This is a genomic window from Gemmatimonadota bacterium, assembly GCA_039715185.1.
Classification (GTDB): domain Bacteria; phylum Gemmatimonadota; class Gemmatimonadetes; order Longimicrobiales; family RSA9; genus DATHRK01.
Map to the genome: position 1 here is coordinate 1 of JBDLIA010000002.1, position 98,628 is coordinate 98,628.

General features: G+C 70.4%; 82 protein-coding genes. 46 read left to right on the forward strand and 36 right to left on the reverse strand.

What is annotated here, in order from left to right; genetic code table 11:
• Positions 1-116: 116 nt before the first annotated feature.
• Positions 117-1,901 (forward strand): hypothetical protein, encoded by a 1,785-nt coding sequence (locus tag ABFS34_00535; protein ID MEN8373913.1) that lies wholly within the window; start codon positions 117-119, stop codon positions 1,899-1,901.
• Positions 1,902-2,030: 129 nt separating this feature from the next.
• Positions 2,031-2,504: a GreA/GreB family elongation factor gene (locus ABFS34_00540; protein ID MEN8373914.1), complete on the forward strand. Its 474-nt coding sequence runs from the start codon at positions 2,031-2,033 to the stop codon at positions 2,502-2,504.
• Positions 2,505-2,682: 178 nt separating this feature from the next.
• Here the strand turns inward: ABFS34_00540 and ruvA are convergent, their stop codons facing one another.
• Genes ruvA through ABFS34_00555 form a run of 3 tightly spaced genes read right to left on the reverse strand, consistent with a single transcriptional unit; the run spans position 2,683 to position 4,495 of the window.
• On the reverse strand, positions 2,683-3,276 hold the full coding sequence (gene ruvA, locus ABFS34_00545; protein ID MEN8373915.1) for a Holliday junction branch migration protein RuvA: 594 nt from the start codon (positions 3,274-3,276) through the stop codon (positions 2,683-2,685).
• Positions 3,273-3,746, reverse strand: a complete 474-nt coding sequence (gene ruvC, locus ABFS34_00550) for a crossover junction endodeoxyribonuclease RuvC (GenBank protein ID MEN8373916.1) — start codon at positions 3,744-3,746, stop codon at positions 3,273-3,275. The genes ruvA and ruvC overlap by 4 nt, the downstream gene beginning before the upstream one ends.
• A gap of 2 nt (positions 3,747-3,748) precedes the next feature.
• Positions 3,749-4,495, reverse strand: a complete 747-nt coding sequence (locus ABFS34_00555) for a YebC/PmpR family DNA-binding transcriptional regulator (protein ID MEN8373917.1) — start codon at positions 4,493-4,495, stop codon at positions 3,749-3,751.
• A 260-nt stretch (positions 4,496-4,755) separates the two neighbouring features.
• On the opposite strand from ABFS34_00555, the gene ABFS34_00560 reads away from it, so the two are divergent.
• Positions 4,756-4,992 (forward strand): hypothetical protein, encoded by a 237-nt coding sequence (locus tag ABFS34_00560; GenBank protein MEN8373918.1) that lies wholly within the window; start codon positions 4,756-4,758, stop codon positions 4,990-4,992.
• Between the two features lie 106 nt (positions 4,993-5,098).
• Here the strand turns inward: ABFS34_00560 and ABFS34_00565 are convergent, their stop codons facing one another.
• The gene (locus ABFS34_00565) at positions 5,099-5,518 is read right to left on the reverse strand and encodes a hypothetical protein (protein ID MEN8373919.1); all 420 of its coding nucleotides are present in this window, start codon (positions 5,516-5,518) and stop codon (positions 5,099-5,101) included.
• Between the two features lie 222 nt (positions 5,519-5,740).
• Here ABFS34_00565 and ABFS34_00570 point away from each other — a divergent pair, with 222 nt between their 5' ends.
• Both ABFS34_00570 and ABFS34_00575 read left to right on the forward strand, forming a co-directional pair.
• Positions 5,741-7,657, forward strand: coding sequence for a hypothetical protein (locus ABFS34_00570; protein ID MEN8373920.1), 1,917 nt, complete (start codon positions 5,741-5,743; stop codon positions 7,655-7,657).
• Positions 7,658-7,675: 18 nt separating this feature from the next.
• Positions 7,676-8,101: a DUF3465 domain-containing protein gene (locus ABFS34_00575; protein MEN8373921.1), complete on the forward strand. Its 426-nt coding sequence runs from the start codon at positions 7,676-7,678 to the stop codon at positions 8,099-8,101.
• A 22-nt stretch (positions 8,102-8,123) separates the two neighbouring features.
• Here the strand turns inward: ABFS34_00575 and ABFS34_00580 are convergent, their stop codons facing one another.
• Positions 8,124-9,848 carry a hypothetical protein gene (locus tag ABFS34_00580; GenBank protein ID MEN8373922.1) on the reverse strand — a complete coding sequence of 575 codons (1,725 nt, stop codon included), beginning with the start codon at positions 9,846-9,848 and terminating at the stop codon, positions 8,124-8,126.
• A gap of 224 nt (positions 9,849-10,072) precedes the next feature.
• Between ABFS34_00580 and ABFS34_00585 the strand changes: the two genes are divergently transcribed.
• Entirely contained in the window at positions 10,073-13,222 is a 3,150-nt protein-coding gene (locus tag ABFS34_00585; protein MEN8373923.1) for a peptidase S9, read from the forward strand.
• 61 nt (positions 13,223-13,283) lie between these two features.
• On the opposite strand, the gene ABFS34_00590 is transcribed toward ABFS34_00585, so the two are convergent.
• Complete coding sequence (locus ABFS34_00590; GenBank protein ID MEN8373924.1) at positions 13,284-14,648, reverse strand: NAD-dependent succinate-semialdehyde dehydrogenase; 1,365 nt, start codon at positions 14,646-14,648, stop codon at positions 13,284-13,286.
• Between the two features lie 152 nt (positions 14,649-14,800).
• Here ABFS34_00590 and ABFS34_00595 point away from each other — a divergent pair, with 152 nt between their 5' ends.
• From ABFS34_00595 to ABFS34_00605, 3 genes are all read left to right on the forward strand, one after another.
• Positions 14,801-15,646 carry a hypothetical protein gene (locus tag ABFS34_00595; protein ID MEN8373925.1) on the forward strand — a complete coding sequence of 282 codons (846 nt, stop codon included), beginning with the start codon at positions 14,801-14,803 and terminating at the stop codon, positions 15,644-15,646.
• Positions 15,573-16,934 (forward strand): hypothetical protein, encoded by a 1,362-nt coding sequence (locus ABFS34_00600; protein MEN8373926.1) that lies wholly within the window; start codon positions 15,573-15,575, stop codon positions 16,932-16,934. The genes ABFS34_00595 and ABFS34_00600 overlap by 74 nt, the downstream gene beginning before the upstream one ends.
• Before the next feature lie 90 nt (positions 16,935-17,024).
• Positions 17,025-17,771 (forward strand): hypothetical protein, encoded by a 747-nt coding sequence (locus ABFS34_00605; GenBank protein MEN8373927.1) that lies wholly within the window; start codon positions 17,025-17,027, stop codon positions 17,769-17,771.
• A gap of 160 nt (positions 17,772-17,931) precedes the next feature.
• On the opposite strand, the gene ABFS34_00610 is transcribed toward ABFS34_00605, so the two are convergent.
• The 3 genes from ABFS34_00610 to ABFS34_00620 all read right to left on the reverse strand — a co-directional run bounded on the left by ABFS34_00610 (position 17,932) and on the right by ABFS34_00620 (position 20,502).
• A complete protein-coding gene (locus ABFS34_00610) occupies positions 17,932-18,543 on the reverse strand; it encodes a carbonic anhydrase (GenBank protein MEN8373928.1) in 612 nt (203 codons plus the stop codon).
• A gap of 6 nt (positions 18,544-18,549) precedes the next feature.
• Entirely contained in the window at positions 18,550-19,509 is a 960-nt protein-coding gene (locus tag ABFS34_00615) for a hypothetical protein (protein MEN8373929.1), read from the reverse strand.
• Between the two features lie 141 nt (positions 19,510-19,650).
• Positions 19,651-20,502 carry an SDR family NAD(P)-dependent oxidoreductase gene (locus ABFS34_00620; GenBank protein ID MEN8373930.1) on the reverse strand — a complete coding sequence of 284 codons (852 nt, stop codon included), beginning with the start codon at positions 20,500-20,502 and terminating at the stop codon, positions 19,651-19,653.
• A 186-nt stretch (positions 20,503-20,688) separates the two neighbouring features.
• On the opposite strand from ABFS34_00620, the gene ABFS34_00625 reads away from it, so the two are divergent.
• Positions 20,689-24,231, forward strand: coding sequence for an error-prone DNA polymerase (locus ABFS34_00625; protein ID MEN8373931.1), 3,543 nt, complete (start codon positions 20,689-20,691; stop codon positions 24,229-24,231).
• A gap of 23 nt (positions 24,232-24,254) precedes the next feature.
• Here the strand turns inward: ABFS34_00625 and ABFS34_00630 are convergent, their stop codons facing one another.
• Entirely contained in the window at positions 24,255-25,046 is a 792-nt protein-coding gene (locus ABFS34_00630; protein MEN8373932.1) for a hypothetical protein, read from the reverse strand.
• 233 nt (positions 25,047-25,279) lie between these two features.
• A complete protein-coding gene (locus ABFS34_00635; protein MEN8373933.1) occupies positions 25,280-26,194 on the reverse strand; it encodes a hypothetical protein in 915 nt (304 codons plus the stop codon).
• Positions 26,195-26,677: 483 nt separating this feature from the next.
• On the opposite strand from ABFS34_00635, the gene ABFS34_00640 reads away from it, so the two are divergent.
• From ABFS34_00640 to ABFS34_00655, 4 genes are read left to right on the forward strand one after another with little or no spacing between them, the layout of a single operon-like run.
• Positions 26,678-27,145 carry a cytochrome c gene (locus ABFS34_00640; GenBank protein MEN8373934.1) on the forward strand — a complete coding sequence of 156 codons (468 nt, stop codon included), beginning with the start codon at positions 26,678-26,680 and terminating at the stop codon, positions 27,143-27,145.
• Positions 27,142-29,529 carry a choice-of-anchor B family protein gene (locus ABFS34_00645; protein MEN8373935.1) on the forward strand — a complete coding sequence of 796 codons (2,388 nt, stop codon included), beginning with the start codon at positions 27,142-27,144 and terminating at the stop codon, positions 29,527-29,529. Before ABFS34_00640 ends, ABFS34_00645 begins: the two co-directional genes overlap by 4 nt.
• A 59-nt stretch (positions 29,530-29,588) precedes the next feature.
• Complete coding sequence (locus tag ABFS34_00650) at positions 29,589-30,194, forward strand: VOC family protein (protein MEN8373936.1); 606 nt, start codon at positions 29,589-29,591, stop codon at positions 30,192-30,194.
• Positions 30,195-30,201: 7 nt separating this feature from the next.
• A complete protein-coding gene (locus ABFS34_00655) occupies positions 30,202-31,776 on the forward strand; it encodes a glycerol-3-phosphate dehydrogenase/oxidase (GenBank protein ID MEN8373937.1) in 1,575 nt (524 codons plus the stop codon).
• Here the strand turns inward: ABFS34_00655 and ABFS34_00660 are convergent.
• From ABFS34_00660 to ABFS34_00675, 4 genes are all read right to left on the reverse strand, one after another.
• On the reverse strand, positions 31,755-32,372 hold the full coding sequence (locus ABFS34_00660) for a hypothetical protein (protein MEN8373938.1): 618 nt from the start codon (positions 32,370-32,372) through the stop codon (positions 31,755-31,757). The two genes, ABFS34_00655 and ABFS34_00660, sit on opposite strands and share 22 nt — an antisense overlap.
• Entirely contained in the window at positions 32,369-32,851 is a 483-nt protein-coding gene (locus tag ABFS34_00665) for a MerR family transcriptional regulator (GenBank protein MEN8373939.1), read from the reverse strand. Before ABFS34_00665 ends, ABFS34_00660 begins: the two co-directional genes overlap by 4 nt.
• A gap of 263 nt (positions 32,852-33,114) precedes the next feature.
• Complete coding sequence (locus ABFS34_00670; protein ID MEN8373940.1) at positions 33,115-34,533, reverse strand: TIGR00366 family protein; 1,419 nt, start codon at positions 34,531-34,533, stop codon at positions 33,115-33,117.
• Entirely contained in the window at positions 34,530-35,396 is an 867-nt protein-coding gene (locus tag ABFS34_00675; GenBank protein ID MEN8373941.1) for a dienelactone hydrolase family protein, read from the reverse strand. Before ABFS34_00675 ends, ABFS34_00670 begins: the two co-directional genes overlap by 4 nt.
• A gap of 531 nt (positions 35,397-35,927) precedes the next feature.
• Between ABFS34_00675 and ABFS34_00680 the strand changes: the two genes are divergently transcribed.
• A complete protein-coding gene (locus ABFS34_00680; protein MEN8373942.1) occupies positions 35,928-36,560 on the forward strand; it encodes a DNA-3-methyladenine glycosylase I in 633 nt (210 codons plus the stop codon).
• A gap of 34 nt (positions 36,561-36,594) precedes the next feature.
• Here ABFS34_00680 and ABFS34_00685 read toward each other — a convergent pair whose 3' ends face one another.
• The 3 genes from ABFS34_00685 to fusA are packed head-to-tail and all read right to left on the reverse strand — an operon-like array spanning position 36,595 to position 40,833.
• Complete coding sequence (locus tag ABFS34_00685) at positions 36,595-38,076, reverse strand: hypothetical protein (protein MEN8373943.1); 1,482 nt, start codon at positions 38,074-38,076, stop codon at positions 36,595-36,597.
• A complete protein-coding gene (locus ABFS34_00690) occupies positions 38,073-38,717 on the reverse strand; it encodes a CatA-like O-acetyltransferase (GenBank protein MEN8373944.1) in 645 nt (214 codons plus the stop codon). Before ABFS34_00690 ends, ABFS34_00685 begins: the two co-directional genes overlap by 4 nt.
• Positions 38,718-38,724: 7 nt before the next feature.
• Positions 38,725-40,833: an elongation factor G gene (gene fusA, locus ABFS34_00695; protein ID MEN8373945.1), complete on the reverse strand. Its 2,109-nt coding sequence runs from the start codon at positions 40,831-40,833 to the stop codon at positions 38,725-38,727.
• Between the two features lie 253 nt (positions 40,834-41,086).
• Here fusA and ABFS34_00700 point away from each other — a divergent pair, with 253 nt between their 5' ends.
• Both ABFS34_00700 and ABFS34_00705 read left to right on the forward strand, forming a co-directional pair.
• The gene (locus ABFS34_00700; GenBank protein ID MEN8373946.1) at positions 41,087-41,557 is read left to right on the forward strand and encodes a nuclear transport factor 2 family protein; all 471 of its coding nucleotides are present in this window, start codon (positions 41,087-41,089) and stop codon (positions 41,555-41,557) included.
• Positions 41,558-41,653: 96 nt separating this feature from the next.
• The gene (locus ABFS34_00705) at positions 41,654-41,845 is read left to right on the forward strand and encodes a hypothetical protein (protein ID MEN8373947.1); all 192 of its coding nucleotides are present in this window, start codon (positions 41,654-41,656) and stop codon (positions 41,843-41,845) included.
• Positions 41,846-41,863: 18 nt separating this feature from the next.
• Here ABFS34_00705 and ABFS34_00710 read toward each other — a convergent pair whose 3' ends face one another.
• The 6 genes from ABFS34_00710 to mutS form a co-directional block, all read right to left on the reverse strand.
• A complete protein-coding gene (locus tag ABFS34_00710; protein ID MEN8373948.1) occupies positions 41,864-42,121 on the reverse strand; it encodes a hypothetical protein in 258 nt (85 codons plus the stop codon).
• A 52-nt stretch (positions 42,122-42,173) separates the two neighbouring features.
• Positions 42,174-43,004: a rhomboid family intramembrane serine protease gene (locus tag ABFS34_00715; GenBank protein ID MEN8373949.1), complete on the reverse strand. Its 831-nt coding sequence runs from the start codon at positions 43,002-43,004 to the stop codon at positions 42,174-42,176.
• Positions 43,005-43,047: 43 nt separating this feature from the next.
• Positions 43,048-44,055 (reverse strand): D-alanine--D-alanine ligase, encoded by a 1,008-nt coding sequence (locus ABFS34_00720; GenBank protein ID MEN8373950.1) that lies wholly within the window; start codon positions 44,053-44,055, stop codon positions 43,048-43,050.
• Between the two features lie 8 nt (positions 44,056-44,063).
• Positions 44,064-45,503: a pyridoxal-phosphate dependent enzyme gene (locus tag ABFS34_00725; protein ID MEN8373951.1), complete on the reverse strand. Its 1,440-nt coding sequence runs from the start codon at positions 45,501-45,503 to the stop codon at positions 44,064-44,066.
• Positions 45,500-45,871 (reverse strand): energy transducer TonB, encoded by a 372-nt coding sequence (locus tag ABFS34_00730; protein MEN8373952.1) that lies wholly within the window; start codon positions 45,869-45,871, stop codon positions 45,500-45,502. The genes ABFS34_00725 and ABFS34_00730 overlap by 4 nt, the downstream gene beginning before the upstream one ends.
• A 180-nt stretch (positions 45,872-46,051) precedes the next feature.
• Positions 46,052-48,724 carry a DNA mismatch repair protein MutS gene (mutS, locus tag ABFS34_00735; protein MEN8373953.1) on the reverse strand — a complete coding sequence of 891 codons (2,673 nt, stop codon included), beginning with the start codon at positions 48,722-48,724 and terminating at the stop codon, positions 46,052-46,054.
• 210 nt (positions 48,725-48,934) lie between these two features.
• Here mutS and ABFS34_00740 point away from each other — a divergent pair, with 210 nt between their 5' ends.
• Complete coding sequence (locus ABFS34_00740; GenBank protein MEN8373954.1) at positions 48,935-49,543, forward strand: hypothetical protein; 609 nt, start codon at positions 48,935-48,937, stop codon at positions 49,541-49,543.
• Between the two features lie 24 nt (positions 49,544-49,567).
• Here ABFS34_00740 and ABFS34_00745 read toward each other — a convergent pair whose 3' ends face one another.
• Together ABFS34_00745 and ABFS34_00750 are read right to left on the reverse strand one after the other, a co-directional pair.
• Entirely contained in the window at positions 49,568-50,317 is a 750-nt protein-coding gene (locus ABFS34_00745; protein ID MEN8373955.1) for an MBL fold metallo-hydrolase, read from the reverse strand.
• Between the two features lie 37 nt (positions 50,318-50,354).
• Complete coding sequence (locus tag ABFS34_00750) at positions 50,355-50,912, reverse strand: DinB family protein (GenBank protein MEN8373956.1); 558 nt, start codon at positions 50,910-50,912, stop codon at positions 50,355-50,357.
• A 212-nt stretch (positions 50,913-51,124) separates the two neighbouring features.
• Here ABFS34_00750 and ABFS34_00755 point away from each other — a divergent pair, with 212 nt between their 5' ends.
• Together ABFS34_00755 and ABFS34_00760 are read left to right on the forward strand one after the other, a co-directional pair.
• The gene (locus ABFS34_00755) at positions 51,125-52,135 is read left to right on the forward strand and encodes a calcium/sodium antiporter (protein MEN8373957.1); all 1,011 of its coding nucleotides are present in this window, start codon (positions 51,125-51,127) and stop codon (positions 52,133-52,135) included.
• Between the two features lie 13 nt (positions 52,136-52,148).
• A complete protein-coding gene (locus tag ABFS34_00760) occupies positions 52,149-54,917 on the forward strand; it encodes a 2-oxoglutarate dehydrogenase E1 component (protein MEN8373958.1) in 2,769 nt (922 codons plus the stop codon).
• Between the two features lie 6 nt (positions 54,918-54,923).
• Here the strand turns inward: ABFS34_00760 and ABFS34_00765 are convergent, their stop codons facing one another.
• Together ABFS34_00765 and ABFS34_00770 are read right to left on the reverse strand one after the other, a co-directional pair.
• Positions 54,924-55,637 (reverse strand): response regulator transcription factor, encoded by a 714-nt coding sequence (locus ABFS34_00765; protein MEN8373959.1) that lies wholly within the window; start codon positions 55,635-55,637, stop codon positions 54,924-54,926.
• Positions 55,634-57,352, reverse strand: a complete 1,719-nt coding sequence (locus tag ABFS34_00770; GenBank protein MEN8373960.1) for a HAMP domain-containing sensor histidine kinase — start codon at positions 57,350-57,352, stop codon at positions 55,634-55,636. The genes ABFS34_00765 and ABFS34_00770 overlap by 4 nt, the downstream gene beginning before the upstream one ends.
• Before the next feature lie 356 nt (positions 57,353-57,708).
• On the opposite strand from ABFS34_00770, the gene ABFS34_00775 reads away from it, so the two are divergent.
• From ABFS34_00775 to ABFS34_00860, 18 genes are all read left to right on the forward strand, one after another.
• Positions 57,709-59,307, forward strand: coding sequence for a metallophosphoesterase (locus ABFS34_00775; GenBank protein MEN8373961.1), 1,599 nt, complete (start codon positions 57,709-57,711; stop codon positions 59,305-59,307).
• Positions 59,307-61,094 (forward strand): GMC oxidoreductase, encoded by a 1,788-nt coding sequence (locus tag ABFS34_00780; GenBank protein ID MEN8373962.1) that lies wholly within the window; start codon positions 59,307-59,309, stop codon positions 61,092-61,094. The genes ABFS34_00775 and ABFS34_00780 overlap by 1 nt, the downstream gene beginning before the upstream one ends.
• 103 nt (positions 61,095-61,197) lie before the next feature.
• The gene (locus ABFS34_00785; protein MEN8373963.1) at positions 61,198-61,818 is read left to right on the forward strand and encodes a DinB family protein; all 621 of its coding nucleotides are present in this window, start codon (positions 61,198-61,200) and stop codon (positions 61,816-61,818) included.
• A 5-nt stretch (positions 61,819-61,823) separates the two neighbouring features.
• Positions 61,824-62,810, forward strand: coding sequence for a class D beta-lactamase (blaOXA, locus tag ABFS34_00790; GenBank protein ID MEN8373964.1), 987 nt, complete (start codon positions 61,824-61,826; stop codon positions 62,808-62,810).
• Complete coding sequence (locus tag ABFS34_00795; GenBank protein ID MEN8373965.1) at positions 62,807-63,793, forward strand: FAD-dependent oxidoreductase; 987 nt, start codon at positions 62,807-62,809, stop codon at positions 63,791-63,793. The genes blaOXA and ABFS34_00795 overlap by 4 nt, the downstream gene beginning before the upstream one ends.
• A 150-nt stretch (positions 63,794-63,943) precedes the next feature.
• Positions 63,944-64,279 carry a helix-hairpin-helix domain-containing protein gene (locus ABFS34_00800; GenBank protein MEN8373966.1) on the forward strand — a complete coding sequence of 112 codons (336 nt, stop codon included), beginning with the start codon at positions 63,944-63,946 and terminating at the stop codon, positions 64,277-64,279.
• Positions 64,280-64,354: 75 nt separating this feature from the next.
• Positions 64,355-64,690: a bacillithiol system redox-active protein YtxJ gene (gene ytxJ, locus ABFS34_00805; protein MEN8373967.1), complete on the forward strand. Its 336-nt coding sequence runs from the start codon at positions 64,355-64,357 to the stop codon at positions 64,688-64,690.
• Positions 64,691-64,971: 281 nt separating this feature from the next.
• Complete coding sequence (locus tag ABFS34_00810) at positions 64,972-66,492, forward strand: glycoside hydrolase family 3 N-terminal domain-containing protein (GenBank protein MEN8373968.1); 1,521 nt, start codon at positions 64,972-64,974, stop codon at positions 66,490-66,492.
• Positions 66,493-66,507: 15 nt separating this feature from the next.
• Positions 66,508-68,310, forward strand: a complete 1,803-nt coding sequence (locus ABFS34_00815) for a sodium:solute symporter family protein (GenBank protein ID MEN8373969.1) — start codon at positions 66,508-66,510, stop codon at positions 68,308-68,310.
• A complete protein-coding gene (locus ABFS34_00820) occupies positions 68,307-70,295 on the forward strand; it encodes an N-acetylmuramoyl-L-alanine amidase (GenBank protein ID MEN8373970.1) in 1,989 nt (662 codons plus the stop codon). Before ABFS34_00815 ends, ABFS34_00820 begins: the two co-directional genes overlap by 4 nt.
• A 305-nt stretch (positions 70,296-70,600) precedes the next feature.
• Complete coding sequence (locus ABFS34_00825) at positions 70,601-74,362, forward strand: ribonucleotide reductase N-terminal alpha domain-containing protein (protein MEN8373971.1); 3,762 nt, start codon at positions 70,601-70,603, stop codon at positions 74,360-74,362.
• Between the two features lie 632 nt (positions 74,363-74,994).
• On the forward strand, positions 74,995-75,306 hold the full coding sequence (locus tag ABFS34_00830) for a hypothetical protein (GenBank protein ID MEN8373972.1): 312 nt from the start codon (positions 74,995-74,997) through the stop codon (positions 75,304-75,306).
• Positions 75,307-75,375: 69 nt separating this feature from the next.
• Complete coding sequence (locus ABFS34_00835; protein MEN8373973.1) at positions 75,376-76,764, forward strand: DUF1800 domain-containing protein; 1,389 nt, start codon at positions 75,376-75,378, stop codon at positions 76,762-76,764.
• Between the two features lie 12 nt (positions 76,765-76,776).
• Positions 76,777-77,946, forward strand: a complete 1,170-nt coding sequence (locus ABFS34_00840; GenBank protein MEN8373974.1) for a DUF1501 domain-containing protein — start codon at positions 76,777-76,779, stop codon at positions 77,944-77,946.
• A 230-nt stretch (positions 77,947-78,176) separates the two neighbouring features.
• Positions 78,177-79,691 carry an MATE family efflux transporter gene (locus ABFS34_00845; protein ID MEN8373975.1) on the forward strand — a complete coding sequence of 505 codons (1,515 nt, stop codon included), beginning with the start codon at positions 78,177-78,179 and terminating at the stop codon, positions 79,689-79,691.
• On the forward strand, positions 79,688-80,431 hold the full coding sequence (locus tag ABFS34_00850; GenBank protein MEN8373976.1) for an NAD(P)H-hydrate epimerase: 744 nt from the start codon (positions 79,688-79,690) through the stop codon (positions 80,429-80,431). Before ABFS34_00845 ends, ABFS34_00850 begins: the two co-directional genes overlap by 4 nt.
• Positions 80,432-80,551: 120 nt before the next feature.
• The gene (locus ABFS34_00855) at positions 80,552-80,965 is read left to right on the forward strand and encodes a DUF4440 domain-containing protein (protein MEN8373977.1); all 414 of its coding nucleotides are present in this window, start codon (positions 80,552-80,554) and stop codon (positions 80,963-80,965) included.
• Positions 80,962-81,810: an RNA polymerase sigma factor gene (locus tag ABFS34_00860; protein MEN8373978.1), complete on the forward strand. Its 849-nt coding sequence runs from the start codon at positions 80,962-80,964 to the stop codon at positions 81,808-81,810. The genes ABFS34_00855 and ABFS34_00860 overlap by 4 nt, the downstream gene beginning before the upstream one ends.
• Here ABFS34_00860 and ABFS34_00865 read toward each other — a convergent pair.
• Genes ABFS34_00865 through ABFS34_00890 form a run of 6 tightly spaced genes read right to left on the reverse strand, consistent with a single transcriptional unit; the run spans position 81,794 to position 88,857 of the window.
• The gene (locus ABFS34_00865) at positions 81,794-82,831 is read right to left on the reverse strand and encodes an LLM class flavin-dependent oxidoreductase (GenBank protein MEN8373979.1); all 1,038 of its coding nucleotides are present in this window, start codon (positions 82,829-82,831) and stop codon (positions 81,794-81,796) included. The two genes, ABFS34_00860 and ABFS34_00865, sit on opposite strands and share 17 nt — an antisense overlap.
• Before the next feature lie 48 nt (positions 82,832-82,879).
• Positions 82,880-83,833 (reverse strand): hypothetical protein, encoded by a 954-nt coding sequence (locus ABFS34_00870; GenBank protein MEN8373980.1) that lies wholly within the window; start codon positions 83,831-83,833, stop codon positions 82,880-82,882.
• Positions 83,803-84,672 carry a prolyl oligopeptidase family serine peptidase gene (locus ABFS34_00875; protein ID MEN8373981.1) on the reverse strand — a complete coding sequence of 290 codons (870 nt, stop codon included), beginning with the start codon at positions 84,670-84,672 and terminating at the stop codon, positions 83,803-83,805. The genes ABFS34_00870 and ABFS34_00875 overlap by 31 nt, the downstream gene beginning before the upstream one ends.
• Positions 84,673-84,676: 4 nt before the next feature.
• Complete coding sequence (locus ABFS34_00880; GenBank protein MEN8373982.1) at positions 84,677-87,334, reverse strand: TonB-dependent receptor; 2,658 nt, start codon at positions 87,332-87,334, stop codon at positions 84,677-84,679.
• Positions 87,324-88,304 carry a FecR domain-containing protein gene (locus ABFS34_00885; GenBank protein ID MEN8373983.1) on the reverse strand — a complete coding sequence of 327 codons (981 nt, stop codon included), beginning with the start codon at positions 88,302-88,304 and terminating at the stop codon, positions 87,324-87,326. The genes ABFS34_00880 and ABFS34_00885 overlap by 11 nt, the downstream gene beginning before the upstream one ends.
• On the reverse strand, positions 88,294-88,857 hold the full coding sequence (locus ABFS34_00890) for a sigma-70 family RNA polymerase sigma factor (protein ID MEN8373984.1): 564 nt from the start codon (positions 88,855-88,857) through the stop codon (positions 88,294-88,296). Before ABFS34_00890 ends, ABFS34_00885 begins: the two co-directional genes overlap by 11 nt.
• A gap of 153 nt (positions 88,858-89,010) precedes the next feature.
• On the opposite strand from ABFS34_00890, the gene ABFS34_00895 reads away from it, so the two are divergent.
• A complete protein-coding gene (locus ABFS34_00895; protein MEN8373985.1) occupies positions 89,011-89,724 on the forward strand; it encodes a dienelactone hydrolase family protein in 714 nt (237 codons plus the stop codon).
• Between the two features lie 15 nt (positions 89,725-89,739).
• Here the strand turns inward: ABFS34_00895 and ABFS34_00900 are convergent, their stop codons facing one another.
• Positions 89,740-90,306: an outer membrane beta-barrel protein gene (locus ABFS34_00900; protein MEN8373986.1), complete on the reverse strand. Its 567-nt coding sequence runs from the start codon at positions 90,304-90,306 to the stop codon at positions 89,740-89,742.
• A 212-nt stretch (positions 90,307-90,518) separates the two neighbouring features.
• On the opposite strand from ABFS34_00900, the gene ABFS34_00905 reads away from it, so the two are divergent.
• The 4 genes from ABFS34_00905 to ABFS34_00920 are packed head-to-tail and all read left to right on the forward strand — an operon-like array spanning position 90,519 to position 93,621.
• A complete protein-coding gene (locus ABFS34_00905) occupies positions 90,519-92,438 on the forward strand; it encodes a S9 family peptidase (protein MEN8373987.1) in 1,920 nt (639 codons plus the stop codon).
• Between the two features lie 17 nt (positions 92,439-92,455).
• Entirely contained in the window at positions 92,456-92,935 is a 480-nt protein-coding gene (locus tag ABFS34_00910) for an N-acetyltransferase family protein (protein MEN8373988.1), read from the forward strand.
• Positions 92,932-93,399, forward strand: coding sequence for an organomercurial lyase (gene merB / locus ABFS34_00915; GenBank protein ID MEN8373989.1), 468 nt, complete (start codon positions 92,932-92,934; stop codon positions 93,397-93,399). Before ABFS34_00910 ends, merB begins: the two co-directional genes overlap by 4 nt.
• Positions 93,400-93,432: 33 nt before the next feature.
• Positions 93,433-93,621, forward strand: a complete 189-nt coding sequence (locus tag ABFS34_00920) for a hypothetical protein (protein MEN8373990.1) — start codon at positions 93,433-93,435, stop codon at positions 93,619-93,621.
• Positions 93,622-93,635: 14 nt separating this feature from the next.
• Here the strand turns inward: ABFS34_00920 and ABFS34_00925 are convergent, their stop codons facing one another.
• Positions 93,636-94,073 carry a hypothetical protein gene (locus tag ABFS34_00925; GenBank protein MEN8373991.1) on the reverse strand — a complete coding sequence of 146 codons (438 nt, stop codon included), beginning with the start codon at positions 94,071-94,073 and terminating at the stop codon, positions 93,636-93,638.
• Between the two features lie 104 nt (positions 94,074-94,177).
• Between ABFS34_00925 and ABFS34_00930 the strand changes: the two genes are divergently transcribed.
• The 3 genes from ABFS34_00930 (at position 94,178) to ABFS34_00940 (ending at position 98,474) form a co-directional block, all read left to right on the forward strand.
• On the forward strand, positions 94,178-94,654 hold the full coding sequence (locus ABFS34_00930) for a hypothetical protein (GenBank protein ID MEN8373992.1): 477 nt from the start codon (positions 94,178-94,180) through the stop codon (positions 94,652-94,654).
• A gap of 65 nt (positions 94,655-94,719) precedes the next feature.
• The gene (locus tag ABFS34_00935) at positions 94,720-97,500 is read left to right on the forward strand and encodes a S8 family serine peptidase (GenBank protein MEN8373993.1); all 2,781 of its coding nucleotides are present in this window, start codon (positions 94,720-94,722) and stop codon (positions 97,498-97,500) included.
• Positions 97,497-98,474: a hypothetical protein gene (locus tag ABFS34_00940; protein MEN8373994.1), complete on the forward strand. Its 978-nt coding sequence runs from the start codon at positions 97,497-97,499 to the stop codon at positions 98,472-98,474. Before ABFS34_00935 ends, ABFS34_00940 begins: the two co-directional genes overlap by 4 nt.
• The last annotated feature ends 154 nt before the right edge of the window (positions 98,475-98,628 follow it).

Consider the following 98,628-nt stretch of genomic DNA (forward strand, 5'->3'; position numbering starts at 1 on the left):
CAGCTCGAGCTGGAGCGCATCGACGCCGAGGGCAGGGCAGCCGCGCACTTCGCGGACGCGATCGCGCACGCCCAGCAGCGCATCATCGTGCTGGAGCGCCAGGGAGGCTGACGTCCATGCGCACCCCCTTCGGTCGAACCGGGTCCCCCCGCGAGGCCGGCCGCCCGCCGCGGCGGGCGGGGGCGCGCCCGGCTGGCGCGCGGCGCGCGGCGCTGCTCGGCATCGTCGTGGTGCTCAGCGCCGGCTGCGGCGGATTCTGGAACCCCGGCGACATCGGGCCGGACGGGCGCTCGCGCGCCGACGTGCGACTGCGTCGCCTGCTCGACGCGGGACACGCCGACTCGGCGCTCGCGTGGCTGCGCGAGGAGCCGTCCAGGCTGCCCGGTGACGACGTCCTCGATCACCTGTATTTCGGCGTAGTCGCGCAGCAGGCCGGCTTGTACGGCGAGAGCAGCCTGTGGCTGCGGGCGGCGTACGAGCTGTCCGAGGATCGCTACACCAAGAGCGTCCTCCGCTCCGCCCTCACGCTCGTGACCAACGACCGCGTCATGCCCTACGACCCGGGCGAGACCGAGCGGCTGCTGATCCACTACTACAACGCCAAGAACCACCTGGCGCTCGGCGATCCCGACGGCGCCGCGGTGGAGGCGCGGCGGCTCAGCCTGATGCTCGATCGCTACGACGACGCGTCGGCGCCGACTCCTCGCAGGGCGGCGTTCCGCGCGTTCGCGTCCTCGGTCTTCGCGGCGACCGGGGAGATCAACGACGCGGACGTGGCCGCTCGCAAGGCCAGCGCGCAGGGCGTCGCGTGGGTCGAGCCGAGCGGCGCGTCGCAGGTCGGCCTGCAGGAGCCTTCGATAACGCTGGCAGTCCCCCTGGAGTCGATCGTCTCTGGCGCCGTGGACCTCGATGAGCTCCTGGGCCTCTCCGGCTCAGGCGAGCTCGTCGTCGTCGTCGAGCGAGGGCGCGTGGCCCAGCTCTACGAAGAGACCGGCTTCCTCACGCTGGACGATCACGAGCACGACCACCTGAGCGGCGGTCGCCACCGGCGCACGTACGCTTCCATGGAGCTCGCGCGCCGGATGGCACCCGACGCCACCGGCGACAGGGAGTTCCTGTCCGCGCTCGAGGAGGCGAAGGTCGAGGCCGAGCGGGAGAAAGAGCAGGAAGAGCGCCGGCGCCAGCGCGAAGAAGAGGAGGAAGAGCGTCGGCGCCAGCAGGAGGCGGCGCAGTCCGCCGAGAAAGACTCGGGCGAGGAGTCCGGGCGCCCGGCCCCGGCCGAGGAGACGCCCACGCCTCGCAGGCCGACGCTCGAGCGCACGGGCGACGACCTCAGGCCTGGTTCCGCGCCGGCGCCCGAGGAAGGCGCGGAAGCGGCGACCGGAGACGACGACGACGGGGACCACTACGACCGCAATCCCTACATCATGCGCGTGGCCTGGGCCGCGTACCGTACCGCGCGCCGCCCGCCGTCCGCGGGGCCCGCGACGCTGCTGGTGGACGAGGAGCCCGCCGCCGCCGCGCGGCTGCCCGTCGGCCTCAGCGACGGCGTCATAGCCGACCGCGTCGAGGCGCAGGGGTGGGCGATCGCGCGCGCGGTGGCGCGCGCCGGCGCCAAGCTCGCCATCACGCGGGCGATCGAGTCGGAAGCCGCCGAGAAGGACGAAACGCTGGGGCGCATCCTCGGCGCCGTCGCGAACGCGGGCGCCGTCCTCTCCGAGCGCGCCGACACCAGGTCTTGGGCTCTCGTCCCCGACCGGCTGGAGATCCTTCGCGTCCGCCTCCCGGCCGGCGAGCACCGGGTCACCGTCCGCCTCTCCGATGCCGAGGCGGTCGAGCTGGGCACCGTGGTGGTCCCGGCGGGCCGGACTATCCTCGAGTTCGTCCGCGCCGAGAACTGACGACCCTGGAACTTCGAGGGGTTTTTGCTAGCTTTGTAGCGTGCCCCCGGCCTCGGGCCGGGGGTTTTTTGTCCCCGCCGACGCGCTGGCGAACCTCGCATGTGGGGCTAAGAACCACGAGACGGACGCATGCTCGACGAAATTCGCGACAAGATCGAAGGCGAAATCGCCAAGCTCACCACGGAACTCACCAGGGAGCTTCCGGAGATCATCCGCCGCGCCGTGGAGCTGGGTGACCTGCGGGAGAACGCGGACTACAAGTCCGCCCTGGAGCGCCAGCAGTTCGTGCAGGCCCGCATCGGACACCTGTCGGCGCGGATGCACGAGTTGTCGCGCATCGACGTGGCTGCGGTCCCCTCCGACCGGGTCGGCTTCGGCTCGCGGCTCAAGGTGGAGGACCTGGAGTTCGGCGACGTCGACGAATACCTGATAACCGCGGGCGACTTCATCGACCTGGAGGCGGGGCACATCTCCATGGCGTCGCCCCTGGGTCGGGCGTTCCTCGGGTGCTCGGCGGGCGATGAGGTGGCGGCGGAGCTACCGGTCGGGATTCGGCGGTACCGGATCCTGGAGTTGGTGACCCTGCACCAGATAGTCGACTAGTGTACCGTTGCACACTAGTGTACCGTTGCAGAAGTCCCGTAGGCATTCGGCGCGCGCTGCAGCCCGCGGATGCGGCGTTGGAACTCCTTGCCGTAGCGACGGCTACGGCGCGTCGTTCCGCCTTGCCCCGCGGGCGCATCACGCGCCTCGGTGCACACGGGACTTCCGCGCCGGCACACTAGCCCCCGCTTCCCACCTGCGTGAGCGCCGCCTTGATGAGCTCGGCGCCCTCGAGCTCCGGCTTCTCGTCCAACGCCTTCCGCACCGCCCCGCCCGCGTCCACCGCGGCGTAGCCCAGGGCCACGAGCGCGCCGACGGCTTGCTCGGAGTTCTTCACCGAGGCGGGTGAGGCGGCCACGACCGCGAGGTCCTCGACCTTGTCCGCGAGCTCCAGCACGATCCGCTGGGCGGTCTTCTTACCGATCCCCTGGATCCGACGCAGGACGTCGACCTCGCGTCCGGCGATGGCCGCCGCGAGTCGGTCCGGGGACAGCGACGACATCGCCGTGAGCGCCAGCTTGGGGCCCACGCCGGTCACGCCGATGAGCCTGTTGAACACCTTCCGACCGGTCTCATCGGTGAACCCGACCAGCGTCAGGGAATCCTCGCGGACCACCTGGCAGGTGCGCAGCTCCACCTCGGCGCCCGTGGGCGGAAGCCGCTCGAACACCGTGAGCGGTATGTGGATCTCGTAGACCACGCCGGACGCGGTCAGGATCTCGGCCCGATCCAGCTCGCGGGTCAGGAGGATACCCCGGATGCGGCTGATCACGCTGTCACCAGCGCGTAGCAGTGGGCGAGCGCCACCGCCACGCCGTCCGCGGCGTCCGCCGGGCTCGGCGCCGAGCGCAAACGCAGCAGGCGCTGCACCATGAACTGGACCTGCTCCTTGGTCGCCCGTCCGGTGCCCACGATCGCGTTCTTCACTTCCGCGGGAGAGTACTCGTGAACGGCCAGGTCCCGGCGCGCCGCGGCCAGCAGCAGCACGCCGCGCGCCTGACCGAGGGTAATCGTCGTGCGCACGTTGCGGGCGTAGAAAACGCCCTCCACGGCGAACGCGTCCGGCGCGTGCCGCTCGATGATGCCGTCGATTCCCTCGAAGATATCGCGCAAGCGCTGGGGCAGCGGCAAGCGTCGATCGGTCCTGATGACTCCGCACTCCACCAGCGACACGGCGCCGCCACTCTCACGGGTGACGACACCGTAACCGGTAACCGCGGTTCCTGGGTCGACCCCGAGCACCCTCAAGACGCGGCCGCCGCGGTGGCTTCGTCAACGTCCGCGTTGGAGTGGACCCGCTGGACGTCGTCGAGGTCCTCGAGCGCGTCCACGAGCCGCAGCAGGCGCTCGGCCTCCGCCCCGGAAACCGCCACGGTGGCCTTCGCCACCATCGTCGGCTCCGGCGTCTCGCACTCCAGGCCCTGAGCCGCGAGCGACTCGCTCACGGCGTGGAGGTCCGCGAACTCGGTGGTGACCACGAGCACGTCCCCGGCGGCTTCGACGTCTTCGGCGCCGGCCTCCAGGGCGGCCAGCATCACCAGGTCTTCGTCGTGGCGCGTCGCGTCGATGAGGATCTGCCCCTTGCGGTCGAACTGCCAGGCGACCGAACCGGCCTGACCCAGGTTGCCTCCGTGCTTTTCGAGCGCGTGGCGAACCCCTGCGACGGTGCGGTTGGTGTTGTCCGTCAGCGTCTCGATGTAGAGAGCCACGCCGCCCGGACCGTACCCCTCGTAGACGATCTCCTGGTACTCGACGCCCTCCAGGTCGCCCGAGCCCCGGGCGATCGCCCGGTCGATGTTTTCGTTCGGCATGTTCGCGGCCTTGGCGGTGTCGACCGCCAGCCGCAAGCGCGGATTCGCGTCCGGATCGGGGCCGCCCGCCCGCGCCGCCACCGTGAGCTCACGGATCAGCTTCGTGAACATCTTGCCGCGCTTGGCGTCGTTTGCGGCCTTCTTGCGCTTGATCTGGGCCCACTTGCTGTGGCCGGCCACGGCCACCTCCTGCGTCGGCTCTGGGGGGTCGAAAACGCCCCGGAACGGCGATTTCGGCGCCGAAAACATAATCCTGGGCCGAGGGTCGATCAACGCGCGGGATTCGCGCCCCGGTGTGGGCGAACCGGGAGGGAACGCACGCGTTCGGGGGGGTAGCATCATCGGTCCGTCGGTCCGTCTTGGGATTGCTCGGATTACGTACATGAGATCAACGGCCGCGGGCCCGAACCCGGACCCGAGTCGGCCGATTGGAGGATATCGTGAGCATCGCCAAGGAGTGCGGCCGCTGCGACGGCTGCGGACACGTGGTCGCCAGCGCGCGCTTCGACATGTCGTGGTCGCGCTGGACCGGAGTCGCCAACGGGTCCGGCTCGGGCCCGGCGACGAGGATGTTTCGGCCGCGCATTTGCCCCACGTGTGAGGGCACGGGGCTGACCCCTCAGCCCATGGCGCCGGTGCGGAAGCCCTCCTACGAGCAGGTCGCGGACCTCTGGTAGCAGGCCCCGCGTGGATAACGCGCCCGTGATGCGCAAAGGGCGGGGTGGATCGACCACCCCGCCCTTTTTCCATCCCGCCCCCGAGAGAGGGGGCGAAAAGCCGCAGCTACGTGGACAACTGCATGCAGCCCACGATGTCGCCCAGGTTGGTGGACGACTCGTGGATGTTCACGTAATACGAGCCCGCCGGATCCAGCCCGATGCGCAGCCGCGCGGTCGCGTCACCGTTGCCCGTAGCACCGACGCGGATGGGCGGGTAGTCGGTAACCTGCCCGACCGGAGCGCCGCCGCTGCCGCAGGTGCCCTCGTGGACGTGCCACGGCCGGACCGCGCCGTTCGCGTCGCCCGCGAGCGCAACAGAGATAACCGTCTCCTTGATGCCGGCGTTGACGTTCGCCGCCGCCCGCATGTCGTCGTGCTCCTCGGCCTCGATCATGCCGGCCCAACTGTCCACCGGGCGCGCCTCGCCCGTCGAAGCACAGCCGACCAACAGCAGGGCGCAGAGTCCAGACGCCACCTTCTTCATCGTTCCTCCTCCGTACGGTGTCTCCACCTACTCCGAAAATCGACCGGTCGATACAAGCCACCTACTCGCTCTGCAGGTTGCGCGCCACCGCGACGGGCGCCGCCCGTCCAGCACCCGGCTTGACCCGCTTCCGAGGCCACCGTCAGGTTGGAGGCCGCCCGGAATCGAGCCGCATTGTCAAGGGTTTAACGGTCTGATCGTTCGCTCGCAAGGAGTCTCCCCATGATGGTCATCGCCCCGCTCGCCGCCGCCCTCGCGATCCAAGCCGCGGCGGCACCCGCGCCGGCGCGCATAGAGATAGACCCGGCGCCCACGGAGATCGAAGTGGGGGAGGCGATCGAGTTGCGGGTCGCCGCGTTCGCGGAGGACGGCACGCCGCTCTCAGCTCCCGAGGTTCGCTGGCTCGCGGTGACCCCCGAGTACGTGTCGCTTTCGCCGGCCGGGACGCTGACGGGGATCCGCCCCGGCCCCGGCCGAATCGCGGTGGTCGTCAACGGGGCGACGCACTTTCACGAGGTCCGCGTGCCGGATCTCCCCGTCACCTTGATACGCGCTGCGCCCGCCGGGGCGGTCCGCGTGGGCATCTCGACGCCGCTGCGGGTGACGCCTCTGAACGCGCTCGGCGAACCCGTGCCCGGGGCCCGGCTTTCCTACGAGTCGCTGGATGAGGAGATCGCGCGGGTCGATGCCTTCGGCGCGGTCACCGGAGTTCGAGTTGGGGACGCCCGCATCGGTGTCAGCGCCGGCGCCGCGCGCACCGAGCTGAGCGTGAGGGTGGAAGAGAACCCGGCCACTGCCTACGACCTCACGCCGTCTTCGGCGTCCGTGCGCACGGGGGACGTGGTCCGCCTGCGCGCCGTGGGACTGGGCGCCGACGGCGCTCGCTCCGTGGAGGGCTTCCACCCGTCCTGGTCGGTGTCGGGGGCCGGAGCCGAAGTCGAGGTCGAGGGAGAGGAGGGCGTGTTCGTCGCGGAGGATCCCGGGACCTACCGGGTGGGCGCTCTCTTGGGCCCCTACGTCTTCGCAGAGGCGGTCATCGAGGTCGCGCCGCGCGAACACTCCGCGCGCGTGGAAGTCGTCGGGCACGGGCCCAGCGTCGACCACCACTCCGGCGATGTCTGGGTGTTCGAGGGCGCGGACGGCCGCGATTACGCCTACATCGGCACCTTCCTGCACGACTGGATGAAGGTCTGGGACGTGACCGATGCGACCAACCCGGTCCTGGTCGACTCCATGCAGCTGGACGCCAGGCGGATCAACGACGTGAAGATCCACCCGAACAACCGCATCGGCATCCTGACCCGCGAAGGCGCCGCCAGCAGGCGCAACGGCATAGTGCTCCTCGACCTCTCGGAGCCGGCGCACCCCAGCGTCATCTCCGAATACACGGAGACCGTGTCCGGGGGCGTCCACAACGTCTGGATCCGGGGCGAGGAGAACCTGATCTACGCGTGCCACAACGGCACCGGCGATCTGCACATCATCGACATCTCGGATCCGGCGGCGCCACGAGAAGTGGGCCGCTGGGGGCTGGACAAGCCGTTCAAGACGCTGCACGACGTGATCGTGCAGGACGGCTACGCCTACCTCAGCTACTGGGACGATGGCGCCGTGGTTCTGGACGTGGGCGCGGGCACGCACGGCGGCACGCCCACCGCGCCGACGTTCGTCAGCAGCTACAGCTATCCGCAGGGCAACACCCACGTGGCGTGGCGCCACGGCCGCTACCTGTACGTGGGGGACGAGCTGTTCCCGGACGGGTGGGATCCCCAGAAGCCGATCGAAGCGCGCGGCTACATCCACGTCCTCGACATGAGCGACATCGACTCGCCCCGTGAGGTGGCCCGCTACGAGGTGCCCGAAGCCGGCGCGCACAACGTCTGGGTGGAGGAAGACAGGCTCTACGTCGGTTACTACCAGGCGGGGCTACGGGTCGTGGACGTTAGCGGAGAGCTGCGGGGCGACCTGTACCGGCAGGGCCGCGAGATCGGCTACGTGATCCCGCTCGACGATCGGACCACCGTGCCCAACTGGCCCATGACGTGGGGCGCCCAGGTCTTCAAGGGCAACGTCTTCACCGCCGACCTGAACTCGGGGCTGTGGGTGGCCAAAGTGGTTGACGAGCGGCCGGTTTCGTAGGCCGACAGGAACGGAATCGTGAAGCCTCGCACCGCGCGCGGCCTGGCACTGGTCCTGGCCGCGCTTGCGCTGTGGCTCGTCGCCGACCGGCGCGAGGACACCGGCGCGCCGCCGCCGCAGGTCATCGAGGCGCTCTTCGAACGAGGGGCGTCCGGGGTCTTCGTGGAGGCCTTGGGTGTCGTGGACCGGCTGCTCCCCGATGACAACTCGGGCTCGCGCCATCAGCGCTTCGTGGTGCGCCTCGCGTCCGGGCACACGGTCCTGATCAGCCACAACATCGACCTGGCTCCACGCGTCGAGAACCTGGCCGCGGGAGACTCCGTCAGCTTCCTGGGCGAGTACGAGTGGAACGAGCGCGGCGGCGTCATCCACTGGACGCATCACGACCCGGACGGCCGACGCGCCGGCGGCTGGGTGCGCGCGCACGGCCGCGAGTACCGGTAGTCCTTCCCACCCGGCCGAAGGCCTATCGCCCCAGTCCCCAGCCGGCCATGCGGTCCAGCACGACGTACTCGGGCCGTATGTCGACCGGCACCCCCGCCAGACGCGGCAGAAAGTCCCGCATTGCCTCCGGAGCCGCGCCGTAGTCGGCACGGAGCGCCGCCGCCGCCGCCAGGTCCCCTTCCGCCTGGATGCGCAGGATCTCGGCGGCGAGCGCGCGGTTAGCCTCCACGTATGCGGGAAGGTCGAGCGCGAACGCCCCCACCTCCTCGTCGAACAGGATCGCCCCGCGCTCCCACGCCCACGCGAACTGGATTGCCGCCGCCTGTCCGTGCGCCTCCTCCACGCCGAAGCGCACCGACCGGAACAGGTCGGCCAGGTGCGCCCGGTAGGCCCCACGCACGAACGCCGCCTGGTAGAGCCCCTCCTCGGCCAACACGCCCAGGGAGTGCAGCCCCACCGCGTCCGCCTTCGCCTCTTCGAGCGCGGAGTGGTGTTCGCGGAGCGCCTGGTGGACCGGCACTCCCGAGCCGCCGGCCACCACCCCGGGACCCAATCCGTGGGCCAGCTCGTGCAGCAGAACGGCGGTAAACCACGGGTCGAATTCGATGGCGGACGCCATCACGGGGCCCAGCACCAGCTCCGCGATGGGGGTGAGTATCAGCTCGAACTTGGCTCGCGACACGTTGCGCAGCATGACCTTCTTCGAGCCCTTCTCGCTACGAACCCGCTCGTCGTTGGGAAGGTTGAAGGCGATCGTCTGCACGCCCGCCCGCGCATCACCACCCGCGTAGATCAGATCGACCACGCGGATGGGACTCTCGAAACTCCGGTCCAGGTCCTTGTACCGGTCGGCCACCGGCAGCCGCCCCTCCAGGAAGCGCATGCGTCCCTTGAGGCCGTCGAGCTCCGCGGACGCGGCCGAGTCGGCGAGCGCGATGAAGCTCTCGAACGCGGCCTTGGCGCCCCGGAGGCCGTCCTCGTAGACCTCGTACGGACCGATGGTCGGCTCGATCCTCGTGCCGCCTATGTCCATCCACGCGACGTCGCTGGCGTAGTAGTCGTCGGACCGGAACGCGGCCGCGCGCAGCTCCAGATACGCGGCCAGGCTGGCGTCTTCGGCCGCCTCCGCGGCCTCCAGCAGCAGCGCCGCCGCGCGCTCGAGCTCGGCGCGGTACTCCACCGAATAGGGGATGGATATGAGCGTCCCGTGCTCGCGGCGCAGCACGCTGAAGTAGCCCGTGAAGGCCTCCCGGTCCTCGGGGTGCTGGGCCAGCCACTCGTCCAGTTCGCCGCTCGACAGGTCGGCGGGGTAGAAGCCCGCGCCGGCCGGCCTGGCGCCCACATCGAGGAACGGCTGGTTGCCATCGAGGCGGTCCCAGGGGCCCGCCATGATGTCGAGGTACGCGACCGCGTCCTCCGCCCAGGGCTCGGTGGAAAGCGCCAGCCCCTGGTGGAGCTCGGCGTTCCGTTCGGACACCTGGCGCAGGAAGATCTCGTGCATGGCGTCCGAGGCCCTGATCAGCCGCTCGAGCACGACCTTCTCCCACGGCGCCAGCCGGTCCGTGTCCGCGTCGATGTCGGCGGGGGCGAAGCGCTCGACGCGCTCGGCGAGGGCCTGCGCGGATACGCCGGGGGCCAGGCGCGGACGGCGTGGAGCGTCCTCATCGGCGCAGCCGGCGGCCAGGAAGAGCGCCGCGACGATCGCCGGCGCGACCCGATCGGTGGCCGGGCGGGTGTTCCTTTTCATACCTGTCTTTGCATCCCCTTCCGGCGCGTTACTCATGAAACCCTGCCCGCGTTCGCGGGTGTGCTAACATTGGACCTCACGCGCGCGTCGGGAAGTAGTAGGGAGCCCGCCCGCCGTCCCCGTGAATGCCTCCGCGCCGGAGCAGGGTGGAACAACGCAGGCCCCGGCGTCGTTGAAGGAAGTGGAGGGGGCTGGGGTCATCCTCGAATTAGGAGAGTATTTCGATGCCTCATGCTCGGCATCATGTCGCGCGACGCGCGTCCTTGCTGGTCCTTGCCGCGCTCACCGTCGCGCCCGCGGCGCTGGCGGCCCAGTACTTCGGCCGCAACAAGGTCCAATACGACGACTTCGACTTCCAGGTGATCAGAGCCGATCACTGGGATATCCACTATTACCCGGAAGAAGAAGAAGCCGTCCGCGACGCTTCGAGGATGGCCGAGCGCTGGTACGATCGCATCTCGGGTCTGCTGGATCACGACTTCCGCGTCAAGAAGCCGGTCATCCTGTACGCCAACCACCCCGACTTTCAGCAGACGAATACGACGAGCGGGTTCATCGGCGAGGGCACCGGCGGCTTCACTGAAGGCCTGAAGGATCGGCTCGTTATGCCGCTGACGGGCATATACGGCAGCAGCGACCACGTGCTGGGGCACGAGATCGTGCACGTCTTCCAGTACGACATGGCGGGCGCGGGCGTGGGCGGGCCGGGGCTGACGTCGTTGCTGCGCCTGCCCCTGTGGGTGGTCGAGGGGATGGCCGAGTACCTGTCGGTCGGGCGCTACGATCCGCACACGGCCATGTGGCTGCGCGACGCGCTGCTGCGCAACGACCTGCCGGACCTGGGCCGGCTCACCACGGATCCCAACTTCTTCCCGTACCGCTTCGGGCAGGCGTTCTGGGCCTGGGTGGGCGGCACCTACGGCGACGAGGCGGTGGGCCGCATCTACAGGGCATCCCTCAGAGAGGGTCCCGGCGCGGCCTTCCAGAAGGTGCTCGGGCTGGACGCCGGCACGCTTTCGGACATGTGGATCACGTCCATCCGCCGCGACTACCTGCCGGAGATCTCCGGCCGGGAGCTGCCCCGCGAGGTGGGGCGCCGCGTGCTCGCCGCCGACCTCGACGCGGGCGAGATGAACGTCGGCCCGGTGCTCAGCCCCGACGGCAGCCGCGTGGCTTTCCTGTCCGAGATCGACCTCTTCAGCATCAGCATCTTCGTGGCCGACGCCGAGACCGGCCGGGTCATCAAGCGCATCGCCAGCTCGGACACCGACCAGCACATCGACGCCCTGAGCTTCCTGGAGTCCACGGGCACGTGGTCGCCCGACGGCTCGCAGTTCGCGTTCGTGGTGATCGCCGATGGCGACCATCAACTGGCCGTGGCGGACGTCGAGCGCGGCAGCTTCGAGCGCCGCATCACGGTGCCCGGCGTGACCGCCATGCGCGACCCGGCGTGGTCGCCGGACGGCCGCCACATCGCGGTGACCGGCGTCGAGGGCGGTATCAGCGACCTGTACGTGATCGACGTGGAGACGGGCGAGGCGCGCCAGATCACCGACGACCGCTTCGCCGACATCCACGCCGCCTGGTCGCCGGACGGGCGCACCATCGCGTTCGTGAGCGACCGCGGCCCGCAGACCGACTTCCAGCGGCTCGCCTACGGCAACATGCGGCTCGCGTTCGCCGACGTGGAGAGCGGCGACGTGACGATGCTCGAGCTGTTCGAGCAGGCCAAGCACATCAACCCGCAGTACTCGCCGGACGGCTCCGAGCTGTACTTCATCTCGGACCGGGGCGGCTTCAGCGACATATACCGGTACGAGTTCGGCACGCAGAAGGTCTTCCAGGTCACGCGCATCGCCACCGGCGTCAGCGGCATCACCGCGCTCGCGCCTGCGTTGACTGTGGCGCCCCGCAACGGCCGGGTCATGTTCTCGGTCTTCGAGGATGGCGGCTACCAGGTGAACGCGCTGGAGGGCGACGCCACGCGGGGGGTGGAGGTGGACCCGGCCGCGCCCGCGCCCACCCGCGCGGGGCTGCTGCCGCCCATGGACGCCGAAGGCAGCGGCGTCATCGACCTCTACCTGAACGATCCGGAGTTCGGCCTGCCCGAGACGCCCGATGACTTCCCGCTCGACCAGTACAACTCCGGACTGGCCCTGGACTACGTGGGCAGCTCCGGCGTCGGCGTGGGCGTGGACCGCTTCGGCACCGGGCTGGCGGGCGCCGCGGCGGGCTTCTTCAGCGACCTGCTGGGCAACCACCAGATGGCGGTCGCCATCCAGGCGAACGGCGGCGTGAAGGACGTCGGCGGCCAGGCTCAGTACCTGAACCGCTCCAACCGCTGGGTCTGGGGCGGCGGGTTGTCCCACATCCCGTTCCTGACTTCCTTCGGCACGACGTTCGTCCAGGGCGTCGACGGGAACAACGACGGCGTGCCCGACCTGAATGGGAGTACGTTCTCGCAGCTCCTGCTGCGGGTGTTCTCGGACCAGGTGTCGCTGGTCACGCAGTATCCCTTCTCGGTCACCAACCGGTTGGAGTTCGGCGTAGGCTACTCGCGGCTAGCGTACGACTTCGAGGTGCGAGAAATAGGCGCCGCGGGGAGCACGATCATCTTCGACCGTACCCGGTCCGTCGAGCCCGAGGAGATCGGGCTGGAGAGCTTCCCGACCGCCCTGAACACGGTGGAGGCGTCCGCCGCGTACGTGGGCGACTACTCGTTCTTCGGGTTCACCTCGCCCATCCGCGGCGGGCGGTATCGCATAGAGGCCGGCGCGACCACGGGCGACGTGTCGTTCGCGACCGGGCTGATCGACTACCGGCGCTACTTCTTCGACAACCCCGTCACCTTCGCCGTGCGAGGCCTGACCTTCGGACGCTACGGAGGCGACGCCAACAGCAGCCAGCTCCAGTCGCTCAACGTGGGCACGGAGACGCTCGTGCGAGGGTACGCGGTCGAGAGCTTCGACCCGGATCTGGAGTGCACGGATACCGCGGTGTCGTTCTGTGAGGAGTTCGACGCGCTTCACGGCAGCAAGATCGTGGTGGGGAACGTAGAGGCGCGGCTCGCTTTGTTCGGCGTGGAGCAACTCGGCCTCATCGCCGCCTCGTTCCTGCCCACGGAATTGTTCCTGTTCGCCGACGGCGGGTACGCGTGGACCGGTGACCTGTCTCCGGACGTCGACGATCCGCTCAACGACAATCCGTTCTTCCGCAACCTGGTCGACGTCGACCGGGAGCCGGTCTTCAGCATCGGCGCGGGCACCCGCGTGAACCTGTTCGGCTTCTTCATCGGCGAGGTCTACTACGCGCTGCCGTTCCAGCGCCCCGAGAAGGGCGGCCACTTCGGCTTCGTGCTGTCGCCGGGCTGGTAGGCGACGCACCCGGGCCCGCGAGCGCGAAGGCGCATCCCTGCGGGGGTGCGCCTTCGTCGCGTCAGGGCTCCACGATCGTCTTCACGTTGACGAATTCGCGGACGCCGAAGGACCCGAGCTCGCGTCCGTAGCCCGAGCGCTTCACGCCCCCGAACGGTAGCCGCGGGTCCGACGCGGTCATGCCGTTCAGAAACACCGCCCCCGCTTCGATCTCCTCCGCGAAGAAGGCCTGCTCGGCCGGGTCCGTGGTCCAGGCCGCGGCGCCCAGGCCGAAGCTCGTGGCGTTCGCCAGCGCGACCGCCTCCTCGGCGTCTTCCACCACGAAGAGCGACGCCACCGGCCCGAACAGCTCCTCCGAGTACGCCGGCGCGTCTTCGGGCACGTCGGCCAGGACGGTGGGCGGATAGAACCAGCCCCGACCCTCCAGGCGGTGCCCGCCGGCGAGGAGCCGGGCCCCGGCGTCGATGGTCTCGCGCACCTGCTGATCCAGCTCCTGCAGGATCGAGGCGGTGGCGAGCGGGCCGATGTCGGTCGCTTCGTCCATGGGGTCCCCCACCGTCAGCGCCTCCATCCCCGCGACGAACCGGTCGCGGAAGCGATCGGCGACGTCGCGCTGGACGATGAACCGCTTGGCCGCGATGCAGGACTGCCCGTTGTTGATCGTGCGCGCCCTGATCGCGGTGGTCACGGCTGAGTCCAGGTCCGCGCTCGCCATGACGATGAAGGGGTCGCTGCCCCCCAGCTCCAGGACCGTCTTCTTGAGGGCCCGTCCCGCGCGGCCCGCCACCGCGCTCCCCGCCCGCTCGCTACCGGTGAGGGTGGCGGCGCGCACGCGGGGGTCGTCCAGCACGCCGCCGACCCTATCGACCTCGATGAGCAGCGTCTGGAATGCCCCTTCCGGAAAGCCCGCCCGGCGAAAGATCTCCTCGATGGCCAGCGCGCAGCCGGGCACGTTGGCGGCGTGCTTGAGGAGCGCGACGTTGCCCGCCATGAGCGTGGGAGCGGCGCAGCGAATGACCTGCCAAAAGGGGAAGTTCCAGGGCATGATGGCCAGGACGGGGCCCAGCGGCCGGTAGCGAATCAGGCTGCGCTTGCGCCCCGTGTCGACGGCCTCGTCGGCCAGGAAGCCCGCGGCGTGTTCGGCATAGTAGCGGCATACCCAGGCGCACTTCTCCGCCTCTGCCTCCGCCGCCAGGATGGGCTTGCCCATCTCGCGCGTCATCAGCTCCGCCCAGGAACGCTTCTCCGCGTCCAGCAGCTCGGCCGCGCGCAGCAAGCGCTCGGCGCGCCCGGCGATGGAGGTGCGGCGCCACGACGAGTAGGCGTCCCAGGAGGCGGCGAGGCGTCGCTCCAGCTCTTCGTCGTCGTGCGACGCGAAGGTGGCGAAGGTCTCTTCGGTCGCGGGGTTCGTGGACTGGAATGACATGATCACCAGGCTCCATCGCACGGTCCGTTCGGACGCAACGTAAGGCGTCGAGCCGGGTCGCGCGCCCGGGTCGCGACCGCTCGAAGCGGGGGCCTCTATGCCGTCGTCGCGCTCTCCTTGTTTTCGGGTTTTGTTCGGGTTATTCTCCGTCCATGTCCGCCGCGACCGCCCTGGAACTCCGTCGCCTGCTGGAGCAGCGTTTCCCCGACGCCCTTCCGGTTACATACGGCACCACCGAAACGGTGCCGACAGGTATCGCCCACCTGGACGCCATCCTTCCCTCCGGCGGCCTCCCACGAGGTCGCCTTACGCGCTGGCAAGCAGGCGGCGGAGCCACGGCGTTGTTGCGGGGGGCGTGCGCGCACACGTCCGCCCACGGCGAACGCACGGCCTGGGTGGATGGAGCGGGCGTGATCGCGGGCGCGTCCTGGCCCGCCGGCCCGGTGCTGCTTCGCCCGACGGGCGAGCGCGAGGCCCTGGAGTGCGCGGAGGTGCTGCTCCGCTCCACCGGTTTTTCGCTGGTGGTCCTGGCCGGCACCAGAACTGACTCCATGGCGCACTGGCGGCTCGCCCGCGCGGCCCGCGAAGGCGGCGGCGCGCTGGTCGTGATGGAGGGTGGTTGGTGGCTGACGGGATCCTCCCGCACCCGCACCCGCTCCGGTGCCGACACGTTTTCCGCCGCCGACTCCCGCGTTACGGAATGGCGGGTACGCGCGCGCAAGCCGCGTAACGGCGCGCGCGTCCTCACCCCTCCCTCCGGCGGCTCCGCCGCGCTCCAGGTCGAGACGCGCATAGATCCGGACGCTTACCGGTGGCGCGCGGGACCCTCCGGCCCGGCCCTGGCCGAATCCGTCCGAGTGCGCGCTCGCGTTCGAGCATCCGGGCTCGAGCGAACAGCCAGCTTCCAGCTACCCATCGACGTACATGAACATCGCCTGTCTCTGGACGCCGGACTGGCGGACCGACGAGGAACCCCCCGCCCCCGCCGTCCCTCCTGACGTCGTTCGGGCGCTGCTCGAGATCGTCCCCCGAGTGGCCCTGGACGCCCGCGGGCCGATCTGGGCGGACGTGCGTGGGCTGCCGACCCGCCAGACGGCACGGCGTCTGAAGGATGCGGCCGGCGCGTCCACCCGGGACGGCTCGACGACCTCGGGCGACGCGGCGACCGCTCCCTGCGTAGGCGTTGCAGACGTCCCGGCTGCCGCCGAGGTGGCCGCGCGCTGGAAACCGCGGGACGGAATCGCGGTCGTGCCCGCCGGCGCCGACCGGGCGTTTCTGGCGGGAGCGCCCATCGCGCTGCTGGAGCCACCTCCTTCCCTGCTCTCGCTGCTGGAGGGCACGGGCCTGCTGACCTGCGGCTCGCTCGCGGCGCTTTCTCGTGAATCGGTGGAGGTGCGACTGGGCACGGAGGGAGGGCGCCTGTGGCGGCTGTCCCGCGCGGATGACCCGCGCCGGCTCTTCGACCGGATCGCCCCGCTGCGCCCGCACGCCTCGATCGACTTCGTCGAGTACGTAATCACCGACCCCGCGCGCCTGGTGTTCGCCGCCAACGCTCTGATCACGCCCATCTGCCAGGAGCTGGCCGAGCGCGGCGAGCACGCGCGCAGCATGACGCTCACGCTGCCGCTGGCCAACGGCCGCGCCTGGTCGCGCGCGCTTCGGCCCGGCCGCCCCACCGCCAGCCGCGACATCTGGCTGCGCCTGGTGCGCTCTCGGCTGGAGCGATTGTCCGTCCCGGATGCGGTCATAGGCGTCGCCGTGGAGGTGGGCTCCACCGAGCCCGCGGGCGTGCGCCAGGGCGACCTGTTCGACCGCGGATTCGGCAGCGCGGGCGCGGTAGAGGCGGCGCTGTCCCGGCTCGTCGGCGAGCTGGGTGAAGTGGTCGTCGCGCCCGACAACGACGCGCACCCGCTGGCCGAACGCCGCACGAGCTGGCGCGTGCGCGACCCCATCGAGATCGCCGACAACCGGGATCGTTCGGAGCCCGGAGCGCCCGACCGTGCCGTGCCGGGGGCGTCCGCCGATGCGCCGCTCACCCTCCAGCTTCTGCCCGATCCCCGGCCGGTGCGCGTGGAGTTGGAGGCCGGCCGGCCGAGCCGCTACCACGACCGATCCGGCTGGCGGGCGCTCCGGGTGGTCGCGGGCCCGGACCGCATCTCCGGAGGTTGGTGGGAAGAGGCCTACGCCCGGGAGTACTACCGTTGCGTCGACGAGGACGGCGTTCTGGTCTGGATCTACCGCGACGCCGGCCGCGACCTGTGGCTGCTGCAGGGCTGGTGGGACTGAAGCGGGACCGGCCGAGCGCGGAACGCATCGTGCGGACCGACGCCGTATTCTCCGTTCGTCGAGTTCGAAGACTCTCATCAGGAGCGAACCATGACGCGCACCACGCGCCTGCTCGTTGCGTGCCTCACGCTGCCCATCGCCATTCCGCTGGCCGCCTCGGCCCAGGAGAGCGGGGTCCGCGTTTCGGAGCGGCTCCGCCACAAGAACCGGCTGGCCGCGGTGGAGCTCCCGGCAGGCGTCGTCGCAGCCGAGTTCACCGTCACGCCGAGTCCGGCCCGGGCCTTCCGCCCGGAGGGGAGGCCCCTGCGGGCGCGCGTCCGGCTCGCCGAGACGGTACCGACGCCGGTGCCGCCCAGCCCGCTGCCCGAGCCCACCCTGGACCTGCTCGGCGAGGCGCTCGGCGGCGGCGGCTTCGGAGGCGCCGGATCGCGCGACTTTCAGAATCCGGGGCCGCCGGTCCTCGATCACATCGAGCTCAGCGCGCGCACTCCCTGGATCAACGAGAAGGGCAACGTCGAGTTCTTCCTCCCCTATGACGTGGACCCGGACGTGCCGTCGGTGAACTTCAACAAGAATTTCCCCGGCCTGTTCTACGTGAATCTCAAGCTGGAAGAGGGCAAATCGTACCTCGTCGACGTCGCGGTGAGCAGCTGGGGAGCCGGCGCCTACAAGGTGGAGGTGAACGGTTCCGAGCAGGAGTTCGCCGACCCGCAGGGCAACCTGGAGCACCTGCTCATCGCGCTGCAGGCGACCGAGAGCGGCTGGGTCGAGATCGACATCATCCGCGAGGGCACGGGCTACTACCTGTATTCGGTGACGGCGGACCGGGTGAACTAGTGTACCGTAACGGAAGTTGGGTGTGCACCGAAGCGAGCGAAGCGCCCGCGACGCAAGGCGCCGTGACGAAGCGTAGCCGTAGCTACGGTGAGAAGCGGCAACGATGCGCTCGCGGGATGCAGCGCGCGCTGAATGCCATCGACACTTCTGTTACGGTGCACTAACCGAAGAAGTCCACGAGGCCCGTTTCCAGGGAGTATTCGGCCCCCACGACCGCCAGGCCGTCCTCGGCGATCAGTCGCGCGAGGGTATCGGACCCGCGCATGAGGTGTTCGGCCGAGGCCCGTATGTGCGCGCGCCCGGCTGCGTCGAGCAGCGCCCGCCGATCGTCTCTCAGGTCGCTCAGCATGAGCGGCTCCACGGAAGGTCGGATCCGGTCGACGATGGAACGCAGGTTGGGAGAGCGGGCTTCTCCCGGCCGTTCGAGCGACTCCAGCGTGGCGGCGACCGCGCCGCAGTCGGAGTGTCCCAGCACCACGACCAGGCGCGTGCCGAACGCCTCGACCGCGAACTCGACGCTGCCGACGAGCGCCGGCGTGGCGACGTTGCCGGCGACGCGAATCACGAACAGGTCGCCCAGGCCCTGGCCGAGCACGATCTCCGGCGGCACGCGCGAGTCCGAGCACCCGAGCACGATCGCGAAGGGCTTCTGTCCGTCCACGAGCTCGGCCCGGCGGGCCTCCGCTGCCGGCGCCGCTCCGCTCCAGTCGCCGGCGGCGAAGCGGCGGTTGCCTTCGCGCAGGCGCTCCAGCGCCTCGGCGGAGCCCGTCAAATCGTCCTACTCGCCCGCCGTCGTCACCGCGGCCTGCTCGGGCACCGCCTCCGGCGGGCTCGCCTCGCGCAGAACGAAGTCCTCGAGCGACACCGTGTAGTCACCCGTTTCCGGCACGTACCGCAGGCACGAGGAGGTCGGGTAGTAGCCGGCCACCGCCACCGCCGGCGGGGAGTCGATGGGGAAGCACTCGGACGGCTGCGCCACCAGGAATGCGAGCGAGACCATCTCCTCGTAGAACGTCACCCGCCCGTCGTAGCTGCCGTAAATCCACGCTCGGGTGAAGGGCTCGCCGCTGAACTCCGGGCCGCTCACGTCGACCAGGTGATTGCCCATCGCCGGCGCGACCGCATCCACATTCACGTACTTGGGATCCATGTAGTTCGCCGGCAACGGCTTGCGGCCCGTCTCGAACTGGTCGCAGTTGACGAACTCCGGCCCGCACGGCCCCGGCTCGATCCCCATGATCGACTCGACCGGCTCGATGTAGAAGTGGACGTCGAAGTGCGGCGAGTCGTACACCCCGGGCGGGATGTGGCCGAGCGGGTTCCAGTTCAGCAGCGCCCATTTGAACGGCATGTCCGCGCGTGCCGCGGCGGCGCTGGGAAGCGGGATCACCCAGTCGTGGGTCGGGATGCACTCGTCGGGCTGCGCGACCTCACCGTCTTCGTCCCGATCCCAGCAGTAGCGTAGGTTGGAAGGTTCGCGCGGCAACTCATCGAAGAAGTTCTCCGAAAGCGCGATCCCGATAGCGCTCGGCGCCCCGTCGGCGTCGAACTCGGCGTAGGGAGTGGCGGTGGCTGCTCCCACCTGTGCGGCTTCTCCCAGCTCGGGGCCCTGGTCCGCCGGGGGAGGCGCCGCCTCACAGCCCGCGATCGTCAGGACCGCCAGGCCCAGGAGGCCGGCGACTCGGCTGGTGTGGGTCCGCGTGGGGCTGCGGAAAAGTTGAAAAACGAAGCGCGTCATCAAGACCTCCGAGTGGCGCGCGGGAGGCCTGACCGGCAGGGCCCGCGCTGAATCGAACGAACGTCCGAGCGGCGGACCGCGCACATGATCCCCGCCGCCGAGAGCTGTTCCCGAGTGCGAATTGGGATAGGCAAGCAGGGTCTAGTCGGCAAGTCCGACCCACCCGGCGCTCCGTTCCCACAGCTCGGCCTGCAGCCTTTCGTGGTGTCCAGGCAGGCTCGGCTCGGCGCGCTCCATGACGTCGAAGTACTGTCCTGTCACGGACCCGAGGGCGGGTTCCGCGACGAGCCGCTCGACCGCCGCGCCGCCCACGTCGGGCGACTCCATGAAGACCTTGAACAGGCGCGCGATGAACCACAGCGGGCGCCGGTTGCGGTCCCAGATGCGGGTGGCCAGCACGCCCGGGTGCAGCGCGTTGACGGTGACGCCGTGGTCGGCCCAGCGGCGCGCGGCCTCCCGCGCGAAGAGCACGTTGGCGAGCTTCGAGTTGGCGTAGGCCCGCCAGCCGTCGTAGCCGGCCGGGTCGGCGACGCGGTCCAGCCGGAGGTCCGCGCGGCGGTGGGCGTTGGAGGCGACGACGACGATCCTCGCCTCCCGATCCGCCGCCGCCGCGCGCAGCGTGTCCAGCAGCAGGTGCGCGAGGAGGAAGTGCGCGAGATGGTTCACGGCGAAGGTGCGCTCGTAGCCCTCGGCGGTGGTCTCGCGGGGCGCACGCGCCAGGCCGGCGTTGAGCACGAGCGCGTCCAGCGCCGGGGCCCGCTCGCGTACCGCCTCCGCCAGGTCGCGGACGGCGGCGAGCGAGGACAGGTCGGTGGAAATGAGCTCGGCGGCGCCGCCGGCGGCGGCGATGTCGGTCAGCAGGGCCTCTCCGCGCTTCTCGTCCCGCCCGTGCAGCAGCACGCGCGCGCCCCGCGCGGCGAGCCGTCTGGCGGCGGACGCGCCCACCCCGGCGGTCGAGCCCGTGATGAAGACGGTGCGGTCGTGCAGATCCATGGCGCGCGATCGGTGTCCAGGAAACGAAAGCGGAAGGATTGCCCCCCGGGGGCGTGCGCGCCAGCGGAGGTGGCGATCCTATTTCGGGTTGTCTTCGGGTAGGCGTGGTGTCATCATGCGGGAAGAGAAGGGCGCAGGAGCCGGATCGGCTCTCTTTTTTTCCGGTTTATTTTCGGGTTTTATTCGGTGTCGATTCCGTACGTCGAGCTACGAAACCACAGCGCTTTTTCCTTCGGTGACGGGGCCGTCACGCCGGAAGCGCTCGCCGCGCGCGCGGCGGCGCTGGGCTACGACACCGTGGGCCTCACGGATTCGGCGGACCTGGGCGGCGCGATCCGCTTCGGCCTCGAGTGCGCGCGCCAGGGCATCCGCGCGGTGGTGGGGGCGGAGCTCAAGGTCGACGGGCACCCGGCGGCGTTTCTGGCGCGCGACCTGGAAGGCTGGCGCAACCTGGCCGCGCTGGTCACACGGGCGCGCATCGGCCACTGGGACTGGTGGCGCAAGGACGGCGAGGACGCGGACGCCGAACAGCACGCCGGCCCACACGCTCCCGGCCGGGCCTGGGCGCACGCGCGCTCGGACCGGCGCCGGCCCGGCGAGGTCGGCGCTCCCCCCAAGCAGGCGCTCGTGCGCCGCGGATACGCCGGCGTGAGCTGGGACGACGTGGCCGAACGCTCCGCCGGGCTCGTTGCGCTCACCGGTCCACCCAGCGGCGAGATCGGCTACCTGCTGCACCGCGGCCGCCCGCACGAGGCCGGCCGTACGCTGGCGCGCTGGCGCGAGGCGTTCGGCCAACGACTGGCCGTGGAGGTCCAGCGCCACAACGTCTCGGGAGGCGAGGCCGCGCTCGCCGGCGCGCTCAAGGCGCTCGCCGAAGAGCAGCGAGTGCCGTGGGTGGTGACCAACGACGCGCGCTACCTGGACGGATCGAGCCGCCTCGTCCACGACCTGCTCACGGCGCTGCGCTCCGACGTGTGCGTGGACACCGCCGCGAGCTGGGGCCTGCTGCACCCCAACGGCGAGTGGCGCCTCAAGTCGCCCCAGGAGATGGCGTCGCTGTGGCGCGGCCACGAACGCGGCCTGGAGGAGAGCGCGCGCATCGCCGGCGAGTGCGCCTTCTCGCTGCGCTGGCTGGCCCCTCCCCTGCCCCACTTTCCGTGCCCGGACGGCAAGGACGACGACGCCTACCTGCGCGAGCTCACGTACGCCGGCGCGCGCACGCGCTGGGGTGACCTGGACGAGCGCCAGTGCGGCCAGCTCGACCACGAGCTGGGGGTCATCGCGCGACTGGGCTTCGCGGGCTTCTTCCTGGTCATGTGGGACGCCGTACGCTTCGCGCGCGCCCGCGGCATCCTGTGCCAGGGACGCGGCAGCGCGGCCAACTCCGCGGTCGCCTACTGCCTCGGCATCACGGCCGTTGATCCCGTGCGCCACGGCCTGCTGTTCGAGCGCTTCCTCTCCGAGGCCCGCACCGACGGCCTGACCGAAGCCCCCGACATCGACGTCGACTTCGAGATGGAGCGGCGCGAGGAGGTGCTGGACTACATGTACCGCACCTGGGGCCGCCGGCGCGCGGCGATCACCTGCACCACCCTCACCTACCGCGCGCCGAGCGCGCTGCAGGACGTCATGCGCGGGCTCGGCTACCCCGCCGAGCAGACCTTCAACCTGTCCAAGCGGCTGCACCGCCACGACCCCGACGAGGGCGCCGACTACCTGGCCGCGGAGCTGGCCTCCAAGCACGGCCTGGATCTGTCCGGCAGCCGTGGCCGCGCGCTGCTCGCGGCCATGCGCGCCATGCAGGACCTGCCCCGCATGCGCGGCACGCACCCCGGCGGCTTCGTGCTCTCCTCTATCCCGCTGGGCGAAACCATGCCCATCGAGGGCACCGCCATGGGCCGCACCATCATCCAGTACGACAAGGACGACCTGGACGCCGCGGGCGTGCCCAAGTTCGACTTCCTGGGCCTCGGCGGGCTGTCGGTCATCCACCGCGCGTTCGACGCGATCGAGGCGCGCACGGGCAAGCGGCACGAGCTGTACGAGCTCCCCACCGACGATCCGCGCACCTACGAGCTCATCGCCCGCGGCGACACGCTGGGCACGTTCCAGATCGAGAGCCGCGCCCAGATCGCCTCGATCCTGCAGACTCAGCCGGGTCGCCTGTACGACATCGTCGTGCAGGTAGCGCTGATCCGTCCCGGACCGATCCAGGCGCGCTTCGTCCACCCCTACACCGCGCGCCGACGCGGCGAGGAGGAGGTCACCTACCGCCACCCGGACCTGGAGCCGATCCTGCGCCGCACCTACGGCATCCCGATCTTCCAGGAGCAGGCCATGGCGCTGTCCATGGCGTTGGGCGGCTTCAGCGCGGCGGAGGCGGACGAGCTGCGCCGCGCGATGGGGCACCAGAAGAAGCTGCCCAAGCTGACCGCCGCGCTGGAGAAGCTGAAGGCGCGCATCGCCGCGCGCGGGGTCGACCCCGGCGTGGCCGGCGAGATCGTCGACGACCTCTACTCGTTCGCCAACTACGGCTTCCCCGAGTCGCACGCCTGGAGCTTCGGCCTGATCGCCTACGCGACCGCCTGGCTCAAGGCCAATTACCCGACCGAGTTCCTGCTCGGCCTGCTCAACTCCTGGCCGATGGGCTTCTACCCGCCGGCCACGCTCGTCCACGACGCGCGCCGCCACGGCGCCATCGTGTTGCCGCCGTGCATGAAGCGCGGCGACTGGGAGTGCACCACCGAGCCCATCGCGCTCGACCACCCCGCCGCGCTGGCCACGCGCACCGAACAGGAGGCCTACCGCGAGGGCCTCGCGCGCGAGGCCGATCTGCTGGTGGACCTGGACGCGCGCGGATCCGGACGTCGCGCGGGCAGTCGCGCGGCGTCGCTGGCCGCCAAGCATGCCGCCATCGGCGCCACGCGCGTCTCGGAGCGCCTGGCGCCGGGCTACGTCGGCTTCGACCCGGAGCCGGAGGAAGGAGACGGCCCTCCGCTCGCCTTGCGCGTGGGCTGGCGCTACATCCGCGGCCTGGGGGAACGAGCCCGCGACGCGCTGCGCGCGGCCACCGAGGAGGGCCCGTTCGCGTCCACCGAGGACGCCGTGCGCCGCGCCCGGCTGACCCGCCACGACGGGCTGCACATCGCGCGTTCCGGTGCCTTCGAGGCCTTTCACCCCGGCCGCCGCAGGGCCGCCTGGCAGGCGCTCCGCAGCGCCGGGGACACGCTCCCCCTCGCGCCCGCGCGCCGGGAGCTCCCGAAGGGTCTCGCCACCGGCATCGACGGGCCACTGCCCTTCGATCCGGCGGAGCTGGAAGGCGATGAGCTCGTGCTGCTGGATTACCTGGCCACGGGCATCTGCACGCACGGTCATCCCATGCACGCGGTGCGCGACCGGCTCGACGCCGCGGGCGTGATGGACAGCCGCGCGCTACGCGAGTTGCGCGGGGGAGAGTGGGTCACGGTGGCCGGGCTCGTGGTGATCCGGCAGCGCCCGGCCACCGCCAAGGGGACCGTCTTTCTGCTCATGGAAGACGAGGCCGGCTTCATCAACGTGATCGTGAGCAAGCCGCTCGTGGAACGCTACCGCGAGATCGTCTCGCACGCCCCCTTCGTGATCGCCGAGGGGCGCTTCGAGCGCCAGGAACGCGTCATCAACGTGGTCGGCAAGCGCTTCCGCACGCTGGATGCGAACGCCGTCTCGTTCCGCTCGCGGGACTTCCGGTAGCGGGGGCCAACTCGGCGCGGTCTTCAGCCCGACGTCACTCCATATCTTTTTTTCATAACCTCGAAGAGGGAGCACTCCGGGAAGGTGGCGTCCTTGTCGAACTCTTCGTCCAGACGCAGCATCTCGTTCCAGAGGTGGACCGAGTAGCTTCCGTCGAAGAAATCCAGCCTGTCACAGTAGGTCTCGTCGAACAGTGAGCGCCAGGAATAGTAGGGCACCGGATAAAACCATGACGCCGGCTTTGCCAGCCCATCCAGACCGTACAGTTTGAGCACGTTGGTCAGTCCGAACGGGCCGGTCTCGCCCCACCTCAAGTCGTTTATGCGGTTGCCCTTGAAGTACTTGCGGATGAACTTGCGCCCCTTGATCTTTGGGGCGTCCCAGGGCTGCCATTTGTTGGGTTTGAGTGCCAAAGAGGCCACATGGGCCAGGGCCTCGCTATCGCTCGGCAGCTTCAGTACCGCAGTATTGCACTCTTGCCCCTGCCACCCGAAGAGGTACTCGTCCTCGAAGTCAAAAGGCTTGAGGCATACCGTGTCGGTATCCACCCAGATGCCTTCCTCTTTCCGCAAGAGCTCATAGCGAAAGTGGTTTGCAAAACCCGCGTAAGATGGTCGCCCCTTGTAGGTGAAAATCTTGGATTCGTGGATGATGTCGTTGGCGTCCTTTATGACAACGCGCCGAGGTACGCCCTCGACCTCTCCATAGGTGTAGAGGTGGACGGGGTGGCCGTTGGCTACGAAGGAGGTGAGCGACAGGCGTTCCACGGTCGACAGCCGATCGCCTACCCAAAGGGCAAGGATTGTTTGAAGCATGGTTCCCCGCGACTCAAACAGGGGCACGGGACTTGATATGACGGCTCCCGGCTGCAACACCCTGAAGGACGACAACAACGACGGCTTTGCTGACGGCGTCCTGCAGGAAACCCACGACGACGGGTCTTGGAGCTACTGGTTCTTCCAGCGCAGGTCAATGGCCACGTCTCATGTATCGGCTGCAGCCGCAATGCTCACGACGAGAGCTACGGACGCGGCTTTCTCCAGGTCCACTATCGCCTTGTGAGGACCACGCGCGCGTCCGCGGGCCTGGCGGAGCGTCCCTCATCGAAAGGCTCCGCGAACGACGCCTCCAGCACCAGGTGCGTGCCGTTAAGCGCGAGCGTGCCATCGGGCGCCTCGGCGATCGAGTAGTAGGTGCGCGGAATCACCACCCCGTCCACCGTCTGGCGCACGTCCACTATGCGCGCGATGCGCATGCCGGCGACGTTGCCGGGGAACGGCGTGGGCGGAATTCCGCCGGGGAGCGGGGGATAGAACGCGTCGTGCACGAACCCCTCCAGCAGGTGCGTGTCGGGATCGATGAAGAGCTGGAAGTGCACCGCCCCGTCGCCCACCGACAGGGTCATCGACACGACGGGAAGCTCGCGCTCCTGGCCCGGAAGGGTGCCCGTGCCGCCGTCCTCCAGGCGCGCGCCATCTAGCTGGGTCAGGAACGGCATCTGGACGATCGAGCTGTGCATGTACAGCAGGTTGAGAGGCGGATCGCGGAACATCGGCTCGATCACGTACTCGCGCGCCCACACCGAGGCGCCGTCGAAGCCCACCGAGGGCTGCTCGATCTCCTCGAACGGCATCTCCACGAATCCCCGGCTGGTACGCGGGTCCAGGGTCACGTCGTAGCGGCGCCAGTTGTGGAAGTAGCGGCGCTCTCCCTGCACCGGCAGCTCCAGCAGGTTCATGATCAGCTCGAAGCGCGCCGAGGGCGCCTCCGTCCAGCGCTCGTAGCCGTGGGCCTCGAGCATGGCCTCCACGACCTCGCGGGTCGCGTCACCGTCGTAGGTCGGGCCAGCCGCGGTGGGTGTCGCCCCGCCGGCTCCCGGCAACGCCAGCGCCGAGGCGACGGCGGTGAGGAGGGCGATCAGCGTGGCGGCCGGCGGAGGCGCGTGCCTGGGTACGTATGTCATGTGTCGTCGAATCCGTTCTGAGTCGCCTGCGCGCGCGCTTCCCACCGTGCCCGCGTTCGGCAGAGAGACCGCCGTCGACGGCCCGAGGTTCGACGGCGTGGGACGGGATACCACCTGCCGGGACGAACGGCCGCGCGCCGGGATGAATCGGCTGCTGGTTGGCACCGAATCGCGTTGCGTCGACCCCCGACGCTCGCCCCGGGCGCCCCCCGGGCAACCAAATGCCGCCTTCGCGCAGCAGAGAAACCGAACCACGTGGATCCTGGAGCCCGACGCGAAGGTACGTCAGTGCACGGAGGTCTCTTCCGACCAGGGACAGTCCTGGTCCCGCAGCTTCGAGGCCCTCTACGAAGGGAGATGGCGGGCGGCCGGGGCGCTATCGTTTCCCGCGCGGGCGCCGGTAGGAGGGAGGCCGCGTGCTTGCGCGGGAGCCCCGGTGGGCTGACCGTTTCGGGCCTCATTCACGCGAAGAACCGGAGACCAATGATCGATCCTCGCAGCGGCGTGCGCTCGAAAGCAGCCGCGTTCTTGACGTCCGTAGTCGCGTTGCTCACGCTCGCTCCCGCTCTCGCCGCCCAGGCGGACGCCCCTCCATTCACCGCGGAGCAGGCCGAGGCGGGCTCGGAGGCATATCGGTCCGAGTGCGCCATGTGCCACGGCCTGGCGCTGGAGGGCACGGTAGCGCCGCCGCTCGTCGGAAACGTTTTCCGGACCAACTGGTACGCGGGCGACCGGACGCTGGGCGACCTCTTCGACCACATCGCCAACAGCATGCCGCTCGCCGCGCCCGGCTCGCTGACCGATGGCCAGTACGCGGCCATCACGGCGTTCCTGCTCGAGCGCAACGGCCACCCCGCCGGAGACGAGCCGCTGGTGGCCGACCTCGAGGCGCTGGACGGGTACACGCTTGCTCCGCCTGAGGACGCGGAGGAGAAGGAGGAAGGACGATGAGGGGGCTCTCGACGCGCACCACGCTCGGTGGGATGCTGGCGCTGGCCCTGTCGGCGGGCGGGGCCGCGCACGCGTCCGGCCAGGACAGAGTGGGCTCGGGGGTCGCCGTCGTCGGTGAGGACGTGGTGGTGCTCAAGCCCGTGCCCACGCGCGGCGCACCGCACCTCATGGTGTTCCGCCACGACGGCGGCGAGTGGGCGCTGGCGCTGCGCCTCGAGCCCGCCGGCGGCGGCATGACCGGCGAGGGGTTGGGCGCCTCCATGGCGACCTCGGGGTCCTCCGTCATCGCCGCCGCCGCCGATCCCGACGGCCACTGGGCGTTCCACGACTGGCGGCGCGGGCCGAACGGCACCTGGAGCGACGCCGCCCGCGTGGTGCTCGATCCGAGCGTCGTCGTACCGGACGCGAGCGCCCCGCTGGAGGTGGGCCGGGTCTTCCAGATCCTGCAACCGCCGCAGCGGACCGTGGCCGCGGGATTCGGGCTCGCCGCCGCGGTGCGCCAAGACGCCCAGCCCGTGACCGTGCGCGTGTACTCCCTCAGCGGCGCGAACGCGGGCGACTGGGAGCCCGCGGGAGAGGTGCCGCTCGGCACCGTCACGCCGGTGCCCGTGGTGCCGGCGCTCGGCCCCGACATGCTCCTGGTCGGCGTGCCGACGGCAGGCGCGGGCATGGTGCGCGTGTTCCGGCGGGCGGACGGGGGCGAATGGACGGAGGGCGCGACCCTGGCCCCCGCCGACCTGGACGACGCGGCGCGGTTCGGAGCCGCCATCGCGGTCACCGAGGGGCGCCTGTTCGTAGGCGCCCCCGGACTCGACGGCGGACGCGTGTTCGTCTTCGCCCAGACCGCGGAGGCGTTCGAGGAGACGACGCGCCTGTCCGCGCCCGCCGACAGGGGGCCGGACAGCTTCGGCGCGGCGCTGGCGGCGTCCGAAGGCGAGCTCCTGGTGGGCGACCCCGGCGCCGAGGAGGGACGCGGCCAGGTGATCCGCTTCGCGCTGGACGACGACATCTGGCGGCCGGCGGAGGCGATACCCACGCCGACCGTCACCGAGGGCGACGTCTTCGGGTCCGCGGTTGCGCTTGGGGATGCGCCCGGCGGACTCATCGGCGTCGCCGGCGCGCCCGGCGTATGGGCCAACCTGGGAGCAGCCTTCGCCCTGACCGCGTCCGGGACGACCGAGCTGGAGCACGGGCTCATGCTGAGCGCCGTCGTGCCCGGGGCTGAGGTCCGCTGCGAGGAGGGCGTCGCCGCCGGTTTTTCCTGCGAGGAGGTTGACCTGCAGGCGTACCTGACCCTGGACGCGCTGGGCGGCGGACCGGGCGAGCGGGTCAGCGACCTGTGGGGCTGGACGGACCCCGAAACGGGTCGCGAGTACGCCCTGATCGGGCGCACCGGAGGAGTCGTCATCCTGGACGTCACCGAGCCGGCCGCGCCCGTCAGCCTCGGCATCATCGAGGCCAACGCCAGCGGCGCCCGCGACGTGAAGGTGTACGCCGACCACATGTTCTTCACCGGGGACGGCGCCGGCGACCACGGGCTGTTCGTGTTCGACCTGGCGCGCCTGCGTGAGTTGAGCGGACCGGCGGGGGCGCTCGAGCCGGACGCGGTCTACGAGGGGTTCGCGAGCGCCCACAACCTGATCGTGGACACCGAGAGTGGCTTCGCGTTCGCGGTGGGCGCGAGCGCCGGCGGCGAGACCTGCGGCGGCGGGCTGCACATGGTCGACATCAGGCAGCCCAAGAGCCCCGTTTTCGCCGGCTGTTATACCGACACGAATGGGCTGATCTGGCAAGGCAGGACGCACGACGGCCAGTGCGTCGTGTACCGCGGGCCGGACGAAGAGCACCAGGGCAAGCAGCTCTGTTTCGCGTCCAACGAGACCGCGCTGCGCATCGTCGACGTGACCGACAAGAGCAACCCCGTGCCCATCTCGGCCGCGGACTATCCCTCCCGTGCCTACATCCATCAGGGCTGGCTCACCGACGACCAGCGTTATTTTTACATGGACGACGAGATCGACGAGCTCACGGGCAAAACGGACCGGACCAAGACCACGATCTGGGACGTGAGCGATCTGGACGATCCGGTGATGGCGGGGGTGTATCTGGGGCCCGACAACGCGACCGACCACAACCTGTACATCAAGGGCGACCGGATGTACCAGGCCAACTATCAGGCGGGGCTTCGGGTCATCGACATCAGCGACCCGCTCAACCCGGTCGAGGTAGGTCATTTCGACACGACCCCGTACGAGGGCGAGGGATCGGGCTTCTCGGGCGCGTGGACGGCGTTCCCGTTCTTCGACAGCGGCACCGTGGTCGTAACGAGCATGAACGAGGGAGTGTTCATTCTGCGGCCCAGACGCGCGGTGCTGATCCCGTGACGGCCGCAGGGTCGGGCGGCCGTTCCGAGCGGACGCGCCCCCCGCCCCGGGTGGACCACGTGATCTACGGCGCGCCGGACCTGGAAGCCGCGGTATCGGCGCTGGAGGTCCGCACGGGCGTGCGCGCCGCGCTCGGTGGGCGCCACAGCGCCTACGGCACGCACAACGCGTTGCTCGCGCTCGGGCCGCGCGTGTACCTGGAGATCCTGGCGCCCGACCCCCGCCGCGATGCGGGCGTCGAGCCCACCCTGTTCGGCCTCGACCTACTCGCTGAACCCCGCATGGTCGCGTGGGCCGCGAGCTGTTCCGACCTGGGCGAACGGGTCGCGAGCGCCGCGGACGCGGGCCTGCACCTCGGAGAAGTGCAGTCGGGGGCACGGGAGACGTCGGACGGAGGCGTCCTGCGCTGGCGCATCTCGGACCCGTACGTGCGACACTGCGACGGCGTCGTGCCGTTCCTCATCGACTGGGGAGAGACGCCACACCCGGCGGCCTCGGCGCCGGGTGGCCTGCGCCTGCTCGGCCTGCGCGCCACGCACCCGAACGCGGCCGGAGCCCAGGCGGCCCTGGACGCGCTGGGCGTGGACCTGGATGTCTCGCGCGGGGACGCGGCGGCGCTGAGCGCCATCATCGAGGGTCCCGTGGGCAAGCTGGAACTGGCGTGAGAGTCGCTTGAAGCGCGCCGACATGCTGGACCGCCTCGTCGGCCGGGCGGAGCCGTGGGACCTGTTGGTCGTCGGCGGCGGCGCCACGGGCGTCGGCGTCGCGGTCGACGCTGCGTCGCGGGGCTACGACGTGGCGCTGGTGGAGCAGTCCGACTTCGGTAAGGGCACATCGAGCCGCAGCACCAAGCTCATCCACGGCGGCGTCCGCTACCTGCAGCAGGGCAACGTGCCGCTGGTCATGGAGGCCCTCAAGGAACGCGGGATCCTGCGTCGCAACGCCCCGCACCTCGTATCCGATCTACCGTTCGTCGTGCCCAACTACCTGTGGTGGGAAGCGCCGTTCTACGGTATCGGCATGAAGGTCTACGACGCGCTGGCGGGTCGCTACGGGTTCGGCTCGTCGGCCAACCTGTCGCGCGAGGAAACCATCGCGCGCATCCCCACCATCGAGACCGAGGGACTGCGCGGCGGCGTCATCTACCACGACGGGCAGTTCGACGACGCTCGCCTGCTGATCAACCTGGCCCGCACGGCGGCCGAGCAGGGGGCCGTGCTCCTCAACTACGCCCGCGTCGTTGCGCTGACCCGCGAAGCGGGCCTGTTCCTGGACGGCGCGCTCGTGCGGGACGAGGAGGCCGGCGAGGAGATCCAGGTGCGGGCCCGCCTGGTGATCAACGCCACTGGGGCGTTCACCGACGAAGTGCGCCGCATGGATGACGCGAAGGCCGAGCCCATGGTCCGCCCCAGCCAGGGCGTCCACGTGGTGCTCCCGCGCGAATTCCTGCCGGGTGAGGCGGCCATCATGGTGCCCCACACGGACGATGGACGGGTCCTGTTCGCCATCCCGTGGCACGGGCGCGTGCTGGTAGGCACCACGGACACGCCGCTCGATGAGGTCTCGCTGGAGCCGCGACCGCTGGCGGAAGAGGTGGACTTCATTCTGGAGCACGCGGTTCGCTACCTGACCCGCGATCCGCGTCGAGAGGACGTGCTGTCGGTGTTCGCCGGCATCCGGCCGCTCGTCGCGGCGCAGGACGCGCCCGAGGGGGACACCGCGAAGATCTCGCGCGAGCACCAGATCCACGTTTCGGCTTCGGGGCTCATGACGGTCGCGGGTGGCAAGTGGACGACCTACCGGAAGATGGCGGAGGACGCGGTCGATCACGCGGCCGTGATCGCGGAGTTGGAGCCGCGCGAGTGCGTCACCAGGACGCTCAACATTCACGGCCACCACGCCAACGCGGAACGGTTCGGGCCGCTCGCCCTCTACGGCGCAGACGCACCCGCGCTGCAGGAGCTTCTGGACGAACGGCCGGGATACGCCGAAGCGCTGCACCCCAGGCTACCCGTGCGGACTGGGGAAATCGCGTGGGGAGCGCGGCACGAGATGGCGCGCACCTTGGACGACGCGCTGGCGCGGCGCACGCGCTCCCTGGTCCTGGACGCGCGCGCGGCGATCGAGGCCGCGCCCACGGCCGCGCGCGTGCTCGCCGAGGAACTCGAGCGCGGCGACGACTGGGCGAGCGCCCAGGCGGAGGAGTTCCGGGAGTTGGCGCTCGGCTACCTACCCGCGGAGTCCTGACCGGCCCCCTCGGCCTCCGCCCAGCCCTCCTCGAACGGCCGAAACGCCAGGGGCGGGCGGCCCGTTTCGGTGCACAGGATGGTGTCCAGATGAGGGTTGTGTTGGGACAGCGCGCGCCTGCGGAAGGGGTTCGGTCGACCATCCCGGTGCCGCTCGAGGTTCAGCGGCGTCCTGGCCCAGGCCGACGGGTCGAGACGGACCCGGGGCCGTAGAAACGCGACCAGGTCGTCGGTCGGGACGATCACCCGCGCCCAGCTCAGCCGCACATCGCCCTCGCCTGCGCCCTTCCGGGGCTCTTTCAGCTCCCTGTACAACGCCTGGAGTCCCCGCGTGCGAGCCCGCACGGATTCCTCACGGAAGGTCTCGTCGAACGCGGCGGCCACCGATCGCATGGTGTCCAGGTTGCGACCCCACGCCCCCACCTCGCCCTCCATGCGGACGCCCGAGGCGGTCAGGTAACCCTTGAAATAGCGTTCCAGGGCGCGGTGGGCGGAAAGCGCGGACTCGATCGGGATGCCCGTGAACCAGAGCAGGCGTGCCGCCAGGTAGGCCTCATCCGCGTAGGCCAGCCAGGCCCCCGGAGAGCGGTCCCTCAAGCCGTCTGGCCAACCGCGTTCGAGCGCGGCGGAGGGAAGAGCCGTCCGGCGACCGCTTCCCCAGCGCCAACTGCCGGCCCGAGGCATCCGCCCTCGGCCAGGTCGTCCAGGTCCACCCTGCAGCCCTCTCCGAAGCAGTCGTCCAGTGCGCCCGCAAGGGCGTCCCGGCGGGACTGCAGTCTAGCGATCAGGCCATCCAGCTCGCGCACGTGCTCGCGCGCCACGTCGGCCACGGGATCGCACGCCGAAGGACCGTCGCGCAAAGCCTCGACCACCGTGGTGATCTCGTCCAGGGAGAAGCCCAGCTTGCGCCAGGAGCGGATCGCGTTCAACTCGCGCAGAGACTGCTGGCCGTAGCGCCGGTAGCCCGAGGCGTCCCTGGGCGGCGGCCGCAGCAGCCCGCGTCGCTCATAGAAGCGGATCGTTTCGGGCGTGGTCTCGGCGCGGCGCGCGAGCTGCCCGATCAGGTAAGTAGACATTCTGCTACGACTAAACACTGTAGCGCACTACAAGGCAAGGCCCTTGCTCTGTAGTCGACATCAGGGTCTAGCGTTCGGATCGACCGGCCGACGCGCCGTCGGCTCGGCGCAACGACAAACGAGGAGAAGCCGTGTCTCAGTTCACCAAGCGGGCGGACGATCCCTGCTGCCCGGGATCGCCCTGCGATTGCTGAAACGGACCCCGCGGCGTGGCCCCTGGCTGGTCACGCCGCGGCCCGTGCTTCAACCCACCGAGCTCTTCCTCAGCCCGTCCAGCCGGTCAGCACCGGCCACACCAGGGCGGCGGCTCCCAGCAGAAAGAACACGATCTGGAGCGGGAACATCCAGCGCGCCCAGCGCTCCCAGGACACGCCTCCCATGGTGATCGCGCCGATCAGCACCGGGTTGGTGGGAATGATCATGTTGGTGAAGCCGTCGCCGAGCTGGTAGGCGAGTACCGCGGTCTGGCGGGTGACGCCCACCAGATCGGCCAGGGGCGCCATGATGGGCATGGTGAGGGCCGCCTGACCGCTGCCCGACGGCACGAAGAAGTTGAGCACCGTCTGAACTCCGTACATCGCCTCGGCGGTCAATACCGGGCCGACGCCGTCCACCAGCGACGCGGTCGCGTGCAGCAGGGTGTCGATCACCTGACCGTCGTCCAGGACGACCAGGATGCCGCGCGCGACGCCAATGATCACCGCGACCGACACCAGGTCGCGCGCGCCCTGCACGAAGCCACCGGAGGTGCCGCCCACCCCGAGCCCGCCGATCAGCCCGACCACGACGCCCACGGCGATGAACAGGCCGGCGATTTCGTTGATGTACCAGCCGTAGTCGGTGACCCCCACGACCAGCACGACGAGGCCGATGCCGAAGGCCCACAGCACGGCCTTCTCGCGCGCGCCGAAGGCGCCCAGGGCCTCGTCCAGAGCGCCCGCGGCGTCCTCCGCCATGACCGGCCCGGCCTCCAGCGCCTCCCGCTCGCGGCGCGCCTTCACGCGCCCCGCATACCACATCACGAACGCGATGGCGACCGTCGTGGTGAGCACCCACAGGCCGAATCGGTAAGCGAACCCGGAGAAAGGGGAGACGTCGGCTATGCCCTGCGCGACGCCGATGGTGAACGGGTTCATGAAGGCCGCGGCGAAGCCGGCCTGCGACCCCACGAACGGAATGGCTATCCCGGTGATCGCGTCGTACCCCAGGGAGATCGCCAGCGGCACGAAGATCAGCACGAAGGGAATGGTCTCCTCGGCCATGCCGAAGACCGCCCCGCCCAGCGAGAACAGCGTCATGAAGCCGGGGATGATGGCGACGCGCAGCGCGGGAGACGCCTCGGCGGCCGCGGCCAGCCGCTTGAGGCCCGCGTCGATCGCGCCGGTGCGCTGCAGCACCCCGAACGTGCCGCCCACGATCAGAACGAACCCGATCACGTCGGCGGCCTCGATGAAGCCGCGGATGGGCGCCGTCAGGATCGCCATGAGGCCCTGAGGCGAGCTCTCGGCGAGGAACGCGAACGAGCCCGGGATGACGACCTCTCGCTCCCCCGCCCCGGGCACGTCGATCACCTCCTTGGCGAACGACCCGGCCGGCACCAGCCAGGTGAGAATCGCCGCGATTATGACCATCCCGAAGATCAGGACGGTCGTGTCGATCGTGCGCGTGCGGCGTGCGGTCACGCCTCCTCCTCGGCCAGGTGTCGTCGCAGGAAGTCGATCGTGCGACTCCACGCCAGGCGAGCGGCCTCCTCGTCGTAGCGGGCGGTCGCCGTGTCGTTGTGGAAGGCGTGGTTCACGCCCTCGTACATGTGCAGCTCGTAGGTCTTGCCCGCGGCGTCCAGGGCTTCTCGAAACGCCTCGATGCCCGCGTTGATGCGCTGGTCGAGACCCGCGTAGTGGAGCAGCAACGAGGCCTGAATCCTGGCCACGTCCTCCGCTGCCGGCTGGCGCCCGTAGAACGCCACCGCCGCGGCAAGCACCCCAGAGTGCACGGCCAGCTGGTTGGCCATGGCGCCGCCCCAGCAGAATCCCACGCAGCCCACGCGGCCGCTGGTCTCCTCGTGCTCGGCGGCGAACGTCACGCCCGCCACGAAGTCATCGCGTGTGGTGGCGGGGTCCAATTCGCGCATGCGCTCGCGCGCTACGTTGGCGTCCTCGGATGTGCCCCCGAGCGGTGATAAGGCGTCGGGCGCGATAGCCCAGAAGCCGGCGGCCGCGGCCCGCCGGGTGACGTCCTCGATGTGGGGGTTGAGGCCGCGATTCTCATGGATCACGACCACGGCGGGAAGAGGGCCCGGCAGACGGGGACGCGCCCGGTAGGCGCGGACCGTCCCGGACGCGCCCTCGTAGGTCACGTAGTCGATCCGGATGCGCCCGTCGTCGCCGGACACGACCGCGCGGTCGTAGTCGTTCTCGAGGCTGCTCAGCGTGGCCGCGGCGGCGGGCAGACCGCCCACCACGGCTGCCAGGCGCGACAAGAAGCCCGCGCGGGACATGTCCCCGTGGGTGAACTCGTCGTACAGGTCGATGACGCGCTGGTCCAAGTCCGACCTCTCTCTCGGGTTTGTGGCGCAGACCCCCTGCCCCTCGCCTCGAGCGAAGGGCTCAGAGCCCGAGCCAGAGGTTGATTTTGACCATGAATACGTCTTCGGCGGGGCTGTCGAACAGGGCGCCGGCGTCCCGCCGGCTTCCCTGCGTCGCCGACTTCGACATCTCGTTCCCCGCCCGTGGCGCCGCCACCGGGCTGCTGGGCCCGGGCGTAGCCGGAGTCGGCCGCCACGATGGCGAGCACGGCCGCCACGGACGCGATGAAGCCGCGCCTGGCGGACCCCAACCGGTTCGTCGTATCCCTATCCGTCAAAGCCCGCTGGTCGAAAAGAAGCGCTCGCTCGGAGTCGTCCGCGTCCGGTGGGACCACGCCGAGGCCCTGGGGGGCGCTGCTCGCCGGCGATCGAGCCCCATACGACATCGGGGACGTTCGCGGCACCATGGAAGATAGAGGTGGGTCGGCGGGAACACACACCGTCTCTCATCGCCCGGCACAACGGGTACGAACCGGAAGGGGATGGACCGGCATGCACGACGGCCTCCAAGTCGGCTCCGATGGAGTCACCCGGTGCTGGTGGCCGGGCGAAAGCGACGACTACGTCGCCTACCACGACGTCGAGTGGGGCATGCCGGTCACCGACGACCGGCGCCTCTTCGAGAAGATCACGCTCGAGCTTTTCCAGTCCGGCCTGAGCTGGCTGACGATTCTGCGCAAGCGGGACAACTTCAGGGCGGCATTCGACGGCTTCGACGCGGAGCGGGTGGCGCTCTACGGAGCGGCGGACGTGGGGCGGCTGCTGGGGGACGCCGGCATAGTGCGGCACCGGGGCAAGATCGAGGCGACCATCAACAACGCCGCGCGCGTGCTGGAGTTGGCGGCCGAGTGGGGTTCGCTGTCCGCGTACGTCTGGAGCTTCGAGCCGCCCGCCGAGGAGCGGCCGGAGCGGCTCACCTACGACGTGATCATGACCCTAGGCCAGACGCCCGCGTCGAAGGCGCTCAGCAAGGATCTCAAGAAGCGCGGTTGGCGCTTCTTCGGCCCGACGACGGCGTACGCATTCATGCAGGCGGCGGGCCTGGTCAACGACCACCTGGAGGGCTGCGCGCTACGGCAGGCCGCGGAGGATGCGAGGCGTGCTCTGGCAGACGCCCGGGCCTGATCCGCTCGCTTGGAAGGAGCGTCAATCCGGCGCGCTACGAGCGCCGACCGGGTGCCGCGGGCTCCACTTCCTGCCTGTCGGTGAACCTCCTCAGAAGCTCCTCCACCATCGCTCGTTTCTCGCCGCCCGGCGGCGGTGCCCGTTCTCCCTCGGTCCCGCGCTCGGCGTAAAGGAGCTCGCCCCCCGGCGACACGAGCACCGAGAGCACAGGCAGAGGGCCGTCGAAGGCGAAGACCGCGAGCATCGAACCCTCCAGATCCAGGATCAGCGCTTCGCCTTCCAGCCAACCCTCGTTGGCCAGATCCCAGACGGCGAAGCGCCTGGAAACGCTATCCACCGGGAGCGTGAACGCCAAGGGAGTGAGGAGCTCCTCGTGACCCTCCAGCCAGAACCCCCACACCGCCACCGATGGAGGCGGAACCAGAGGGGCTCCGACCTCGTCGGCGATCGCCCCTTCGGCCACGGTCAGAATCACCTCTCGGGTCGCCTCCAGGGGCGCGCTCATCCGCCAGACGATTTGCTCGGGAACGGCGCCGCTCAGGCGCAGCTCCACGGTACTCACGCGCCCTCCCGTCAGCGCCTGTCCCCCCACGATCAGGCTGTCGGCGGTGGCGGCCGTGTGCAGCGCCGACCTTCCGTCCGCGAAGCTCAGCGCGAAAGTCGTGTCGCGCCCGGGCAGCGGCCGCGCCAACAGCGCGGCGCGGTCCGCGCTGGTGAGGCGCAGCGTCTGCCGCGAGATCAGGCCCGCGGGAAGCGTCTCCGTGGGCTCCCCCGGCGCGCGTATGGTACCCGAACCGAGAAGTCGCATGGACCACGAGCGCGACACCATGCGACCGGCCGCGACGTCGACCAGAAACGTCTCCTCCACCGGCCCGCTCACCGCCATGGTCGTGACCAGCCCGAGCGCGCTGTCGACCAGGAACGCGTCCCGGTAATCGACCTCACCCTCGGACCGAATTCGCGCGATGCGTCCGCCCAGACTGTCGCTGACCTCCCAGACCTCCAGGCGCCGCGTGACGGCGTACCGGTGTGATCCGTGTTCGTCCTCCCACGTTTGGCTCAGGGAATCGCGCCAGACGGCGCCCGGGACCAGCGCGGACGTGTCGCCGGGCAGGGGCGGCAGGAGATCCCAGCGGCCATCCGGGCCCGCGCCCGGTCCGTTTATCGACAGGACCCGGCCGGTGGGCGCCACCAGGAACGTGTCCTCCTTCACTTCTCGCGCAGCGTCGAGGGCATGCTGCGCGACGATGCCGGACAGCGCCGCCGGCGGCGCGCGCGTCCATACGTGCGCCTCCACGGCCGCGTTGTCCCCGCTCCAGCCGAGCGTATCTGCACCCCTCACCCAGTAGAGGCGGAACGGGTTGGTCTTCTCGTACCAGAGGGTGTCGGCCTGAGGAAGGTAGGCGGCGCTCGGATTACTCGCGGGCTCCGCCTCCTGGGCTGCCGCGGAGCGTGACACCGATGTCAGAATCGCCAGTCCCAGCGCCATCAGGACCCGGCGCCGGCGCGCGCTCACGACCAGCGATCCAGCTCGCTCTGTAGCCTCTGCAGGTAGCGCCCCACGTGGAGGCCGTCGACGAGCGCGTGGTGCACTTCGACCCCGACCGGCATGCGCCAGCGCGCGGCATTCTCCGAGTACGCTCCGAACACGCTTCTGGGAATCGATTCCTGCTTCCCACGGCGCGCGTTCTTGAACGACGTGAAGTCGAGCCACGGCAGCACCGAGTGGTAGATCAGGTCGTCCCGATCGTGTCGCGGCTCCAGCGGACCCGCTGCGGCAGCGACGCGCTCGAGGTCCTGCCGACCCGCCGAGTGGAACTCCTCGAAGTCCTCCGCCCACTCGAAGTACGCGAAGCCGAACGTGTCGTTCGCGCTTCGCACGGCGCTGCCCGCGCCAACGAAGTCGTGCTGCCAGATGCCGTCGGGCCTGAGCCGCTGTTTGAATTCCGGCACGGCGTTCGCTGCTCGCATGGACGCGAACAGCGTGCCGAGAAAGAACGAGGGACCGGCCTCTACTTTCGAAGCGAGGTAGAGGCCGGTCACGTCGACCGATACGGTCAGCGAAAAAAAAGGATCCGCGTAGTCTCTGAACAGCGCATACTGCGATCGCCGCGGATAGGTATCCAGGGCGACGAGGTGCCCAGCGGGTCCGCTCACGATCGGCTCATGCCGACGCCACCTCCTCGCGCTCGCGCTTCACGTCCTCCACGACCTTGGCGAGGATGTTGGCCGGCACTTCCTCGTAGCCGTGGAACGACCGCGAATGCGCCGCCCGGCCATGCGTGATGGAGCGCAGAGTAGTGGCGTACTTGTAGAGCTCCGCCTCCGGAACGTACGCCTTCACCGTGGTCTTGCTGCCCTGCGAGTCCATCCCCAACACCCTCCCGCGCCGCTGGTTCAGGTCGCCCATGACGTCGCCCATGTACTGGTCGGGCGTGATGACCGTGACCTGCACGATGGGCTCGAGCAGCACCGGCCTGGCCTTCTCGGCGGCGTTGCGGAACGCGACCGATCCGGCGATCTGGAACGCGATGTCGCTCGAGTCGACGGTGTGATAGGAGCCGTCGTAGCACTCCGCGCTGAAATCCACGACCTGGAACCCCGCCAGCACGCCGCGGCCGGCCGCCTCGCGGATCCCCTTATTCACGGACGGGACGTACTTGCCCGGGATCACGCCGCCTTTGATCGAATTGACGAACTCGTACTCCGAGCCGCGCGGTAGCGGCTTGAGCCGAATGCGGCAGTCGCCGAACTGTCCGCGCCCTCCGCTCTGCTTCTTGTGCCGGCCCTGCGCCTCGGCGCCGGTCCTGATGGTTTCGCGGTACGCGATGCGGGGCGCCTCGGTGACGACCTCCACGCCGAACTTTCGCTTCAGCCGCTCCATCTGGACGTCGAGGTGCATCTCCCCCAAGCCGCGGGCGATGGTCTGCCTGAGCTCCGGGTTGTAGGCAGCGGCGAATACCGGGTCTTCCTCGTGCAGCTTCTGGAGCGCCGCGCCGATCTTGTCCTCATCGCTGCGGGTGGCCGCTCGAATCGCGACGGCGATGTCCGGATCCGGAAAGTCGACCGGCGTGATCACGACGGGGCGGCCCGCGTCTCCCAGCGTATCGTTCGTGTGCGTGTTCTTGAGCTTGGCGATCACGCCGATGTCGCCGGCGTGCAGGCGTGTGACCTCCAGGCGGTCCTTGCCCTGCGGCACGGATAGGTGGGACAGCTTCTCGCTCCCGCCGTGGTTGGCGTTGCGCACGTCCGCGCCCGTGGCGGCCGAGCCACCGAAGATGCGAAAATAGCTCAGCTCGCCGACGTGCGGCTCGGAGGTGGTCTTGAACACGAGCGCCGCGAAAGGGTCGTCGTCGGTCCCCGCCAACTCTATTTCCTGGTCCACGTTGGCGCGCTTGGCCGTCTCGTGCAGCGCCTCCGAAGGACTGGGCACGAGCTGGACCAGCTTGCTGAGCAACGCGCGCGTTCCCCAGGTCTTCTCGGGGGCGCCACAGAAGAGCGGGCAGGCGTCCCCGGCGGCCATGGCGGCCTTCATCGCCTCGATGGCCTCATCGCGGCTGATCTCTTCCCCCTCCAGGTAGTGCTCGAGCAGCGTGTCGTCGGTCGTGGCGATGGTCTCGATGAGTTCGGTGCGCCACTCCTCGAACTTGCTCTGCAACTCCTCCGGTACGTCCGCCTCTTCGTACTCGCCCGACGCGCTGTTGGGCTTGTACATGTGCGCGCGGCCGCTGAACAAATTGATGATGCCCCGGAAGTCATCGCCCGCGCCGATGGGAATCTCCACCGGAATCACCTTGTCGGTAAGGTGCTCCTTGATCTCGCGATAGACCTTGTCGAAGTCGGCGTGCTCCTTGTCCATCTGGGAGACGAAGAACACCCTCGGCAGGCCGCGTTCCTTGCAGTAGACCCAGGTCCGCTCGGTACCCACCTCGACCCCCGTCGTCGCCCCCAACACCATGACCGCCCCGTCGGCGACCCGCGTGGCCGCCATGGCCTCGGCGGCGAAATCGAGATACCCGGGGGTGTCGAGCAGGTTGATCTTGGTCCCCTGCCATTCGGCGAAAGCGGGCGTGGTCTGGAGCGAGATGCCGTGGTCCAACTCTTCGGGCGTGTACATCGTGTGCGCCGTGCCCTCCTTCGTGCTGCCGTGCCGGCGGGTAGAGCCGGCCACGAAGCACAGGGCGTCGACAAGGCTAGTTTTTCCGGAGCCGCCGTGCCCGAGCACGACGACGTTCCGAATGTTCTCGGTGGCGTATTCTCTTGCGGATGACATGAGCACCTCCTGCACGCACCTACCCGCCTCGCCCGAAGTGACGGGCGGGCCGGAGCTTTCCGGGGGGCGGGAACACTAGGCGGGCCAATTTTTCGGGTCAAGCGAGGCGCCTTCGCGCGAGGAGACTCTGCCCGGCGGGCCAACCGTTCCCTGACAAGGCGCTGACGAGTCTCGCGCCATTGCTCCTGCGCGCTGCCGTAGTGTTCGGCACGTACCGAAACGTACGGCAGGAGACACACCCAGGAGGATGACCATGCGCGTTGTCGGACTCATCATCGCAGTCGCCGCGCTGCCGGCGGCCGCGTTCCCCGGCGCCGCCCGGGCTCAAGATGCGCCGGAGGGTGCGTGCGAGACGCCGGCCGAGGAGGCTGCCGGAGTATGCGCGGCGTTGCACAGTTACCTCCAGGGTCACGCGACGGGGCAGCGCCGGCACGCCGAGGCCGCCTTCCATCCCGACGCCCGCATGATCTGGGTCTCGGACGGCGAGCTGAGGCGGCGGCCGATCGACGAGTACCTGGGAGGCTTCGAGGGAGAGCCGGCCGAGGACGAGGCGGAGCAGGAGCGGTGGGTGGAGACGGTGGACGTCACCGGCGACGCGGCGATCGCCAAGATCGTTTTCCTCTACCCGGGCGGCCGCACGGTCGATTACGCAACCCTGCTTCGCACCGGCGGCGAGTGGCGCATCATCCACAAGAGCTTCCAAGTGGAACCCGCGTCGCGTTGAAACTCGGGGGACCCTCCCTCCGAAGTGGATACAGACGAAAGCGGCCCCGCGACCCGTACCTGGTTCGGGAGCCGACTCAGATAGAGAGAATGGACGATGAAAACGAAGACTCAGGATCGCTGCCCGCGATCCGCGTTCAAGATAATGGCGCTGCTGGCCTTGCCGTTCTTGGCGGGCTCTGGACTCGCGACCGCGCACCAACTCGGCGGCGAAACCGAGCGCACCGAGGTGACGAGCCCTCACGCGCCGGTCGCCACCGCCCCGGCGCTGCGGGCCGACATCGGCTGACGCCCTCCCTCGCCGCGCTCAGGATTCGAGCGTCGCCCTGACCCGCGCCGATCGCTCCGGATTGGCCAGCAGTCTTTCGTAGAACTCCAGCTTTTCCTCCACCTGCACGAGCCGGTCTTCCGTGCTCGACAGGCGCTGCCGTGCCGCCTCGAGTTCCGCCTTCAGCAGCTTGGCGGTCTTGCCGGATATCTCGCCCGATCCGGCGATGCGATCGCCGATTCCCTTGGCTATGGGACCGCATACCGCGATCACCACGAAGAACCATATGAGCCACATGGCGCTCTCTCCTGCTAGGCCACGGTGTCAGCGGGAGTCGCGCTGCACCGATTCAGTTCGTGCGGTACCGACGGCTGACCTCGTCCAGGAGCGCCCGCTCCGAGTCCGAGAGACTGGCCATCCCGTCGCGCCCGATCTTGTCGAGAACCTTGTCCACTTCGTCCAGCATGGCCGCCTCTTCGCGTCCCTCGCGGCCGGGCGTAGACCCCTTGGCGGCGGCGCGCCCCGCGCGCTTCTCGACGACCCGAATACGTCCGCGGCCGGGGCGTCTCTTCAACACCCGAAGACTCACCCTGCGCTGGAGGTCCAACTTCAGGTATACGAGCGCGGCGATCAGTCCGCCCAGGTGGGCCAGGTGGGCGATGCCATCGTTCGTCGGGCTGGTGGCGCTCATCAGGGCCCCCAACGCCACGAACGCAGCGAGCCACTTGGCCTTCACCGGAAAGATGCCGAACACGTAGATGGGCGCGTCGGGCCAGTTCATGGCGAACGCGAGCAGCACACCAAGCACCGCCGCCGAGGCCCCCACGATGGCTGTTTGGGGCGCCAGCAACGACAGCGCGGCACCGCCCAGCCCCGCGATCATGTAGAACTTCAGGAACTCGCGGCCGCCCCACTTCGCCTCCAGCGGCGGCCCGAAGAAGAACAGGCCCAGCATGTTGAAGAACAGGTGTCCCAGGCTCGCGTGGACGAACATGTAGGTGACGACCGTCCACGGCGTCGTGGCCACCGCGACCGGCGCGAACCAGAGCCAGGGCCTCAGCGCCGGGATTATCCACAACAGCACGAACACACCGGTGTTCGCGATGATCAGGTTCTTGACCATCGGCGTCGGCTGGAACGACGACCCGAAGCCGGACCAGGAGGAGGATCGGTACGCCATGACTACTCTACCCCCATGGCGCCCGGGGCGGTTCCTACCGCGGTCAGGAGCCGAGCGCGAGTCTGCAGATGCGGTCGCACAGCGCGGGGAACGAGACGCCCGCCGCCTGGCCCGCCTTGGGGAGCAGACTGGCCGACGTCATGCCGGGGGCGGTGTTCGCCTCCAGGCACCACATGATCCCGGCGGGGTCCATCCGGAAGTCCACCCTGCTGTAGCCGCCCAGCTTGAGCGCCCGGTGCGTGGCCAGCGCGAGCGCCGACACTCCGCGCGCCTCGCGGTCGGTCAGGGCGGCCGGAAAAACCTCCTCGGCCATCCCCGGCTGGTACTTGCACTCGTAGTCGAAGATTTCGTGCTGGGAGATGATCTCCCCGGGCGGAAACGTTTCGTCGCCCACCACCGCCACCGTGAGCTCGCGGCCGGGCACGAACCTCTCGATCATCACCTCGTCGTCGTGACGATAGCCGAGCTCGATCGCCGCCGGCAGCTCCCCGGGCTCGCGCACGAGCGAGAGCCCCACGGTCGATCCCTGCTTGCTCGCCTTCACGATGACCGGAAAGCCCAGGCGGTCCGCCACTTCTTCGGTTGAAGCGGGCGCCATCAGCCAGTCCGCCGTGGGCACGCCAGCGGCGCGCATGAGGTGCTTGGCGATGTCCTTGTCCATGGCCAGGGCGCAGCCAAGGGGCCCGCTCCCGGTGTAGCGGATCCCCTCGAGCTCGAGCATCGCCTGCAGGCGCCCGTCTTCGCCGGCTCCCCCGTGCAGGGCGACGAACACCACGTCGGCCCCGCGCACGGGCTCGGAGCGCAGCACGTCCGTCAGAGCCGGCCTCTCCGGCGGCGCCACCTCGGCCGGGGGGAGCGCGGACACTTCGGCGCTGAGCGCGGTCTCCTCGGTGGGCCCCAGAACGCCGCGCGCGGGGTCGACGCCCACGACACGGTGGCCGCGCTCGCGCAGCGCCGAGATGACCTCCCGGCCGCTCGCCAGCGACACGTCGCGCTCGACGCTGTCGCCGCCTAGAAAGACGGCCACGCGCAGGCTATCGCCGGTGGACACCGGGGGGCCTAGCGGCCTGTGAGGTGGCGGACCATGTCGTAGCGCGTGAGGATGCCGCCAATGCGGCCCCCCTCGCGCACGAGCACCGCGCCGTTCTTGCGCGTAAGCAGGGGCGCGACCGCCTCCGGATCGGTGCCCGAGTCCACCACAGGGAAGGGAGGATCCATGAACGACTCCACCCCTCGCTCGATCGCCTCCGGGTCGGCGATCACGCTGGCCATCAACCCCGCCTCGGAGACCGAGCCCACGCAGTCCGCTCCCTCCAGGACCGGCAGCTGCGAGAGGTTGTTGTCGGACAGCAGCGCGAGGGCACCGCGCACGGTGGTGCCCGCCTCGACCGCGATGAGCTCCGCGGGGGCGCCATCCTCCTTCTCGCTAACCAGGTCGGCCACGCGCGTCGGCGCCGGCGGCAGCATCCGATTCTCACGCAGCCACTCGTCGTTGTAGGCCTTGGAGAGGTAGCGCTCTCCCGTATCGGCCAGGACGAAAACCACGAGCGCGTCGGGGTCGTCCACCTCGCGCGCGACCTCCAGGGCCACGTGCGCGATGAGCCCCGCGCTGCCGCCGACGAACAACCCATCCTCTCGAGTCAAGCGGCGCGCGGTGAGAAAGGCCGTGCGGTCATCCACGGTGCGAAACTCGTCGATGTAATCGAACCACAGCGTGGAGGGGATCTTGTCGTTGCCGATGCCCTCCACCTTGTACGGATGGCCCTCGCCCACCTCGCGCGTCCGGTGGTACTCGGCGAGCAGGGAGCCATCGGGATCTCCAGCGATCACCCGCACGTCGGGGTTCTGCTCCTTGAGGTACTTGGCCGCGCCGCTGATCGTCCCGCCGGTACCCGGGGACGCCACGAAGTGCGTCACGCGCCCGGCCGTCTGGGCCCAGATTTCCGGCCCCGTAGTGGCGTAGTGCGCCTCGGGGTTGGCCTGGTTGTAGAACTGGTCCGCGAAGACGGCGTTGGGGGTGGTTTCAGCGATCCGCTTCGCCACCATCACGTAGTAGTCCGGGTGGTCGACGGGCACGCCGGTGGGCGTCACGATCACCTCGGCCCCGAACGCCTTGAGCAGGCGCACCTTCTCCTGGCTCATCTTGTCGGGGATGGTGAACACGCACTTGTAGCCGCGGATGGCGGCGGCGATGGCCAGGCCTATGCCGGTGTTGCCGCTCGTGCCTTCCACGATCGTGCCGCCCGGCTTCAGCCGACCCTCCCGCTCGGCGGCATCGATGATCGCGAAGCCGACGCGGTCCTTCACCGAGCCGCCCGGGTTGAGGTACTCCGCCTTGCCGTAGATCCGCGTGCGGATGCCGCGGGCCGTGCGATGGAGGCGAATCAGCGGGGTCCAGCCGACCGCTTCCATGATGCTGTCGCTCAGTCCGGGGTGACGCGGCGGGCTGTCGGCCGCGCCCCAGCCGTCCGGACGGCCCGGCGTCGCATTATTGCTCAAAGGTCCACTTCCCGGCGGGTATCGCCCCGGTCCGGCGTACCATTGAGGCTGTCCGGCGCGGCCGGCAGCTGGATCCCGAATTCCGCCGCCTGACCCGCGTCGCGGCTGAAGCGAACGGGCAGGCGGGCCCACGTCTCCACGCGCCGCTCACCGCGCTTCCCCGGCATGAACCGCAGCAGGTGTGCTCCCGCGATCGCGGCCGAATCGAACTGGGCGTAGCCGCTCGACTCGTGGACGTAGGCGCTATCCACCATCCCGAGCGGCGTGATGTGAACCATGAGCACCGTCTGGCCTTCCACGCCGCGGTCCCAAAGCGCGAGCGGGAACTCGAAGGGGGGCGCCTCGAACAGCGGGGTTGGTTGCTGCATGGGCTCGTCGGAGACGCACGCCCCACACGCCACGGCGCCCACCAGTGTCGCAACCGCCCCCCATGCGCGTGAATTGCGGCGATCGATCACGTTCCTCCCAAGCCTCGGATCAGGTTCGGCCGGTTTCGGTCGGCCGCGCGGGCAGCAGCGGGGCGCCCGCGTCTGTCCGCCGAAGCGCCGTTACACGCCGCGTCCGTCCTCGTTCCTTCCGTCGGCGTCGAGCGCCGCGCGACGCAGCGCCGCGAGTTCAACCAGGGCCTGGAGCGGAGTGAGGGAGTCCGGGTCGATTTCGCGCAGGCGTGCACGGAGGGCGCCTTCTGCGGGGTGGAAGAGGCCCAACTGATCCTCCGCTGCCGCGGACGGCGCGTGCGGAGAACCGCGACCGAGCCCGTCTCCGCCGGCGCTATGGGTCCCCTCGAGTTCCCTGAGGATTTCGCGGGCGCGGCCAACCACGCTCGGGGGCAGGCCGGCCAGGCGCCCCACCTGGATGCCATAGGATCGGTCGGCGCCGCCCGGCTCCAGCCTGCGCAGGAAGACGATCTCCTCCCCCACCTCGCGCACGGCCACGTTGGCGTTGACCACCGCCGGAAGCTGGTCGGCGAGCTGCGTCAGCTCGTGGTAGTGGGTCGCGAAGATCGTCTTGGCGCCCAGCTGCTCGTGCACGTGTTCGGTCACCGCCCACGCGATGCTGACGCCGTCGTAGGTAGCGGTGCCGCGCCCGATCTCGTCGAGCAGCACCAGCGACCGCTCCGACGCGCCGTGCAGGATGGCGGCGGTTTCCTGCATCTCCACCATGAAGGTGGATTGGCCGCGAGCGAGGTTGTCGGACGCCCCCACGCGCGTGAAAATCCGGTCGCACACGCCGAGTCGGGCGCGCGCCGCGGGCACCCACGACCCCACCTGGGCCAGCAGTTGTATGAGGCCCACCTGGCGCAGAAGGGTGCTCTTGCCCGCCATGTTGGGACCGGTGAGGATCATCACCCGGGCGCTCCGGTCCAGACGGATGTCGTTGGGGATGAAGTCGTCCCGCGGGATCATCGTCTCGACGACCGGGTGCCGTCCCGCCTCCACCTCCAACTCGTACCCGGTGTGGACTTCCGGGCGCGCGTACGCCCGCCGCTCGGCGGCGCGCGCAAGGCCGGCGAACACGTCGAGCCGGGCGACCGCCTCGGCCGCCGCCTGCACCCGCCCCACCTCGCTCCCCAACGCGTCGCGCAACTCGGTGAACAGGCGCGCCTCGAGGGCGGCGATCAGGTCCTCCGCCCCCAGCACGCGGCTCTCCCATTCCTTGAGCTCGGGCGTGAAGAAGCGCTCGGCGTTGGCCAGGGTCTGCTTGCGGTGGTAGTCCTCCGGCACGCGCTCGAGGTTGGCGCGCGTCACCTCCAGGTAATAGCCGAAGACCTTGTTGAAGCCGACCTTCAACGACGCGATTCCGGTCCGTTCGCGTTCGCGCGCCTGGAGCGAGGCGATGAAATCGCGGGCGCCATCCCGGGTGTTCCGCAGGTCGTCCAGCTCGTCGTGGAAACCCGAGCGGATGACGCCGCCGTCGCCGACGGCGGCAGGCGGGTCGGGCGCGAGCGTCTTGTCGATGCGGTCGGCGAGGTCCTCCAACGGATCCAGGCCGGCACCCAGATCCGCGAGCAGCGAAGCCCGCGCCCCACCCAGGGCCTCGCGCAGCGGCGGCAGCAGCGCCGCGGATCGTCCAAGGGCGGCCACGTCGCGCGGTGTCGCGCGACCCGTGGCGATCTTCGCGGCGAGCCGCTCCAGGTCGCGTACCTCCCCGAGCCTGTCCCGCAGGCGCCGGCGCATGTCCCCATCCTCGACCAATTCGCTGACCGCCTCCTGCCGCGCCCAGATCGCCGGAGCCGACACGAGCGGCCGCAACAGCCAGCGACGCAACAGCCTCGCCCCCATGGGTGTCAGCGTCTCGTCGATCACCTCCAGCAAGGTCGCTCCCGCCGCGCCGCCGCGCGCCAGGTCCGGCCTGAGCGGCTCCACCAACTCGAGATTGCGCCGCGTCATCTCGTCCAGCGCGACGGCGTCCGCCGGTCGTTCGATGCGGGGAGCACGGAGGTGGTCGCTGCCGGCGGGCTGGACGTCGGCCAGGTAGCGCACGAGCGCCCCGGCGGCGCCCGCGAGCGGACCGTCGGAGGCGCCGAAGCCGAAGCCGTCGAGCGACTCGACCCGGTAGCGCCGGACGAGCTCTTCGCGACCCGAGTCGTCGTCGAACATCCAGTCTGGACGCACCGTGCGGCTGGCCGCGCCGGCGCCCGGCAGGTAGACATCCACCAGGCTGTCAGGCAGCAGGATCTCGGCGGCCTCGAAGCGGGCCAGGTCCGACTCCAGGTCTCCCTCGCCCACTGGAGTGGCGACCACCTCGCCCGTGGAGAGGTCCGCGGCGGCGAGCGCGTAGGACGGCGCCGGCTCGCCGGCGATCGCGCCCCCACCCCACGGTCGCACGGCGATCAGGTAGTTGTTGCGGCGAGCGTCCAGCAGAGCGTCCGAGAGAACCGCGCCGGGGGTGACCGTCTCCACGACCTCACGTCGCACGATGCCCTTGGCCTCCGACGCATCCTCGACCTGGTCGCAGATGGCCACCCGGCGGCCCTCACGCACCAGACGCTGGACGTACTCGTCCTTGGCGCGGACGGGAACTCCGGCGAGCGGAACCCTGGCGGCCGCGCCGTTGTTGCGGCTGGTCAGGGTCAACCCGAGCAGGCGCGCCCCTTCCTCCGCGTCCTCGTTGAAGAGCTCGTAGAAGTCACCGACGCGAAAAAAGACGAGCGCGTCGGGATGACGCTCTTTCGCCTCTCGCCACTGGCGCATCAAAGGGGTGTCTTGCAGCTCGGGCATGGCAGACGGACGTAACGTTTGGTGGCTCGACACGATAGTCCCCACCGGGTTCCTGGACCATAAGGCGGGCGGAGAACGCAGTCGGCATCCGCCCCCACGGGATCGCCTGACGGCGTCCGGAGTACGATTTTTCGGTTGCCCGACATCGCCCGACTCCTAAGCCCTCGGTATGTTGTGGGCCTCGGCAATACAGTTCTTTCGGGAGGAGCCATGAGAAGGTTGATTACGTTCGCGACGGCGTTGGTGCTGGTTGTCCCCGCGGCGGCGACGGCGCAGGACGACGAAGCGGAATCGGTCGCCCCCCCGCCCCACGCGGAGCAGATCGCTCAGGCGCTGGCGGCCGCGCCCGCGGAGCGCGTGGACGGTGCCACCGTACTCGGGTTCGACGACGCGGGGAAGCTGGTCATGCTCCGAGAAGGGACCAACGACCTCGTCTGCCTGGCTGACAACCCGGCGCAAGAGGGGTTCAACGTCGCCTGCTACCATGAGTCTCTCGAGCCCTACATGACGCGCGGGCGGGAGCTCCGCGAAGAGGGCGTCACCGGCATGGAGCGCATGACCATGCGTTGGGAGGAGGCCGAAGCGGGCACGCTGGCCATGCCCGAAGAGCCCGCGTTTCTCTACATCGTCATGGGCGACTCCTTCGACCCGGAGACGGCCGAGGTCGCGAGCCGCTACGAGAGGTGGGTCGTGTACACGCCGTTCGCCACTCCCGAGAGCACGGGGTTGTCGGCAACCCCCGCGGAAGGCACTCCGTGGCTGATGTTTCCGGGGACCGCGGGCGCGCACATCATGATCACGCCGCCGCGAGGCCAGTAGCGAACCGCCGACGTGGCCCGGCCCTCAGGGCTCGGCCATGTCGGCAATGAACATGTCGTCGAAGGAAGCGCAGTTGGCGTGCGCCGTGCACACCGCGTCGACGCCGAAGGGACGCGCCCGTTCCAGCACCCCCAGGAGGCTGCGGCGGGCGCGTCGTGCATCCTCCGAGTAGCGCGACACAGGCGGGCGAAAGCCGCCGAACAGGTTGGAGTGCGAGAGTGCGTCCCCCAGGAAGAGGACGCCGTCCACCAGGTAGGCGGCGCTGCCCGACGTGTGGCCGGGGACCGCGAACGCCCGCACCGTGTCCGCCCCGAACGCCAACGCCGTATCCCGCGAGAACGTGCTCACCCGCAGCTCACCGGGCTCCGGCAGGTCCGGCCTCAGGATGCGTGCGCCCCAGCGCGGTACCCAGCCCTCGTGTTCTCGACGGCCGTGCAGCAACTCCAGCTCTCCGTCCGCGGCGAAGAAGCGCGCGTGGGCGACAGCTCGCCACCCGCCGATGTGGTCGCGGTGGGAGTGCGTGATGAGGATCGCGATCACGTCGCTCGGTTCGGCGTCCAGCCGCCGGAGGCTGCGCCGGAGCGCCGCGGGCCCGTCGAACCACCCCAGATCGATCAGCACGACCCCGGACTCCGTCCGCCGGGCGTAGATCATGCTCTGGCTCGGACCGCCGGTGGTCGCCACGGCCGCCCGTGGATTCTCCACCACTGCTTCCAGGCCGTGGGTGCAGCCGGCCAGACCGAGCGCCAGGAGCGCGGCGGTTGCCTCTCGCATTCCCGTTATAGGCCCCACCCGCTCGCGCGGTCCGGGGTCAGTACAGTCGCTCCGGCAGCAGCGCGGTATGGGACGTCTCGATCCCGAGTAGCCTCCTTCGCTCCACGATCTGCTGCGCGTGCCGTTCGGAGTGGTCGGCGTACAGCTCGAGGAGTTGCCGCAAGGTGACCGACCCATGCTCCGCGTGCACCCCCCTCTTTCTCCAGTCACCCTCATCGAGCCCACGCAGGATGCCGATGGATCTCTCTCTAAGCGCCGCGAAGAGCGCCAGGTGTCCGGCCAGCGCGCGTTCGTCGGCCTCCTGATACCGAAGCTCGCGCGCCCACACATCCTGGTCGTAGAACGGCAGAGCGCCGCCCGGCTCGGCCAGGACCATGCGAAACCGCACGGCGCCCACGAGCTCGGAATCCACGACGTGAACGGCTATCTGCCGGATGGACCACTTGCCGTCGATGGGCCGGGCGTCGAGCGCGGCGTCGTCGAGCCGCTGCACCAGGCCTCGGATGATGGCAGGGCCCGCTTCGAAGGCGGCCAGAAGGCGCGCCGTATCCAGCGACTCGTAAATATCGGGGAAAGTGCCGCTCGTGGGCATCATGGACACACCCTCAGGTAGAGACACGGCGTCGGCCTTGGCCAACTTGGAGCGAGGACATTAGCGTGCCGCGCGTTCTTTGCCATGTCTGTCACTCCTTTTGAAGAATGATCGAGGCGCCGTACGGGGTTTCGCGACCTTCCGCACCCGCGAGCGCCAGGCGCCCGCCGCTGGAGCTTCCCCCCTTCCCCTCTCTCGTCTACGTTTCGGGCTCAATGCCCGACACCATCACACAGGTTCTGCTTTTCGCCCTTGGAGTCCTGGGGCTCTATTACGGCGCCGAATGGCTGGTCCGAGGAGCGGGCCGGCTCGCACGCGGGTGGGGTGTGAGCGCTCTGACGATAGGGCTCACGGTCGTCGCGTTCGGCACGTCCGCGCCAGAGTTGGCGGTGGGCGTGTTCGCGGCGCTGGGCGGGAAACCCGAGCTGGCGCTGGGCAACGTGGTGGGATCGAACGTGATGAACATCGCGCTCATCCTCGGGATCACCGCCTTGCTGCTGCCCATCGAGGTGGGGGCCGGGGTGATCCGTCGCGAGATCCCGGTGATGATACTGGTCACGCTCGCGACCGCCCTGTTCGCGCTCGATGGGTCGATCGACGGCCTCGACGCGATCATGCTCCTGACGCTGTTCGCCGCTTACTTCTGGGTGGTGTTTCGCGGCCCGGCGCGCGGCCGCGTAAAGGCCGAGGCCGAGTACGAAGAACTCGTACAGCCCGGCGCCGCGGCCCCTCCCAGGACCTGGATCAACTTCGTGCTGATCGGCGCCGGCATCGCCGTCATGCTCGTGGGGGCGCGAGCGCTGGTCATCGCGTCGATCTTCTTCGCCCGCCGCATGGGCCTTTCGGAGATGGTGATCGGGCTGACGATCGTGGCGGTCGGCACGTCGCTGCCGGAGCTCGCCACGGCGCTCGTGGCGGTGTGGCGAAAGAAGTCGGAAATAGCGGTCGGCAACATCGTCGGCTCGAACGTATTCAACCTGTGCGCCATCCTGGGGGTAACGGCGCTCATCTCGCCGATTCCCGTGTCGCGCAACGTGCTCAGCGTCGAGTTCGTGCAGATGACGGCTATCAGCGTGGTGCTGCTGCCGCTCGCCTGGCCCAAAGGGGGTTTCCAGGGCATCGATGGGGGACCGGCCTACCGCCTGCACCGCTCGGAGGGGTTGCTGCTGCTGGGCCTGTACGTGTTGTTCGCGCTGACGATCTTCGTGCGCGCCGGCAGGATCTGACTCGAAGAACGCCATGACCGCCGATTCCAACGGCTTCACCGACCCGTACAACGCCGCCTACGCCGAGGAGATGTTCGAGCGTTGGCGCGCCGACCCCGACAGCGTGCCCCTCGAATGGCGCCGCGTCCTGGCGCTGCGCGACGCGGAAGGAGAGCCCGTCGCCGGGCCGCCCCGGCCGGGGCCTTCCGACGCGGGTTCCGCCGCCCTGGGCCAGGCGCTCGCGTCGGAGCAGGTGCGCGCGGCGCGGGCGGCCGCGATGCTCGTGGACGCGTACCGGCTGGCGGGGCACCAGGCCGCGGATGTGGACCCCCTGGGCCGGCCCCAGACCGGCAATCCCATGCTGGACCCGGAGTTCCACGGGCTGACAAGCGCGGAGCTAGCCGCCGGCCCCGTAGCCGACATCGTCGCCGAGGTGCTGGAATGGCTGCGCTCCATGTACTGCGGCACGATCGGCTACGAGTTCGAGCACCTGGAGGAGCCCGAGCGCCGCGAGTGGATGCTGGAGGCGATCGAGGGCGGGCGCTTCGGGGTGACGCTGGAGGACGATGAGCGGCTGCGGCTGCTCGACCGCCTGACCGAGGTGGAGGGCTTCGAGCAGTTCCTGCACCGGGCGTACCTGGGCCAGAAGAGGTTTTCGATCGAAGGCCTGGACATGCTCGTGCCGATGCTCGATCTGGCCATCGAGCGTGCGGCCGCCGCGGGCGCGCAGGAGGTCGTGCTCGGCATGGCCCACCGGGGCCGCCTGAACGTCCTGACGCACGTCCTGGGTCGACCCTACGAGCGCATCTTCGCCGACTTCGAGGGGCACCAGGCGGGTACCGGCACCGGCGACGTGAAGTACCACGCGGGCGCCGAGGGGACCTACGCCACCGCGTCGGGCCAGCCGCTCACGGTGGCTCTCGCCCCCAACCCGAGCCACCTCGAGGCCGTGAACCCGGTGGTGGAGGGCGTTACGCGCGCGCGCCAGGAGGACAGCGACGAGCCGACGTTGCGACGCGACGCGCGCCGGGTGGTCCCGATTCTGATCCACGGCGACGCAGCGTTCTCGGCGCAGGGGGTGGTGGCAGAGACGCTCAACATGGCCGAGCTGGACGGCTACGCCACCGGCGGAACGCTGCACCTGATCGCCAACAACCAGATCGGCTTCACGACCCTGCCGCGGGACGGACGCTCGACCTACTACGCGAGCGATCTGGCGCTCGGCTTCGACATCCCGGTGATCCACGTCAACGCCGACGACCCGGAGGCCTGCCTGACCGCGGTGCGGATCGCGTTGGCGTACCGCGAGGCTTTCGGCGCGGACTTCGTCATCGACCTGGTGGGCTACCGGCGTTACGGCCACAACGAGGGAGACGAGCCGGCGTACACGCAGCCGCTGCTGTATCAGGACGTCGCTCCGCACCCTACCGTGCGCGCGCTGTGGGAGCGAAGGCTCATCGACGAGGGGCTGCTCGACGAGCCGAGCGCCGCGGACGTGCGCGCAGCCTTCCAGACGCGCCTCCAGGGAATCCAGGACGCGATGAAGGCGGAGGAGGACGGGCACGACGACCGACGCATGCCGTCGCCGCCCACGCTCCCCGAGGGCCCCCCGGAGGCCGATACGGCGCTCCCCCCCGAGCGGATTCGCGCGCTGGACGAGGCCATCCACTCGTGGCCGGACGAAGTGCACATACACGACAAGCTCGCGCGTCAGTTGGAGCGACGCGCCGGGGCCCTGGCCGGGGGCGAGGGGCCTGTCGATTGGGCGCACGCGGAGGCGCTCGCGTTCGCCTCCCTCGTCGCGCACGGCACGCCTGTTCGACTGACCGGACAGGACTCCGAGCGGGGCACCTTCAGCCAGCGCCATCTGGTGCTGCACGACGTGGACAGCGGCGAGGCTTACTGCCCGCTCGCGCACGTGCCGGGAGCTTCCGCACCTTTTTCGGTGCACAACAGTCCGCTGTCGGAGGTGGCCGCGCTCGGCTTCGAGTACGGCTACTCGACCGCGGCGCTGGAGACGCTCGTGCTCTGGGAGGCGCAGTTCGGGGACTTCGTGAACGGGGCCCAGGTGATCATCGACCAGTTTCTGGTCGCGGGCCGCGCCAAGTGGGCCCAGGAGGCGCGCCTCGTGCTGCTCCTGCCGCACGGCTACGAGGGCCAGGGGCCGGAGCACTCCAGCGCGCGCATCGAGCGTTTCCTCCAACTCGCCGCCGAAGACAACATCCGCGTGGCGAACTGCACCACGCCGGCCCAGTACTTCCACCTGCTGAGGCTGCAGGCGCTGGAAACCCGCCGGCGGCCCCTGGTGGTGTTCACGCCCAAGAGTCTGCTGCGACATCCGAAGGCGGTGTCCACGCTTCCCGACTTCACGGCAACGGGCTTTCAGCCGATACTCGGTGACCCCTCGGCGGTGAGCCGAGCCGACCGGATCAGCCGCCTCATCCTGTGTTCCGGCAAGGTGTACTACGACCTGCTGGCGTACGACGGGGAGGAGGCGAATCGAACGGCCCTGGCCCGACTGGAGTTGCTCTATCCGTTCCCGAAGGCCGCCGCCGAAGCGTTGCTCGCGACCTACCCGGCCCTGGAGGAAGTGGTCTGGGCGCAGGAAGAGCCGCGCAACATGGGGGGCTGGCATTACGTGGAGCCGCGTATCCGCAAGCGCCTGCGCGACGGTCAGCTTGTGCGCTACGCGGGCCGGCCCGGGCGGGCCAGCCCGGCCGAGGGCTCCGCGCTCGCGCATCGTGAGCAGCAGGCCGCCATCGTGCGCGACGCGTTCGGCGTCGGGGTGGGGGCGGCGAGCTAGTGTACGCTAGCGGTCCAGGCGGTAACCCACCTTACGGACCGTGATGATGTGGCGCGGGCTGGAGGGTTCGTCCTCCAGTTTTCCGCGCAGGTTGCCTATGTGGGTGTCCACGGTACGGGTGGGGACCGCCACCTTGTAGCCCCACACCTCCGTCAGCAGCGTTTCGCGGTCCACGACGGCGCCGTCTCGGCGCAGCAAGCACACCAGCAGCTCGTACTCGAGCGGCGACAGGTCCACGGGCTGCCCGGCCTTCTCGACGACGTGCCGGGAGGGGTCCACTACGACATCGCCGAACCCAACCGCCGCGACCAGATCGTTGGCGGCGATGGACGCCGCGGCGCCCGTGCTCTCGGGCTGAGAGCGCCTCAGGATGGCCTCCACGCGGGCGATCAGCTCCAGGATACCGACCGGCTTCACCACGTAGTCGTCGGCGCCCAGTCGAAACCCCTGGACCTTCTCGGCTTCCTGGCCCCGCGCGCTCAGGATCAGGACCGGGGTCCGGTGCCCCGCCGCGCGCAGCTCGCCCAGGACCTCGAAGCCGCTCCGGCCGGGTAGCGTCAGGTCCAGCACGATGAGGTCGGGCGGGCGCGCCTGGACGGCGGCGATGGCGCCCGCTCCATCGCCTATCACGTCGGCCAGAAAACCGGCGGCCTCCAGGCTGCGGGCCAGTCCGAGGGCGAGGCTTTCATTGTCCTCGACGATCAGGACCCGCGTACTCACGGAGCGCCGACGGTGCTGCGGGCGGTGGCATCTTCAGCGTCCGGCGGACCGGCGGCGGCCGCCGAGCCTGCCGACGGATTCTCCTGCGCCCTTCGGAAGCGCACCCGGAACACGGCCCCGCCGGTCTCGCCGTCGCGGACGTCGACGGTGGCGCCCGAGCGGCCCGCCAGTTCGCGTACGACCGCCAGGCCGATGCCGCTCCCCGACCGCGCCTCGCGGCTTTCCCGCTCCAGTCGGTAGAACGGCTCCCAGATGCGCTCGCGGTCCTCCGCGGGGACGCCGGGGCCGCGGTCGCCCACCTCGAGGGTGACGTCCGGCCCAACGTCCACCCTGACCGAGATCACCTGACCCCTGGGGCCGTACTTCAATGCGTTGTCGAGCAGATTGAGCGCGATCTGGTGCACGGCGTCGGGGGCCGCCAAGGCGCGGGCGTCGTCTGCCAGACTCAGCGAGACGCGCGCGCTGCGCTCTGCCAGCAGCGGCTCCAGCCCGGTGACCGTATCCCTCAGGACCTGGCTGACGTCCGCCACCTCGTCATCGCTCGCCCCCCGCACGCCGTTGCGCGAGCGCGCGAATTCCATGACGCGCTCCACCAGCGCGATCAGTCGCAGCGCCTCGCGCTCGATGATCGCCAGAAACCGGCTGCGCTCCTCGGCGTTTCGCACCTGGCCGATGCGCAGGAGCTGCGAGAACAGGAGCACCTGCTGCAGAGGCGTGCGCAGCTCGTGCGATACGTCCGCCACGAACCGCTCGCGCAGACGCACGAGCCGGATCGAGCGGACCAGCAGCATGGCCGCGACCACGACCAGGCCGATGGTAGCCAGCAGCAGCGCGATGGCCACCGGGGCCCGCGAGTACAGCGGCAGGCCGCCCCGCACCAGCTTCTCGGCCACGTCGGGCCGCAACGTCACCTCCAGCGTCGCGCCGCCGAACACACCCGCTCCGGGCAGCTCGGCGCGCCCCACGTACTCCGACCGGTAGGCCGCCGCGGTCTGGAACAGGACGCCGCCGAGCGGGTCGAGGAAGCGCACCGACACGAGGGAGTCCGCCGGCGCCTCGCCCACGAGGCTGGGCGGCAGCATGGGGCCGGCGGCCATGGCGGAAGCCACGACCGGCCCGTCGCGGTCCCGGAAGCAACTCGACAGCGCGTAAACGGCCAGGGGTTCGCCCGAGGCGCCGTCGCGCCTCACGCGGTACGATACGACCCGACGCTCGCCGTCCACGACGTCGATGACGTGGCCCGCTTCGGGCTGGTCCGGGGCCTCCGCGGCGACCAGGGCGGGGAGCGTATCCGCCAGCCAGACGCGCACGGCTGCGCCCGGCGCGCCCTCCAGGACCACTTCCCGTCCGGGCAGATCCAGCCGCGCGAACCAGCGCTCTCCGTCCGCGTACGCGTCGGCGCACCGCCCCATCTCCTGCATATCCGCGGCGAATCCGGCGGGCGGCATCAGGGCGCCGCTCCGCTCCCACGCCAGATCCTCCCTGTAGTACGAGTACAGGAACGCCTGACGCAGCCTGGCCTCGCTCTCGCTGGCCAGGATGAACGCGGCGAAATCGGCGTAGTCGGACACGGTGGCTTCGGCCGCCGCGCGCTGCGCGCGGTCCGCCCCGATGGCGGTCCACGCCAGCGCTCCGGCGCCGGCCACCACCAGGACCAGCAGCAAGACCACGGCCCGCGGGCCCTTGGCCCGACGGCCAGGCTGTGAGCTATCCATGCCTGCAACCATTCGTCGGCGGCAGCCGCGGCGCAACGGCGCCGTCCCCCACCCCGGGGTGGGCTTTACGCAACCTTGTCACGGGCGTGACGGGCCCTTCACGGCGTCGGCCGCCGGGGAAAGTAACTTCGAGTCACCAAGCATCCAGTCCAGCCAGGAGGCGACCGCTCATGAAAAGATTCGTGCTCTTCATCGCGCACTAGGGGCGGGAATGGACGAGCGCGTCCGTCCCGCCCCTCGTCTTGGGCGGTAGCCGTGCCGCACCCGCGGTGGCGGAACCGTACCCGGGCATGTTCACTTCTCTCTATGGGCGCGCCAGACCCCACTCGACCCGCCCCTCACTCGCACGAGCAACCATGACCGCGTTCGAACCGGACGACATCCGTTGGGTCGTCATGAGCGACCTGCATCTGGGTGACGACGGCAGCTTGCTGACCAGCGTGGACCCGGACACGTACGCGGTGGACCCGCGCCGAGGCTCGGACACGCTGACGGCGCTCGTTGCGGTGTTGCGCGACATGGTCGAGCGAAACGACGGGACGGCGCGTCCTACGCTCATTGTCAACGGCGACTTTCTGGACCTGGCCTTCAGCCGATTCAACATCGCGCTGATGCACTTTCAGCGGTTCGCTGAGCTCGTGCTGGAGCCCGGCAACGAACTGTTCGACCGGATCGTCTTCCTGCCCGGCAACCACGATCACCACCTGTGGGAGATGGCACGGGAAACGCAGTACGCGCGCACGATCGCGGACGCCCGCGCCGGCGACCTGCCGCCCATGCGGCACAGCACCTCGCCGCACCTGGAAGAAGGCGTCTCCTCCTTCCTGTTGTCTCGCCTCCTGCGGAGCGTCAGACCGAACGAGCCGGAGGAGCAGCGGCTGCGTCGGCTCGCGGTCGTCTATCCCAACCTCATCCTCTCGGACGGGGGTGATCGCGCGGCCATCCTGCACCACGGCCATTACGCGGAAGGGATCTATCACCTGGTCAGCCGCGCCTATCGGTGGCTCTTCCCGGGCCGGCCGGAGCCCCACACCCTCGAGTCGATCGAAGGGGAGAACTTCGCCTGGATAGACTTCTTCTGGTCGCTGTTGGGTCGTTCGGGAGACGCGGGCAAGGACATCGAGACCCTGTCCGAGATGCTCCACTACCCGGAGCACGTGGGCGACTACGCCGACCAACTGGCGGAACGCGCCGCCGCGGCGCGCGATATCCCCTGGATTCCCACCGCCGCGCTGGAAAAGCGAGCGCTCAAGAAGGTCTTCTCGATGGTGGCCGAGCGCTTCGCGGGCGAGCGCTTCCACCGCGACCGGGTGTGCACCGCGGAGACCATGGGCGTGCTGGCGCGATACCTGTTCGGCCCCACGCTCGAGCAAGTGCGCACGTCGCTGGGTGAAGTGCCCGCGGATCTCTCGTTCCTCTGGGGGCACACCCACAAGCCGTTCGAGAAGATCCTGCGGGACACGCGCACGGGGCGTGAGGTGGCGGTCTACAATTCGGGCGGGTGGGTGATCGACTCGCTCTCTCCGTCGCCTACGATTGGTGCGTCCGCCATTCTGCTCAACGAGTCACTCGACGTTGCGTCGCTGCGCTTCTTCTACGACGCGCCCGGCGGCGGGAGCATAGTCTTCGAGGTCGTGCGCCCGGGGGGCGTTCAGGACTTCGACGTGGAGCCCACCCCGGCGGCTCCGCTGCCGGCGCCCGGCGAGGGCGGAGGCGAGTGCCTGGCGGCGGAGCCGGGCGGAGGCATGCCGGTGGAGGAAGGGGAGCGCGAGGCGGCCGAGCCGTCCGGGCGCGCGCCGGACGACGCCGGCGTTCGGCTCGACTTCGCCCGGGCGATGCAGCGGCGCGTACGCGCGTCGGTCGCCGGCGGCGGCGGCTGGGACGAGCTGGCCGAGCGCATACGCGCGGGCATCCTGCTCCGCCGCCGCCGCCTGGAGGCGACGTTCGGACCGTGATGGGTGACGGAGCGACCTGCGAGGTCGATGTCATAGTCGTCGGCTCCGGGTTCGGCGGGTCGGTCGCGGCGCTTCGGTTCGCCGAGGCCGGCCACCGCGTCGTCGTGCTGGAGCGCGGGGATTGGGTGCTGCGCGAGAGCCACGAGCCGGACGCCGACGCGCTCTGGAAGCCGCACCGGCAGCTGTTCGGCATGCACGACTTCCGAGCGCGCGGCCGCAACGTCATCCCCTGGCTGGGTAGCTGCGTCGGCGGCGGCTCGCACGTCTACGCGGCCACGCTGAAGCGCCTCCTCTCTCTGGACGGCTTCCCGGCGGCGGTCAGGGAAGAGGGCCTGGACGAGTTCTACGACGTGGCAGAGTGCGTCCTGGACGCTCAGCGCTACCCCGACTGGGCCCCGTACGGCCAGGTGCGCTCCACGCAGCTGCTTTACCGCGCCGGCGACCGGTTGAAGGAGACGCACCCGGAGTTGGTCGAAGAATGGGGCGCGATCAACCTGGGCATCAGCTTCGCGCCGGAGGGCGGACAGCCCGGCGCGCCGTTTACCAACAAGCACGGGGCGCGGCAACGCTATCAGGATCCACAGGCTCCCGACCTTCTCGGAGGCGACATCGGGGCGACCAACAGCCTCGATCTGAACTACCTGTTCCTTGCGCAGAAGGAAGGAGCGGAAGTCAGGGCGCTGTGCGAGGCGGACAGGATCGAGCCGCTGGAGGGCGGCGGGTACCGCGTGCACTACGTTCGCCGGACTCCGTTCCCCGGCCGCCTGCGGCGACACCTGGCGCGCTGGCTGCCCTTCCTGGCGGCGCCCGTGGAGTCGACCGAATCGCTGTGCGCCCAGCGCGTCGTGCTCGCCGCCGGCAGCATCGGCACGACCGAGCTGCTGCTGCGCAACCGGGACGTACACGGCACGCTCGCGGGGCTCGGCGACGCGCTCGGCAGGGGCTACTCGTCCAACGGCGACTACGTCACGCTCATGCAGCCGTTCAAGGGATTCTATCTGTCCTGGGCGGGGCTCATCGTCGCGGCGGGGGCTGCCGTCCTGGGTGCGTGGTGGATCGCCGCTGCGGGTGCGCTCGCCTACGCCGTCGGCCTGCTCGTGTCCAGGAGGGCCTTCGATCCCGACATAGGGGCGACCAACAGCGACTATATCCGTTTCGTGGCACGAGACGGGAGTCCTCAGGGCGTCTACGTGGAGGGCGGGCGCTACCCCACGCCGCTGAGAGCCGGACTGGCGATCGCGCTCAGCGTCGTGGGGCTCTGGCGGCCGGGACGCTACAAGCGGATCGTCGCCCTCACCAACTTCCTGCGACGCTGGGTTCCGCCCTTCGAGCTCATCGGCCGAAGTTGGCCGATTCCGCTCCTGCAGATGGGCCGGGACGCGGCCCGTGGCACGTTCGCACTCGATGAGGCCGGGAGGGCCGAGATCGATTTCGAGCTGGAGGCCAACGACGACTACTACGAGTACCTGGGCGAGCTCGGGCGCCTCACCTCGGACGCCGTCGGCGCCCGGTGGTTTCCGAACTTCGTCGCCCGCACGCTGCGCAAGGTGGAGGTGCCGCACAACCTGGGCGGAGCCCACATGGCGGACGGACCCGCCGATGGCGTCGTCGATCACGCCGGTCGAGTATTCGGCTACCGGGATCTCCTGGTGCTCGACGGGTCGGTCATCCCTCGGGCGCTGGGTCCCAACCCGGCGCTGACCATTGCCGCGCTGGCTGAGCGCGCCATGCGTCACGTGCTCGACCAGATCGAGAGGGAGGGATCCGCTCGCGCCGACCCTCGGTGATCTTGCCCGGAACTTCGGGGGGGGGTGTATTATTCGGGCGAAGCGTCCACCGGCGGCCCCGCCACCGACGGTACGGACACCAGGCGAGGGTTGGAGGCGACCGATGATGGACACCACGACCGGAGATGGCTCCACCGGCGACGCCGGGGCGCTGCCCGCCCCCGTTGCCGACTGGGTCGTCGAATCGGACCGGCAGCGCGAGGAGTTGCGCGCGCTGATCGACGCGTACTCGACCGAGGAGTTGATGTGGCGTCGGGGCCCCGGCAAGTGGGCGATCGCTGACCACGTCTCCCACCTCGTCCTCACCAACTCGGCGTACATCCCGGCGATCGCGGAGGCGGCCCGGCGAGCCAAGGACGCCGAACTGCTGGGGACGCCGCCCTATCGAAGCTCCTTCGTAGGGTCGCGATTCCTGCGTATGCTGGAGCCACCGGTCGTGCGCCGATTCAAGACCATGAAGCGGCTCGAGCCCTCTACCGATGACACGCCGCCCGCGGCTCGCGTCGAAGCCTTCGAGGCCGGTATGGAGCACCTGGAGCGAGTGTTGCGCGGTGCCGCCGACGTGGACCTGGGCCGCGCCAAGATGCGCTCCCCGCTGATGTGGCTAATGAAGCTCACGCTGGCGGAGGCCGTGCAGGTCGTCCTGGCTCACAATCGGCGACACCTCTGGCTCGCCGACGAGGTGATCAGATCGCCGGGGTTCCCCGCGGCAGGAGCGGCGTAACGGCAATGTCTCCGGGGCGGTGGGGTGGTGTCGGGTTGGTCTTGGCTCTGGTCGCGGGAGCCGGCTGCGAGGACCTGCTTCAGGCCGGACGCTCCGCGTTCGGCACGGCGGCGCCGGATTCGACGCCGCAGGGCTCGACGCCGCGCTCGCCACCGCCCGGCCAGGAGCAGCCGGCGCCCGGGGGCGTCGCGAGGCAGTCGCCGCTGCTCGAGGCGCGGCCCGATCTGCTGGGTCGGCCGGCGTGGGAGGGAGAGCGGTCCGGCGTGGCCGACAACCTCCGGGCGATCTTCGAAGACGAGGGCGCCGAAGGGGTCATCGTGGTGCACGATCTGAGGAGCGGAGCCACGCTTCGCTCGGACTCGGTGCGCGCCGGACGGCGGGCGATCCCGGCGTCCACCTTCAAGATCCTCAACGCGCTGATCGCGCTCGAGACGGGGGTGATCTCGGGGAGCGCGGACACCATCCCCTGGGACGGCGTCGACAGGGGGGCCCCTGCCTGGAATCGCGACCACGACCTGGCGTCGGCGTTTCGCGCCTCGGCCGTGTGGTACTACCAGGAACTGGCGCGGCGGGTCGGCCTGGAGCGGATGGAGGCGTGGCTCAGGCGAATCGGGTACGGAAACTCCGACGTCGGCGGCGTGGTCGACGGGTTCTGGCTCGACGGGCCGCTCGCGGTCTCACCGGACGAGCAGATCGGCTTCCTGCGTCGCCTGCAGTCGGGTCAGCTCCCGTTTTCGACGCGGTCGATGGAGGTAGTGCGCGAGATCATGGTGCTGGAGCGCGGCGCCGACTGGACGCTGCGCGGCAAGACGGGCTGGAGTCGTCAGGGGCTGACCGAGGGCCTGTGGTTCGTCGGGTGGGTGGAGCGCGGCGATGACGCGGCGTTCTTCGCGATCGAGTTCGAGATCAGCAGCCCGAACCGGGACGTGGGCATGATGCGTGAGCGTATCTACCGGCGCACGCTGTCCGAGCTCGGACTCATCCCGTCTTGACGCTGGGTGGGGTGGGGCCCGTCGTCGTGGTCGGCGCGGGCGTGGTGGGCCTGACCTCCGCCATCCGCCTCCGGCAGCACGGCATCGGCGTGCGCATCGTGGCCCGTGAGGTGCCGCCGCGCACGACGTCGGACGTGGCCGCCGCGATCTGGTATCCCTACCTGGCCTACCCGCCCGAGCGGGTGCTGCCGTGGAGCGAGGCCACACGCAGGACGCTCGACGCCATCGAGGATCCGGCCGCCGGTGTTTCCACCGTCAGGCTGCTGGAGCTGTTCGACGGCCCCGCCCCCGAGCCGTGGTGGCGCGAGGCGCTCCCCGACTTCGGCTGGGCCGACGGGGCGGAGCTTCCGGAAGGCTACGAGGCGGCGTACGACGTTCGCGTCCCGCTCGTTGACACCTCCGTCCACATGCGGTGGTTGATGGGCCGCGCCGCCGCGCTCGGCGTCGCCGTCAGCCGCGCCGCGGTCGCCGACCTGGACGACCTCTTCGGCGCAGCGGCGCTGGTGGTGAACTGCGCCGGCGTGGACGCCGGACCCCTCGCCGGCGACGCGTCCGTGACGCCCATCCGCGGACAGGTCGTCCGGCTCGCACCCGTCAACGGAGTCAGGACGGCGCTCGTGGACGAAGCGGGACCGCTGGGCCTCACCTACATCATCCCCAGGCCGCGCGACATCGTGGTGGGGGGCACCGCCGATGCCGGCGCGTGGAACGCGGAGCCGGATCCGGCCGTCGCGAGCGCCATCCTGGCGCGGGCATGTGTTCTGGAGCCGCGTCTGGCCGGCGCGCGCGTGCTGGGGCACGCCGTGGGGCTGCGCCCCGGGCGGCCCACCGTACGGCTCGAGTTGGAGCGCCGGCTGAGCGGACCGGTCATCCACAACTACGGCCACGGAGGCTCGGGGTTCACCCTCGCGTGGGGCTGCGCAGACGACGTGACCGCGCTGGCGGCCGACGTCCTGGGCGCGCCGGCGGAGCCTGCCGATTGAGCCCCGGCCGCAGGGTCGGCGGCGACGTCGCACCCCTGTTTGCCGCGCACCTTCGTTGCGCCACTTGCGACCCCCGGGGCACAGTGTATGCTAGTCGGCCCGCCAGTTAGAAAACCCGGACGACGCCGTCACTCCCGGCCAGGAGATGCCATGCCGACGCCTCAGCGACACCCGCTATCCGTCTTCGAAGCCAAGCGGGAGGCGCTGGTCGATCTGCAGAGGATCCCTGGAGTCGGCCCTGCCATCGCGAACGACCTCTGGGAGCTGGGAGTCGAGCGCGTCGGCGACCTGCGGGGGAAAGACCCCGAAGCGCTTTACGATGCGCACTGCGCGCAGCGCGGCGTGCCGGTGGACAACTGCATGCGCTACGTATTCAGGTGCGCCGTGTACTTCGCCACCGAGAAGGAGCCCGATCCGGAGTTCTTGCGGTGGTGGCGCTGGAAGAGCCTGGACGCCGATGCGCGACCGGCGAATCTGAGCGCCTGAGCGGTCCTAGTGTACCGTTGCAGAAGTCCCGTAGGCATTCGGCCCGCGCTGCATCCCGCGGCGGCACACTAGCGCATGGAGCAGCCGCTGTCCCGCATCACCGAGGAAGCCGACCTGGAAGCGGCTCTCGCGCTACCGCTCGCCATCCTTTACAAGCACAGCCCCGCCTGCGGCCTGTCCATGCTCGCGGCCCGCCAGGTGCAGCGGTTCTCCGGCGAGCGCCCCGAAATCCCCACGTTCGCGGTCGACGTGATCGGGTCCCGCGCGGTGTCCGACCTGATCGAACGGCAGCTCAGCGTGCGCCACGAATCCCCCCAGGTGATCGTGGTCCGCCACGGCGTCGCGCGCTGGTCGGCGTCGCACCTCGGCATCCGCGTCAGGCAACTGCGCGCCGCGGTGGAGGACGGCTAGCAGGTCGCTGAAAAAGGGGAGTGCGGCCGCGAGCAGGGGGCTTGCGGGCGTCCAGGGCAGGAACGACGAGGAGGCATAGCCTAAGCTATGGCGACGAGGAGAGACGAACGCTGGATCCCGCAACCCCCCTGCTCCCTTCGGGTTGGGGCGGCACGGGGTCGTCTGACGTCGTTAGCGCTCCTCCCCGATACGCAGCGGTATCGCCTCGTCGCGCTGCCTTGCATCCGACCCCGTGGCGCTCCCAACGCGGCTCGCTACCCTTTTTCAGCGACCTGCTAGGCGTGAGCGGGGGCGCCGCGCGGCTGCTCTTCCCGGCCATCCGCTGGGTCGACGGCGCGGGCTTCGCGCCGGCCGAAGACGGCATCGCCGCCGGCCTCCGCATGGGGGCCGGCGGTTTCATCATCTTCGGGGGAGAGGCCGGCGCGGTGCGCGCCCTGACGACCCGCCTGCGCGGCGAGTCGGCGCATCCGATCCTGATCGGCGCCGACCTGGAGCGAGGCGCCGGGCAGCAGTTCGACGGCGCCACCCGCCTGCCGCCGCTCGCCGCCGTGGGGCACGTCGATGACCTGGAGGCGACCAGGCGGTGCGGAGCGCTCACGGCCCGCGAGGCGCTCGCGCTCGGCGTCGACTGGGTCTACGGGCCGGTGGCCGACCTGGACGTCGAGCCGCGCAACCCGATCATCGGCACGCGCTCTTTCGGGGCCCGGCCGGGGCGCGCCGCGCGCCACGTGCGGGCCTGGGTCGAGGGGTGCCAGGACGAGGGCGCGCTGGCGTGCGTGAAGCACTTCCCCGGCCACGGCCGCACGGTCACGGACAGCCACGCCGAGTTGCCGGAGGTGACCGCCGCCGGCGACGTCGTGCGCGCGGACATGGAGACGTTCGCCGCCGGGATCAGCGCCGGCGTGGCTTCCGTGATGACCGCCCACGTGTCGTTCCCGGCGCTGGACCCGAGCGGGCGCCCCGCGACCCTGTCGCCCGTGATCCTGGGCGAGGTGCTGCGCGGCGAGCTGGGCTTCGGGGGTCTGATCGTCACCGACGCCATGATGATGCAGGGCGTGGTGGACGCCGCGGCGCGCGAAGGAGGCGGCTCGGCCGCGGCGGCCGACCCGGGCGCGCTCGCGGCGGTGCGCGCCATCGCCGCCGGGTGCGACGCCAGCCTGTATCCGGAGGATCCGGCCGCGGTCCTGGAGGCGCTGGGGGTCGCCCTCGGCGATGGGTCGCTGGACGCCGGGCGGGTGCACGAGTCGGTGGCCCGGATCGACGCCGCGGCCGGAGCGGCGTCCGCCGCGCGCGAGAGGGTCCAGCGCAGCGGTCAGGGCTGGGGTGTGCGCAGCGACGCGGAATGGGCGCTGGACCTGGCGCGCCGCTCGCTCGTTCCTCTGGCCGGCTCGGCGACGCTGCGCGGCGAGGCGGTGAGCGTGATCGACGTGGACGACGACCTGGGGGGACCCTATCCGCCTCCGGCGCGCGCAGCGTTGCCGGATCGTCTGCGCGCCGCCGGACCGCAGGTGGACCACCGGTCCGCGCCGTCGGAGGGCGGAGCCGAGACCGAGCACGACGGCGATCGGGTGATCGCGGTGTACGCGGACATTCGCGCGTGGAAGGGTCGCCCGGGGCTCTCCGACGACGCCGTGGCGGCGGTGCGCGCCGAGCTGAGCTGGACCCCGGACGCGCTCGTGGTTCTGTTCGGCCATCCGCGACTGGCGGGCGCTTTGGACGCGGGCCGCATGTTGGCGGCCTGGGGCGGGGAGTCCATCATGCAGCAAGCCGTGGCCGCCGAGATGGCCGGCCCCTCCGCGTAGCTTGACGAAGAATCGATGACCACCATCGACTGGATCATCGTCGCCGTCTACATGGCGCTGACCCTCGCGCTCGGCGTCTGGCTCGCGCGGCGCGCGTCGGGCAGCATGGAGGACTTCTTCGTCGGCGGGCGGGCGCTGCCCTGGTGGCTCGCGGGCACGTCGATGGCCGCCACGACGTTTTCCATCGACACCCCCCTCTACATCTCGGGCGTGGTCGGCAACCGTGGCATCGCGGGCAACTGGGAGTGGTGGAACTTCGCCATCGCCCACGTCATCCTGATCTACATCTTCGCCAAGATGTGGCGCCGCGCCGAGATCGTCACCGACAACGAGCTCACGGAAATCCGCTACTCCGGACGTCCCGCGGCGGCGCTGCGGGCCACCAAGGGCTTCCTGTTCGCGGTGGTCGTCGGGTCCATCGGCATCGGCTACGCCATGCTGGCGATGGTGAAGGTGATCGACGCGCTCGAGATCTTCCCCAGCCTGGGGCTCGCGCCCGGCGAGCACGCCAAGCTGTGGGCGGTGGTCGCTGTGAGCGTGCTCGTGCTCGCGTACGCCGGGGTGGCGGGGCTCTGGGGCGTGGTCGCGACCGACTTCTTCCAGTTCTTCCTGGGCATGCTCGGCGCGATCCTGGTGGCGGTCTTCGCGGTGAACCACGTCGGCGGGCTGGACGACATGGTCCGGCTCGCCCAGCAGAACACCGACTTCGACGTGCTGGCGTTCACCCCGCTCGACTTCGGCGCCGGGGGCTTCCTGGGCGTGGGTTGGTCGAGCGTCGCGCAGATCAGCGCGTGGACGTTCGTCGCCTACATGGTGCTGCAGTGGTGGGCCTTCCGCCGCTCGGACGGCGGCGGCGAGTTCATCCAGCGGTTGGCGGGGGCCAAGGACGAGCGCGACGCGGAGCGCGCCGCGTGGCTCTTCAACATCCTGCACTACGTGGTGCGCACGTGGCCCTGGATCGTCGTCGCGGTGGTGGCGCTGGTGGTCTACCCCGAGCTGGACGATCGCGAGCTGGGCTACCCCAAGCTGATGCTGGACTTTCTCCCCGCCGGCCTGCTGGGCATCGTCGTCGCCTCGCTGCTCGCGGCGTTCATGAGCACGGTCAGCACGCTCATCAACTGGAGCGCGTCCTACATCACCAATGACCTGTACGCGCGCTTTCTGCGGCCGCGCGCCGGGCAAAGGGAGCTGGTGATGTTCGCGCGCGTGGCGTCGGTGCTGGTGACCGTCCTGGGCGCCACCGCCGCCTTCTTCAGCCGCGACATCGGCACCGTTTTCAGGCTGATCATCGCCATCGGCACGGGTCCGGGCCTGGTGCTCATCCTGCGCTGGTTCTGGTGGCGCATCAACGCCTGGGCGGAGCTGGCGGCGATGGTGGCTGGGTTCCTGGTCGGCTTCGCGACATCGGTCTGGGCGGGCGCCGACTTCACGCTGTTCGGCGCCGCGGTGAGCATCCCCCCGCTGCAGATCGCCGACTTCGGCGTCCGGCTGATGGTGACCTCGGCGGTGACCCTGGCGGTGTGGGTGCCCGTGATGCTGCTGACCCGCGCCGAGCCCGACGAGACCCTGGACGCGTTCTACCGCCGCGTGCGGCCGGGCGGACCTGGTTGGGCGCGCCAGCGCGAGCGCACCGGCCTGACGCCGGCGCAGGATCTGGGCAAGGACTCCCAGCGCGTGCTCGCCGCGCTGCTGCTGCTGTTCGGGCTGATGTTCGCGGTTGGCGGGCTGGTGATGCTGCGCTTCGCGCTCTTCTCCGGCATGACGCTGATCGCGGTGGTGGGGTGGGTGTGGCTGAGGCGGCTGCGGGAGGCGAGATGAGGGCGCGCGCGGGGATCGCCGCGGTCGTGTCCGCCCTGGCGTGCGGCGCCTGCGGCGCGTGGGCCGGGCCGTCTGCCGAAGCGCCCGCGCCGAGCGGCGTAGCGGACGATCCGGTGGCCGGCCGGCTGCCCGCGATTCCCGCGGCCGTGGGGGAGGGGCCGGCGCTCGAGGTGGTCTACCCGGCTGAGGGCGCCACCATAACCACCGACTCCACCTTCGTCTTCGGCGCCGTCCGGCTCACCGATCCGACGCTGCGGATCAACGGCGCGTCGGTCGACGTGGAGCCCAATGGCGCGTTCCTGGCCTTCCTGCCGGTGCCGGAGGACGGCGTGTATCGGCTCGAGGCGCGGGGCTCGGGCTCGGCGGCAGAGCTGGAGCGGTTGGTCAACGGAGCCGGACTGGAGCCGGCCGAGCCCGCGCCCGAACCGGGCGCCGGGGCCGACTCCGTGCGCGCGCCGCCGCTCGCGATCGCGTTCCCGACGGACGGCGCGGTGGTGACCCGGGGCGAGGTGATCACCGTGCGCGCCAGCGGCCCCGAGGGCGTCTTTCCGGTGCTGCGCATGCCCTACGGGTGGATTCCGATGAGGCCCGCGCGGCGCGCCCTGGGCAGCGCCGGCTTCATGCAGGCGTCCGCGGGCGCGGTCCTGATGGAGTACTCGGCCGACGTGCGCATCGACGCGCCGGTAGCGGGCGGCCAGGGCTCCGCCGCGTCAGGGCTGCTGCCGCCGCCGGGGACGCTGCGCAACCGGGGCGTCCCGGACGCGGAGGCGGTGGACGTCGCCACGATCCTGGCGCCGGGGGACACGGCGGTGCAGCCGCTGCCGCGCGTCGACGTCCTGCCCGCGGGCTTCGCCATCCCGGCCCTGGTGCGGACCGAGCGCCCGGACTCGGCGGCGATCGGGCGCGCCACGCTGCCGCCGGGCACCCCGTTCCACTGGTTCCTGCCGAACGGGACGGCGGCGCTGATAACCGGCGCTCGGGACGGCCTGGCGAGGGTTCGGCTCGCGTCCGATCTGTCGATATGGGTGCCGCAGGTAGACCTCGAGGCGACGGCCGGCCTCGCGCCGCTTCCGGGCGCGGGCCGGGCCGCCGGCGACGCCTACTCGGTCCGCGCGCTCCCGGCGGCCGGCTGGGTGGACGTGCGCGTGTCCCTGTCCGAGCGCCTGCCCTTCCGAGTAGACGCGCGCGACGGCGGCCTGGACATCACGGTCTACGGCGCGCGCACGCGCACCAACTGGGCGTACCAGGGAGGCGACGACCCGGAGGTGCGGCGCGTCTGGTGGGAGCAAGCGGGCGACGAGCGCTACGTCGTGCACGTGGAGACCGCCTCCACGCCGTGGGGCTGGGCGTCGCGCTGGGAGGATGAGGCCACCCTGGTGGTGCGCGTGCGCCGGCCGCCCGCCATCGACCCGAACGCGCCGCTGAGCGGGCTGCGCATCGGCGTGGACGCCGGTCACGCGGACGACACCGGCGCGCCCGGCCCGACCGGGCTGCGCGAGGGCGACGCCAACCGACGCGTCGCCAAGCGGCTCGTCGAGAAGCTGAGGCGCGCCGGGGCGCGCGTGCTGGAGATCCGCCCGGACGCCGACAACGTCGGCTTGGGCGCTCGTCCTCTGATGGCGGTCGACTCGTCGGTGCACGTCCTCATCTCGGTCCACAACAACGCCTTTCCCGACGGCGTGAACCCCTTCGAACGCGCCGGCACGAGCGTCCTCTACAACACCTGGCAGTCGCTCGACCTGGCGCGCGCGCTGCAGCGAGAGCTCGTCGACGAGCTGGGCCTGCGCGACCTGGGCCCCATCTGGGGCGACCTGGCGCTGGCTCGACCGACGTGGATGCCGTCCGTCCTCACCGAGACCATGTTCCTGATGGTGCCCGCGCAGGAAGCCGCGCTGCGGGATCCGGAGGTGCAGGGCCGCATCGCGGAAGCGCACGTGCGCGGGCTGGAGGCGTTTCTGCGGGAGCGTGCGGTCGCCCGGCCCTGAAGCGCCAGCCAGGCGGACCCTCTATCGCCTTTTCCACACACCCGTGGACAGACCTGGACAAACGCCTGTGGAAACGGTGGAAACTGGGCCGAAACGGGCTTGGTTCAGGGGCGTCCCGGTGTGGACAATCACGACTCTTGACCACAACATAGAGTGGCCTTATCGTGCAGGGCCCACAAGATATGGGGTGTGACGGCGCGGAGGGATCCGGGGGGCTTTGGCTATCGTCCCGCGCCGCCCGGAACATCGTACTTCGCGTCCTTTTCGTAACAAAAAGACAGACCCAGGCCGAGTCGAGGAAGCCCATGCCCGACGCCGTATCGCCCGCCGAGACCCTCCCAGAGGACCTCGGTCCCGCGGAGATGTCCGAGAACGCGAAGATCGTCCTCGGGCGTCGGTACCTGAAAAAGAACGAAGCGGGCGAGCCGGCCGAGGACCCCGAGACGATGTTCTGGCGCGTGGCCAGGACGGTCGCTGAAGAGGACCGCAAGCACGGCGCGAGTGAAGGCGCGGTAGAGCAGATCGCGCACGAGTTCTATCGCCTGATGACCACGCGCATGTTCGAGCCCAACTCGCCGACCCTCATGAACGCCGGCCGGCCGCTGGGACAGTTGTCCGCGTGCTTCGTGCTGCCGGTGGAGGACGCGCTCTCCAACGGCAAGGACGGCATCTACGACACGCTGCGGGCGATGGCGCTCGTGCATCAGTCCGGAGGCGGAACCGGTTTCTCGTTCAGCCGGCTGCGCCCGAGCAACGACATCGTCCGCTCGACCATGGGCGTGGCGAGCGGCCCGGTGTCCTTCATGAGCCTGTACGACCAGTCCACCGAGGTCGTGAAGCAGGGGGGCACGCGGCGCGGCGCGAACATGGGCATCCTGCGGGTCGATCATCCCGACATCCGGGGCTTCATCGCGTGCAAGAGCGACGTCACCAAGATTACCAACTTCAACATCTCGGTGGCGGTGACGAACGCCTTCATGGAGGCGCTCAAGAAGGACGAGGACTACGACCTGATCTCGCCGCGCAACGGGGCCAAGATCGGCCGCGAGAACGCGCGCGAGATATTCGACCTCATCGTCGAGGGCGCGTGGTCCACGGGCGAGCCGGGCGTGTTCTTCATCGACCAGGCGAACCTGCACAACCCGGTGCCGGCGCTCGGCGGCTACGAGGCGACCAACCCGTGCGTGATCGGCTCCACCCGCCTCGCGACCGACCGCGGACTCCTGACCGTGGAGGAGCTGGAGCGCGAGGTCATGGAGATCCGCGTGGGGACCGATGATCGCGTCCCCGCGCTCAGGGAGGCCCAGAGCGGTGGCGGCACGGCGGTCAAGACCCGTACGCGCCACGGCGTAACTGCCCGCCACGCGGTGCCGGTGTTCAAGAGCCGTGAGAACGCGGAAGTCTTCCGGCTCGTCACCGAGCACGGCTACGAGATCACCGCGACCGACAACCACAAGTTCTACACGCCCGACGGCGCGGTCGAGCTCAAGGATCTGGAGCCCGGCGACACCATCCTCCTGCAGTCCGGAGAGGGGCCCTGGGGCGGCGACAACGCGCTGCCGGAGTGGGCGCCGACCGACAAGTTCAAGGCGCGCATGGAGCGCGGCGAGGCCGCGCCCCCGACGCGCTGGTCGCGCGAGCTCGGACAGCTCCTGGGTTGGGTGGTCGCCGACGGCTGGGTGAGCGAGGAGCTTCCCGAGGGGCGCAACGTCCCCAACTACTCGGTTGGGCTGCTCTTCGGGGGCGACGAGAAGGAGCTGGAGGACGGCTTTCGGCAGCGGATCCGGGAATGGACCGGTCTCGAGGGCAACCGCGCGGAGCGCCCTGGGCGGGTCCAACTGATCTACAAGTCCGCGCTCTACTACTTTCTGCGGTCGCTGGGGGTCGTGACCGAGGACGGCAGGAGCAGCCGTGTGCCCACCGCCCTCTGGAAGGCCCCGGAGGAAGCGGTCATCGGCTTCCTGCAGGCGGCGTTCACGGCGGACGGGACCGTGAACCGGGTAGACTCCGCGCGCACCTGCACGGTCCGACTCGCGAGCAGCGAACCGGAGTTCCTGAGGGAGGTACAGCTCCTCCTCCTGAACATGGGCATGGTGGCCAACCTGCGGCTTCGTCGTAAGGCCGGCCGCAAGCTCATGCCGGACGGGCACGGCGGTCTGAAGGAGTACGCGCACAAGGCGCAGTACGAGTTGATCCTGGACAAGGTGAACCGGGACCGGTTCGTATCGAAGGTCGGCTTCCTCAGCACGGCCAAGCAGGAAAAGGTGGAGTCTTACCTGGCCACCAAGATACGCGGGTCGAACAGCGAGCGTTTCGAGACGAGAATCCGCTCGATCTCGGCGGCGGGACGCGAGGATGTCTATTGCACCACGGAGCCGGAGACGCATTCGATAATTGTAAATGGTTGTGTAACAGTCAACTGTGGTGAACAGCCCCTCATAGCGTACGACGTCTGCAACCTTGGTTCGATCAACGTCGGCGCGTTCGCGGTCATGGACGCCCCCGTGGATGCGCGGCCCGAGGAGCGCGTCGACTGGGACGAGCTCAAGCGCGTGGTGCACATGGCCACGCACTTCCTGGACAACGTCATCGACGCCAACAACTACCCGCTGCCCGAAATCCACGACCTGGCGCACCGGATCAGACGCATCGGGCTGGGCCTGATGGGGTGGGCCGACCTGCTCGTGCGCGTGGGGGTTCCCTACGACAGCGACGACGCGGTTTCCATGGCGCGCACTCTCATGGGTTTCATCGACGAAGAATCGCGCAACGCCTCGGAGAAGCTCGCCGAATCCCGCGGCGCATTTCCGGAGTGGGAGCGCAGCATCTGGGGGCCGGACGCCACCTGCGCGCGGCACCCCAACGGCGGCCGGCTGCGTCCGGGGATCAAGCTGCGCAACTGCAACCTGACGACCGTGGCGCCCACCGGCACCATCTCCATCATCGCCGACTGCGCGGGCGGGATCGAGCCGTTGTTCGCGGTCGCGTTCATGCGCAACCAGGCCGGCGTGCTGATGCCGGACGTGAACAAGGACTTCGTACGCATCGCGCGGGAGCAGGGCTGGTACTCCGAGGACCTGATGCGTCGCATCGCCGAGGAAGGCCACATCCATTTCGATGAGGTTCCGGAGGAGGTGCGGCGGGTGTTCGTGACCGCGCACGACGTCACCCCCGAGTGGCACATCCGCATGCAGGCGGCCTTCCAGGAGCACGTCGATTCGGCCATCTCCAAGACGTGCAACTTCCCGGAGGACGCCACGCGTGAAGAAGTCCGCGAGATCTACCTCCAGGCTTACGAGCTGGAGTGCAAGGGCGTGACGGTCTATCGCGACGGTTCCCGGCCCATGCAGGTGCTGTCCACCGGCAAGACCGCCAAGGAGGTCAGCGAGAGCGACGAAGCGGAGGCCGCGGAGCGCGCGCGGATGCTACAGGATCTGGCCGACGCCCGGGAGCGCATCCACCAACTCGAGCACGAGCGCGAGCACCTGGAGTCGGGGCTCTCCGAGGAGCAGGTTCGTAGCCAGAAGCGGCTGCTGAAGCGCACCCGGCCGGCGGCGCTGCGCGGGATCACGCGCAAGATGATCAGCCCCCTGGGCGACATCTACGTGACCATCAACGAGGACGAGACGGGCAAGCCCTTCGAGCTCTTCGCCACGCTGGGCAAGGCGGGCGGCGCGGCCATGGCGGACGTGGAGGCCATCGGGCGGCTCATCTCGCTGGCGCTGCGCAGCGGCATCGGGCTGACCGAGGTGCACCAGCAGTTGCGAGGAATCTCCTGCGACCGGGCCGTGGGTTACGGGCCCAACAAGGTGCTGTCGGTGCCGGACGCCATCGCCCAGGCCATCGAGCTGTACCAGCAGGAGCGCGCGGGCGTGCAGCAGGAGCTGCCGATCAACCAGACGGTCACCACGGGGGCGCAGTCGGCGGCGGCGCAGGCGCACGTCGACTTCGGCGCCTACGACCCGGGCGAGACGTTCATCGGCACGTGCCCGGACTGCGCGTCGGAGCTGACGTTCGCGGAGGGGTGCGTGAAGTGCATGGTGTGCGGCTACAGCGAGTGTGGATGAGTGCGGGGGGCGAGGACTGGCGCGCCCCCATTCGCTCCGGCGCTTCGCGAGTCGCTCATACGGGGCGCTCCAGCCCTCGCCCCCAGCGAGATCCGCACGGCGCTGTGGTTGGGGCATCGGCGCGAGTCGCTCTTGCGGGGCAACTCGCACCGCCAGCCCTCACGAGAGCCGCGAAACCCGCACGGCGCTGTGGCTGGGGGCTCGGTGCGAGTACAGATGGCGGGACGTTGACTTGATACGGTGATTCCGGGCGGCCCCGAAACCGGGGAGAGTGCAGGTTTTCAGCCGCACTTGGGCGGATGGGACGAAGCACAGAGGGGTCGTCCGGATTTTTTGGGGTGGGGTGGGGTGGGGTGGGGAGGCGCGGCCGGGTAACCGGTCCGCGAACGGGCCGGTCCGGGCATTGCCCGGGCCGGTTCCGTGCGTTTTGGGGTGCGCGTCGGAGCCGGCCACCTCACCTTGCCCACGGCGTTCAGGCAGATGTTCGTTTCAGCGGAAGGCCAATAGGCGTGACGACTCACCCGGCGGGTATCCTCAGGGCCGCATTCGTCCTCTTCCTGACAACGGCCGCGCAATCCTGCGCGACGTCTCCGAACCAGGGCGGCCCCACGCGGTCCGCGGAACCGACGTTCATGAACTCACCCGCTTGCGCTGAGGTCGTCGCGCAGCATAGGGCCGATCCCACGCTACCCGTGCAGGTGAAGGCCGAGCTGCTGCGAATCGGGATCCCAGGGCCCTGGGACGGAGGTTCGGGCGACGGTGAGGTGCATTTCGTCGTCACTGGGATGGGCTTCGTCGACGAGGACACCATCGAGATAGTCGGTGATGTACCGTCCGAGGGGCGCCAGGAGCTCACCGAAGCCACCCTCAAACACCGGTACCGGCCCGCGCGCGCAGACGAATGCTGGGTGGCCTCCGTCCAGGCCTGGTCCTTCAGGAGTTAACGCCCGCCGCTCCTCCGCAGTCCCTATCTTCGGTACCTGGCGCATCGCTTCCCGTTCGGGACGACACGCATGATGCCATTCGCTGACCCTGCGCTCCGCGCGCTGAACCGCTTCGGCCTGGGCGCCCGCCCGGGCGAGAGGGGTCGTTTGGAGGATCCCGGGCGGTGGCTGCGGGGTCAGTTGGACGGCGGGGCTCCCAAGCTGCGCGGCGAGTTGCCCTCGGGCGACGAGATCGGGGCGGTGATCCGCGGCCTGCGCGAGGCGCAACGCGCCCGCGACCAAGACGCCCTGCGGGAGCGGCGACGCGAGATTCGGCGGATCGTGGGGCTGGAGGCTGTCGCGACGCTGTCCGCCCGGGTGTCCTCGGAGCGGCCCTTCGTCGAGCGGCTGGTCGCGTTCTGGTCCAACCACCTGTGCGTCTCCGTGCAGGGCGAACCCGCGGTGCTGCCCATGGCGGGCATGTACGAGCGCGAGGTCATTCGCCCGCACGTGCTCGGCCGCTTCGAGGACATGGTGCTGGCGTCCGCCAGGCACCCCGCCATGCTGATCTACCTGGACAACGCGCAGTCGATCGGGCCGGAGTCCCGCGCCGGGCGCATGACCGCGCGGCGGGGGAACGCGCGCGGGCTGAACGAGAACTACGCGCGCGAGCTGCTCGAGCTGCACACGCTCGGCGTGGACGGTGGTTATGCGCAGGAGGACGTCGTCGAGTTGGCGCGCGTCCTGACGGGCTGGGGGGCGCAGGGGGTCGGCCGCGGACGGGGGCCGCGCGTGGGCCCGGAGACGACCGCGCCGGCCTTCCGCTTCGCGCCCCCGCTGCACGAGCCCGGCGCAAAGACGGTGCTCGGCGTGCGCTACCGAGAGGGCGGCGTCGGGGAGGGGGAGGCGGTCATCCGCGACCTGTGCCGGCACCCGTCGACGGCGCGCTTCCTGGCCGGCAAGCTGGTGCGCCACTTCGTCGCCGACGACCCGCCCGCCGCGGCGGTGGACCAAGTGGCGGCGGTGTTCGCCGACTCGGGTGGCGACCTGCGCGAGACCGCCCTCGCCTTGGTGGACCTGGACGAGGCGTGGGATCCGGCCAATCGGAAGTTCCGCACGCCGCAGGACTGGCTCGTGGCGGTGCTGCGGGTGCTGGGAGCGAAGGACACGCCGCGGGAGGTGGTCGAGGCGCTCCGACAGCTCAGGCACACGCTGTGGGCCCCCGGGGCGCCCAAGGGCTACGGGGACACGCGCCGCGAGTGGGCGGACCCCGACGCGCTCATGAACCGCGCCGAGCTGGCGCGCTCGATCTCCCGCCGGATCGTGCGCGACGGCGGCCGGCCGGATCCCGAGCGCTTGTTGGACGCGATCGAGGTTGGCGAGGACTCGGAGCTGCCGCGGTTGCTGGGCGACGGCGGCGTCGCCGTCGACGAACGCCTGGCCTTGGCCCTGGCGGGCCCCGACTTCCAGTGGCGCTGAAGGAGGCCGACCATGGATAGACGCGACTTCGTGCGCACGATGTGCGTGGGCGGCGTGGCGACCTTCGCGCTGCCGTCGGTCAGCTTCGCGCGCGTGCCGGGGCAGGGCAGGCTCATGTTCGTGCTGCTGCGCGGCGGCTTCGACGGCCTGGCCGCGCTCGTCCCCATTGGCGATCCGGCCTACGACGCGCTGCGCGGACCGATGGCGTTCGCCGCGGGCGATCTGCTTCGGCTCGACGAGGGCTTCGCGTTGGCCCCGGGGCTGGCGCCGCTGGGCGGCTTCTGGGACCGCGACGAACTGGTGGCGGTGCACGCGATGGCGATCCCCTACCGGACGCGCAGCCACTTCGACGGGCAGGCGATCCTCGAGACCGGCCTGGGGCGCCCGGACGGTTCCGCCGACGGCTGGCTCAATCGCCTTCTGCAGGTCATGGGCGGCGAGCGCACCGGGATCGCGGTGTCCGCCGGCATGCCGCGCTCGCTGTCGGGGCCGCACCCCGTGATGACGTGGTCGCCGGCGTCCCTGGGGGCGACCACGGAGACCTTCATCGACCGCCTGCACGCGCTCTACAGGCGCGACCGGGTGCTGCGCGATCCGTTCGAGGCGGCGCTCGAGCTGGATGACCTCACGGGCGATGAGATGATGATGGGAGGGCGCGGGCGACGCGGGCGCGACGCCTTCGAGCCCGTGCTGACCGCCGCCGCCCGGTTCCTCAGGGAGCCGACGGGCCCCAACATCGCCGCGGTCGAGTTCAGCGGCTGGGACACCCACGCCAACCAGGGCTTGGTCGGAGGCCCCCTGGATCGGTTGCTCGGGGGACTCGCGTCCGGGCTCGGCACCTTCCGTCGAGAGATGGGAGAGCGCTGGGCGGATACGACCGTCGTGGTGATGACCGAGTTCGGACGCACGGCGCGCCCCAACGGCACCGGCGGGACCGACCACGGCACCGCCGGCGCGGGCTTCGTGCTGGGGCCCCGCGTCGCGCGCAGCACGGTGATTGCCGACTGGCCCGGCCTGAGCGAGCGTGACCTCTACGAGGGCCGTGACGTGCGCCCGACGCTGGACACGCGCTCGGTGCTCAAGGGCGCGATCGCGGGCACCTTCGACCTGACCGGCGCCCAGGCGGACCGGGTATTTCCGGGCTCCGACTCGGCACGCGGGCTATTCGAGATCATTCGCTGACGAGAACCGGGTCGGCGCTCAGCCCTTCCGAAATCTGCTGTAACGTCGACCCCGGTCGTTGGGGTAGAGTCCTTGCCACTCCCGTCTCGGAGAACCACGCGCCGCGCGCCTTTGTGCATCTCTTCCCGAACGCGCACGTTGCTTCGCTGACACGGAGACGACAACCCGGGAAGTGATCGCCACGTGACAAGCGATTGGTGCGGCAGCGCCTATCGACGGCTGGTGGGGAAGTGAGCGACGGCGCGATTCCGCCCGATACGCCGGCGTCCACCTCGGGGGTCGCCGACGTGGGCGACCAGTCGTCCCAGGCGCCCCCACCCGGAACGGATCCGTCCGACGTTCCGCCCGCGCCTCCCCCACCCAAGCGCCGCTTCGACCGCTCGATCGTAGAAGGCCCGCTGCTGCCGGCGGTCTGGAAGATCGCGTGGCCCACCATGCTGCAGAACGTGATCGGCGGGATGCAGGGCCTCGTGGACCACATCATGGTGGGCAACTACGTGGGCTTCAACGGCAACGCCGCCATCGGCGTGAGCTGGCAGGTGTTCCTGGTCGTGATCGTCTTCATCTCCTCGCTGTTCACGGGGATGAGCGTGCTGGTGGCCCGCTTCGCCGGGGCGGGCGAATCGGAGAAGGTGGACCGCACCGTCTACCAGGCGTTCCTCACCGCCATCGGCCTGGCGCTGGTCCTCGCGCCGCTCGGCTACTTCCTGACGCCCGGCCTCCTAGACCTGGTCAACGCGGCGCCGGCGGTGCAGGCCGAGGCCACGCCGTACCTGCGCATCATGTTCCTGTTCAGCAGCGGCATGCTGATCTTCTTCATGCTGGGCGGCGCGCTGCGCTCGGCGGGCGACGCCAAGACCCCGCTGCGGCTGGGCATCTTCGTCACGGTGCTGAACATCGTCCTCAACATCATCCTGATCCGCGGCCTGGGCCCGATTCCGTCTTTCGGTACGGCGGGCGCGGCCATGGGGACCGTGATCGCGTCCGGGATCGTGGCCGTGTACGCGCTGGCGCGGCTGCTGGGCGGCGGCTGGGTGGTGCGCTTCCCGCGGGGTGGGGGCTGGGGGCCGGACTGGGGCATCATCCGGGCGCTGTTCCGGTTCGGCCTGCCGACCGGGATCCAGGGCATCGCCATGAACATCGGGGGCGTGTTCCTGCTCGCCTTCGTGGGATCGGTGGCGCAGAGCGCTGCGGCCCAGGCCGCGTACGCCGTCTCCTACACGCAGCTCTTCTCGCTCATCACCTGGACCACCATTGGCCTGATGGGCGCGGCGGCGGCGGTGGCCGGGCAGAACCTGGGCGCGGATCAGCCCGAGCGCTCGGCGGACGCCGTGCACGTGGCCGCGCGCATCGGCGTTCTGGGAGCCTTCGCCGTCGGCCTGATGTTCTTCTTCATTCCGCGCCAGCTCCTGGGCCTGTTCGGCATGGACGAGCCCATCGTCGTGGAGATCGGCGTGGAGCTGCTCCGGGTGCTCAGCCTGTCGGGTCTTTTCGTCGCGGTGGCTCTGACCTACACCGGAGGCCTCCAGGGGACCGGGGACACCAAGAGCCCGCTCTACATCTCCATCGTCTCGCAGATCATCGTGCCGCTGGGCATCTGCTTCGTCATCCAGCGCGTGTCCACGCTTGATCCCATCGACATCTGGTTCGCCATCCTCGCCGGCCACATAACCCGGTCCACGCTGAGCGTGCTGCGCTTCAATCAGGGCAAATGGCGGGCGATAGCGGTGGACATAGGGCATTGACCCAACTGCTGCCCGGGGTGGGGGACGCCCGCGGCGTGGTCGTCCCCGCGGTCACAGCCGAGCAGATGATCGAGGTGGACCGGGCGATGATCGAGGACTTCGGCATCGACCTGGCCCGCATGATGGAGCACGCCGGCCGCCACCTGGCGCACCTGGCGCGGGTTCGCTTCCTGGAGGGAGATCCGCGGGGCCGCGGCGTGGCGGTGCTGGCGGGCACGGGCGGAAACGGGGGCGGCGCGCTGGTGGCCGCCCGGCGGCTGAGCGGTTGGGGCGCGGAGGTGACCGCGTACCTGCTCGATGAGGACCGGCTGGGCGCGGTGCCGGAAGAGCAGCGACGCATCCTGTCGGCGCTGGGCGTGCGTACCCGCGCGCTCGATGCTTTCGCGGACCCCGGCGACCTGATCCTGGACGGCCTGTTCGGCTACGGCCTGTCCGGGCCGCCGCGCGGCGGAGCCGCGGACGCCATTCTCGAGGCCAACGATGCGTCGGCTCCCCTGCTTTCGCTGGACGTCCCCTCCGGCGTGGACGCCACCTCCGGCGTCTCGCACGAGTCCTCGATCCGGGCAGATGCCACCCTCACGCTGGCGCTGCCCAAGACCGGGCTGACGCTGCAAGAAGCCCGCCCGTTCACCGGCGAGCTCTACGTGGCCGACATTTCCGTGCCACCCGGGCTGTACGCGTCAATTGGGCTGGAGGTGGGGCCGCTGTTCGCAGAGTACGAGATCCTGCGGCTGGGCTGAGGCTACAAGCCCGTCTTCGCTCGCCACAGGCGGTCACAATCGTCCGGTGCCCGATGTCCAAAGACCGAACACCCCGCCGCCGGCGGGGCGACTGGACGGCGCGGACAACGGAGGCGCACGATGGCTGGACGAACCCCGGAAGAAACGGTGGAAATGCTGGTGGCGGCGTTCGCGGACGGCGACGGCGCGGGCGCGCTGGAGCTGTACGATGTCGGAGCGGTCCTGGTCACCGAGGCCGGCGAGTTGGCCGACCGGAGGGAGTCGCTGGCGGCGGCGATCGAGGCCTTCGCCGAGGCTCGGCCTCGCATCGACACGCGGGCACGGCACACGGTGGTGTGTGGCGACCTCGCTCTATACTCCTCGGACTGGAGGCTGGAAGTGGAGACCCCCGATGGCACGGCCCGTCAGGAGGGCAGATCTACCGACGTGCTCAGGCGCGGCGCGGACGGGCTTTGGCGCGTGGCGATAGACAGTCCATGGGGAACCCGTGTCCTGGATATCGCGCCGAAAGCGGAGGAGGGGAGAGCGGGATGAGCGAAGCTTCGTACGACGACCTCGAGGCGCCGGTCGCGCGGGCCCGGGAGGGCTCGCGCGACGCCCTGGAGGAGATCGTGCTCGCGATCCAGGACGACGTCTACGGGCTGTCGCTGCGCATGCTCTTCGACCCCGAAGACGCGCGCGACGCCACCCAGGAGATCCTCATGCGGGTCATCACCCACCTGGGGACCTTCCGCGGCGAGAGCGCCTTCCGGACCTGGGTCTACAGGGTGGCCGCCAACCACCTTCTCACGCGGCGCAAGCGGGCCGCCGAGCGCGTGACGATGTCGTTCGAGGAGTTCGGGGAGGATCTATACGATGGCCTGTCGGACGTCCTGCCGACGGGCACCGACGCGGAGCAACGGCTGCTGGTCGAGGAGGCCAAGCGGAGCTGCACGCTCGCGATGCTGCTGTGTCTGGACCGCGAGCAGCGCATCGCCTACGCCCTCGCCGAGGCCCTCGGCCTGTCGAGCAAGCAGGCGGCGGAGGTCCTGGACATCGAGTCGGCCGCGTTCCGGAAGCGGCTTTCCCGCGCGCGCGAGGCGGTGCGCTCTTTCATGCGGCGGCGCTGCGGTCTGGTGAACAAGGACAGCGCGTGCCGGTGCAGCAGGCGGGTCAGTCGAGCCATCGAGCTGGGCCGCATAGACCCCGAGAAAGTGGCTTTTGCCCGGCACCCGGTGCGCGGCGCGGCCCCCGGCGTGGAGCTCGGTATACGCGAAATGGAGGCGCTCGAGTACAGCGCGGCCGATCTGCACTGCGCTCCGCGCTACGCGGCGCCGGCCTCGCTGATCCAGGGCGTGCGCGATCTCGTCGACTCGGGTCGCTTCATGCTGCTGAGCTGAGCGCCTTCCGCACCGCCGGCGCGACCTCGGTGCCGTACAGCTCGATCCCCCGCAGCACTTCGGCGTGCGGCACCGTGCCGACCGTCTGCATGAGAAAGCGCTGGTGGCCGAATATCTCGTGCTGGAAGAGGATCTTGTCGACGACCTCCTGCGGACTCCCCACGAACAAGTGCCCGCGCGGCCCGCAGCCGGCGTCGAACTGCGCTCGCGCGAGGGGCGGCCAACCGCGCTCCCGGCCGATTCGCGTCATGATCTCCGCGTAGGGCTCGAAGAACGCGTCGCGCGCCCCCTGCGAAGTGGGCGCGATGTGGCCGTGGGAATTTACGCCCACCGGCAGGGCCAGCGGATCCCGCCCGGCGCGGCGCGCCGCGTCCCGGTACATGTCGACCATCGGCTTGAAGCGCTCCGGGTACCCTCCAATGATCGCCAGCGCGAGCGGCAGCCCCAGGGTCGCGGCGCGCACGACCGAGGGCGGGGTGCCTCCGACCGCTATCCACACCGGCAGCGGATCCTGGATCGGGCGTGGGTATACGCCGCGCCCCAGAACGGGCGGCCTGTGCCTGCCCGACCAGGTCAGCTCGGTCTGCTCGCGCGCCGCCAGGAGCAGGTCGAGCTTCTCGGAGAACAGCAGGTCGTAGTCGGCCATGTCCTGGCCGAAGAGCGGGAACGACTCGGTGAAAGACCCCCGCCCGGCCATGATCTCCGCGCGCCCACCCGACAGCAGGTCGATGGTCGCGAAATCCTGGAACACGCGGATCGGATCGTCCGAGCCCAGCACCGAAACGGCGCTGGTGAGCCGGATGCGCTCGGTGCGGGCGGCGGCGGCGGCCAGCACGATCGCCGGCGTCGACACGGCGAAGTCCGGCCTGTGGTGTTCGCCCACGCCGAACACGTCGAGCCCGACCCGGTCGGCGAGCTCGATCTCCTCCATCAGATCGCGGAGCCGCTGCTCGGCGCCCATCTGCCGCCCGGTGCCGGGATCGATGCGCGTCTCCGCGAAGGTGTATATGCCCAGTTCCATGGCGGCGCATGATGGGGCATCGCGCCGCCGCGCGCAGGAGGGCGACGCCTATTCGCCCAGATACGCCTCCATGCGCTCCCAGAAGGTGGCCTCGTACTCCTCGATGGCGAGTCCGAAGCTGTCGCGGAACGCCGTCTGGAGCGGCACGCCCGCGCCGACCGAGTCGAACATCGCCTTCAGGTCTTCGACGCTGGTGCCGTTGCCCTCCGGATCCAGCAGATAGCGAGCGGCCAACTCGAAGAACGGGTAGTAGCGGATGTTCTGGCTGGGGTCCTCGCGGATCCCTTCGGGGAAGTCGCGCCAGCGGTAGATGCCGATCGGATTGCCGCCGCCCGGCACCGACTCCATGCTCGTCTGCCAGTCCCGAACCTGTTCCGCGCTCAGGATGGAGGAGATGCCGGCGGCCCAGCTCGCGAAGCCTTCCCTGAACCACACCGAGTTGGCTCCGGCGTGTCGGGTGCCGATGAGCAGGAACTCCACGACGTGCGCGAGCTCGTGCCGCAGCACGTTGTTCCACCTCTCACGCGGCCAGCCCGCAGAGCCGTAACGGGGCGAGTCGGGGGCGCGCACGACGATGCCGTGGGCGTACGCGAGGCCGCTCACCGCCTGCTGGTCGTAATCGGAAAAGACGTGGATGAGCGGCTCTTCGTAGTAGGGCATGAAGGTGAAGTCGGCCCAGCTCGTCGCCGTCCGCTCCATGACCCTGGAAATTGCGACGTCGGCCATGCCCGCGACCTCGGCGCGCGTTTCGGCCGACGAGCCGTCGCTGAACACCAGCACTCGCTCGCCGTGCACCGGCTTACCGTCGTGGCAGAGGTTGGGCCACTGGCGGCTCCACGTGCCCTCGCAGATCAGCGCCGCCTCGGGTGACGCCTCGGCCGGCTCGGTGGGTGTCTGCGAGCGGCCGGGGTCGGCCTGACAGGACACCACCCCGATGATGAAGAACGCGCGCACGATCACCCACGCGCTGCTCACCGCACGAATCCCTTCGTCTCTAGCCATGCGACTACGTCCTCCCAGTAAGGAATCCCCTCGCCGGAATCGACGTCGCGCAGCCCGTGGTCCCCCTTTGGATACGACAGGGTGGAGAGATCACCACCACTCGCCTGCCGTATCACCTCGAGCGCTCTCGCGCTCGCCAGTGCCGGTACGTGTCTGTCCTGCTCGCCGTAGACCCAGAGGCCAGGCACCTCGAGCGCCTCGAGGTGCGGGGTCGGATCGAAACCCCACCCGGTACGCCTGCCCTGGCGCTCCAGCTCGGCCATCACTTCCTGCGGCGACAGATCGGGCCGCTGCGCCGCGATGTCCTCGTATCCTCCGACGTCGCCCAGCGGCAGCGTTGGGCCCGACTTAAGGACAACGAACCGGGCTCGGTCAGTGAGACGCATCGCCGCCGGGATCGTCCAACCCGCCTGGCTCTCGCCGATCATGCCTACCCGGTTCGGGTCGATCCGCGGATGGGCCGCCAGGACGTCGAGCACGGCCGCCGCGTCGGGCGCGTACTCGTCCGGGAGGGCGTCGTTGACGCGCGGGTCGTTCGACGGCGTGAAGGAGCCGCCGGACTGGCCGGTGCCTCGCTTGTCGTAGCGGAGCATGGCGATCCCGCGGTCCACCAGCCGACGAGCGATGTCGGCGTCGTCCTGGATGGTCTTCCTGCCGGATCCGTGCACGTAGATCGCCGCGGGATGCGGGCCCTCCCCGGCCGGAAAGTCGATCACGTAGTGGAGACGGACCCCGCCTGCGCTGGTGAAGCCCTCGTCGGCGCCGTCGTCGAGGCCCACCGGCCCCGAGCAGGCGGCCAGCAGAAGCACGGGCAGCGCCCGCGCGCGTTGCGTCAGCATGCGGTCAGAACTCCCACGTTAGGCCGAAGGACGGCAGGAAGGGAAGCAGCGTCTCGCCGGGGTTGGCGATCGCGCGCCCTTCGGGTAGCACGATCTTGTAGTCGAACGAACGCAGGTTTTCGCGGCCGTACAGATTGAACAGGTCGACGAACGCGCGCAGCGTGCCGTCGCCGACCGAGAAGCTCCGCGTCGCGCGGAAGTCCATGCGGTGGTACGCGGGCAGGCGGACGGAGTTTACCGGGCCCGGACGCTCGTCCACGATCAGGTCGAGCCCGTTCGGTTCCACGCTCACGGTGTCGACCACGAACTCCATTGGGGTGTTGGGCCAGCCTGTATGGTACTGCCAGCCGGCGGCCAGGTCCCACCGTTCGTTGGGCGAGTGATGCCAACGCGCGTTCACCGTGTGGCGCTGATCGAAGGTCCGAGGCACCCAGCGCCCCTCCAGCCGGTCCTCCGCCCGGGCGAGGATGTAGCTCGTGGAGATCGCCGACCTGGCGCCGGTCTTGGCGCTCAGCATCAGCTCGATCCCGTCCGCGCGTCCGCGTTCCGGCAGAAACCTGACCCGGTCGTTGCCCGCTTCAGGAAAGGGAATGATCTGGCGGATGACGTTCAGGTAGCGCGGCCTCGGATCCTCGATGGTGCGCCGGTACGCCTCCAGTCGGGCGTCGAGCGAGCCGCGGGTCAACTGCAGCCCCGCGGCCCACTGGGTAGCGCGCTCCGAAGGGAAGTATGCGCGCTCGCCGTCGACGACGGACAGCTCTTCGACGCCGTGGGACTGGTGGTAGACGCCCCAGCTGCCGCGCAGAGTCGCCCCGCCCCCCAACTCGAGCGAAGCGTGCACCCTGGGTGCGAAGTCGTCGTCTCCCGAATGGCTGCGGTGGTCGTAGCGGCCCCCGACCTCCACGACCAAGGGATTCGCGGGCTGCAGTCGGGTCGCGAAGTACGCGGACGCTTCGGTCGACTCCGACTCCAGCGCGACCACCAGCGTGTCCAGGTCGAAGCCGAACGCTCCGTCTTCCAGCGCTATCTCCTGACCGGTTTCGCGGCGGTAGTCGTATCGGGCGCGTGCGTCTCGCACCTCCCCGCCGAACTTCAGAAGCACCGCGTCGGCCGGCGCCCAGAGCCAGTCCTGGCGCAGCGTCAGGAAGTCGAAGTCGCCGCGGTCGTCGGCCAGGACGAAGTCGGCGTGCTGGGACGCGCCGCGGGCGTCCACCTGCCCTTGGCGACTCCGGGAGAGGGAGGCCAGCGAGGCGGTGGTGGTGACGTCGAGTGCTTCCCCGGCGGCCCAGTCCCAGGTGAGCCAGGCGTTCGTGTTGCGCCAATCGGTGTGCAGCTCGTCGAGGTCGTCGGGGCCGTCGATCTCCTCGAGGTCCAGGTTGTCGCCGGCGTGCAGCACGTGCAGTCCGAGCCGGTGCCGCGTCCCCACCAGAAAGTCGACCTTGCCCAGCACGTCGAAATACTGGGGCGAAAGCTGCTCGTTGTCCTCGTCCGTCTGCGCCAACTCGAGCAGCAGGTCCAGGAAGCCCCGGCGCGCCGACGCCAGCCACGCGCCCCGGCCGCCGTCGAAGGTGCCCTGCGAGCGCGCCGAGAGGCTTGAAACGCTCAACCCGAGGGAGTGGTGATTGCCCTCCACACGGGGCTGACGGGTGCGCAGGTCCAGCAGGCCGGAAAGACGGTCGCCGTGCTCGGCCGTCACCCCACCGGCCAGCAGGCTCATCGACCCCAGCGCCTGCACGTCGAGGATGCCGAGCACCGAGTCCAGGTCCTTCATGTGGTAGGGTTCGAAAAGCTCGACGCCGTCCAGGGCGATCATCAGTTCGTCGTCGTGGCCGCCCCTCACCTGCATCTTGGCCGAGATGTCTCCGGTGGCGATCCCCGGCAGGCGCTCCAGGACCCGGAAGGCGTCCTCGCCGAGCTGGGGAAGCGCGTCCATCTCTGCGCGCGTCAGCGTCTGGCGGAGCAGCGGAAACTCCTCACCGCGGACGTCGAACGTGCCGGGCGCGACTACGATCTCGGCCAGCGCCAGAGGCGCAGCTTCGAGGATGACGGTGACCGTCGTCCGGACATCGCTGCGCACGTCCGCGCGGGTCGCTTCCGCCTGCCTGTAGCCGACGGCCGCAGCCCTGATCATGTACGAACCCGGCGGCACGTCGGCGAAGAGGAAGGCGCCATCCTCGCCGGTCGTCGCCACTTGGCCTGTCCCGGCAAGGCTCACGCTCGCGGCGGCGATGGGCAGGCCCGACTCGGCATCGTGCACGCTACCGACGACGCCGCCGGAGTCGTTCGCCGCGCCGATGCGGCCCCGGGGAGCCAGTACGATCAGGATGTGACTCGCCCTGGTGACGTAGGTGAGGTCCGTGCCGTTCAGCAGAGTGGCCAGCGCCTCTCCCACCGTGCTCTCCGCGCAGTCGCAGGAGACGCGGGCCTCTTCCGGCAGAGACTCAGCGCTGTAGGCGATGCGCACCCCGGAACTGGCCTGGAGTCGGCCGAGAGCTGTTTCGAGCGGAGCGGCGGCGATCACCAGCCGGGCGGGGCGTTCGACGAGGCTCGCACCCGACGCAGTTTGCGCCGCCGCCGGGGACGCGGGCCCCAGGAGCAGGAGACACGCCACCCATGGCGCCGACCCCAGCCGCCGCCCGCGCGCCTGGTACTCAGCGCTCAATGCGCACCTCCGAGGGGTCCACCGTGCAACGCCCCTGCACGAGCAGGCAGATCGACTCGGCGACTTCGGCGAGCGGTTCGCCCTCGAACCAGGCGGTGACGGTGCGGTCGGCCAGTGCCTCGTCGACGACGACGGGGACGCCGAAGTGCGCGGACATTTCCTCCCCTACCATGCGCAGCGGGGTGGACTGAAAGAGCAGCAGGCCGCCCGGCCAGTCGAGCAGGGGTGAGAGGTCCGGATAGGATCTCACCGAGAAGTCTCCGCCCTCGGTCAACCTGGCCACCTGACCCGGCTCCATGGTGACGGCGTGGCCGGCGTCCGTCTCGAGCGCGACGCGTCCCTCGACCAGAATCACCCTCAGGGCGTCGCCGTCGCTGGCCACCTCGAAGCGGGTTCCCATAACCACGACGCGGGCCCGCTCCGTTTGCACCGTGAACGGCAGCTCCGGGTCGGAGGCGATCGCGAAGAACGCGCGACCGCTCAGGCGCGCCGTGCGCTCATTGTCGGTCTGCGCGACCCTGAGGCGCGCGCCGGGCGCGAGCCGCGCGATGCTCCCATCGGGCAGCGCGGCGGTGGTTGACGCGGCGCCCGATACGTACTCGACTTCGGCTCGTGGCGGGTCATCGAAGGACGCGCGGCCCGCCCAGACGCCAATGCCCGCGGCGGCGATCAGCACCGCCGCGGCGAGCGGCCAGATCTCGCGCCGCCGGACGGCGCGCGCGAAGCGGCCTCTGATCTGGCGCCGTTCTAGACTGGCGCCGCGCCGCGCGATGACATCGGCGGAGGGGACTTCGGGCACTCCGACGCGCCAAGCGAGCAGGGCGGAGGCCTCCCAGATCGCCTCCACGTCCCGGAAATACGACTCGTTTTCCGGCGCTTCGTCGCGCCAGCCAGCCACGCGGCGTGCTTCCACGGCGTCGGAATCGCCGGCCAGCACCCGCAAGATCGCCTCGTCGAAGTCAGCCCGCATCGGGACCCTCCTTTCGGCGCGAGTTCTCGGGTCGCGCAACGCCCGCGGGAAGGTGCGCCGCCAGCGCGGTACGCAGATCGCGCAGCGCGAGGCTCATCTGGTTGGCGACCGACTGGCGTGCCAGGCCGGTGACCTCGGCGATTTCCGCGTAGCTGAGGTCGCTCTCGCGGGCCAGCAGGAAGATCTCGCGCCGCCGCGCCGGCAGCGCGTCCACTGCGTCACGAGCCGCCAGCGCGATCTCCGTCAGCGCCGCGTCGTCGTCCGGCTGGCGCGGCTCCACGAGGGTGTCGAGGTCATGCCGTGGGGCCTTGAGCCGCGGCGAACGCAGCACGTCCAGGGCTGCGTTCCTGGCCACGCGGTGAAGCAGCGCCGGGGCGTTGCCGTCGGCCCACCTGACGCGATTGGCCCACAGCCGCACGAAGGCGTGCTGCGCGGCGTCTTCGGCGGCCTCCCAGCGCCCCAGCAGCCGGAACGCATATTGGACGAGCGCCGGCCAGTGACGCTCAAGGAGCATCGCAAGCGCGGCCTCGTCGTCCGCCGCGACCCGGCGCATCAGCTGTCTATCGTCCGTGTTCATCATCCCTATGACGGGTCAACCCGGTCATACTACCATGTGATGGCTTGAACGCCGCCCGCCCCGCCGGTGTCGAACCCGGGTGAACGGCGACCACCCGGGGCGCCGGGCCTACCCAGAAGAGAAAGCCTCATGCTCCAGGCGACCCCCTTTCGAGCGTCTCTCCTCGCCCTCACGATCGCGGGGCTCGCCGGACCGACCGCCGCTGTCGCCCAGGGCTCGATCCCCGGCGCGCTTCGCCGCGTGGCGCCGGACGGCACGGCGTACCTGGTCAACCTGCCTGAGAGCTACGACGCCGCGGACCTGCCCGTCCCGGTGATTCTGTTCCTGCACGGAGGCGATCGATCCAACACGCGCAACCACCCGCTGCGCTTTGCGCGCGCGGCGGGCCTGAACATTGAATTCATCGTGATAGCTCCCCACTGCGCGCCAGGGTGCCGTTGGGAGGCGGTGGACTTCGACGCGCTACTGGAGCAGGTGAGCGAGGAGTTCCGGGTGGACGGGTCGAGGGTCTACCTGACCGGTTACAGCATGGGTGGATACGGGTCGTGGGACCTGCTCGGACGCAGCCCGGGCTGGTTCGCGGCCGCCGCGCCCATAGCCGGAGGGGGTGACCCGCGCGCCATATGCGCTGCCAGAGGCGTGGCCATCCGCGCGTATCACGGCGACCGGGATGACGTCATCCCGCACAGCCGCTCGGCGCAGATGGTCGACGCGCTGAAGGCCTGCGACGGCGACGCCGAGCTGATCACCTACGAAGGCGTCGACCACGGATCGTGGCCCATCACCTTCCGCGACCCGGACTTCTACTCTTGGCTACTCGAGCATCGGCGGTCGGGCGACTGACCCGCGCGCGGACGCCTAGCGCCGCTTCGCGACGACGCCGAATCCGACGGTGACCGCCAGCTCGCTCCGGCGGTCATCGACCCAGAAGCGGTAGAGGCCTTCCCAGCGGATGCCAACGCGGTCGCCCAACGGCCAGCGGTAGCCCGCGCCGCCGCCCACGCCGAAATCCGAGTCGGTCACGTCCGCGCCGGTCTGGAGCTCCCTCGAGCGGTCGATGGAGGCGTCGCCGAAGGCGTAGAAGGATCCCCGTCGCGGGTCGCTGGAGTACCACACGCCGCGCGCGGAGGCGGCCACGGTGCCCACGTTCTCATCCCGGTCGTCGTCGCGCACGAACTGGTAGCTGAAGTGTGGCTCGAACGCTATCTGGCGGGCTACGAAGATCGTGGCCCAGACGGTCGGCCGGCCGAGCAGGCCTCCGCCCGGGATACCGAACTGAAACAGCGTCGGTTCGTTCTGTAGCTCGTCAGATGACCGGTAGGTAAAGCCGGCCTGCGTGCCCACCTCGATCCGTCCCTGCGCCGTGACCGGGGTCGCCGTGACGGCCAGAATCCCCGACAGAACCACCGCTTTCCACGCCCGCATGACCATCTCCGCTGTGCTGGTTTCGATCACCCGCCGGAACCGCACCGGGACCCGGCTGTTTTCAACGCCGCGCGCTCGCGCTAGTGTCCTGGTGTTCGCCGCGTTCGACCACAGTGACATCCTCCAGAGGCCGCATGCACCGCACCCTCCGAGCCGCCTGCGCGGCTTGCCGAGGCACGACCCCGGCCGCGCTCCTCTTAGCCGCTTCGACAATGACCTCAGCGCCGCTCGGGGGCCAGGCTCCCGATTCGACCCCGAACGAAGCCGACATTCCCGCGCCGGTGCCCGTGGAGCTGGAGCTCGCGGGTTCGGGTCGGCCGGACATCGTGCGCTTCCTGAACGTGCGCACCGCCATCGCCCCGTCCCTGTCTCCGGACGGGAAATCCCTCGCCTTCCGCACGTCCGTGAGCGGCGAGCCGCAGCTCTGGGTGGTCGACGCGGCCGGCGGATGGCCGTCCCAGCTTACGTTCGGCGCACCCGTGACCCAACACGCCTGGTCGCCCGCCGGCGACGGCATCCTCTACGCCGTGGACCGCGGCGGCAACGAACGCGAGGGCTACTACCTGATCAGCCCGGACGGCACTCGCGAGCGCGAGCTGCTGGCGCCCGCCGATGCCTTCCGGGCGTTCGGCGGCTTCACCCGCGACGGAACCCGCATCGCGTACGGTTCCACCGCGCGCAACGGCCTCGACTTCGACATCTTCCTGCTCGACATCGAAACGGGATCGACGCGCGAGGTCTTCCGCGGACGGCCGGGCCTCTATCCCGTGTCCTGGCGCCCCGACGGCGGCGCGGCGCTCCTGTCGGAATCCCGCGGGGAAGACTCCAACGCGCTCCACTTGCTCGACGTGGAGACGGGCGTGACGCGCACGCTCTTCGACACGCCGGAGCGGTCCTCATACGGGCCGTACGCCTGGGAACCGGACGGTTCGGGGTTCTACATGGTCACGAACCACGACCGCGAGTACGCGGGGATCGCGCGCTACGAAGCGGCCGGTGGGGAGCTTGCATGGGTCGAAACGCCCGGCGGCCGGGACGTGGACGACGTGGCCCTGTCCTGGGACGGACGCTACCTGATCTGGTCGGTCAACGAAGGCGGGTACGGAGCCCTGTTTGCGCGCGACCTGGAGTCCGGGGAGATGCTCGCCGCGCCCCAGGTCCCGGCAGGGATCTACGGCGTGGAGTGGGCGCCGGGCCCGAGCGTGGTCACGATCACCGTGCGCGCCCCCGGCGTGCCCGGCGATATCTGGACCTGGGACCCCGCCAGCGGACGGACCGCGCGGGCCACGAGGTCGGACGCGGCGGGTCTGGACATGGGCCGGATGGTGGCGCCCACCGCGCACTCCTTCGACGCCAGGGACGGCCGCACGCTGTACGGGCTCTACTATCGGCCGCCGGGGCTGCCCGAGGGCGCCCGGCCGCCCGTCTTGCTCGCGGTGCACGGCGGCCCGACGGCGCAGGCCAGGCCCGCCTTCCGGGCGGACCTCCAGTACCTGCTGACCCGCGGCATCGCCGTGTTCGAGCTCAACTACCGGGGCTCGACCGGCTTCGGGAAGGCGTACGCGCGGCTGAACGACGGCCGGCTGCGGGAAGGCGAGATCTACGATCTGGAGGACGCCGTCCGCTGGCTCGGCGAGACGGAGCTCGCAGACCCCGAGCGCGTCGCGGTCATGGGCGGTTCGTACGGAGGCTATCTGACGATGGCGGCTTTGGCTCGTCTGCCTGACGTCTTCCGCGCCGGCGTGGCGTTCGTGGGGGTCTCCAACTGGATCACGGCGCTCGAGGGAGCTTCGCCGCAACTGAAGGCGAGCGACCGCATCGAGTACGGCGACATCGATGACCCGGATGACCGCGCCTTCTTCGAGGCCATCTCTCCCATCGCCCACGTCGACAACGTGAGCGCGCCCATCATGGTGCTGCACGGCGCCAACGACCCGCGCGACCCGGTGGAGGAATCCGACCAGTACGTGCGCGCGATCCGGGAGCTTGGCGGGGAGGTCCAGTACCTGCGCTTTCCCGACGAGGGGCACGGCATCCGCAAGCTGGCCAACCGGATCATAGCCTACCGCCGGATCGCGGATTTCCTGGAGCGTCGTCTGGAGGTCGAGGGCCAGGGAGACCAGGCGTCGTGAGCGCCGCCCTCCGGGCGATGACCGGCGCGGATTGGCCGCGTGTAGCCGCGATATACCGCGCAGGGATGGAGTCGGGGAACGCCACGTTCGAAACCGCCGTGCCGTCCTGGGAGGACTGGGACGCGGCACACCTGGCTACGCCGCGCCTCGTGGCCGACGCCGCCGGTGAGGTGGCCGGGTGGGCCGCGCTCAGCGCCTATGCCGATCGCTGCGTCTACGGGGGCGTCGCCGACGTGAGCGTATACGTGGCGACCGCCGCGCGCGGCAGGGGCCTCGGGCGCGTTCTCCTGGACGGGCTGGTCGCCGGCTCCGAGGAGTCCGGCATCTGGACGCTGCAGGCGGGCGTCTTTCCGGAGAACGAGGCCAGCCTGATACTCCACGAGCGGGCCGGATTCAGGCGCGTGGGCGTGCGCGAGCGCATCGGCAAGATGGGCGGGCGCTGGCGCGATGTGGTGCTGCTGGAACGTCGCAGCGATGTCGCCGGGGTGGACCGATGACGCGCCTTCTGACCGACCTCGAGTCGGCCGTTCGTCTGATCGTCTACGGCCGCTTCACGGACACGGGGTCGGCCCCCTCGGTGTCCGAGATCGCCGCCGGCGTAGGCGCGGAGGATGAGGCCGTCAGGGAGGCGCTCGAGGGGCTCGAAGCCAAGCACGCGCTGACCCTCGATCCCGTCGATCGGTCGGTGCTCATGGCGCACCCGTTTTCAGCCGTGCCCACTCCGTACCCGGTAACCGCGGGCGGGCTGCGCTACTTCGCCTGCTGTGCCTGGGACGCGCTGGCGATGCCGCCGATGTTGGGGCGGGACGCGCTCATCGAGGCGACCTGCGCCGAGAGCGGAGAGCCGCTGGAGTTCCGCATGGACGGCCGCGGACGCGAGCCGAGCGGTCCGGGCGCCGGCGGGGTGGTGCACATCCTGGTGCCGTTCGGTCGCTTCTGGGATGACGTCGGCTTCACCTGACGGACCATCCTACTCTTCCGGTCGGAGGAGCAAGTGCGGCTCTGGCTGACGCGCCACGACTTTGCCGCCGGCGCGATCGTGCCCGTGCCGATCCTGCACCGGCTCACGCGCGACTGGTACGAGGACCGGCTCGACCCCGCCTGGCAGCCGCGCACGCCCGAGGAGGCGACCGCGCGCTTCGAGCGGGCCGGCCTCGGCGGATCGTTCTGGGACCCGACCTAGTGTGCAACGGTACACTAGCCGTGCTCGTCGGCGCCCGCGGCTTCGCCTCCCCCCAGCGGCGCGGGTCGGTCGGCCGGGTCCACGCCGATCACCGGTGCGTACACCTGCCAGCGGCCGTCCCGCGTCTCGACGAGCAGCCGGTCGTACGGCGCTGAGTCCCACCGGAGCGCCGAGAAGACGCGACCCTCGGCGCCCCCGACCGATCTGATGTCCGCGCGCGGAACGTCGATCACCTCCGCGGTAGCCACCCACGCCTGACGACCCAGGCGCACCATCGCGGAGGAGTGTCCAGCCTCCACGTCGGGGTCCGCGGCCACGGTTTCGAAGCCGCTTTCCACCAGCGCCGCCTCACGCAGCGGTTGAAGCTGCGCTCCGCGCAGTCCCGCGTCCTCGCAGCCTGCGAGCGCGAGGCCGGCGGCCAGGACCTGCCAGCGGCGGTATCGGACTGTCATGTGTCCCTCGGTTGTGAAGCGGGAAGCGCCGACCCATAGTAGGGTCCGGCGGCGGCCGGAGCCCCGCCATTGCTGTCGTTCACGTTGCTTTTTCGGAGCCGCGCATGCGCATCGCGATCGACCCCGTGCCGCTGGTCCTGGGCATCTACGCCCACGTGGGAAAGCTCCTGGACCAGGCCGAGGAGCGCCACGAAGATGACAACGCCGAGTCCCTCGGCAAGAGATACGGACGCGGCACCCAGCAGTCCGCCGACAAGGACGTACAGCGTCTCGTGCGCGCTCTGCACAGCGACGTAAAAACGGCCGACAAGCTGCTCAAGAAAACGGCCGACGCATGGAAGATTTCCCAGGAGACCGACCTGGTCAACCTGGTGGTTCAGAAGCGCGGCGAAGAGCCGCAGCCACGGTCCTACGTGTTGCTGAAGCTGGCTGACGTGCGTGCACTGCTCACGTCCATCGCGGCCGCCGCCAAGGGCGCGGGGGAAGAGCAATCCGTGGGCGAAGAACTCGCCGCGGCGGCGAGCGGATTGTCCGGGCGGCCGGGCGATTACGTGACCTTCGGGTTCGATCCCTGGGAGTAGACGGCGCTCCGAAGGCGGAGCCTACCCACGCGCGCATCCTCGCCGCCGGGTTGGCTCTGCTCCTGGTGGGAGCACCCGCGCGGCCCCTCGTCGCCCAGGCTCCCAACGTCGACGCCGCCGTACGATTGGCGGCCCGGAGCGCGTCGCTCGGAGCTCCCCAGGGCCTGCCTGCCGTTCGCCTGGGACCGCTGCCCGGCGTGTCCGTCGATCCGGCGGGCGGCCTGCTGCCCGTTTCCCCGGATGGACGGCTGCGCGTTCTGGTACAGGGGGATGGCGCCTTGGCCGCGGTGCGGGCGGCCGGTGGGACCATCAGCGCGACGGCCGGGGACGTCGTCGCGGCGCTCATCGAGGCGGCCGCCGTGGACCGGGTCGCGTCGGCCCCGGGCGTGCGCTGGGTCGGAGCCGCGCAGACGCTCACCACGCAGTCCCCGGTTCCTCGGCGCGCGTCCTCCTTTGCGCTCGGGCCCGCCGGCCTTCTGGACGTTTCCGAAGACGACACGCGCGTGCGCACGCTGCGCCAGCGCATCGGCCAACGCTTCGAGGGGGTCGCCGGGCAGGGCGTGATCGTCGGCATAGTCGACAGCGGGCTCGACCTGGACCACCCGGACTTCCTGCGCCCCGACGGCTCGACGCGGGTCCTGTACGCCTGGGACCAGACCGACCCGCTCGGCCCTCCCCCGGGGCGCGTGGGTGACGCCGGGTTCATCACCGGGTCCGAGTGCGACGGCGCGGTCATCGACTCCGGCGCGTGTCGCATGGACGACTCGCGAGGTCACGGCACGCACGTCCTGGGCATCGCGGCCGGGGACGGCTCCGCGACGGGAAACGGCCTGCCCGCATTCCGCTACGTGGGCGTGGCTCCGGAGGCCGACCTGATCGCGGTGAAGGGGGGCGACGCGGCGTTCACGTCGGACGGCGTCGTGGCGGGGGTCTCCTACGTGTTCGAGCGCGCGGCGGAGCTCGGCCGGCCCGCCGTCGTGATTATCGCGCTGGGCAGCCAGGCGGGGCCGCACGACGGCACGACCACGTTCGAGCGCGCGCTCGACGCGCTGGTGGGCCCGGGTCGCGTCGCGGTGGTGACCGCCGGCAACCAGGGCGCGCACGAGAACGAATCCCCGGACTTCCCGACCGGTCCCATACACTTCACCGGGGCGCCGGCTGAGGGTGAGGCGGTCGATCACACGCTGCTCATCCCGCCCTACACCCCAACCCCAGGCGTCGCCAACGACGCCGCGCTTCTGGAGCTCTGGTACGAGGGAGACGCGAACCTCGCCATCACCGTGACGCCTCCGGGCCAGGCCCCGGTGCGCGTCGCCTCGGGCGACACCGTCGCGGTGGCCACGCCGGCGGGCTGGGTGTTCGTGGACAACGCGTCGACCGGGCCCGCGGCCACGAACGGCGACAAGCAGGCGCTCGTGCTCCTGTTCGACGGGCAGGAGGGCGAGGAGCCCGCCGAGGGCGAGTGGGGCGTCCGGATCGAGACCGAACCGGCGCCCATCTCGATCCCGCTCCCCTACCACGGCTGGATCGTAGGCTCGACGTTCCAGGGGGCGCTGGCGACGCCCCGGATCGGGGCGGGAGCCACCAACTCGCACTCCGTCACCACGCCGGGCAACGGCGACCGCATGATCACCGTAGGGGCGCACGCAACGCGCCACGATTGGCCGGTGGCTGGAGGGACCGAGACCTTCGCTTTCCGCGAGCCGCTCGGCGACGTGGCCTTTTTCAGCGGACCCGGGCCGCGGCGCGACGGGGTCGTGCGCCCCGACGTCACTGCTCCCGGCAAGGTGGTCGTCTCGGCGTATCGGCCCGGCGGGACGGACTTCGCCGCGCTCCCCTCGTTGGTGGAGGCCGACGGCGCGCACGCCGCGCTCCTGGGCACGAGCATGGCCACGCCGCAGGTCGCGGGCGTGGTCGCGCTGCTGTTGCAGTTGCGGCCCGATCTGTCGCCGGAGCAGATCCGCAATCTCCTGCGCGGGAGCGCGCGCGAGGACGGCTTCGTCGTGGCCGCGGGGGGCGCCCCCAACGACGCGTTCGGCTTCGGCAAGCTGGACGGCCTGGCGGCGGCGCGCGGTCTGGGCCTCCCGGGGGGCAGGCTGACCGCGGCCGCCGCGCCCGCCGCGCGGCCCCTCGCCGTCGCGGAGGGAAGGGCGGGCGAAGTCCTTCCGCTGCTGGCGCTGGCCCTGAGCGCGGCGCCGCAGGAGCCGGTCCTGCTGTCGGAGCTGCGCGTCGACGTGTTCGGAGCGGACCCCGCGGCCGAGCTCGTGCTGGTGCTGGACGAGAACCGCAACGGGGAAGTCGACGCCGGCGAAGAGGAGCTGGTGGCCGTACCGGCGGCGGGGGCGGGCGCCGCCGCCGGCGACCTGGGCGGCGCGCTGGTCGTCCCGGGTGGCCGCGCGCTGGACGCGCTCGTGGCGTTGCGGCTAGGGGGCGGCACCCCCAACGGGGCGAGGATCGCGGCCACGTTGCCGGTGGGCGGACTGGGCGCCGAGGGCGTGCTCTCGGCCGCGACCGATGCGCTGGACGGGCCCACTTCGGCGGTGTCCTCCCCCTCCTACCGGATCGACCTGCTGGCCGAGGAGGAGGAGGTCGCGCTGTCGGCGAATCCCGTGCGCACGGACCGGCTCGTGGTCAACTACTCCGAACGGCCGCGCAGCGTGGCCATATTTTCCGCCGCCGGACGTCGCGTGCGAGCGCTGGACCCGCAGCCCGATCCCGGACCCGGACGCCTCGAGTGGGACCTGCGGGACGACGACGGACGGCCCGTCGCCAACGGCGCGTACTTCCTGTTCGTCGACCTGCCGGGGGGACCGGTGCGTCGGACCGTGTACGTGCTGCGGCCGTGACGGCGCGCGCACCCCTCCTCGGCGCGCTCGCCGCGTCGTTGCTCGCGTCGGCGGCCCCCGGGGCCGCGCAGTCGCACGGAGAGGCCGGGGCCGACGTGCTCGCGCTCGCGCCCGCGCCGCGCGCCGGAGCCATGGCGGGGGCGTACGCCGCGGGCGCCCCCGGGGACCCGTTCGCGGTGTTCTTCAACCCCGCGGGAATCGCCGGCGCCCCAGGGCCCGCCGGCGGCGCGGGACGGGCGCGCTGGAGCGCGGCGGCCGCGTATCGCCGGCACGTCGGTGACGCCTCGGCGGGCTCCGCCGCGCTCCGCTTGCGCGGCTTCGGCGGGGCGTCCGTGGTGTCGGTGCGTTACCTGGACTTCGGCGAGGTCCAGGAGATCGTCCCGGACCCCGCCTTCGGGGGCGAGCGCGGGCTGCCGACGGGCGCGCGCGTGGGCGGGGCGGAGCTGGCGCTGGGGGCCGCCCACGGGCTGGAAATAGGCCCCGCCGTGATCGGCGTGGGGTTCGACATGGTGCGCTCCGACATCGCCGACCTGCAGGACGTCGCGTTGGCCGCAAGCGTGGGCGCCCGCGTTACCGGCTGGGATGGCAGGATCGCGCTCGGCGCGGCCGTTCAGCACCTGGGCGCGGACGCCGGACCGGGCCGCGACGCGCCGCTGCCGCGCACCTACCGCGCCGGCGGAGCGCTGCAGCTCGGCGGACCCGGTGGGATCTGGATTCGATTGGCCGCGGACGCGGTCGGCCCCTGGGATCGGCTGCGGCCGGTGGCGGGCGCTGAGGTTCTGGTCGCGGGCAGCGAGGGCGTCGAGCTGCGCGCGCGCGCCGGTTGGGACGGCACGCTGGAGGACGGCGACGCGCTGGGGGAGGTGGCCTTCGGCGGTGGACTGAGGGCGGGAGCGCTGGTGCTCGATTACGCGTATCGGGGAGTCGGCGTGCTGGGCGATGCGCACCAATTCGGCCTCCGCTTCCGCCCCTAGTGTGCACCGGTACACTAGCTCCCGTCGGCGGGCTACAGGGCCCGCAGCAGCGGCCCGCCTAGCGCGTCCACCTGCCAGCGGCGCACGTCCGGCACCCGCAGCAACTCCTCCCGGTCGAGCGGCGCGGCAGAGGCGATGCGCTCGATGAGCCATT

Bases quoted from the DNA above. Each gene is read 5' to 3' on its own strand.
- ABFS34_00640 (MEN8373934.1), top strand. From the start codon at position 26,678: ATGATCGATCCTCGCAGCGGCGTGCGCTCGAAAGCAGCCGCGTTCTTG.
- ABFS34_00910 (MEN8373988.1), top strand. From the start codon at position 92,456: ATGACCGGCGCGGATTGGCCGCGTGTAGCCGCGATATACCGCGCAGGG.
- ABFS34_00755 (MEN8373957.1), top strand. From the start codon at position 51,125: ATGCCCGACACCATCACACAGGTTCTGCTTTTCGCCCTTGGAGTCCTG.
- ABFS34_00770 (MEN8373960.1), bottom strand. From the start codon at position 57,352: ATGGATAGCTCACAGCCTGGCCGTCGGGCCAAGGGCCCGCGGGCCGTG.
- ABFS34_00860 (MEN8373978.1), top strand. From the start codon at position 80,962: ATGAGCGAAGCTTCGTACGACGACCTCGAGGCGCCGGTCGCGCGGGCC.
- ABFS34_00865 (MEN8373979.1), bottom strand. From the start codon at position 82,831: ATGGAACTGGGCATATACACCTTCGCGGAGACGCGCATCGATCCCGGC.
- ABFS34_00590 (MEN8373924.1), bottom strand. From the start codon at position 14,648: ATGTCATTCCAGTCCACGAACCCCGCGACCGAAGAGACCTTCGCCACC.
- ABFS34_00930 (MEN8373992.1), top strand. From the start codon at position 94,178: ATGCGCATCGCGATCGACCCCGTGCCGCTGGTCCTGGGCATCTACGCC.
- ABFS34_00585 (MEN8373923.1), top strand. From the start codon at position 10,073: ATGCCTCATGCTCGGCATCATGTCGCGCGACGCGCGTCCTTGCTGGTC.
- ABFS34_00890 (MEN8373984.1), bottom strand. From the start codon at position 88,857: ATGCGCCGGGTCGCGGCGGACGACGAGGCCGCGCTTGCGATGCTCCTT.
- ABFS34_00760 (MEN8373958.1), top strand. From the start codon at position 52,149: ATGACCGCCGATTCCAACGGCTTCACCGACCCGTACAACGCCGCCTAC.
- ABFS34_00710 (MEN8373948.1), bottom strand. From the start codon at position 42,121: ATGTGGCTCATATGGTTCTTCGTGGTGATCGCGGTATGCGGTCCCATA.
- ABFS34_00700 (MEN8373946.1), top strand. From the start codon at position 41,087: ATGCGCGTTGTCGGACTCATCATCGCAGTCGCCGCGCTGCCGGCGGCC.
- ABFS34_00840 (MEN8373974.1), top strand. From the start codon at position 76,777: ATGGATAGACGCGACTTCGTGCGCACGATGTGCGTGGGCGGCGTGGCG.
- ytxJ (MEN8373967.1), top strand. From the start codon at position 64,355: ATGGAGCAGCCGCTGTCCCGCATCACCGAGGAAGCCGACCTGGAAGCG.
- ABFS34_00815 (MEN8373969.1), top strand. From the start codon at position 66,508: ATGACCACCATCGACTGGATCATCGTCGCCGTCTACATGGCGCTGACC.
- ABFS34_00905 (MEN8373987.1), top strand. From the start codon at position 90,519: ATGACCTCAGCGCCGCTCGGGGGCCAGGCTCCCGATTCGACCCCGAAC.
- ABFS34_00745 (MEN8373955.1), bottom strand. From the start codon at position 50,317: ATGCGAGAGGCAACCGCCGCGCTCCTGGCGCTCGGTCTGGCCGGCTGC.
- merB (MEN8373989.1), top strand. From the start codon at position 92,932: ATGACGCGCCTTCTGACCGACCTCGAGTCGGCCGTTCGTCTGATCGTC.
- ABFS34_00705 (MEN8373947.1), top strand. From the start codon at position 41,654: ATGAAAACGAAGACTCAGGATCGCTGCCCGCGATCCGCGTTCAAGATA.
- ABFS34_00535 (MEN8373913.1), top strand. From the start codon at position 117: ATGCGCACCCCCTTCGGTCGAACCGGGTCCCCCCGCGAGGCCGGCCGC.
- ABFS34_00870 (MEN8373980.1), bottom strand. From the start codon at position 83,833: ATGGCTAGAGACGAAGGGATTCGTGCGGTGAGCAGCGCGTGGGTGATC.
- ABFS34_00780 (MEN8373962.1), top strand. From the start codon at position 59,307: ATGGGTGACGGAGCGACCTGCGAGGTCGATGTCATAGTCGTCGGCTCC.
- ABFS34_00895 (MEN8373985.1), top strand. From the start codon at position 89,011: ATGCTCCAGGCGACCCCCTTTCGAGCGTCTCTCCTCGCCCTCACGATC.
- ABFS34_00620 (MEN8373930.1), bottom strand. From the start codon at position 20,502: ATGGATCTGCACGACCGCACCGTCTTCATCACGGGCTCGACCGCCGGG.
- ABFS34_00785 (MEN8373963.1), top strand. From the start codon at position 61,198: ATGATGGACACCACGACCGGAGATGGCTCCACCGGCGACGCCGGGGCG.
- ABFS34_00635 (MEN8373933.1), bottom strand. From the start codon at position 26,194: ATGACATACGTACCCAGGCACGCGCCTCCGCCGGCCGCCACGCTGATC.
- mutS (MEN8373953.1), bottom strand. From the start codon at position 48,724: ATGCCCGAGCTGCAAGACACCCCTTTGATGCGCCAGTGGCGAGAGGCG.
- ABFS34_00605 (MEN8373927.1), top strand. From the start codon at position 17,025: ATGACGCGCACCACGCGCCTGCTCGTTGCGTGCCTCACGCTGCCCATC.
- blaOXA (MEN8373964.1), top strand. From the start codon at position 61,824: ATGTCTCCGGGGCGGTGGGGTGGTGTCGGGTTGGTCTTGGCTCTGGTC.
- ABFS34_00615 (MEN8373929.1), bottom strand. From the start codon at position 19,509: ATGACGCGCTTCGTTTTTCAACTTTTCCGCAGCCCCACGCGGACCCAC.
- fusA (MEN8373945.1), bottom strand. From the start codon at position 40,833: ATGTCATCCGCAAGAGAATACGCCACCGAGAACATTCGGAACGTCGTC.
- ABFS34_00830 (MEN8373972.1), top strand. From the start codon at position 74,995: ATGAACTCACCCGCTTGCGCTGAGGTCGTCGCGCAGCATAGGGCCGAT.
- ABFS34_00825 (MEN8373971.1), top strand. From the start codon at position 70,601: ATGCCCGACGCCGTATCGCCCGCCGAGACCCTCCCAGAGGACCTCGGT.
- ABFS34_00820 (MEN8373970.1), top strand. From the start codon at position 68,307: ATGAGGGCGCGCGCGGGGATCGCCGCGGTCGTGTCCGCCCTGGCGTGC.
- ABFS34_00595 (MEN8373925.1), top strand. From the start codon at position 14,801: ATGTCCGCCGCGACCGCCCTGGAACTCCGTCGCCTGCTGGAGCAGCGT.
- ABFS34_00600 (MEN8373926.1), top strand. From the start codon at position 15,573: ATGAACATCGCCTGTCTCTGGACGCCGGACTGGCGGACCGACGAGGAA.
- ABFS34_00750 (MEN8373956.1), bottom strand. From the start codon at position 50,912: ATGATGCCCACGAGCGGCACTTTCCCCGATATTTACGAGTCGCTGGAT.
- ABFS34_00565 (MEN8373919.1), bottom strand. From the start codon at position 5,518: ATGAAGAAGGTGGCGTCTGGACTCTGCGCCCTGCTGTTGGTCGGCTGT.
- ABFS34_00570 (MEN8373920.1), top strand. From the start codon at position 5,741: ATGATGGTCATCGCCCCGCTCGCCGCCGCCCTCGCGATCCAAGCCGCG.
- ABFS34_00835 (MEN8373973.1), top strand. From the start codon at position 75,376: ATGATGCCATTCGCTGACCCTGCGCTCCGCGCGCTGAACCGCTTCGGC.
- ABFS34_00885 (MEN8373983.1), bottom strand. From the start codon at position 88,304: ATGCGGGCTGACTTCGACGAGGCGATCTTGCGGGTGCTGGCCGGCGAT.
- ABFS34_00630 (MEN8373932.1), bottom strand. From the start codon at position 25,046: ATGCTTCAAACAATCCTTGCCCTTTGGGTAGGCGATCGGCTGTCGACC.
- ABFS34_00665 (MEN8373939.1), bottom strand. From the start codon at position 32,851: ATGTCTACTTACCTGATCGGGCAGCTCGCGCGCCGCGCCGAGACCACG.
- ABFS34_00875 (MEN8373981.1), bottom strand. From the start codon at position 84,672: ATGCTGACGCAACGCGCGCGGGCGCTGCCCGTGCTTCTGCTGGCCGCC.
- ABFS34_00855 (MEN8373977.1), top strand. From the start codon at position 80,552: ATGGCTGGACGAACCCCGGAAGAAACGGTGGAAATGCTGGTGGCGGCG.
- ABFS34_00715 (MEN8373949.1), bottom strand. From the start codon at position 43,004: ATGGCGTACCGATCCTCCTCCTGGTCCGGCTTCGGGTCGTCGTTCCAG.
- ABFS34_00680 (MEN8373942.1), top strand. From the start codon at position 35,928: ATGCACGACGGCCTCCAAGTCGGCTCCGATGGAGTCACCCGGTGCTGG.
- ABFS34_00740 (MEN8373954.1), top strand. From the start codon at position 48,935: ATGAGAAGGTTGATTACGTTCGCGACGGCGTTGGTGCTGGTTGTCCCC.
- ABFS34_00645 (MEN8373935.1), top strand. From the start codon at position 27,142: ATGAGGGGGCTCTCGACGCGCACCACGCTCGGTGGGATGCTGGCGCTG.
- ABFS34_00540 (MEN8373914.1), top strand. From the start codon at position 2,031: ATGCTCGACGAAATTCGCGACAAGATCGAAGGCGAAATCGCCAAGCTC.
- ABFS34_00775 (MEN8373961.1), top strand. From the start codon at position 57,709: ATGACCGCGTTCGAACCGGACGACATCCGTTGGGTCGTCATGAGCGAC.
- ABFS34_00925 (MEN8373991.1), bottom strand. From the start codon at position 94,073: ATGACAGTCCGATACCGCCGCTGGCAGGTCCTGGCCGCCGGCCTCGCG.
- ABFS34_00900 (MEN8373986.1), bottom strand. From the start codon at position 90,306: ATGCGGGCGTGGAAAGCGGTGGTTCTGTCGGGGATTCTGGCCGTCACG.
- ABFS34_00580 (MEN8373922.1), bottom strand. From the start codon at position 9,848: ATGAAAAGGAACACCCGCCCGGCCACCGATCGGGTCGCGCCGGCGATC.
- ABFS34_00800 (MEN8373966.1), top strand. From the start codon at position 63,944: ATGCCGACGCCTCAGCGACACCCGCTATCCGTCTTCGAAGCCAAGCGG.
- ABFS34_00730 (MEN8373952.1), bottom strand. From the start codon at position 45,871: ATGCAGCAACCAACCCCGCTGTTCGAGGCGCCCCCCTTCGAGTTCCCG.